The organism is Pirellulales bacterium (genome assembly GCA_019694435.1).
In the GTDB taxonomy this organism is placed as follows: Bacteria; Planctomycetota; Planctomycetia; order Pirellulales; family JAEUIK01; genus JAIBBZ01.
On sequence record JAIBBZ010000014.1, the window covers coordinates 1 to 115,343 of the forward strand.

Annotated in this window: 85 protein-coding genes, 1 tRNA gene and 1 pseudogene (1 of these 87 running past the window's edge); 39 read left to right on the plus strand and 48 right to left on the minus strand. The window is 65.2% G+C overall.

Annotated features, from left to right (window positions below; translation table 11 throughout):
- Positions 1–2,072: nitric-oxide reductase large subunit (locus K1X74_12205; protein MBX7167083.1), on the minus strand; the 2,072-nt coding region annotated here is incomplete at its 3' end.
- Positions 2,073–2,084: 12 nt separating this feature from the next.
- Positions 2,085–2,495, minus strand: coding sequence for a heavy metal-responsive transcriptional regulator (locus K1X74_12210; protein MBX7167084.1), 411 nt, complete (start codon positions 2,493–2,495; stop codon positions 2,085–2,087).
- Positions 2,496–2,619: 124 nt separating this feature from the next.
- Here K1X74_12210 and K1X74_12215 point away from each other — a divergent pair, with 124 nt between their 5' ends.
- A complete protein-coding gene (locus K1X74_12215; protein MBX7167085.1) occupies positions 2,620–2,808 on the plus strand; it encodes a hypothetical protein in 189 nt (62 codons plus the stop codon).
- A gap of 66 nt (positions 2,809–2,874) precedes the next feature.
- Here the strand turns inward: K1X74_12215 and K1X74_12220 are convergent, their stop codons facing one another.
- From K1X74_12220 to K1X74_12230, 3 genes are all read right to left on the minus strand, one after another.
- On the minus strand, positions 2,875–4,170 hold the full coding sequence (locus K1X74_12220) for a hypothetical protein (protein MBX7167086.1): 1,296 nt from the start codon (positions 4,168–4,170) through the stop codon (positions 2,875–2,877).
- A gap of 28 nt (positions 4,171–4,198) precedes the next feature.
- Positions 4,199–5,020, minus strand: coding sequence for a hypothetical protein (locus tag K1X74_12225; GenBank protein MBX7167087.1), 822 nt, complete (start codon positions 5,018–5,020; stop codon positions 4,199–4,201).
- 404 nt (positions 5,021–5,424) lie between these two features.
- Complete coding sequence (locus K1X74_12230) at positions 5,425–6,036, minus strand: RNA 2'-phosphotransferase (GenBank protein MBX7167088.1); 612 nt, start codon at positions 6,034–6,036, stop codon at positions 5,425–5,427.
- Between the two features lie 686 nt (positions 6,037–6,722).
- Here K1X74_12230 and K1X74_12235 point away from each other — a divergent pair.
- The 3 genes from K1X74_12235 to K1X74_12245 all read left to right on the plus strand — a co-directional run bounded on the left by K1X74_12235 (position 6,723) and on the right by K1X74_12245 (position 11,889).
- A complete protein-coding gene (locus K1X74_12235) occupies positions 6,723–9,026 on the plus strand; it encodes a hypothetical protein (GenBank protein ID MBX7167089.1) in 2,304 nt (767 codons plus the stop codon).
- A 341-nt stretch (positions 9,027–9,367) separates the two neighbouring features.
- Complete coding sequence (locus K1X74_12240; GenBank protein ID MBX7167090.1) at positions 9,368–10,372, plus strand: beta-lactamase family protein; 1,005 nt, start codon at positions 9,368–9,370, stop codon at positions 10,370–10,372.
- A gap of 269 nt (positions 10,373–10,641) precedes the next feature.
- Positions 10,642–11,889, plus strand: coding sequence for a sulfatase-like hydrolase/transferase (locus tag K1X74_12245; GenBank protein ID MBX7167091.1), 1,248 nt, complete (start codon positions 10,642–10,644; stop codon positions 11,887–11,889).
- Between the two features lie 120 nt (positions 11,890–12,009).
- On the opposite strand, the gene K1X74_12250 is transcribed toward K1X74_12245, so the two are convergent.
- Positions 12,010–13,218 carry a beta-lactamase family protein gene (locus K1X74_12250; protein ID MBX7167092.1) on the minus strand — a complete coding sequence of 403 codons (1,209 nt, stop codon included), beginning with the start codon at positions 13,216–13,218 and terminating at the stop codon, positions 12,010–12,012.
- Positions 13,219–13,822: 604 nt separating this feature from the next.
- On the opposite strand from K1X74_12250, the gene K1X74_12255 reads away from it, so the two are divergent.
- Entirely contained in the window at positions 13,823–14,908 is a 1,086-nt protein-coding gene (locus K1X74_12255; GenBank protein MBX7167093.1) for a PEP-CTERM sorting domain-containing protein, read from the plus strand.
- Positions 14,909–15,230: 322 nt separating this feature from the next.
- Positions 15,231–16,760 carry a terpene cyclase/mutase family protein gene (locus tag K1X74_12260; GenBank protein ID MBX7167094.1) on the plus strand — a complete coding sequence of 510 codons (1,530 nt, stop codon included), beginning with the start codon at positions 15,231–15,233 and terminating at the stop codon, positions 16,758–16,760.
- Positions 16,761–16,776: 16 nt separating this feature from the next.
- Here K1X74_12260 and K1X74_12265 read toward each other — a convergent pair whose 3' ends face one another.
- The 3 genes from K1X74_12265 to K1X74_12275 are packed head-to-tail and all read right to left on the minus strand — an operon-like array spanning position 16,777 to position 21,686.
- Positions 16,777–17,739 carry a pyridoxal-phosphate dependent enzyme gene (locus K1X74_12265; protein MBX7167095.1) on the minus strand — a complete coding sequence of 321 codons (963 nt, stop codon included), beginning with the start codon at positions 17,737–17,739 and terminating at the stop codon, positions 16,777–16,779.
- A gap of 20 nt (positions 17,740–17,759) precedes the next feature.
- Complete coding sequence (locus K1X74_12270) at positions 17,760–18,515, minus strand: dienelactone hydrolase family protein (protein MBX7167096.1); 756 nt, start codon at positions 18,513–18,515, stop codon at positions 17,760–17,762.
- Between the two features lie 60 nt (positions 18,516–18,575).
- Positions 18,576–21,686, minus strand: a complete 3,111-nt coding sequence (locus K1X74_12275; protein ID MBX7167097.1) for a HEAT repeat domain-containing protein — start codon at positions 21,684–21,686, stop codon at positions 18,576–18,578.
- A 251-nt stretch (positions 21,687–21,937) separates the two neighbouring features.
- Between K1X74_12275 and K1X74_12280 the strand changes: the two genes are divergently transcribed.
- Positions 21,938–22,804: a GGDEF domain-containing protein gene (locus K1X74_12280; protein MBX7167098.1), complete on the plus strand. Its 867-nt coding sequence runs from the start codon at positions 21,938–21,940 to the stop codon at positions 22,802–22,804.
- Positions 22,805–22,845: 41 nt separating this feature from the next.
- Here the strand turns inward: K1X74_12280 and K1X74_12285 are convergent, their stop codons facing one another.
- Positions 22,846–23,601: an enoyl-CoA hydratase/isomerase family protein gene (locus K1X74_12285; protein MBX7167099.1), complete on the minus strand. Its 756-nt coding sequence runs from the start codon at positions 23,599–23,601 to the stop codon at positions 22,846–22,848.
- Positions 23,602–23,711: 110 nt separating this feature from the next.
- Between K1X74_12285 and K1X74_12290 the strand changes: the two genes are divergently transcribed.
- Positions 23,712–25,871, plus strand: coding sequence for an HTTM domain-containing protein (locus tag K1X74_12290; protein MBX7167100.1), 2,160 nt, complete (start codon positions 23,712–23,714; stop codon positions 25,869–25,871).
- On the opposite strand, the gene K1X74_12295 is transcribed toward K1X74_12290, so the two are convergent.
- Positions 25,831–27,024 carry an FIST C-terminal domain-containing protein gene (locus K1X74_12295; protein ID MBX7167101.1) on the minus strand — a complete coding sequence of 398 codons (1,194 nt, stop codon included), beginning with the start codon at positions 27,022–27,024 and terminating at the stop codon, positions 25,831–25,833. The two genes, K1X74_12290 and K1X74_12295, sit on opposite strands and share 41 nt — an antisense overlap.
- 103 nt (positions 27,025–27,127) lie before the next feature.
- Here K1X74_12295 and K1X74_12300 point away from each other — a divergent pair, with 103 nt between their 5' ends.
- Together K1X74_12300 and K1X74_12305 are read left to right on the plus strand one after the other, a co-directional pair.
- Entirely contained in the window at positions 27,128–28,864 is a 1,737-nt protein-coding gene (locus tag K1X74_12300; GenBank protein MBX7167102.1) for an arylsulfatase, read from the plus strand.
- 1 nt (position 28,865) lies between these two features.
- On the plus strand, positions 28,866–29,597 hold the full coding sequence (locus K1X74_12305) for a CPBP family intramembrane metalloprotease (protein MBX7167103.1): 732 nt from the start codon (positions 28,866–28,868) through the stop codon (positions 29,595–29,597).
- A gap of 14 nt (positions 29,598–29,611) precedes the next feature.
- On the opposite strand, the gene tsaB is transcribed toward K1X74_12305, so the two are convergent.
- Complete coding sequence (tsaB, locus tag K1X74_12310; GenBank protein ID MBX7167104.1) at positions 29,612–30,304, minus strand: tRNA (adenosine(37)-N6)-threonylcarbamoyltransferase complex dimerization subunit type 1 TsaB; 693 nt, start codon at positions 30,302–30,304, stop codon at positions 29,612–29,614.
- A 278-nt stretch (positions 30,305–30,582) separates the two neighbouring features.
- Between tsaB and K1X74_12315 the strand changes: the two genes are divergently transcribed.
- The 8 genes from K1X74_12315 (at position 30,583) to hemL (ending at position 44,797) form a co-directional block, all read left to right on the plus strand.
- Positions 30,583–31,332: a metallophosphatase family protein gene (locus K1X74_12315; protein ID MBX7167105.1), complete on the plus strand. Its 750-nt coding sequence runs from the start codon at positions 30,583–30,585 to the stop codon at positions 31,330–31,332.
- Positions 31,333–31,480: 148 nt separating this feature from the next.
- Positions 31,481–33,868 carry a YidC/Oxa1 family insertase periplasmic-domain containing protein gene (locus tag K1X74_12320; protein MBX7167106.1) on the plus strand — a complete coding sequence of 796 codons (2,388 nt, stop codon included), beginning with the start codon at positions 31,481–31,483 and terminating at the stop codon, positions 33,866–33,868.
- Between the two features lie 30 nt (positions 33,869–33,898).
- Entirely contained in the window at positions 33,899–35,245 is a 1,347-nt protein-coding gene (locus K1X74_12325; protein ID MBX7167107.1) for a 50S ribosome-binding GTPase, read from the plus strand.
- Positions 35,246–35,257: 12 nt separating this feature from the next.
- The gene (gene rbsK, locus K1X74_12330) at positions 35,258–36,196 is read left to right on the plus strand and encodes a ribokinase (protein MBX7167108.1); all 939 of its coding nucleotides are present in this window, start codon (positions 35,258–35,260) and stop codon (positions 36,194–36,196) included.
- 120 nt (positions 36,197–36,316) lie between these two features.
- The gene (locus tag K1X74_12335; GenBank protein MBX7167109.1) at positions 36,317–38,785 is read left to right on the plus strand and encodes a DUF1549 and DUF1553 domain-containing protein; all 2,469 of its coding nucleotides are present in this window, start codon (positions 36,317–36,319) and stop codon (positions 38,783–38,785) included.
- Positions 38,786–38,800: 15 nt separating this feature from the next.
- Entirely contained in the window at positions 38,801–42,352 is a 3,552-nt protein-coding gene (locus K1X74_12340; protein MBX7167110.1) for a pre-peptidase C-terminal domain-containing protein, read from the plus strand.
- A 13-nt stretch (positions 42,353–42,365) separates the two neighbouring features.
- Positions 42,366–43,379 (plus strand): porphobilinogen synthase, encoded by a 1,014-nt coding sequence (hemB, locus tag K1X74_12345; protein MBX7167111.1) that lies wholly within the window; start codon positions 42,366–42,368, stop codon positions 43,377–43,379.
- Positions 43,380–43,501: 122 nt separating this feature from the next.
- Positions 43,502–44,797 carry a glutamate-1-semialdehyde 2,1-aminomutase gene (hemL, locus tag K1X74_12350; protein ID MBX7167112.1) on the plus strand — a complete coding sequence of 432 codons (1,296 nt, stop codon included), beginning with the start codon at positions 43,502–43,504 and terminating at the stop codon, positions 44,795–44,797.
- A 9-nt stretch (positions 44,798–44,806) separates the two neighbouring features.
- On the opposite strand, the gene bcp is transcribed toward hemL, so the two are convergent.
- Positions 44,807–45,286: a thioredoxin-dependent thiol peroxidase gene (gene bcp, locus K1X74_12355; protein ID MBX7167113.1), complete on the minus strand. Its 480-nt coding sequence runs from the start codon at positions 45,284–45,286 to the stop codon at positions 44,807–44,809.
- Between the two features lie 265 nt (positions 45,287–45,551).
- Here bcp and rsfS point away from each other — a divergent pair, with 265 nt between their 5' ends.
- From rsfS to rpsI, 3 genes are all read left to right on the plus strand, one after another.
- Positions 45,552–45,914, plus strand: a complete 363-nt coding sequence (rsfS, locus tag K1X74_12360; GenBank protein ID MBX7167114.1) for a ribosome silencing factor — start codon at positions 45,552–45,554, stop codon at positions 45,912–45,914.
- Positions 45,915–46,122: 208 nt separating this feature from the next.
- On the plus strand, positions 46,123–46,584 hold the full coding sequence (gene rplM, locus K1X74_12365) for a 50S ribosomal protein L13 (GenBank protein MBX7167115.1): 462 nt from the start codon (positions 46,123–46,125) through the stop codon (positions 46,582–46,584).
- A gap of 119 nt (positions 46,585–46,703) precedes the next feature.
- A complete protein-coding gene (gene rpsI / locus K1X74_12370) occupies positions 46,704–47,144 on the plus strand; it encodes a 30S ribosomal protein S9 (GenBank protein MBX7167116.1) in 441 nt (146 codons plus the stop codon).
- A gap of 81 nt (positions 47,145–47,225) precedes the next feature.
- Here rpsI and K1X74_12375 read toward each other — a convergent pair whose 3' ends face one another.
- Positions 47,226–48,518, minus strand: coding sequence for a DUF1501 domain-containing protein (locus K1X74_12375; protein MBX7167117.1), 1,293 nt, complete (start codon positions 48,516–48,518; stop codon positions 47,226–47,228).
- 11 nt (positions 48,519–48,529) lie between these two features.
- Positions 48,530–50,182 (minus strand): DUF1549 and DUF1553 domain-containing protein, encoded by a 1,653-nt coding sequence (locus K1X74_12380; protein ID MBX7167118.1) that lies wholly within the window; start codon positions 50,180–50,182, stop codon positions 48,530–48,532.
- 153 nt (positions 50,183–50,335) lie between these two features.
- On the opposite strand from K1X74_12380, the gene K1X74_12385 reads away from it, so the two are divergent.
- Together K1X74_12385 and K1X74_12390 are read left to right on the plus strand one after the other, a co-directional pair.
- Positions 50,336–51,562, plus strand: coding sequence for a DUF4013 domain-containing protein (locus K1X74_12385; protein ID MBX7167119.1), 1,227 nt, complete (start codon positions 50,336–50,338; stop codon positions 51,560–51,562).
- 113 nt (positions 51,563–51,675) lie between these two features.
- Positions 51,676–52,968, plus strand: a complete 1,293-nt coding sequence (locus tag K1X74_12390; GenBank protein MBX7167120.1) for a S41 family peptidase — start codon at positions 51,676–51,678, stop codon at positions 52,966–52,968.
- Between the two features lie 37 nt (positions 52,969–53,005).
- On the opposite strand, the gene K1X74_12395 is transcribed toward K1X74_12390, so the two are convergent.
- From K1X74_12395 to K1X74_12405, 3 genes are read right to left on the minus strand one after another with little or no spacing between them, the layout of a single operon-like run.
- Positions 53,006–53,473: a DUF1569 domain-containing protein gene (locus K1X74_12395; protein MBX7167121.1), complete on the minus strand. Its 468-nt coding sequence runs from the start codon at positions 53,471–53,473 to the stop codon at positions 53,006–53,008.
- Between the two features lie 57 nt (positions 53,474–53,530).
- Positions 53,531–55,090, minus strand: coding sequence for a hypothetical protein (locus K1X74_12400; protein ID MBX7167122.1), 1,560 nt, complete (start codon positions 55,088–55,090; stop codon positions 53,531–53,533).
- A 52-nt stretch (positions 55,091–55,142) separates the two neighbouring features.
- Entirely contained in the window at positions 55,143–55,775 is a 633-nt protein-coding gene (locus tag K1X74_12405) for a DUF1501 domain-containing protein (protein MBX7167123.1), read from the minus strand.
- A 215-nt stretch (positions 55,776–55,990) separates the two neighbouring features.
- Here K1X74_12405 and K1X74_12410 point away from each other — a divergent pair, with 215 nt between their 5' ends.
- Complete coding sequence (locus tag K1X74_12410) at positions 55,991–59,641, plus strand: hypothetical protein (protein MBX7167124.1); 3,651 nt, start codon at positions 55,991–55,993, stop codon at positions 59,639–59,641.
- Between the two features lie 84 nt (positions 59,642–59,725).
- Here the strand turns inward: K1X74_12410 and K1X74_12415 are convergent, their stop codons facing one another.
- On the minus strand, positions 59,726–61,138 hold the full coding sequence (locus K1X74_12415) for a DUF1501 domain-containing protein (protein ID MBX7167125.1): 1,413 nt from the start codon (positions 61,136–61,138) through the stop codon (positions 59,726–59,728).
- Between the two features lie 233 nt (positions 61,139–61,371).
- On the opposite strand from K1X74_12415, the gene K1X74_12420 reads away from it, so the two are divergent.
- The 4 genes from K1X74_12420 (at position 61,372) to K1X74_12435 (ending at position 67,088) form a co-directional block, all read left to right on the plus strand.
- On the plus strand, positions 61,372–62,313 hold the full coding sequence (locus tag K1X74_12420; protein MBX7167126.1) for a MoxR family ATPase: 942 nt from the start codon (positions 61,372–61,374) through the stop codon (positions 62,311–62,313).
- Between the two features lie 45 nt (positions 62,314–62,358).
- Positions 62,359–63,546: a DUF58 domain-containing protein gene (locus tag K1X74_12425; protein MBX7167127.1), complete on the plus strand. Its 1,188-nt coding sequence runs from the start codon at positions 62,359–62,361 to the stop codon at positions 63,544–63,546.
- 34 nt (positions 63,547–63,580) lie between these two features.
- Positions 63,581–65,944, plus strand: a complete 2,364-nt coding sequence (locus K1X74_12430) for a DUF3488 and transglutaminase-like domain-containing protein (GenBank protein ID MBX7167128.1) — start codon at positions 63,581–63,583, stop codon at positions 65,942–65,944.
- A 115-nt stretch (positions 65,945–66,059) separates the two neighbouring features.
- Complete coding sequence (locus K1X74_12435) at positions 66,060–67,088, plus strand: DUF933 domain-containing protein (GenBank protein ID MBX7167129.1); 1,029 nt, start codon at positions 66,060–66,062, stop codon at positions 67,086–67,088.
- Positions 67,089–67,104: 16 nt separating this feature from the next.
- Here K1X74_12435 and K1X74_12440 read toward each other — a convergent pair whose 3' ends face one another.
- The 4 genes from K1X74_12440 to K1X74_12455 form a co-directional block, all read right to left on the minus strand.
- Complete coding sequence (locus K1X74_12440; protein ID MBX7167130.1) at positions 67,105–68,133, minus strand: MBL fold metallo-hydrolase; 1,029 nt, start codon at positions 68,131–68,133, stop codon at positions 67,105–67,107.
- A gap of 130 nt (positions 68,134–68,263) precedes the next feature.
- Positions 68,264–68,926 (minus strand): STN domain-containing protein, encoded by a 663-nt coding sequence (locus K1X74_12445; GenBank protein MBX7167131.1) that lies wholly within the window; start codon positions 68,924–68,926, stop codon positions 68,264–68,266.
- 232 nt (positions 68,927–69,158) lie between these two features.
- Complete coding sequence (locus K1X74_12450) at positions 69,159–69,461, minus strand: DUF4404 family protein (GenBank protein ID MBX7167132.1); 303 nt, start codon at positions 69,459–69,461, stop codon at positions 69,159–69,161.
- Between the two features lie 47 nt (positions 69,462–69,508).
- Positions 69,509–70,288, minus strand: a complete 780-nt coding sequence (locus tag K1X74_12455) for a methyltransferase domain-containing protein (protein ID MBX7167133.1) — start codon at positions 70,286–70,288, stop codon at positions 69,509–69,511.
- A gap of 381 nt (positions 70,289–70,669) precedes the next feature.
- Between K1X74_12455 and gap the strand changes: the two genes are divergently transcribed.
- On the plus strand, positions 70,670–71,692 hold the full coding sequence (gene gap / locus K1X74_12460; protein MBX7167134.1) for a type I glyceraldehyde-3-phosphate dehydrogenase: 1,023 nt from the start codon (positions 70,670–70,672) through the stop codon (positions 71,690–71,692).
- A 29-nt stretch (positions 71,693–71,721) separates the two neighbouring features.
- On the opposite strand, the gene K1X74_12465 is transcribed toward gap, so the two are convergent.
- The 5 genes from K1X74_12465 to K1X74_12485 all read right to left on the minus strand — a co-directional run bounded on the left by K1X74_12465 (position 71,722) and on the right by K1X74_12485 (position 76,618).
- The gene (locus K1X74_12465; protein MBX7167135.1) at positions 71,722–72,978 is read right to left on the minus strand and encodes a hypothetical protein; all 1,257 of its coding nucleotides are present in this window, start codon (positions 72,976–72,978) and stop codon (positions 71,722–71,724) included.
- 332 nt (positions 72,979–73,310) lie between these two features.
- Entirely contained in the window at positions 73,311–73,913 is a 603-nt protein-coding gene (gene clpP, locus K1X74_12470; protein MBX7167136.1) for an ATP-dependent Clp endopeptidase proteolytic subunit ClpP, read from the minus strand.
- Positions 73,914–73,983: 70 nt separating this feature from the next.
- On the minus strand, positions 73,984–74,580 hold the full coding sequence (locus K1X74_12475) for an ATP-dependent Clp protease proteolytic subunit (protein MBX7167137.1): 597 nt from the start codon (positions 74,578–74,580) through the stop codon (positions 73,984–73,986).
- Positions 74,581–74,826: 246 nt separating this feature from the next.
- Positions 74,827–76,362 (minus strand): trigger factor, encoded by a 1,536-nt coding sequence (gene tig, locus K1X74_12480; GenBank protein MBX7167138.1) that lies wholly within the window; start codon positions 76,360–76,362, stop codon positions 74,827–74,829.
- Between the two features lie 183 nt (positions 76,363–76,545).
- Positions 76,546–76,618 (minus strand) — tRNA-Gly (locus K1X74_12485).
- A gap of 415 nt (positions 76,619–77,033) precedes the next feature.
- On the opposite strand from K1X74_12485, the gene K1X74_12490 reads away from it, so the two are divergent.
- Entirely contained in the window at positions 77,034–80,381 is a 3,348-nt protein-coding gene (locus K1X74_12490; protein ID MBX7167139.1) for an FHA domain-containing protein, read from the plus strand.
- 89 nt (positions 80,382–80,470) lie between these two features.
- Here K1X74_12490 and K1X74_12495 read toward each other — a convergent pair whose 3' ends face one another.
- The 13 genes from K1X74_12495 to K1X74_12555 all read right to left on the minus strand — a co-directional run bounded on the left by K1X74_12495 (position 80,471) and on the right by K1X74_12555 (position 96,267).
- The gene (locus K1X74_12495; GenBank protein MBX7167140.1) at positions 80,471–82,384 is read right to left on the minus strand and encodes a hypothetical protein; all 1,914 of its coding nucleotides are present in this window, start codon (positions 82,382–82,384) and stop codon (positions 80,471–80,473) included.
- A gap of 18 nt (positions 82,385–82,402) precedes the next feature.
- Positions 82,403–82,615, minus strand: coding sequence for a hypothetical protein (locus K1X74_12500; protein ID MBX7167141.1), 213 nt, complete (start codon positions 82,613–82,615; stop codon positions 82,403–82,405).
- A 34-nt stretch (positions 82,616–82,649) separates the two neighbouring features.
- Positions 82,650–83,966, minus strand: a complete 1,317-nt coding sequence (locus K1X74_12505) for a glycosyltransferase family 9 protein (GenBank protein ID MBX7167142.1) — start codon at positions 83,964–83,966, stop codon at positions 82,650–82,652.
- A complete protein-coding gene (locus K1X74_12510) occupies positions 83,950–85,086 on the minus strand; it encodes a glycosyltransferase family 4 protein (protein ID MBX7167143.1) in 1,137 nt (378 codons plus the stop codon). The genes K1X74_12505 and K1X74_12510 overlap by 17 nt, the downstream gene beginning before the upstream one ends.
- Positions 85,087–85,107: 21 nt before the next feature.
- Positions 85,108–86,562, minus strand: a complete 1,455-nt coding sequence (locus K1X74_12515) for a hypothetical protein (protein MBX7167144.1) — start codon at positions 86,560–86,562, stop codon at positions 85,108–85,110.
- Positions 86,559–87,383, minus strand: coding sequence for a glycosyltransferase family 2 protein (locus K1X74_12520; protein ID MBX7167145.1), 825 nt, complete (start codon positions 87,381–87,383; stop codon positions 86,559–86,561). Before K1X74_12520 ends, K1X74_12515 begins: the two co-directional genes overlap by 4 nt.
- Positions 87,380–88,060: a CDP-alcohol phosphatidyltransferase family protein gene (locus K1X74_12525; protein MBX7167146.1), complete on the minus strand. Its 681-nt coding sequence runs from the start codon at positions 88,058–88,060 to the stop codon at positions 87,380–87,382. Before K1X74_12525 ends, K1X74_12520 begins: the two co-directional genes overlap by 4 nt.
- 28 nt (positions 88,061–88,088) lie before the next feature.
- Entirely contained in the window at positions 88,089–89,225 is a 1,137-nt protein-coding gene (locus K1X74_12530) for a glycosyltransferase (GenBank protein MBX7167147.1), read from the minus strand.
- 129 nt (positions 89,226–89,354) lie between these two features.
- Positions 89,355–91,775 carry a lipopolysaccharide biosynthesis protein gene (locus K1X74_12535; GenBank protein ID MBX7167148.1) on the minus strand — a complete coding sequence of 807 codons (2,421 nt, stop codon included), beginning with the start codon at positions 91,773–91,775 and terminating at the stop codon, positions 89,355–89,357.
- Between the two features lie 5 nt (positions 91,776–91,780).
- Positions 91,781–93,550 (minus strand): hypothetical protein, encoded by a 1,770-nt coding sequence (locus K1X74_12540; protein MBX7167149.1) that lies wholly within the window; start codon positions 93,548–93,550, stop codon positions 91,781–91,783.
- Positions 93,551–93,610: 60 nt separating this feature from the next.
- The gene (locus tag K1X74_12545) at positions 93,611–94,357 is read right to left on the minus strand and encodes an NTP transferase domain-containing protein (protein ID MBX7167150.1); all 747 of its coding nucleotides are present in this window, start codon (positions 94,355–94,357) and stop codon (positions 93,611–93,613) included.
- Positions 94,358–94,499: 142 nt separating this feature from the next.
- A complete protein-coding gene (locus tag K1X74_12550) occupies positions 94,500–95,189 on the minus strand; it encodes an HAD family phosphatase (protein ID MBX7167151.1) in 690 nt (229 codons plus the stop codon).
- Positions 95,190–95,256: 67 nt separating this feature from the next.
- The gene (locus tag K1X74_12555; protein MBX7167152.1) at positions 95,257–96,267 is read right to left on the minus strand and encodes a nucleoside hydrolase; all 1,011 of its coding nucleotides are present in this window, start codon (positions 96,265–96,267) and stop codon (positions 95,257–95,259) included.
- Between the two features lie 146 nt (positions 96,268–96,413).
- Between K1X74_12555 and K1X74_12560 the strand changes: the two genes are divergently transcribed.
- A complete protein-coding gene (locus K1X74_12560) occupies positions 96,414–98,066 on the plus strand; it encodes a hypothetical protein (GenBank protein MBX7167153.1) in 1,653 nt (550 codons plus the stop codon).
- Here K1X74_12560 and K1X74_12565 read toward each other — a convergent pair.
- From K1X74_12565 to K1X74_12580, 4 genes are read right to left on the minus strand one after another with little or no spacing between them, the layout of a single operon-like run.
- A complete protein-coding gene (locus tag K1X74_12565; protein ID MBX7167154.1) occupies positions 98,026–98,694 on the minus strand; it encodes a CoA pyrophosphatase in 669 nt (222 codons plus the stop codon). The genes K1X74_12560 and K1X74_12565 overlap by 41 nt on opposite strands.
- 27 nt (positions 98,695–98,721) lie before the next feature.
- Complete coding sequence (locus K1X74_12570) at positions 98,722–100,386, minus strand: AMP-binding protein (protein ID MBX7167155.1); 1,665 nt, start codon at positions 100,384–100,386, stop codon at positions 98,722–98,724.
- A gap of 8 nt (positions 100,387–100,394) precedes the next feature.
- Entirely contained in the window at positions 100,395–101,936 is a 1,542-nt protein-coding gene (locus K1X74_12575; protein ID MBX7167156.1) for a hypothetical protein, read from the minus strand.
- Positions 101,929–103,788, minus strand: a complete 1,860-nt coding sequence (locus K1X74_12580) for a tetratricopeptide repeat protein (protein MBX7167157.1) — start codon at positions 103,786–103,788, stop codon at positions 101,929–101,931. The genes K1X74_12575 and K1X74_12580 overlap by 8 nt, the downstream gene beginning before the upstream one ends.
- Before the next feature lie 163 nt (positions 103,789–103,951).
- On the opposite strand from K1X74_12580, the gene K1X74_12585 reads away from it, so the two are divergent.
- Both K1X74_12585 and K1X74_12590 read left to right on the plus strand, forming a co-directional pair.
- The gene (locus tag K1X74_12585) at positions 103,952–105,886 is read left to right on the plus strand and encodes a glycosyltransferase family 39 protein (protein MBX7167158.1); all 1,935 of its coding nucleotides are present in this window, start codon (positions 103,952–103,954) and stop codon (positions 105,884–105,886) included.
- 34 nt (positions 105,887–105,920) lie between these two features.
- Complete coding sequence (locus K1X74_12590) at positions 105,921–107,654, plus strand: glycosyltransferase family 39 protein (GenBank protein ID MBX7167159.1); 1,734 nt, start codon at positions 105,921–105,923, stop codon at positions 107,652–107,654.
- Here K1X74_12590 and K1X74_12595 read toward each other — a convergent pair.
- The 3 genes from K1X74_12595 to K1X74_12605 are packed head-to-tail and all read right to left on the minus strand — an operon-like array spanning position 107,614 to position 109,548.
- Positions 107,614–107,877 (minus strand): hypothetical protein, encoded by a 264-nt coding sequence (locus K1X74_12595; protein ID MBX7167160.1) that lies wholly within the window; start codon positions 107,875–107,877, stop codon positions 107,614–107,616. The genes K1X74_12590 and K1X74_12595 overlap by 41 nt on opposite strands.
- A 5-nt stretch (positions 107,878–107,882) precedes the next feature.
- Complete coding sequence (gene lipA / locus K1X74_12600; protein MBX7167161.1) at positions 107,883–108,791, minus strand: lipoyl synthase; 909 nt, start codon at positions 108,789–108,791, stop codon at positions 107,883–107,885.
- The gene (locus tag K1X74_12605) at positions 108,781–109,548 is read right to left on the minus strand and encodes a hypothetical protein (protein ID MBX7167162.1); all 768 of its coding nucleotides are present in this window, start codon (positions 109,546–109,548) and stop codon (positions 108,781–108,783) included. Before K1X74_12605 ends, lipA begins: the two co-directional genes overlap by 11 nt.
- Positions 109,549–109,772: 224 nt before the next feature.
- On the opposite strand from K1X74_12605, the gene smpB reads away from it, so the two are divergent.
- The 6 genes and pseudogenes from smpB to K1X74_12635 all read left to right on the plus strand — a co-directional run.
- Positions 109,773–110,267, plus strand: coding sequence for an SsrA-binding protein SmpB (smpB, locus tag K1X74_12610; protein MBX7167163.1), 495 nt, complete (start codon positions 109,773–109,775; stop codon positions 110,265–110,267).
- A gap of 104 nt (positions 110,268–110,371) precedes the next feature.
- On the plus strand, positions 110,372–111,043 hold the full coding sequence (locus tag K1X74_12615; protein MBX7167164.1) for an ABC transporter ATP-binding protein: 672 nt from the start codon (positions 110,372–110,374) through the stop codon (positions 111,041–111,043).
- On the plus strand, positions 111,040–112,569 hold the full coding sequence (locus K1X74_12620) for an ABC transporter permease (protein ID MBX7167165.1): 1,530 nt from the start codon (positions 111,040–111,042) through the stop codon (positions 112,567–112,569). Before K1X74_12615 ends, K1X74_12620 begins: the two co-directional genes overlap by 4 nt.
- 84 nt (positions 112,570–112,653) lie before the next feature.
- A pseudogene (locus K1X74_12625) lies at positions 112,654–113,799 on the plus strand (hypothetical protein).
- A 527-nt stretch (positions 113,800–114,326) separates the two neighbouring features.
- Complete coding sequence (locus K1X74_12630; protein ID MBX7167166.1) at positions 114,327–115,019, plus strand: DUF4190 domain-containing protein; 693 nt, start codon at positions 114,327–114,329, stop codon at positions 115,017–115,019.
- Positions 115,020–115,303: 284 nt separating this feature from the next.
- Positions 115,304–115,343 carry the beginning of a DUF3299 domain-containing protein gene (locus K1X74_12635; protein ID MBX7167167.1) on the plus strand. It continues 440 nt past the right edge of the window, so the window shows 40 of its 480 coding nt (coding positions 1–40); the start codon lies at positions 115,304–115,306; its stop codon lies off the right edge, out of view.

The following is a 115,343-nucleotide window of genomic DNA, read 5'->3' on the forward strand; positions in this document are numbered from 1 at the left end:
GCGTACCAGTAGCCGTGATCGACCGAGGCCCAGGTCTGCATCAGGCCCACAGGGAGCAGGCTCAAAATACACATCATCATCAACCCACCGTTGAGCGCCCAAAACGAAAACTTGAGCGGGCGGTCTTGCCACTCTCGCCCCGGGATCAATGCTCGCAGACAGACAAGCATCAGGCCAATGCCGAGCATTCCGTAGACGCCGAACAGGGCGGCGTGGCCGTGGAGGGGCGTCGTGTTGAGGCCCTGCATATAGTAAAGAGCAATAGGTGGGTTAATCATGAAGCCAAACAATCCCGCCCCGATCATGTTCCAGAAGGCGACGGACACGAAGAAGTAGATCGGCCACTTGTACCGTTGCACCCAAGGCGTCAGCCGGGACCGGCGCAAGTCTTCCATGGCATCGAAGCCGACGAGCGTGAGTGGCACGACTTCCAGGGCACTGAACACCGATCCCCAAGCCAGCGCGACGGTCGGCGTGCCGGAGAAGTACAAATGATGGCACGTTCCGATGATGCCACCCGACAGGAAGATCGTCGCCGACAGCAGCGCAGCAGCAGCGGCGATTCCGGGCCGGATGAGGCCGAGGCGCATGAAAAAGAAAGCGATGACGGTCGTGGCGAAGACCTCGAAGAAGCCCTCGACCCACAGATGCACGACCCACCACCGCCAATACTCCACCATCGACAGGTGCGAGTGCTGGCCCCAGGTCAGTCCCGCTCCGTAGAAGAGGGCAATCGCAGCGCTCGCTACGGCGAGGAGGGTCACGAGTTGCTTCTGCTCGCCCGTTCGTCGCAGGGCCGGTAACAGCACACGGACCATCAAACCGAACCAAAGCAGCAGTCCAGCAAATAGGGCGAGTTGCCAGACTCGTCCCAAATCGACGTATTCGTACCCCTGGTGGCCGAAGTAAAACGACACTTTGTCCGTGAGCTTGTTTTGGACGCTCAACCATTGCCCGGTCAGAGACCCGGCCACGACCAGTAGTAATGCCAGGAACAAGATGTTGACGCCGAGACGTTGCCCCTTCGGTTCTTGTTCGCTGACGAGCGGGCCAATGAACAAGCCCGCCGCCAGCCATGCCGTCGCAATCCAGAACAACCCCATCTGAACGTGCCACGTCCGGGTCACGCTGTAGGGCAGCCACTTCGAGAGTGGGATGCCGTAGAAGCCATCGCCTTCCACGCCGTAATGAGCCGTTACCACGCCCAGCAACATCTGGAGCAGGATCAGTGCGGCCACGACCCAAAAGTACTTGATGGTCGCCTTCTGCGACGGCGTGGCAACCCATTGGCCCAATGGGTCGGCGTTCGGCAGGATCGGCGCGTCTTCGTCCGACTTGCGGGCGGCGTGCCACCAGACCATCGCCGAGATGCCCGCCAGGAGCATGATGATGCTCACGCCGGTCCAAACGACTGTTTCGCCGGTAGGTCGATTGCCGACCAGCGGCTCATATGGCCAGTTGTGGGTGTAGGTGATTCGGTCATTGGGACGATTCGTGCTGGCAGCCCAAGAAGACCAGAAGAAGAACGCCGAAAGCTTCTTTAGCCGATCGGGATCACTGACGGCTCCTGCGGGGATAGCGTACTCGGCCTTGCCGTTGGCAAACACGTCAGAGTAGTGCTTCAAGTTCGCCTGAAACGCCTCGGCCCGGATCGGTGAGACAGTAACGGTTCCTGTGCTGGCATCATAAGTGTTGCTACGCATCTCCTTCGCCAAACGCCCCTGTAGCTGGGCCTGCTTTTCGTCATCGAGCTTGGCGTACTCGCTCCCAAACTCGGCGTTGGCCCAGCGGTCGAGGATGAACATCGCCTCTCGGTGCAACCAGTCGGCGGTCCAGTCGGGAGCGACGTAGCTACCGTGTCCCCAAACCGAGCCTACCTCCATGCCCCCGAGCGATTGCCAGACGTTCTGGCCCGCTCCGATCTCGCCCTCGGCAACCAGCACCGTGCCGTCCGTTGTCACGACCTTTGCGGGAACGGGCGGCTTTTCCTGATAGATGCGAGTCCCGATCCAGCCCAAGACGAGGAAGGAGAGCAGCATCACTAGCGAGAAGCCGATCCAGAGTCGTCTCATGTCGATCTCCATTTATCCCGCAGGTCGCTTCTTCGTCTTGTGGACCAGCGGGCAATCATCCGTCGAGTTCTTTGTCCGACACCGCACCACGATTTTGCCGAGCGAGCGTTTCATCTGTTGCAGGCTGCGAATCTTCCCCTCGATGTCGGCGACTTTCGACTCTGCTCGCTGCCGGATGTGATCGCACCCGGCATGAGCGACAAACGACAACTCCAACAGTTCTCGGATTTCAGCCAGTGTGAAGCCGAGTTCCTTGGCTCGCCGGATGTAGTCCAACCGCTCGATCGTGGATTCGTCATACTGGCGGTAGCCGGAGGGCCGACGCTCCGGCTCCTGGAGCAGACCTTCCCGTTCGTAGTACCGGATCGTCTCGACGCCGATGCCCGATCGTTTCGCCATCTCGCCGATCTTCATGGCCGTCATGGGATGTCGCCTCGATTCAATGGGGTCATGATAAGCCTGGAGTATACTACAGAGTCAATGGTAAGCCGCCTGGGTGTGCATTCATCGAATGACCTGCTCAGCTTCGAGGCGTTTGAGCACCTGCGTGACCCTGGCCTTGCTGGCGCCGAGGTATCCCGAGGAAGATGATGGCGGCTACCGCGAGGCCAATCAATACGCCGCCGGCGCCGAGGAACTCGCGCGGCGGCATCGTGCGAGTATTCCAGAGAAATCCAATGATGAACAGAACGGCGAAGAGCACGAACGTCGCCGCAAAGAACTGGTACACGGCTGATGCCGGTAGAATCACGATTCGCCCCGAACCGTGGAGTCTCGTCGGTTCGGTAATTTTGTACCGAGGCTACTGGGGCAGAGCCGCGTTATCAAGCGAACGTTCCTCGCCGTTGTCGATTGGCGTGGAAATCGAATGGCTGTGTTTGCCGTTGGTCCCCGAGCTGGTCCGCAGAGCGAGTTCCAGCCGCGTACAGTTTTCCGGTGACACTCTCGCCTGTCGAGGTGCAGAGAGTCGAATCCAACCACCTGGATAGCAGGTGACGGCGATCGCCTGCTCATCGAAGAGGCTCGGCAACGCGGGGGCTCCGTCGCTTCGCCTGGCGGCCCGCGCTCTGAGCAGCAAGATTCCGCATTGCAGTTCGGGGGCAACATCGTGCAGTTCGCAGCCCGAACGTCGCACGGCGTCGGCAAGTCTCTCGCGGTTGTCGCTCTGAGTTTCATTGCCCTTTGTCGTGTCGGTCCCACTCAACTCAGCGACCGCACCAAAGCAGGTGACGAGCGGCGCGACATTGACGGTCTCGCCGAACGATGTCGCTTTGCCTTGCGTCAACTCTCGCACCAGTCGCATAAGCGGTTCGCTGGAAGGGTGATCGCGTTGCTCGTAATGGGCCAAGCGTTCAGTGACTGCCGCGTCCCGGCAGATTGCGATGCCGAGCGGCAGTCCTGACCGGAGCCACTTATGGGCGGACACAAGGTAAATGTCGGCGGCGTCGACATCCTCGCGGCTGTCGGTATGGGCAAAGCCTTGAGCACCATCAACAACGACCAGTTCCGGCGGCCGGTGGCTGCGTAGAAGGTGGTGGATACGGGCGACCGGAAGCCGAACACCATCGTGGCTCACCGATGGCAAGAAAAGACCATCGCAGGAATGTTGCCGGTAGTGTGCGGCGATGACGTCAATCAGTTCGTCGGCGGACATCTGGTCGCGAAAAATGCGACGTCGCACGCGCACAATCGACGGCATTGAGGCCGAGGAGCGACACGCGGCTATGACGGATTGCTGATAGGGCGGCCAAAGCAGATCGACCAGCAACGGTCGTCGGCAGTGACTCGCAAGTAGTCCGATCGACACTTCCGCGAGAGCGCGGGAGCGGTTCGCGAATAGCACCGATGAGCCGGCTGGCGCGCCTATGAAGTCACGAACGGCGACCCTCAGTCCGTCGATTCCGGGCCAGTAGGGAATCTGGCGGCGGGAGTTTGCAATTGCCCGTTCGTCGCCGTGAACGAGCCACCGGGTAGCGTACAGCGACAAGCCATCTTCGCTCAGCAGCTTCGCGAAGTCATTTAAGGCTCGCTGGGCACCCTGGCACATCAGCCCCAGCCGAGCCGTATCAAGATACAGCCGCCTCAGGGGCACTCGCATCCGGTATTTCCGAAGACCTGATCCGATCTTAGATCGGTATGCCGGCGCGATCCATCAGTTCCTGATATTTCTGGCCGAAAAGTTGTAACCGACGCCAGCGGTCGCGCGCGAGTGCGACGTCGGCCGGGTCGAAGGAGAGCGTGAAGCCAACAGTGCGGGCGTGCCGGTCAAGTTGCTGCTCGCCGGTGGCGCGATGGCCGTAGATCCCGAAATCACGCAGCAGGTCGGGCTCGGCCACCAGGTCGGTTTCGCGAACCAGGGAGATGGCGATTCCGCGATAGTGTTGGTCGTTGATCCAGTTCAGTACGTCCCGAAGCGGCACGGACAACTCGGGTGGCCAGAGGTTCCAGCCGAGAATGCAGATCCGCTCAACGCTGACGCCCCGATCGAGCGCCGCGAAGTTCGTCCTCAAGCTGTGCTCGCCGGGAAGATCCCGCCAATAGTCCTCGTTGACGACCCATGCCACGGACAGGTATTCGGTGACGTCGGGACTGCGCAGCAACTCCGCGTAGGCGGATCGCCACGTTTCAGTCTGTTGAAAGGCAATCCGTCCGGCGACCAGTTCGTCCAGTTCTTCCCGAATAACGGCGAGCTTTAACGCGATGAGATTGCGAAGCAGTGAATCGTTCGTAGTGGTGAGCGAAGCGAGCCGCTCGTCGAGTTCGGCGATGCCGAGGTCCGTGTCGAAGTACCCCCCTGCTCGATCGGTTGTTGTGTCGTGAAGAGCGTGGGTTCGCCTCGTCGAGGGCCAGGCGATTGTCGCGGCAACAAGCCAGAGGCCGATGAATGCGGCCGACGCGTCACGAGTAATAATTGCGCCAATAATCACACTAACCGCGGACACGAGCATCCCCCATCGCGGACGGTCGCGAGTCCGCAGGGACCAGATCAACGCGGTGAAACGTTCGGGCCTCACCAGCCAACCATACCGTCCGGAGAGGGCGAGCGCAAGCGATGCGCCGTTCGCCTGAGGCGGTCGACACTTTGGTGCGTTATGCCGAGGCTGTCGGCAAGAGGCTGACGGTGTAATTGAGCGACATTCGACCACCAGCACCCGCTGCGGCGACTTTCTATCCAGCCAGACTTCGAGGCCGATTCACGGTCTGGCAACCATTGCAACGTATGCCGGTGGTCCCAGTCGGGATTGATCGAGAGGACTCAGCATTGTGGACTTGGCCGCGCGTGGGGGCCGGATACTCCGACCTAATTGCCGGCGCAAGCGTTCATGCGGCCCGAGTCTTGAAGCAAATCAGGTCAGTTCATTGCGTCGGCTTGCGGTCGAAAAGTTGTGGTGACACAAAAAGCTGGAATCGATTGCACTTGCCAGACGTGCCGACTCGCTTTCCAGAATTCGGTTCCGTCATGCGTCGCCCGTTCGGTGTCGACCGTCAGCACCACGGGCGTCGTGTCGGTAGTAGTCGCAACGCGAAGCGCGTAGTTGAAGTCCGTCGTGAGATGAACAAGTTGCCGCTCCATGGGGCGCAAGCCATAGGTCAGAATCTCATTCAGCCAACATGCTTTCGTGCCGTGGAAGAGCGGGTTTGGAGGAATGCCGCGGGTGGCAGTTTGAACGTCCGGCACACTGTGTCCGTAGAGTGCACGGATTCTCCCCTCAGAAATCTCTAGTCGGTCGCGATGACGACACGCAATCATGTGCTCAACTTGTTGTCGGGTCATCAACGCCCATTCGGAGCGACAGCGTTGAACGGCGAAGATCAGCTTGTCGAGGTCGCTCCAACCATGCGCGTCGAGCACAATGCCGAACTGCCACGGCGTGTGGCGGAGCGCTTGGCAGAGAAATCGAATTAGAGAACGCTCGGAGCGTTTCTGGTCCCGATTTGGTGTCGAAAAATCTTTGGTGGACACTTAGTCCTCCGAGACTTCGACTGGTTGAGCGTGATTCATCGCGGAGTCGACAAGCGCGAGGACGGCGAGCTTGATGTACTCAGGCAGCGACGACCAATTCTTCGCCACATAATTCAGTGCAATGTCGACGGGAGACATGGTGCGACAAGCCGCGTCGCTGGAGTACTGCACATCAACAGCGTTCGATAACGACTGGTCGTCTAAGTTGTTGACTGCTAAACTGCTTGCAAATTCTGATAGAAGACTTCGATTCCCGCCGCCTCCAATCCTCGGGCTTGCAGATTCTCGCGGTGACGTGCAAAGTCTGAAATGCCCGGGGGTTTTTTCTGCGCGGCACGGCCCGGTTGCGAGCCCGTTTGGCCCGCTTGTACGCCTGCTCAAAGGCGTTCTGACCGGCCTCGATGCGGCCCGTCTCGCAGACACTCGTGCATATTCACTGGCGGGCTGCGATCATTTGACCCGTGATCGAACCCATTCGGGCGTTGCGAAGCCGCGCCTGGAGGGCACTCAAACTTCAACCCGGGCGGTGACGCGGCGATCCAAGGGGGGTGCAATTGGCAGTCCTGCGACGAAGTGCTTTCTGCGTGTTCATCGTGCTCGTGGCGAATCTTGCCGGGCGGCCGGCTTTCGGCGCGACCTTAGGAGTCGATGGCTCCCGGCTTGCTCTCGACGGCCGAGCAACATTCATGCTCGGCTTCTCCTACTACGCAGCCTTGGGCGCTTCTGAAGACGACATCCGGTTCGATCTCGACGATGCCCAACGACACGGTTTCAACTGGCTGCGTGTCTGGGTCACCTGGGAAAGCTTCGGTCGCGATGTTTCGGCATTGGACTCTTCAGGGATGCCGCGCCAACCGTATTTCGACAGACTCACATGGCTGGTGGCCGAGTGCGATCGTCGTGGGCTGGTCCTGGATCTCACGCTGACTCGCGGAAGCGCGGCAGGGACGCTGCCGACACTCGCAGCCCATGAGCGCGGTGTCGAGACCTTGGTCACTGCGCTGAAACAGTGGCGCAACTGGTATGTCGATCTGGCGAACGAGCACGACATTCGCGATGCGCGACATGTGCCGGTCGAGGAGCTGAAGCAATTGCGAGCGTTGGTGCGCCGACTTGACCCAGCGCGACTCGTGACCGCTTCCTTTGGCGGCCATGATCTGGACGAGACAGATCTTCGCAATGCCTTGCTCGTCGCCGAAGTAGACTTCCTCGCGCCGCACCGCCCGCGTAATGTCGATTCGCCCACCCAGACCGAGGCCGCGACGCAACGGATGCTGGATCTGCTGAAGCGGATCGATCACGTCGTGCCTGTGCTGTATCAAGAGCCGTTTCGGCGCGGCTACGCGGCATGGAAGGCGAAAGCGGAGGACTTTGTCACCGACCTCCAGGGGAGCATCGCGGGTGGAGCGGCCGGCTGGTGCTTTCACAACGGAGCCCAATTCGATACGCCCGACAACCGGCCACGGCGGTCCTTCGAACTGAGCGAGCAGCGTCTCTTTACTCAGCTGGATGCCGAGGAACGACAGTTTCTCGAGCGGATGCGAGCGGTGGTCTGTTCGGCACAGGGTCCGGTCGATCGAAATGAATCGACGCGACAGGCAGACAATTCGAAGGTGGGCGTGCTGCAAACTGATCAGCAAGCGGGACATTACCTCGTCTGGCGGCGCAGGCCGATCATGCTGATCGGAGATTCCGTCACGCAAGGCTGGATGGAAGGCGGCGAAAACTTCGCTGGCGACGGCTACCTCGACGCGTTGGCTGCCCGCGGAATCACGCTCGTCATGCTCTGGGCATTCAAGGGTGCAAATGGCGAAATGCAGCGACAAGACAAGCGCATCGGTTACGACGCTCCGGAGCTTTGGCCATGGGCCGGCGATCCAGACAATGCCAGCTTCGATCTCCGGCACTTGAATCCGCGCTACTTCAACCGACTGCGATCCTTCGTGGCCCGCGCCGAGGCCAAAGGCATAGTCGTGCTCGTCACGGTTCACGACGGCTGGACGAAAACTTGCTTTGGCGGCCATCCCTTCAATCGCGAACTCGGCAACGGGCCGCTTCACATCGGGCGCCAATACGTGGAACTGGCCGACTACGATCGGGAAATGCCCGAGCAATTCGATTCCAATTGGACCTGGCAACAACAAAACCAGTATTTCCAGGAGCGCTTTTGCGACCGCTTGATCGGGGAGCTCCAATCTTTCTCCAACGTGATGTACGAAATGTTCAACGAGGGGGAATGGTACGACAAATCGCAACGGCGACTCCATGAATTGCACTTCTTGACGTTCTTTCGCGCGCGCTGCTCGAACCTGCTCATCTCAAACTGCGATCACCTGACCGGCTTCAACGGGCACGACGAACAGCGGCTCGACGTGATCTCGTTGCATCCACAGGGCTGGGTAGGGCAATCCGGCAAGTTCAGCACAGGCTTTCGCACCTTGCCATCGAAGCCTTACGTGTGCAGCGAACCTGTCCCGGAATTCAATGGGAAAGATCCGTCGCTCGACACGATTCGACGAAGCGCGTGGGAAACCGCATTGGCCGGCGCGGGCTGGGTCAATCAGAACGACTTGAGTTTCGGCTGGGATACGCAAGCAGCTGCGTCGCGTCTCGCAACGACGCGCGACGCCGCGTACGACATCGCCGGCTACTGTGCCCGATTCTTCAATCGGTCGGGCGTGCGATTCTGGAGACTGGCCCCTGCGCCCCAACTGGCCAGCACGGGACATTGTCTGGCCTGGCCAGGCCACGAATATGTCGTCTACGCGCCGGCGACGCAGGAATTCACCGTCGATCTTTCAGGGGCTGGCCAGGAATCTTTTCTGGCCCGCTGGTACGATCCGGGCAGCGGCAAATTTCGCGACGGCGAGGTAGTCACGGGTGGCAATCCAAAGTCACTGTTTCGACCACCTTTGGCTGGCGACGCGGTTTTGCACCTGGCGCAGCAGAATGAAGATGCAAACGACGACATGCCGCGGACTGCCGAATAGCGCGAACACGGCTCGATGCGCAGCCTGTGCCGGCACAGAAGGTTAGAATCACATGCGTCCGGGAGAGTTGCAGCGAGCGCCACAAGCGGTCCAGCGCACCCGAGGACACGGTAGCTTCAAGGGAGTGGTTGATGAAACGCCTGTTTACCTTGTGCTCGTGGTGCGGTGCGGTCTTGACCGCAGCCGTTGCAATCGGGGCCGAACCCACAACTGTTGCGATCTCAGACGCCAACCCACCTGCCGACGGCCCGGTGGCGGCCGACCTCTACTTTCCCCCGCCAGAATCTGCTGGAGGATGGCGGCAACTCCAGACCGCCGACGAAATTCGAAAACTGGCGCGCATGGACCCGTCGAAGCTGGCCGAGCTGAGGGAGTGGCTACTCGCGTCTGACGACCGCGATTTCGCTGCCGTGGTGATCAGTCACGGTTATGTGGTCCTCGAGGTGGAGCGAGGCAATAGTGCGCGGACCGACGCGCGCCGCGTCGCGTCGGTCTCGAAGGCCATATGTGCCACGGTGCTCGCGATAGCCGCCGAGCGCAGCCAGCATGGACTGACCCCGCGCAGAATGAGTTTCAGCGATCCGGCCTTCGATTTTATTCCCTGGGCGCAACCTTTGAGCGATCCGCGCAAGACACAGATCACGGTCAAACAATTGTTGAATCACACCTCGGGGATCTGTCCCGAAGCGGCCGGCGCACCGAACGACGGCACATGGCAATACATTCTGGGCCACACGGGCGATGCCCGTACCGAGCAGCTCGCGTTCGATCCCGGTACGGCCTGCGGGTATTCGACGCACGCGCTCGCGCATGCTTCGCTCGTGTGTGAGACGGTCACGGGCATGCCCTACGATCAGTTCGCCATCGAGGCGCTATTCAAACCGTTGGGCATCGAACACTGGTGGTTCCAATACTACGACGGCGATGAAAAACACGGCCGCCATCCCTCGCACGGCTTGGGCATGCCGGCACGCGACCTGGCGCGGATCGCATATTGCATGGCACACAACGGTCGCTGGGGAAGCCAGCAGGTGATTCCCGCCTGGTTTGTCGAGCAGACGGCTGCTGCCACGCACGACGTGCGGGGGCCGGAAATGCGGTTTCACATCGAAGCGCAGAGCTATTCCCACGCGTGGGAGTTGCCGGCGCGCCTGTCCGGGGAAAGAGCGGCCGAAGTGCAGGGCATTCCTCAGGACGCTCGCTACAAGCCGGGTTCCGGCGGGCAATTGATCGCTTTCGTCCCGAGCCTCGACCTGGTCGCGACTCGTCAAACCGGCAGCAGCGGCGATTGGCGGTTCGCCGAGTATCTGCGCCGGGCCTGTGAAGCGGCACTGCACGACGAATGACGCGGTGGAGAAGTCGACGCGGCACGCTCGCAACGAAGTTCCTCGAGCGCATCAACCGCTTCCGGCGTGCTGGTGATGCTGCCAGGGAAGTTGAATGAACGGATGCCAAACACAGTAGACGCCAACCCGACAGGACTCCTCGCATGACATGCTTATTTCAGCCAGGCAGAAAAGCATTTTGGGGCCTGCGCGCGGTCTCACTCTTGGCGTGTTGCCTAGTGAGCGCGGAGCAAGCTTGGGCCAGCTCGCGGCCGAACATCGTGCTTATCATGGTGGACGACTTTGGCTACGAGTGCGTGGGGGCCGATGGCGGAACGTCGTACCGCACACCACATCTCGACGAACTCGCCGCGAGCGGCATGCGGTTCGAGCATTGCCACGTGCAGCCTCTGTGCACGCCGACTCGCGCGCAATTGATGACCGGTTTGTACAACGTGCGCAATTACACGCACTTCGGCCATCTCGATAAGCAGCAAACCACGTTTGCCCAACTGCTCAAGAATGCAGGTTACGCGACCTGCATCGCCGGCAAGTGGCAGCTTGGCCGCGACATGTCGTTGCCGGGCCATTTTGGCTTCGAGTCCTATTGCTTGTGGCAGCTCACTCGCCGCCCGCCGCGATACGCAAACCCTGGCCTGGAAATCGATGGCCGAGAGATTGACTTCTCGCACGGCGAATATGGGCCCGACATTGTCCATGCCTATGCTCTCGACTACATCGCCCGACACCGGGACCAGCCGTTCTTTCTCTATTACCCGATGATCCTCACGCATGCGCCTTTTCAACCGACCCCGAAAAGTCCCGACTGGGACGCCCGGGCCATTGGCGAGAAAGTCAACGACCACGAGCAGCACTTTGCCGACATGGTGACGTACGCAGACGGCCTGATCGGCAACGTCGCGGCGGCCTTGGACAAGCATGGCATCCGCGACAACACGCTGCTGATCGTGCTTGGGGACAACGGCACCAAGCTGGGTGTGCGGTCGAAAATGGGTGAAAAAACCGTGGTCGGCGGCAAGGGTAAGACCACCTTGGCGGGTACACACGTGCCGTTGATCGTGAACTGGCCGAGCGTTGTCCCTGCCGGACGCGTTTCGAACGATCTGATCGACAGCACCGACTTTCTGCCCACGATCTGCGAGGCCGCGGGCGTCGTCATCCCCGGCGAACTGCATCTCGACGGCCGCAGCTTTCTGCCACAACTGCGTGGCGAGCAGGGTGAACCGCGTCCCTGGATCTACTGCTGGTACAGCCGCAACGGTGGCCCCACGGCCGATGCAGAGTTCGCCATGAATCAGCGCTACAAGCTCTATCGCGACGGCCGATTGTACGACGTGCAGAATGATCCGAATGAGCGCGCGCCACTATCGAGCGATGACCAGGGGCGCGATGCGGCGAGCGCGCAAGAATTGCTCGCGTCGGCACTGCAACAATTCCGCGATGCGCGCCCTGCCGCGATCGCAGCGCAGGGCGGCCCGCCCGAGGGCAGTGGTCGCGCAAAGAAGCGGGACGATTGACGTGCGGCCGTGAACTGAGCGCTAGGACAGTTTGAGTCCCCAGGCGCTCCAATGTTCGGGGTTCGCGTTGCCGGGGCGCCGCCGACGATTCGGCAACGGAACCATCAACGCCACCGCGCCTCAATCGGCGAGCGCAGCCGCGGCCGCCTGCTGGAAGGCTTGCCGGTACTCGCTCGCATCGGCGTTCGGCAGGCCCAAACGCTGGATCAGCAGGATCATGATCGCCTGCTTTTGCGGATCGACCCAGGCTTGAGTCCCGAGCATGCCTCCGTGGCCGAAGGTGCCGGGCGAGAGCATCGCCGTGACACCTTCGGGCTGGAGCACAACGCCCACGCCGAGTCCGTACGCGGTGCCGGGCACAAACCCGGCCTTGAGGTCTCCGGTTTGTGAACGGGACATTTCAGCGACCGTCTCGGTCTTTAAGATTCGCGTGCCGTCAAGCGCGCCGCCGTTGAGCAGCATTTGATAGAAGCGAAACAGGTCGGCAACCGTCGAATACAGCCCGCCCGAGGGATTCGGGCTGCGCGTGTCCATGGGGCCGAGAAACCAATCCATTTTGGCCGGCGAAAGCTGCTGCTTTCCGGATTGGTAGTTGTAGACCGTGGCCAACCGGGGTTCGTCGCCCGCGGTCAGACGAAAGTGGGTATCGCGCATGCCGAGTGGCTGGCAGATCCGCGCGGCGACGAATTCGTCGAAGGGCATTCCCGCTGCGACCTCGACCATTCGCCCGGCCACGGTCAGGCCGGGACTATACATCCATTTTTCGCCGGGCGCAAACCGCGGGGTTTGTTCGGCCAGGCGCGCAACCGTTTCCGCCAGCGAACCGACGTTGCGCTGATCGCTGAACAGGCCCGACGTGTGCGACATGGCCTGGCGCAAGGTGATCGTGTCGAGCGGAACATGAGCAAACTCAGGCAGCGTCCGCGCGATGGGATCGTCCAGAGCCAGCTTGCCCTCGTCGCAGCAGATCAAGGCAGCAACGGCGGTGAAGGTCTTGGTCATCGACATAATGGCAAACAATGCGTCGGGCTCGAGATCGCGGCGCGACTCGACGTCGGCGTAGCCGACCGCATCGAGATGCACGAGTTTGCCGTGCCGAGCCACGAGTGCCACTGCGCCGGCCAGATCACCGCGGTCGACGAACTGTTGCAGGCTCTCGGAGACGGCCGCCACCCGCGGAGCGGCAGGCGCCGCAGCGATCGAGCCCGCCTGTTGTGCCGCGGCCAGGGCGCCGTAGGTGCTGCAACCGAGGACACAGAACAGCGCAGCAGCCCTCGACGCCAATCGGCGATTCGAAGCTGCCGAGCGTTTCACGAATCGGGCAAGCATCACGAGCCTCCTACCAGGGGAACGGGAATCCAGCGGGCCGAACTTTCTATTCGCGTGTCAGTATGCTCAACCCCTTGTACCGCCACCACCCATGCCTGGAGCCCCTGCTGCGCGGCTCCAAACGACCGCGCCGCTCGCCGGGAGGCGCCTCAGATTTATTAGAAATCCGCGAACTTTTGTGTTGACACTCATGGTTTGTTTGCTAATTTCACACGCGTTATGGGGTGCCGGTTCCGGGTGCCGCTAATGAATTCTTGCGGAGAGTGACGTCCGTCGGTGGGCGCATCGTCCACCGTCGGGGCTCGTCGTCTTACCTCTCTATTCCCACGGTTTTTCCCGTGTGGCGTGCCTTTCTGCGATCACGGCAGGGAGTTGCTGCGCGCATGCCGGAACAAGCCCGCACCGCACTGCGTTGGTTTTTTCACGATGTGTATTTTCCGCGCTACCGCTGCGCGCCGAAACAAGACACTCGTGTATATCCAAGGAACATTTACTCCGATCGCAACGATTCGATCGGAGTCCCGTTGTGTATTCCCGGCTGCAAGCCGGTTGCATCGCCTCAAGATCCGTCACACACCCCTTCTCGAACCTAAGGAGTCAGCTCATGAGTTTCACAATTCGGTTGGTCGTTTGCTTGCCGGCCCTGGCTTGCGCGCTGGCGATCGTCGACGGTCCTGCGCGGGCCGATCAGTTTCCGAACATCGACCCCAATTACAGCCAGGAGATTTATGCCGGACCCAACGTCGCCGCCGGCATGGCTTGGACCTCGAGCGGTCATCTCCTGACGCGCAACGGCAACGTCATCCGCGAGTATAACCCCACCCAAAACACCACGCATCAAGGCAACTCGGTTCACGGCGTGATCGCGACCTATACGATCACGGGGCTCGGCACCGGGGTGGGGATGACCAACGGCCTGGACGGCTACATCTATGCCATCACCAACGCGGGTCTCCAGCGGATCAATCCGTCGAACTGGGCCGCGCCGGCCGTCACCCTGCCGGGGTCGGTCGCTGGCCAGTACGGCGTGACCACGCTGCCGGACGGGCGCATCGCCTATACCGACAGCGGCACTTTGAGCAATGTCTACATCTACGACCCCGTCCTGCTGACCAACACCCTGATCCATACCTCGGCCGCGCTGGTCGACGGCATGGTCGCCGGGCCTGGCGGGAACATCGCGATCACCGGGCAAACGAACCAGACGATCACGATTCTCACCAACACCGGCTCGGTCGTGAACAGCTTCGGGACGACCCACTTCCCCGACGGGTTGGCGTTCAGCTCGACGGCGTCGACCACCACGCTCTACAGCAACAACAACGACGGCACCGTCTCGCGCTACGTCTTTGGTGCCAACTTCACCGGGATCCCCACGATCAGCGACATTGCCTGGGGAAGTGGAGCGTACGGCGACCTGGCTTCGGTCGGGCCGGACTGCGCTTTCTATGTCAGCCAGTTCGAAAACGGCAGCTACCACGGCGCCACGCCGGGGGTGGGCACAAACTGGAACAACGGCACCAACGCCGAACCCTCGATCGTCCGGATCGCTGCGATCGACCGCAACGGCCTGGAAACCTGCGAGTTCTATACGCCCTATGTGACGCCGGAACCGGCAACCTTCGGCCTGATGGCCAGCGGGCTGGTTGCTTTTGGATGGTTGGCAGCCAAGCGCCGACGGCGCCGTTGATTTCCTAGCCGTCGCTATCCAGGTGGCCATCAACCCCCGGGGGCTGTTCCGAGGGATCGGAACAGCCCTCCGCGGGGCGACGGCACGGTGAGGGCGACGAATTCTTTTTTCCATTTGCGATCCGGGTCGCTTATGATGCGAGCGATGGTTTGACATCGTACGGCGGTGGTCCCTGTCTCTCGGGGTCGTCGCCGCAACGCAAACCACACGTCCGTTCCGCTCTCGTCGGCACTTGGAATTGCGTCCGATTCCCGCGCGTTGGCCCTTTTGATCCGGCTTGGCCGGTTGGGGCAATACGGAACAGCGACGAAGGGAAAAGGTCATGTCCGCGCTGGAACCTACGCTCGGGCAGGTTGCGCCCGCGCCATGCGCTGCGCCAGATTCGCGCGCTGCCGTTGCCATGCGGCGCGTGGCACGCCCGCCGGACTTCGTGCATTGGTACGACCCCATACACCGGGCAACCGGTTTTCTGGGCAGCCTCGTCGTGCACATGTTGCTGGTGATCTCCTGCGGGTTGTGGTTCTTTGCGCTCGAGCGCCCGCAGCCACAGATCAACCTGATCGCATCGCCAGGCGACGAAAACGGCGACCTGGTCGAAGTCGAGGGCGATCAACCCGTTTTCGAGACCGTGGCCGCGGACGAAGCCTTTGCTCCTGAGCCCGTGGAGGACGACGATCCCTTCCGGGAGGCGCCGAAGTCCGAGCCCACGGCCGAGCTCACGGCACTGGCCGCATCCGAAGTGAGTCCCCACCGGGTGGCAGCGGCCGTGGGGACTTCGGGTCGGGCCGGATCGCTCGACGGTCGCAAAAACGCCGCCACGCGGGCCTCGCTGGTCAAAGGAGGCGGCGGCAGCGACTCGAGCGAAGCGTCCGTCGCCATGGGCTTGCGCTGGCTGGCGCGACATCAGCTCGAGGACGGGCGCTGGAGCCTCGATGCGTTCGCGAAGGCCGATTCCTGCAAAGGCCGCTGCTCAGGCGCGGGCAACTACTCCGACGTCGGGGCGACGGGGCTGGCCCTGTTGCCGCTGCTGGGTGCTGGAAACACCCCCACCGAAGGAGAGTACTATCGCGAGGTCGAGGCAGGTCTGCGCTGGCTCATCAAGCAGCAACGGCCCAATGGCGATTTGCGCGGACCGGGAATTGGCCGGATGTATGCCCACGGCCAGGCGACGATCGTGCTGTGCGAAGCGCTGGCCTTGTCGCAAGAGGGTTGGCTGCGCAAACCGGCGCAAAAAGCGGTCGACTTCATCGTCGCCGCGCAGGACAAGCGCGGCGGCGGCTGGCGCTATAGTCCCGGCGAACCCGGCGACACCAGCGTGTTGGGCTGGCAGGTGATGGCCTTGCGCAGCGCGCAAATGGCGTATTTGAACGTGCCGGAAGACACGCTTGCCGCTGCGACGCGGTATCTGGATCACGTGCAAACCGACAATTACGGCGGGCAGTATTCGTATCAGCCGCGCGAGTTTGCCACCGAGTCGATGTCGGCCGAGGCGCTCTTGTGTCGCCTCTACTCCGGCTGGGAACCTGCCCACCCCGGCGTGCGAGCTGGAGTGAACTTCCTGTTCCAGGTCGCTCCGCCCGAGCCGCGCGACATCGACATCTATTACTGGTACTACGCCACGCAGGTGATGCACCACTTCGGCGGCGAGCCCTGGCAGCAGTGGAACTCGGTCGTCCGCGACACGCTCGTGCACACGCAGGTCCGCGATGGGCATGCCGTAGGAAGCTGGGACCCTGAGGGGGCGTTCACGATCGTCGGCGGCCGGCTGTACATGACCAGCCTGTCGCTGTGCATCCTCGAGGTGTACTACCGCCATCTGCCGCTGTACAGCGAGATGGCCGTCGAGCGCTAGCGTCTGGCTCTGCGGATCAGGTGGATCCCGTCTGCCAAGGCAGCCGGCCGAGATCGACATTGCCGCCGGAAAGAATCACCCCGACACGGCGACCGGCAAAGCGGTCGGGGGCACTGAGCAGCGCCGCCACGGGAACCGCGGCCGAAGGCTCGATCACCAGCTTCATGCGCTCCCACACGAGTCGCATGGCTTCGACGATGGCCGCTTCGTCGACGCACACGATACTGGCCAGTTCGCGGGCCAGGACCGGAAAGGTCAATCGTCCGAGCGAGGTCCGCAATCCGTCCGCGATAGTGTCAGGATTCGAAACTGGCACGATGTGGCCGGCCGCGAGCGAACGTGCCGCATCGTCGGCCTGGCGAGGCTCGGCGCCAAGAATCTCGGCCGGCGGACACATGTGCCTGGTGGCCAGGCAGCTGCCCGCGAGCAAGCCGCCGCCCCCGACGGGCGCGAGCACGACGTCGATCCCGGGGATCTGCTCGTGCAGTTCACAGGCGGCCGTCGCCTGGCCAGCGATGACGCGCGGATCGTCGTAGGGATGCACGAGGACGGCCCCGGTGTGGGCCTGGACTTGTGCGGTCGTCGCCTCGCGCGCGGCCTGGGTCGGATCGCATTCGACGATTCGCGCCCCGTAGCCGACCACCGCGGCGCGCTTCACGGCCGGCGCGCCGCGCGGCATGACGATCGTGGCCGCGATGCCGCGTTGACCGGCCGCGGCCGCGAGCGCCTGGGCATGGTTGCCCGAGCTGTGCGTCACGACGCCACGGTCGGCTTCGGCCTGGCCGAGGTATTGAACCGCGTTGGTGGCCCCACGGAATTTGAACGCCCCGACGCGTTGCAGGTTTTCGCACTTGAAAAACAGGCTCGCGCCCACGCGCCGGTCGAAATAGGCCGACGTCATCACCGGCGTACGGTGAACGAAGGGAGCAATCCGCGCCCGGGCGGCAAGGATGTCGTCGAAGGTGACGCCTTCGCTCATGCCGTGGCGCCGGTAGACGGTTAGTTGGCGGCGCCGCGACGCTGCGCGAACAGCCAGGTGTAAAGTTCGGCCGTGTCGTAGGCCTGCAACCAGCTATCGTGCTTCACGCCAGGGTACTCGGTGTACTGGACCGCAGCGTTCAGGGCCTTCAATTTTTCATGCGCCTGGCGGCTGTTGCGCACCGGGACGACTGGATCGCTGTCGCCGTGAAAGAACCAGGTGGGAATCTTCGCCAGCGGCTCGATCGTATCGAAATTATAGAAGCCACAGATCAGAGCGGCGGCCGCGAATCGGTCGGGATGCGAAGCGACGAGGTCCCAGGTACCTCGGCCGCCCATCGACAGGCCGGTCGCATAGACCCGGGTCAGATCGACACGATAATCCTGCTCGACGCGATCGAGTTCGGCCGCGGCACGCTGCAAGTCGGGCGACCCTGCCATCCAGCTTTTCTCCGCCTGGGGAAAGAGCACGATGGCCGGAAACGTTGCCGCCTGTTTCCGCACGACGGGCCCCAGCCCCACGGCCACCTGCTTTTCGTTGTCGGTCCCACGCTCGCCGGCGCCGTGCAGAAAGATGATCAGCGGAAACGGCGTGTTGCCGTCATAGGCTGCCGGGACAAACACGACGTATTTGTGTTCGACGCCCTCGGCGTCTTGATAGCTGCGCGACAGAAATCCGGTTTCCACGGCCCTGGACTCCCGGGGTGCAAACAAAGTGAGCGTGACCAGCAACAGGCACGCGTTGAGGATCGGACTTCCCGTGCGTAAGGCGTTCATCGTTCGATGGCTCTCCCAGCAAGGCGGCACGGCCGAATCGCGGTATCGTTCGGCAACAGTCTATTTCAGACTGTGCAAGTATGCGACGAGGTCGGCCAATTCTTGCGGCGTCAGCACCTGGTCCAGCCCTTGGGGCATGATCGAAACGGGATTCGGCGCCAGCTCGGCAATGTCGCCGCGCGCGATCCGAAACACCTCGCGCTGGGCATTGCGGAGCTCGAGCGCGTCGACAGTTTCCCGGCTGATGACCCCCGTGTAGCTTTGCCCTCCGCTCGTGGCGACGGTGACGGTTTCGTAACCGCGCGCCAAGGTCACGCTGGGCAGGACGATCGATTCGAGCAGATCGCGCGGCGCGCGAATCTGGCCGACGTGCGACAAGTCGGGACCGATCGTCTCGCCCGCCGATCCCACCCGATGACATGCCGCGCAGCCCGCCTTGCGTCCCTGAAATACGGCGGCACCCCGTTCTGCGTCGCCGCCGGCCAGGTGCGGTTCGAGCTGCGCCAGGCGCTCGGCCTGTGTAGCCTGGGCGGCTGCAGCCTCGGCCATGAGCTGCATCGCCTCGGCCTGCGCCTCGGGCGTGGGAAACACCGCCAGGATACCGGCCAGGCGTGCCTGAGGGACAGCCGCGCGGCCAGGCGCGGCGTCGAGGGCTTTGACCAGCGCCAGACCGAGATCGGGCTGGGGCAGCCAGGCCGAATTGATCACGTCGCCGCGCAGCTCAAACGCCGCCAAGAGCGCGGGCAATTCCAAGGGCCCGGCTCCGGCGACCACCTCGGTCAGCGCCAGCAGTCGGGCATTGTCGAGCCGCGCCGCGCCGAGCGCTCGCGCTGCCGCGAGCCGTTCGAGGGCCGAGTCGGCATGGGCGGCACGATCGACGAGCAGCGCAATCGCCGCATCGTCGAGTTCCTCCAAGGGGGCAAGCAATTCGAGTGCCCGCACACGCGCTGCCGAGTCGCGGCGTTCATCCGCGGCGAGCGTCAGCAGCTCGTCGATGAACGCTTCCGGGCGTCGCGCGGCCGCGGCCAACGCGGCGACCACCACAGCCGGCTCGGCAGCGGCAAGCGCACGCTCGACGCCGGGTTTCCAAGCGTCGGGCAACTGCGCGACGTTCGCCTGGGACGCGGCCTCGAGCAGCAGCAGCCGGTTCGCGTCGCTGGCCTGCTCGTCACCCAGCCCAGCGGCGATCAGCTGTTCGACTTCGGCCTGCGCGGCGAAGGCCACGAGTGCGCCGCGCAAGGTCTCGGATTGCTCGGGCGCGCGCTGGGCGTCGGCCAGCCAGGTGCCCAGCAAACCGACGGTCTCGCCGGCCCAACCTTCGTGGCGAGCGACACAATCGAGCACCGCTTGTTGCAGGGCAAAGTCTGAAGTGTCCAGCAGCCGTACGACCTCGTCGCGCTGGAGTTGGCCATCGTCCATTTGATCGAGTGCGATGAGTGCTGCTCGCCGCACTTCGGACCGTGGATCGTCGAGCCCCATGAGCGTCGTCGACCGGTCGTTGATTTCGATCAAGGCAAAAATCAAGGCATGTTCGAGGAATCGATCGCCGCCCAGCGCCACGGCCTCGAGCAGCGCCGGCACGGCGGCCGGCTGGCCGATGCGCCCCAGGGCCGTAGCCGCCTCGCGGCGCAGGACGGGCTCAGGACTGGCCAGCAGCGGCAGCAGGTCGACCAATGCCTCGCGATCGCGCAGTGTGCCCGTCGCCCGCGCCGCGGTCAGTTGCACGCTCAAGTCCGGATCGCGCAGCGCCGCCCGCAGCAGGTGCCGTCCGGCACGCGTGTTGGCGCGGGTCAGCGCCCACAGGGCATTGCGGCGGCGAACCGGCGCAGTCTGCGGATCAGCCAACAGCCGGGCGCCGGCTGCGACCATCGCGTCGCCGCGCAGCGCCAGGGTATCGATGGCGCGTTCCAAAACGGCAGGCCGTGGTTCGTTCAGCCGGTCGAGCAACTGCTCGGTCGTGGCTTGCTCCCATTCCAACGTCAGGCCGCGCGGATCGACCACGGGTGGTGCCTCGCGGTAGCGCACGCGATAGATGGCGCCGAGCACGTCGGGTTTGGCCACCTGCGAAGTTGGGCAGCCGTGCCGAAACCAGCCGCCGGTGTCGATCACCAACAGCGAGCCGTCGGCATCTTCAAGGACGTCGGTCGGATGGAAATCGATGTGCGAGGAAGCGAGGAACGGCTCGGTCGTGGCCGACCAGGTTGCTCCGCTACGGGCGATCGGGTGCCGCAGCAATTGATGCGTATTGAACTGCACACTGAACAGGTTGCCGCGCATCGGATCTGGGAACTGTCGGCCCTGATAGCGCAAGAGACCAGCCGGCGCCACGGTTTCGAACAAGCACAGCGGCGGCATGAAATCGCCCGTGCGCTTGAATTCCTGCACGACGGAATGCTTGCGCGGGTAGACGCCGCCGTGGATGAAATGCACGATCGCGTCGTGGCGATGATCGTCGGGGTTGTAGAACGTCATCGTGCCGAACACGTCGCCCTCGGGCGCGAAAGCCAACTCGACCGGGTTGTCCATGCCGCCACCGCAGAGCGCCTCGACGTTGCTGCCGTCGGGCAAGCAGGAAAAGATTCGCGCCGCCTGGCCTTGGCTCGTCGTTTGGCCATCGCCGTCGGTGAAATGGTGTCCGTGACGGCCGTCGCACCAGTAGATGCGGCCGTCGGGACCGAGGAAGCAGCCGTGGATATCGGCCGCATTGCCGATGAAGCCGAACTTGGTGACCAACTCTTCGCGACGTTCTGCCACGCCGTCACCGTCGACGTCCTCGAGTCGCCAAATGCTCGGCGGGCTCGCGACATAGACGGCGCCGCGATACCACTGGGCTCCCATGGGGAAAGTCATACGGTCGGCAAACACCGTGCGGCGATCGAACCGCCCGTCGCCGTCCGTATCTTCAAGTCGCAAGATGCGGTTGGGCGTCTGGGCCAGCAGTTCCTCGGCCGAAAGGTTGAAGCCGGCGCTGTCGGCGACGTAGAGCCGCCCTTGGGGATCGAACGACGCCATCATCGGGTGTTCGACCAGCGGTGGACCGGCCACTTGTTCGACGACAAAACCTTCGGGCACCGAAATCGTGGCGAGCATGGGTTCCGCTTCGGCGGCCCACGCGGGCGCGAAGGCCGCGATCGTGAGGCAACCCACGAAGGCAGTTGTGACTCGGAGCATCGAATTTCTCCTGCAAGAGCCGCGGGCAGCCGATGGCCGCCACAGAAGCGTCAACACGCATGGCCCAGCCAATATAACCCGCACGAACTGTTGCAGCAGCCAGCACCTCGCTTGCGGAATGCGGCTCGCGAAACAAACGCAGCGGTGAAGCTGCGTCGCGGCAACCTAGGCTTTTTCTGGAAATTGCACCTGGATACTGCGTCAAGCTCTCCCTCCCCTCGGCCATGCCCGCGAACGGCCCGAATCTATTCATGCTGCTCGTCGTAGCGACGGCACAGGCAGCCCTGGCCGTGGGCCTGGGGTTGTGGTTGGCCTCGTGGCTGAGTCGCTGGCGCGAGCGGTCGTCGTCCAAGTGCTTTTCGCAACCGGACGCGCCGGGCGAGCTTTCCCTACGCCTCGAGCAACTCGAAGCAGAATACGCACACGCTCAGCGGCAACTGCTGGAGCAGGCCCGACAACTGGAAAGCGTGGCGGCCGAAGCGCTGACCGACGGCCTCACGGGCTTGCCCAATCGCAGGGCGTTTGACGACGAGCTGGATCGCTGTCTCGCACTGACCAGGCGGTACGATCGCCCGCTGTCGCTGCTGCTGTGCGACATCGACCACTTCAAGAAGTTCAACGATCGCTACGGTCACCCAACCGGCGACTTCGTATTGCGCGAAACGGCGCAACTGCTGCGCAGCACTCTGCGGCCGAGCGATTTCGTCGCCCGCTTCGGCGGCGAGGAATTCGCCATCCTGCTGCCCGAGACGGGGCTGGCCGACGCGATCATCGCTGCCGAAAAGCTGCGGCTGGCCGTGTGCGTTGCGCGACCCGAGTTCGACGGACAGAAATTCCAGATCACCGTCAGCCAGGGTGTCACGCAAGCAACTCGCAACGACGGCACGGCGGCCTTCGTGCGGCGTGCCGATGCGGCATTGTACGCGGCCAAGTCGGCAGGGCGCAATTGCGTTCACTACCACGACGGCGAGTTGTGCCGGGCGATGCGCCTGGACGACCAGGGCCTCTCCTCGCTCGACAACCCGGCAGATGCGCTCGCCTTGGTCGGAGACGAAATCCGGCAAAGACTCGCCGCGTTGACGGCCGAGCTGCCGAGTCTGCCGGGCAAAGGTGGTTGACGGCCGACCACCGCGATCGGGCGGCCGGTGCCGCAGCGTGTCTAGGCGCGCCGGATCGTCCGCGCGACGAACCGTTCGATGGCGGCGCGAATCTCCGGTTCGAGCCAGAGCCCAATGGCCGTGTCCTCGAAATAGCGCGTCGTCGACGCCACGGCGTCCAGCAGCGGCTGCCGCATTTGCTGCTTGGTGATCGCAAACGTGGCGGCGGGAACCTCGGCCAATTGCCGCGCGACGGCCAAGGCTCGATCCATGACTTGCGCCAAAGGCACCACCTCGTCGACCATGCCGCGCTGCAAGGCGTCGGCCGGCGGTACCGTCATGCCGGTGTAGCACAATGCGCGAAACTGGTTGGGCGGCACGCGGTGGCGAACGATCTCCAGGGGCCAGGCCGGGAACGGCACCCCGACCAGCAGTTCCGTGACGCCGAGCTTGTAGTTTCCCTCGGCGGCGACCGTGTAGTCACAGGCAAACATGGTGATACAGCCGCCGGCGATCGCGTGGCCGTTCACCGCGGCGACGATCGGTTTGGGACAAACGGCCAGACGGTGAAAGTAGTGAACGAGCAACTCGAGAAACCGCTCCGAGGCCTGGGGGCCCCCTTCGAGCAAGGTGGGCAGATCGACCCCTGCTGAAAAAATGCCGGCCTTGCCCGTCAGCACCGCCGCTGAGGCGCTCCCCTGTTCGAAGCGATCGAGCATTTCGATGAGCGCGGTGAGAAAATCGCTCGACAGCGAGTTCCCGCGCCCGCGTACCATCTGCAGCACGGCAATCGACTCGCGCATCTCTTCGTGGATCATGGCCTCGGCTCCGCGGCTCGCGGTAGGTTCAAAGGGAAGTCCGGCAGCTTATGCTATCGCGTGCTTCGGACCTAACCAAACATCCCGGCCCACTCACAGGACTCGCAGCCGTGGTCAACGATGCACCGGCCGGCGCGGTGCGTCGCTGGCTCCAGCGGCCCGTCGACGGGGCGAGCCTCGCCGCCTTCCGCATCGGCTTCGGGCTCACGGTGATCTATCTGTTGGGCTCGTTTCTCGTACCCCGCGCCGGAGGGCGCAACTGGATCGATCTGCTGCTCACCGGGCCGGAAACGCGGTGGCACTTTCCGTATCCCTACCTGACTTGGATCAGGCCCCTGCCCGAGCCGGGCACGACGCTCGTGTTCCTCATCGCCCTGGGGGCGGCCATCTGCCTCACGTTGGGGCTCGCCTATCGCGTGGCGAGCAGCCTGTTGCTCGTTGCCTTCAGCTCTATCTGGCTGATGGACGCGTCGCTCTACGGCAATCACTTTCCGCTGACGGTCGTGTTTCTGGCGTGCCTGGCGATGGTGCCCGCCGCACGCGCCGGGTCGATCGACGCGTGGCTGGCGCGCCGTCGCGGCCGCGCCCACGATGCGCTGGTACCTTGGTGGGCGATTCTGCTGCTGCGCGTTCAGACCGGGCTGGTCTATTTCTACGGTGGCGTCGCCAAGCTCCATGCCGATTGGTTCGCCGGCGAACCCTTGCGGATGTGGCTCGCGGCCCGTGAGACCGTGTCGCCTGTAGAACGAGTGCTCGGCGCGGCGGCGGCCGCAAGGATGCACGCGGTCCTGGCACAACCCTGGGCCGCCTGGTTCTTCTCGTACGGCGGATTGATCTTCGATCTGACGGTCCCCCTGCTGCTCGCCTGGCGGCGAACGCGCGTCCTGGCGCTCGTATTGATGACCGGCTTCCACGCGTTCAACTTCGTGTTCATTGCCCAAGTCGGGCTCGTGGCGGTGATGGCGTTTTGGGCCACGCTGATCTTTTGCGAGCCCGACTGGCCCCGGCGTTTCTGGCCCTGGCATCGCCCCGCGGCGGAACTTCCCGCGACATCGCTGCCGCGGATCGGCCGCTTGAAGACGACCGTGCTGTGCGTCTGGATTGCCTTTCAGGTCCTCTGGCCGCTACGCCAATTCCTGATCGCGGGCGACGCCTATTGGACCGACGAAGGTACCCGGGCCAGTTGGTTCCTGATGACCCGGAACAAGACAACCGCGCTGGCCCAATTCCGCGCGGTCGATCCGCAGGTCCAAGCCGTGGCGACTCCCACAGGGCCGGCGGTCGATTGGCAGGCGTGGCGGGGCATGCAGCCGCCCGTCGAGCTGATCGACGTCGACGCGCGGCAAGTCGTCTGGGCGTCCCTTCCCGAGGTTTTCGCCACGTATGAGCCCCTGATCGGCGAGCGGTTGTTCTACAACCCGGAGGCCAGGGGTATTTCAACGTACGGTGCTGCCGCGGCGCGCGCCAACGAGTTGTGGCTCGCGCGTTTCGGCCGGCGCCTGCAATTGACGAAGACCGAGTCGCTCGAAGAGCTGCTCGATCAGCTCGGCCGGGCGGCGATCGCCAAGCCAGGCCAGAACGCGGCCGAACACGCGAGCTACCTTCAGAACCTGGCGATCGCGCGAACGCGGCTGCAAGAACAGTACGCCGCGACCGATGCCGACGCGTGGCTCAGCCATTACCGCGCGACGATCGCCGCACTCGATCGCTGCCAGGCGTTTGCGGAACACCGGCCTGCACTTGTCACGACCTTGGTGCGCTGTGCGCCGCTCGGTTTGCAAGGCTACCGCCGCGAGGGGCTGCGGCCCTTGTTGATCGGCGATGCGGGCCTGGTCGGACTGGGCCATCGCGTCGCGTGGCGTGTGCAACGCGATCGCTGGCCGGGTCATCTGCCGACCTATGGCGACACGCGGCTCCTCGAAGCTCGTTATTGGCGCGACCTGCCGTCGCTCGTGCCGATCATCGCGCCCGACGGTAGCGTGGCGTTTCTCTGGAACTACACGCATGAGCTGAACGACCACCAGATCGAGGCGCTGGAGCTGTTGCCGCCGCTGGCCGGGCCGCTCGCGCAACACATCGCCGACTGGTGGCAGCAAACCCAGCGCCGACGCCCCCGGGTGTACGGCTCGGCGCTGGTGGCCCTCAACCGACGGCCTTTGCTGCAGGTCTTCGATCCCACGGTTGATATTGCCGCGGAACCTTACCGCGTCTGGCGACATAATCCGTGGATCACGCTCGAGCCGCCTCGAACAACACCACGCTCGCCGTGAAGCCGTGAATGAAATTGCGCCCGCCGACGGGTCCCAGCTCTCCCTGGGCGAAGAAGCCGGCCAACGGCAACGGACCGAGCAGTTCCTGGCAGGTTGCCGCGTCGTGGTGGGGCGATTCAAACAAGCGCGTACCCCGTCCGTTGCAGGTGAATAGCAAGGCCCCGGCCGGGCGTTGCACGCCACGCGCCGCGGACAACAGCGCACGCAGATCGTCGTCGGCCGTGGCCGCATCGCGGATGTGAAACTGCACGGTCTGACCGACGCGGACATAATCGCCCACGGCCACGGCGCCCGACTGGGGGTCAGCGCCAAGGACGTTGCGCACCAGGAAGTCGCCGCGTTCGAAGCGATCTTGATACTCGTTGATCACGCGCCCGAGATGCAGTCCTTGCTGCACCTGGCGCTGTTCGTCGGGCGACAACCCGGCGTACACCTCTTGCAGTTGCTCCAGGGCGGGCCGGCCGCCGAGCTGCTGCACGACGTTCTGCTCGGCCTTGGTCACGACGAACGTCCGCCCCACGGGCCGACACCCTTGCGACACGATGGGGCGCAAGCGGACAGGTCCGTCGACGAGCACCGCAACCGCGCCATCGGCGTGGGCCTGATCGTCGAGCCAGAGGACGTTTTGCTCGGGGCTATGGGCGCCGCTGGCCATGCCGCCAACCACGGGAACGCCTGGATGCTGCTCGGACACGTTGTCCAACAGCAGTTCGACAGGAAAAGAAAAGGGTTCGCCGAGCACCAGCAAAGCGCTCTGGTCGGACCACACCGCGGACAGCTCATCCGGCCAACCGACGATCGCGCCGCCGTCGGCCTGGCGATTGAACGACAGGTGAATGGGCACGAGCTTGACGCCCGGCAGCACCGCGAGCCAAAGGACCAGCGCAGGTCCCGACTCGAATTCAAGCTCGCCGCAGGCCAGCGATTCGCCTGTGCAGCCGATCAGGCAGCGAACACCCGTTCGCGCACGTATCTTGGCGGCCAACTCTTCGGCAGCGCTGCGATGATCATGGGTTGCAAACACGACGCCCAGATCGGGCGTCGCGCCGAGCTGTTCCAGGGCCGATGCAGTGCACTGCTCGACCGCGTCCGCCGTGTCGGCCAGCGTCGAGACGACGACAACGGCTCGCAGGGCGCCAGGTGAATCGGCCATCAGACAGGCTCGCGTTTGCAAAGGCGTACATACATTCGGCGGCCCGTTGGCGGCGCCGAACGACCGGATTCATAATACCGGTTCACCCCGGCGGGCCAATCGTATGCTGTTGCGAATCGGGATTTGTTGTTCGTGGTTGGCGTGCGTCGTGCCGTGCCTGGCCGCGGCGCCACCCAATGTGGTACTGATCATTACCGACGACCAGGGGTATGGCGATCTGAGCTGCCACGGCAACCCCCTGGTGCGCACGCCGCGCATCGACTCGCTCGCCGCCGAAGGGGCAGAGTTCAGTCATTTCTATGTTTCGCCAGTCTGCAGCCCGACGCGGTCGAGCCTGCTGACGGGGCGCTACAACTACCGCACAGGCATCGTCGATACGTTCGTCGGCCGCTCGATGATGCACGCCGACGAAGAGACGTTGGCTGAGACGCTTGCGGCGGCCGGTTATCGAACCGGAATCTTCGGCAAATGGCACCTGGGTGACAACGTGCCGCTGCGCCCGCAAGACCAGGGTTTCCAGGAAGTGCTTGTGCACGGCGGCGGCGGCATCGGCCAGCCGGCCGATCCACCGGGCAACCACTACCAGGACCCCAGCCTGCTGCACAACGGAATTCGTGAGGCGCGCCAGGGCTACTGCACCGACATCTTCACCAACGCCGCCTTGCAGTTCATCGAGCAGGGCGACCCGCGGCCGTTTTTTGTTTATCTGGCTTATAACTGCCCGCACGATCCGCTCGAGGTGCCCGACGAAGACCTGGCGCGATTTGCCCAGGAAGACACCAGCCAGGCGCGGTTTGCGGTGCCCGGCTGGCAGTCGCCCGAACCGTATCCGCGCGAGGCCATGATTCGCGTCTATGGAATGGTCGAGCGCATCGACCGCAACGTGGGCCGCGTGCTCGATCGACTGGCCGCGCTCGGGCAGGCCGAAAACACGATCGTCTGGTTTCTGACCGACAACGGTCCTGCGCAGCCGCGATTCAACGCCGGACTTCGTGGGAGCAAGGGCACCGTCTACGAAGGCGGAATTCGCGTGCCGAGCCTGGTGCGTTGGCCGGCACGAATTGCTCCCCACACGGTGATCGCCGACCCGGTTGCGCATCTCGACGTCGCGCCGACCCTGGCTGCCGCGTGCGGCGCAAAACAGCAAGGCCCCCGGCCGGTGGATGGTATCAACCTGTTGCCACGGCTGGTCGGCGAGCAACCAGCGGCCGTTGAACCGCGGCTGTTGTTCTTCCAGTGGCACCGCGGCGACGTGCCCGAGCGCTACCGCGCGTGCACGGTGCGCGGCCCGCGCTACAAGCTCGTCCAATCGGGCGGCAGCTTTCAACAGGCCCTGCCCGCGGAGTTGCGTTGGGAGCTGTATGACCTGGCCGACGATCCGTTCGAGCTCGAAGACATCGCGGCCCGGCAGCCCGAGCTGGTGGCCGAAATGCGCGCAGCCTACGACGCCTGGTTCGACAGCGTGCGCGACGAGCGCAAATTCGCTCCGCCACGAATCTTCGTCGGCGACCCCCGCGAAAACCCCGTCACTCTGACGCGCCAGGACTGGCGTGGGCCCGCGTCGGGTTGGACGCCCAAGAGCCAGGGCCACTGGGAAATCGATATCCGCGAGGCCGGGCGTTATACGGTCCGCGTGCGTTTCGCCCCTGTCAATAAGCCGGTGGCCGTGCGGCTGCTGCTGGGGCAGCAAGCCTGGACAGCGCACGTCGGCCAGGGGGCTGCCGAGGCCGTGTTCACGGCACTCGAGTGGCCCGGTGGTCCGCAACGTCTGCAGGCCGCCAGTGGCGCAGACGACGCCCACCTGGCGACGCAATACCTCGACATTTCGCGAATCGAATGACATGACTGCTCATGCCGAAACCCTGCCGCGCGTGAATGCGGGTGCACAAATCGCGGCGCTCGCCTTCGCGATGTTGTTCCCCACGCTGGGCACTTGGCTGTACTTCGTCGCACTCGCCGGTCACGAGTCGATGCGCGCCGGCTACACGGTGGCGAAGCTCGTGCAATTCTTCTTTCCCGCGATCTGGGTGCTGCTGGTCCTGGGCCAGAGACCGCGTTGGGCGTCGCCGCGCAAGCGCGACCTGCTCGCAGGCGCCGCGTTTGGCGGGGTAGTTTGTGCCGGCATGCTCGCGCTGTACTTCGGCGTGTTCGCCGGCGGCGACTATGCCGCGCAGTTTCGCGAAGCGCTCCGCGCCAAGCTCGCCGACTTTGGTACGACGACCCCGTTCACCTTTTTTGCGCTGGCGGCGTTCTACAGCCTGATTCATTCACTGCTCGAAGAATACTATTGGCGGTGGTTCGTGTTTGGTCAGTTGCGCGGCGTCGTTTCGCTGGGTTGGGCCGTGGCGCTTTCGAGCCTGGCCTTTATGGCGCACCATGTGCTGGTCGTGTCGATCTATGTCGACGATTGGACGGTACGGGCTTTGCTTTCCGCTGCCGTCGCCATCGGCGGAGCGGTCTGGGCCGTGATGTACCACCGCAGCGGATCGCTCTACGGACCGTGGGCCGGGCACCTGTTGATCGACGCGGGGATCATGGCCGTGGGCGGCCACCTCGCGTTTGGCGCCGCGTGAGCCGCGGAAATGAATCAGCCCGATCGACGCAGATCGAGCTGCTCTTCGGCGGCGCTGCGCCGCACGTAGTTCGGCACCAGCCGCAGGACGTCGTCGAATTCGCCGCGCGCGGCGCGTTGCCACGCGAGCCGTGCCACGGTTGCCGCGCGCGGCCGCCAGCAGTCGCGCGGCACGACGGTGACGCCCGGCGCTACCAGAGTGCCCGAGGATTCCAGCGCAGGGCCCGAAACCGCACTGCCCGAATGGCAGTTTGCCAGCCACCGCGAACGATCGACAATGGCGACCGGCTCGACGACTTGCCAGGCGCCGGCCGTGTCGCGCAAGTAGCGCGCGGCGTACACCTGCCCACGCTGCGCATCGATGCCGACGTGCAGGTCGTCGATCGACTCGGGGGCCTGCGCGGCAATCGTCTCCAGGCTGCCGACGCCGATGCACTTTGCCGCCAGCGCGTAGGCCAGTGTCTTGGCAGTGACGACGCCGACGCGCGTTCCGGTGAACGAGCCGGGCCCCGTGATCACGGCGACAACATCCAACTCGCGCGCGGACCAGCCGGCCTGAGCGAGCGCATCGCGTATGCCCGGCGCCAACGATTGAGCGCTCCGCTTTTGGGGGGCGAGCGCCAGTTCAAGGACGATCTGCTCGTCCTGTGCCAGGGCCAGCGAGCCATTCTGACCCAGCGTTTCCAGGGCGAGCAGTCTTAAGGGCATGGTCGAATCGAGTGGCGCCAGAAATCGCCGAACGAGGTTACGCCGCAACATTGCGGTAGGGGTCCCGTCCAAGATGTGCAATCACGCTCGCGGGAGCAAGTCGCGCGGCTTGACCCTCGCAATTGGGGGGCATAGACTGCCTGTTTCAGCCCTATGTCGAGGCATTTGGACGTGCATGCCCCGGCAGACAACTTGCACAAGTGCAAATTGGCCGATTTGCGCAGACGCAGATCGGGCGACCGTTTTGGGGCTCACACCTTGGGCCGGGGTTGCGTGACGTGCGGCGTGCACTCATCAGCGACATACACAGCAACCTCGAGGCCCTGCGCGCGGTCCTCGACGATATCAACCAGCAAGGTATCACCGAGGTCTACTGTCTCGGCGACATCGTCGGCTATGGACCCAATCCGCGCGAATGCATCGATCTGGTGATGGATTGCCAGGTGTGCTTGCTGGGCAACCATGATCAGGGCGCGCTGTTCGACCCGGAAGGTTTCAACTCCGGGGCCGAGCGTGCGATTTTCTGGACCCGGCAGCAACTCGAAGACGGGCAGGGCGATCCGGACAAGACGGCCCTCCGGTGGGAATTCCTGGGCGAACTGCCGCGCAGCCGCCGCGAAGATGGGCTGCTCTTCGTCCACGGTTCGGCCCGCAATCCCTTGAGCGAATACGTCTTTCCCGAGGACGTCTTCAATAAGCGCAAAATCGAGAAGATTTTTTCGCTCGTGGAGCGGTATTGCTTCCAGGGACATACGCATGTCCCGGGGGTGTTTACCCAGGGTTTGCAATTCTTCCCGCCCGAGGAGATCGGGTACCAGTATCGCCTGGGCAATGAAAAGGCGATGATCAACGTAGGTTCGGTCGGTCAGCCGCGCGACGGCGACAACCGTGCATGCTACGTCGTCCTCGAGGGCGACCTGCTCACGTACCGTCGCGTGGATTACGACTTCAGCCGGACGATCCAAAAGATTTACGATACGCCCGAGTTGGACAACTTCCTGGGCGACCGCCTCCGCACCGGGCGTTGATCGGTGTGTACACCCGCGGTAGCCAATCGCTGCAGACCCGGCGGCGGCGGCGCGGAGAGGGCCGCGAGGCAACCCACGCGGTAAATCGACCCGCGGTGCATTCCCTTGCACCGCTCAGACCACGACCGAGCCGGCGCAGAGCCGATGGATGATTGAAGCCATGGATAAGGACAAGCGGTTTCTTAACTTCATTCTGCTGGCCATGGCGCTGGTGTTGCTGAACAGCTACATCTTCAACTGGCTCGAAGGGCCCAAACCGAAGCCCGAGGCGGCCAAGCAGGCAGAAGCCAAACTGGACGCCGCGGAAAAGCCAGCGGAGGGCGCCGCACAGGGCGAAAACGCAGCCGACGCCACTGCGCCAGCCGCTGCCGACGCGCCCCCGACGGGCGCAGCCGCTCCGCCGGCGACGGCCCCCACCGAAGCGCCGGCCAAGGTGGAAGATGCCGGAGCACCCTCGGACCAGCCACCGCAGCCGACTAGGCTGCTCACGCTGGGCTCGGTCGGCCCCGACGACAAATATGGGCTGCTCGTGACTGTCAGCAGCACCGGAGCCGCGGTCCAGCGGATCGAGGTCGCGCACGATTACTTCAACACGGAGATTCGCTCGGGCTACCTCGGCCAACTTGAATTGCAGGACACCGACGGTACGGGGGCCCAGGTCCGCGTCGTCGGAACGGGGACGCCGGCCGCACTGGCCGGCGTGCAAGCGGGCGATGTGATCACCGCGATCGGCGCGACCAAGGTTTCAGGGGCCCGGGGCGTCGAAGTCGCTTTGGCCGAGACGCGCCCCAACCAGACCGTCGCGCTGACCGTGCGCCGGGGCGACGCCGAGTTGCAGGTGAGCGCCAAGCTGACGCGTTATCCCATGGAAGTGGTCAAACCGGAGGCGGGCCCGGCCGACCTGTTGCCCTATCGATCGCTCGAGTTGATGCTCGAGCAAGTCGACGACCGGAAGCGGCCGGTCGCCACGGCCGAGGCCGGCACGCCGCCGCCGATTGACGTTGCCGAGTTGCCCGACGTGCAACTGCGGCACGTGAACTGGGAAGTCGTCGCGAGCGACCCCAAGCACGTGGCGTTTCGCCGAGCCCTGCCGGCTTTGGGTGTGGAGATCATCAAACATTTTCGCCTGGAACAGATCGGCCAGGGCGACGGGCCGGCACCGGGCTATGACCTGACGCTCGAAGTCGAATTGCGCAACACGGGCGAATCCGCGCACAAGGTTGCCTACTCGCTCGACGGCCCCACGGGCCTGCCGATCGAAGGGGCGTGGTATGCGACCAAGGTCGGCAAGCCGTACGCGGCTTCGAAAGGCATTGGCGACCATTTCTCGGCGATCGGGCTGCGCGACGTGGTCGTCGGTCTGCGTGAGGGTCGGTTCACCAAGTATGGCATCGTGCGCACGCTCGACATCGCCAACGGCAACCTCGATCCGCCGTGGTCGGGCACGCCGCTGGAATTCCTGGGAGTCGATGCGCAGTACTTCGCTGCAGTGCTTTTCCCGCTGCGCGCCGGCGATGCGGCCGACTGGATCCAGAGCTCGCAACCGATTCGCACCGGCTCGCTGCCGGTCGACCCGAAGAAGAAAAACCTGACCGACGTTTCGGTTCGCGTGACGAGTAATCCCATCGAACTGGCCGCAGGCGGGTCGGCGGCTCATCGCTACCGGCTGTTTGCCGGCCCCAAGCAGCCGAGCGTGCTGGCCGACTACGGCATCGAGCGGCTCGTCTATTACGGCTGGTACCAGGCCGTGTCGGTGGTGCTGGTCAAGGTGTTGCACTTCTTTCACGACTATGTCGTGTTCAATTCTGGTCTGGCGATCATCCTGCTGACGGTCATGGTCCGGTCGGCGCTGTTTCCGCTCAGCCGTCGCCAGGCGCTGAACATGCAAAAGATGCAGACGCTGCAGCCAGAAATCAAACGTCTGCAAGAGCGTTTCAAGAACCAGCCGGAACAGTTGATGAAGGCCCAACGCGAGTTGTTCGCCCGGGCCAAGTACAACCCGTTCTCCGGCTGCTTGCCGATGCTGATCCAGATCCCGATCTTCCTGGGTCTGTATCGTGCGCTGGCCGTCAACGTCGAACTGCGCGACGCACCGCTGATCTCACACGCCGTGTACTGGGCCTCGAATCTCGCGGCCCCGGACAAGCTCTACGACTGGAGCTCGTGGATGCCCGCCATGGTGCAGGGCTTCTTGGGCCCCTACCTGAACGTCTTGCCGATCGTCACCATTGGCCTGTTTCTGTGGCAGCAGAAGATGTTCATGCCGCCGGCGACTGACGAGCAGACGCGCATGCAACAGCAGGTGATGAAGTACATGATGGTCTTTATGGGCCTGATGTTCTTCAAGGTGCCCAGCGGACTGTGCCTGTACTTCATTGCGTCGAGCACTTGGGGCATCCTCGAACGCAAGCTGCTGCCCAAGGTGACTCCGACTGCCTCCCCGGCCGGCACCACGACGGAACTGCCGCCGGCACGGCCCGTCAGCGAAAACGGCAGCGACGGCGCGCGTCGCGGCAAGAAGAAGAGCAAGCGGTAACACCGGCATACCTGCCGCGCGCCGATCGACATGGCCTACCAGCTCGGCGATACGATTGCCGCGATCGCCAGCGCCCCCGGCGGCGCTGCACGGGCGATCGTGCGCTTGAGCGGGCCTGCAGCCACGTCGGTCTGCGCCAGCTTGTTTTCGGGCAGCTTCGAGCAGTGTGAATCGTCAGCCCGGGTCATTGCCAGCTCGCTGCGCGTCGACGGCCTCGGGGCCGAGGTGCCCGCGATGCTGTACGTCTGGCCGAATTCGCGCAGCGCCACGCGCGAGCCGCTCGTCGAAGTGCACCTGCCCGGTTCACCCCCTGTGGCGCAGGCCGTACTGCAAATGCTCTGTCGCGCCGGCGCTCGACCGGCAGCACCGGGTGAGTTCACTCTGCGCGCATTTCTTGGCGGCCGGATCGACCTCACGCAGGCCGAGGCCGTGCTGGGCGTGATTGAGGCCGAGGACGACGCGCAGCTCGCCGCGGCACTGGCCCAACTGGCCGGGGGCCTGGCTGCGCCTCTGAGCGAAATTCGCATGGGACTGCTCGAGCTGTTGGCGGAATTGGAAGCCGCACTCGACTTTGCCGACGAGGCCATAGAATTCATTCCCCGCCAGCAACTCATCGATCGCCTCGCGCAATGCGGCTCTCGGCTTGCCGCGCTGCGTGAGCAATTGGCCGGCCGGTTCGACGCGGTCGACTGGCCTCGCGCCGTTTTGACCGGCATGCCCAACGTCGGCAAGAGCCGGTTGTTCAATGCCCTCGCCGGTCGCGATGCGGCCATCGTCGCGGATCAGGCGGGGACGACTCGCGATTATCTCACCGCACAGGTCGTCTGCGGCGACAATATCGTCGAACTGATCGACACGGCCGGTCTCGAAACGACCGAGGAAACGGTCGCTGCGACCGCACAACGGCATGCCGAGGCACAGGCCCTGCAGGCCCGCGTCGTGCTGTTTTGCCTCGATGCTTCGCGGCCCCTGATCCCTTGGGAACAGGAACAACTCTCTCGGCCCGATCCTCGCAGGCTGGTGGTGTTCACGCGCTGCGATCTGCCGCGACGCGGCGATCGGGTGCCTGGCGCCTACGTCACCAGCGCGGTCACAGGCGAGGGCCTCGCCGCATTGAAACAGGCCATCGCCGAGCGGCTCGGCGCGGTGCAGCCACGAGCCGCGGTGGCGACGACCGCCGCGCGTTGCCGATCAAGTCTCGAAGCGGCGATCGCGGCGCTCGACCGGGCTCGCGATCTGGCCGCCGGCGAAGGGAACGAAGAGTTGATCGCCGCGGAGATCCGCGTTGCCCTGGCCGAGGTCGCCAGCATGGTCGGCGCCGTGTATACCGATGACATTCTCGACCGGATCTTCAGCCGGTTTTGTATCGGCAAGTAAGGAACGTCGGCCATGCCTGGCAATCGCGTGATGGTCGTCGGCTCGGTCAACACCGACCTGGTGATTCGTGGCCGGCGATTGCCGCGGCCGGGAGAGACGATTCTCGGCGGCTCCTTCTACCAGGCCGCCGGCGGCAAAGGCGCCAACCAGGCCGTGGGTGCGGCGCGCGCGGCGGTGCAACCGGTGACCTTTCTCGCCGCGGTGGGCGACGACGACTTCGGAAGCACGGCGCTGGCCGGGTTCCGCCGCGAGAACCTGGACACCGCGGCGATCCGCGTGGTCGCCGGCGCCGCGACGGGCGTCGCGCTGATTCTGGTCGACGAGCACGGGCAGAACATGATCTCGGTCGCGTCGGGAGCAAACCTGGCCCTCGCGCCGGCCGATGTCGACGCGCTGCCCGCAACGAGCTTCGACGCGTGCCGTGTCTTGCTGGCGTCGTTGGAGGTGCCCTTGGAAACTGTCGCGGCGGCGATTAGGCGTGGCCGCACTGCTGGGCTGATGGTGGTCGTGAACCCCGCGCCGGCGGCGCTGCCAATTGCCGAGCCGGAGTTGCTCCACGCGATCGACGTGCTGACCCCAAATTGCGGTGAGGCTGCGGCGCTGGCCGGATTGCCGGTGCCTGAAGGTGACGATCTGGCCGTCGCACGGGCGGCCGCCGAGCGACTGCACCGCCGCGGCGCCCGGCAGGTCGTCGTCACCCTCGGGCGATTGGGCGTGTTGGTCTACGACGGTCAGGCGTTGCATCTACCGGCGCCCGAGGTCAGGGCCATCGATGCCACCGCGGCCGGCGACGCGTTCAACGGCGCGCTGGCCGTGGCCTTGTCCGAGGGCGCAGAACTTGTTGCTGCGGCCCGTTGGGCCTGCCGCGCGGCGGCCATCTCCGTGACCCGGGCTGGTGCGCAGCCATCGCTGCCCACTCGGATCGAAATCGAAGCGTTTTCGGGCACGTAGAGCGAAGTGTCCCCCCTTGGTGGCTGGTGTCGGCGGAGACCAGCTATAATCGCCAGTTCCAAGCCCGGGGGGAGTTACGCCGGCACAGGCCGGCACGAGTCGTCCGAGGAGGTAATCCTAATGCCGAGATGTCGGGCGCTATCCAAGTGGCCAGCGATCATGGTCGCCGCGCTGCTGATGGACGGGGCGATCTCCAGACCGGCACGGGCCGATGCGCTGGTAATCCTGCCTGGAGACTTTCAACTGGTGGGCACGGCCGCGCGGCAGCGTTTGGTCGTCGCTCATCAAATCGTGGTCGAGAGTTCCGGCCAACCGTCGTGCACGGGCGAAGTCACCGAAGGGGTCGAGCTCTTTTCCAGCGACCCGGCCGTGGTGCGCATCGAAGGGCTCGACGCCGTGCCCGTGGCCAATGGCGTCGCCAGCCTGACTGCCAGGCACGGCGACGAATCGGCCACGGTCTCGGTGACGGTCAGCGGCTGCGAGCGCCCTTGGCAATGGAGCTTTCGCAATCACGTGCAGTCGGCACTGACCAAGTCCGGCTGCAGCATGGGTGCCTGTCACGGGGCCCAGCACGGCAAGAACGGCTTCAAGCTCAGCCTGCGCGGCTACGACGCCCAGCACGATTTCGACACCCTGGTGCGCGAGGCGCGGGGGCGGCGAATCGTTCCGGCCGACCCGGCGCGGAGCATGCTGCTGACCAAGCCGACCGGCGCCATTCCGCACGGCGGCGGGCTGCGGTTCGGCGTCGATTCGCATGATTACCGCGTGTTGAGCGAGTGGATCGCGTCGGGCACACCGGGCCCGCGCGACGAGGATCCGCGAATCGCGCGGGTCGAGGTCTCGCCTTCGCAGTCGATCCTGAAGCCCGGCATGCGACAGCAACTGCTCGTGACGGCCCATTTCAGCGATGGCCATTCGGAAGACGTGACCCGGTGGGTGAAGTTCACCGCCAGCGACGTCGGCGTCGCGCCGGTCGACGAGCAGGGCCAGGTCTCGATCGCCGGCCCGGGGGAATGCACCGTTTCGATCTGGTATCTGAGCCTGGTGACGTTCGCCACGGTCACGGTGCCCTATGAACACTCCGCGACGCCCGAGTCGCTGGCCACGGCCACGGGGCGCAACTTCATCGACACGCGGGTACTCGAAAAGCTCGCTGCCCTGCGGATTCCTGCGTCGCCGCGAGCCACGGACGAAGAGTTCCTCAGGCGGGCCTTCATCGACACGATCGGCGTGTTGCCGACGGCGCAAGACACGCGCGATTTCCTGGCCGATACGAGCCCGGACAAGCGCGATCGATTGATCGACGCGCTGTTGGCGCGGCCCGAGTTCGTCGATTACTGGACCTACAAGTGGTCGGACCTACTACTCGTCAATTCGGAGAAGCTGCCGGCGCCGGCGATGTGGGCCTACAGCAGTTGGATTCGCAACCAGGTGGCCGCCAACACGCCCTGGGACAAATTGGTCCGCGAGCTGCTGACGGCCAGCGGCAGCACGCTGGAAAACGGCGCCACCAACTTCTTCGTGCTCCACGAAGATCCCACGGCGCTGTCGGAGAACATCTGCCAGGCGTTCCTGGGTATGTCGATCGGCTGCGCCAAGTGCCATAACCATCCGCTGGAAAAATGGACCAACGATCAATATTTCGCGATGGCGAACCTGCTCGCCCGGGTGCGCACCAAGAACGGCCCCGGCGAGGGCAATCGCATCGTGTTCAGCGATACGTCGGGCGACCTGGTGCAGCCGAGCACCGGCAAGGCCCAGCCGCCGACGCCGCTCGACGGCACGTCGCTCGCGCTGGACGACCGGAACGATCGTCGCGAGCATCTGGCCGCTTGGCTGTGCTCGCCTGAGAATCCCTATTTCACCCGGGCCGTCGTCAACCGCGTGTGGGCCAATTTCATGAAAGTGGGCCTGGTCGAGTCGGTAGACGACCTGCGCAAGACCAATCCGGCGAGCAACGAGCCGCTGCTGGCGGCGCTCGCACAGCACCTGATCGACCAGCATTACGACCTGCGGGCCCTGATGCGCGCGATCCTGCAATCCGAGACCTATCAGCGGAGCAGCGCGAGCCTGCCGGAAAACGCGGCCGACCAGCGCTACTATTCGCGGTATTATCCGCGGCGGCTGATGGCCGAGGTGCTGCTCGACGCGTTTGCCCAGGTGTTGGGCGCGCCGTCGCAGTTTCCGGGCTACCCGGCGGATTGGCGCGCGATTCAGTTGCCCGACTCGAACGTGGCTTCGTACTTCCTCAAGACGTTCGGCCGACCGGACCGGGTGATCACGTGCGAATGCGAGCGCACGGCCGAGCCGAGCATGGTTCAGGCCCTGCACATGACCAATGGCGACGCGATCAATCAGAAGTTGCGCACCGCGGGCAATCGCATCGAACAACTCCTGGCGGCCCACACGCCGGACGAGCAACTGATCGAGGAAGCGTTTCTGGCCGCGCTCGCGCGGCGTCCCAGCGATGAGGAGCGGGGCCGACTGTTGGAGATCTTCGCGGCCACGCCCGACGCAGAGCGGCGCGCGGCGGTCGAAGACCTGTACTGGGGCCTGCTCAGCAGTAAAGAGTTCTTGTTCAACCACTAGGCGGCGGAGCGCGGCATGTTGCCAGGGCAAGACTTGAACGGCATCCGGCGCGGCCTGCTGTGGGTGCTGCTGGTGCATTGCACGACCAGCGTGGCCGCGGAGGCCAGAGCACCCGAGTATGCCGAGGCGGTAGCGCCGCTGTTGCGCAAGTACTGCGTCGGCTGCCACGGGGGCGACGAACCGGAAAGCGCGCTGTCGCTCGAGAGCTATGCCGCGCTGATCAAGGGTGGAAAACGCGGCGCCGCAGTGATCGCCGGGCGCGACGACCTCAGCCGGCTGTTGCTGACGGTCGAAGGCCAGACCGAGCCGCGGATGCCCCCGGCCGATAACGAAGCCCCGACGGCGGAAGAAATTGCCGTGCTGCGGGCATGGATCGTGGCCGGCGCGAAGGGGCCCGAGGGCGCCGAGCCCGACCCCACGCAACTGCTCGTGCCGCATGTTGCCCCGCAGGTGGCACCTCGGCTGGCGATCACGGCCCTGGCCTGGTCGGCGCAGCAAAAGCTGATTGCCGTCGGCGGCTACCGCGAAGTGCGGCTGCTGTCGGCCGAAGACCGGTCCCTGGTGCGCACCATCACGGGGCTCCGCGGCGAAGTCAACGGTGTCAGCTTCTCGGCCGATGGCCAATTGCTCGCGGTCGCTTCGGGCGAGCCTGGCCTGGTCGGAGAGGCCACGCTCTGGCAGCCGGCCGACGGGACACTGGTGCGCAAGATCGAAGGTCACCGCGACACGCTCTACGCAGCGGTCCTTTCGCCCGACGGCAAGCTGCTGGCCACTTCCAGCTATGACCAGAAGATTCGCCTGTGGGACACCGCCAACGGCACCGAGCTGCGTGTGCTCGACGGCCACAACGGCGCCGTGTTCGACATTGCGTTCAGCCCCGACGGCCGGTTGCTGGCCAGCGCGAGCGGAGATCGCACGGTCAAACTGTGGAACGTCGGCGACGGAACGCGGCTCGATACGTTCGGCCAGCCGACCAAGGAGCAACTGACCGTGGCCTTCAGTCCCGACGGCCGGATGTTGGCCGGCGCCGGGGCCGACAACCGGATCCGGCTGTGGCGCCTGAGCGAGACGGCGGCCGAAGGCACCAATCCACTCGTCGTCACGCGTTTTGCGCACGAAGGCGCGATCCTCGATCTGGCGTTTTCGCCCGACGGCAGCCGCCTGGCCACGGCCGCCGACGATCGCACGGTCAAACTGTGGCAGTCGTCGCCGCTGGTCGAACGGCATGCCCTCGAGCAACAGTCCGATTGGCCCCAGGCGCTCGCCTTTGGACCCGACGGGAAACAACTGGCCATCGGCCGGCTCGACGGCTCGTTGACGCTCGTCGACGTCGAGACTGCGGAAACCGTCAAGCCGATGAAGCCGGATCTGGCGACGGCCGAGCCGCGCGGATTGCAGCGCACGGCCGGCGGCCGCATTCGGCTGACGGGCAAGCACCTGGTGGAAATCGAGCAGCTCGAGTTTGAACCGGCCGGACCCGTCGCGCGGCTCGCGGCCGACCAGCCAGCCACGGCCAGCGAGCTGTGGATCGACGTGAACGTGCCGGCCGAAGCGCCGCTGGGGAGCTACTCCTTGCGGCTCGTCAACCCCGGGGGACGAAGCAACGCGGTCCGACTCGAACTGGACGACCTCGTGCAGGCCCAAGAGGCCGAGCCCAATGGCGCCCCCGACGCGGGCACCGTTGTCACCCTGCCGGCCAGCGTTTGGGGAGTGCTCGACCGCCAGGGCGACGTCGATCACATCCGCTTCGAGGCGGCCGCCGGCCAAACGCTAGTCTTCGATTTGCGCAGCCGCAGCTTGGGCCTGAAGCTCGACGGCGTACTCACGCTGCTGGACGAGGCCGGTCACGTGCTGGCCAGCAATAACAATTTCGACAACGAAGACGATCCGGTGCTCAGCTACACGTTTACCCAAGCCGGTGTGTATGCCATTCGCGTCGGCGACCAAGTGCTGGCCGGTTCGGCCGAGCACGTCTATCGGCTGTCGCTCGGCGAGCTGCCGTTGGTAACGGGCTGTTATCCGCCGAGCATTCCGGCCGGTGCGACCACCGCAGTGACGCTGGTGGGCTATAACCTGCCCGCCGATGCGCAAGTGGCCGTCGCAGCCGGCAACGAAACGGAGGTCGCCGTGCCGGTCGACGGCAACCGGTTTCGCCGCCGGCGCGATTTGAAGGTGGCCGTCGACACGTTGCCGCAAACGCGCGAGGCGGAACCCAACGATGCCGCCGACACGGCCACGACCATGAGCGTGCCGGGAGTGGCGGTCGGCCAAATCGCCGGCCAGGATCGGGCCGATGCAGACCTGTTCCGCTTCGAGGCCCGAGTCGGCCAGCGCTGGATCATCGAGACCGACGCGGCACGTCGCGGCTCGCCGATCGACACCAAGCTCGAAGTCCTCGATGCCGCGGGCCAGCCGGTCCCGAGGATGCTGCTCCAGGCAACGCGGGACTCGTACGTGACCTTCCGCGGCATCAACTCGTCGATCAACGACGTGCGCTTGGTGAACTGGGAAGAGATGGAACTCAACGAGTTCCTCTACCTGCAAGGCGAGGTGTGCCGGCTGTTCCGCCTGCCCCAGGGCCCCGACTCAGGGTTCTTGCTATACGCCAAGAACGGCGCGCGGATCGGTTATTTCGATACGAGCCCCACGACGCATGCCGTCGACGAGCCGGCCTATATCGTCGCGCCGCTCCCCCTGGGCACGACGATCGTGCCGAACGGACTGCCGGTATTCACGCTGCACTACGCCAACGACGACGACGGCAATCGCCGCTTGGGCAGCGACTCGCAAATTGCTTTTACCGCGCCGGCCGACGGCCAGTACCTGGTCCGCGTGACCGACGTGCGGGCCCTGGGCGACGCGCGGTTCGTGTATCGCTTGATCGTGCGCCCGCCGCAGCCCGATTTCGCGCTGCAAGTCGGCGGGACCAGTCCCCAGGTGCGTGCCGGCAGCGGCCGCAGCATTCCGCTCGCGCTCGACCGGATCGACGGTTTCGACGGCAGCGTGCGTGTAGACTTCTCGGGCGCGCCCGCCGGCTTCCACCTGACCTCGCCGATCGTGATCGAGGCCGGCCACAGCCAGGCGTTTGCCACGATCTGGGCCGACGCCGAGGCGCCCAAGCCGGCCGCGGACGCGACGGCGCAAATCACCGCGACCGCCGAGATCGAAGGACGCACCGTGACGAAGTCGATCGGCACGCTGGGCGCGATCGGCCTCGATGCGCCCGGCAAGCTCATCGTGCGGCTCGAGCCGGCCGAGGTCACGATTCGCCCCGGCACGACCGTCACGGCGCAGCTCAAAGTCGAGCGGCGCGGCATCGACGGTCCGATTTCGTTCGCCGTCGAGAACCTGCCGCACGGCGTGTACGTCGACAACATCGGATTGAATGGCGTGTTGATTCCCGAGGGTCAGAGCGAGCGACAGATCTTCTTGACGGCGCGCCCCTGGGTGCCGGCCACAAGCCGCACGTTCCACGCGTTGGCCACTTCGGCCGGCTCCGAGGTTTCGCCGGCCATCGTCTTGCACGTACACCGCGACGACGCCGTGGCCCGTGCCGACGGCGATTAGTTCCCTCGAGCGAATGGCGATGAAGCGACGAACGCTGGGCGAATTCCCCACGACCCGCATGCGGCGGTTACGTACCAACCCCGCGCTACGAGCGCTGGCGCGCGAATCGCGCCTCGACCCCGGCCAGATGATTCTGCCGCTGTTCGTGCGGCCGGGCACCAGGCTGCGACAGCCGATCTCGTCGATGCCGGGCCATGCCCAGTTGTCCGTCGACGAGGCCGCAATCGAAGCCGCCGAGGCGGCGAAGCTCGGGCTGGGCGGGGTGATCCTGTTTGGGATTCCCAGCGCGAAGGATGCCCAAGGCACCGGGGCATTGGTCGACGACGGCATCGTGCCGCAGGCGATTCGCGCGATCAAGCAGGCGGCGCCCACGCTGCTTGTGGTCACCGACGTCTGCTGCTGCGAATACACCGACCACGGGCACTGCGGCGTGCTCGAACATCGCCACGGCCGGGTCGATGTCGACAACGACGCCACGCTCGAGCTGCTCGGCCGGCAGGCGGTTTGTCATGCGGCGGCCGGCGCCGACCTGGTGGCTCCGAGCGGGATGATGGACGGCATGGTCGGCGCCATTCGCGGAGCCCTCGATCGAGCCGGTCACGCGCAAGTGCCGATCCTGAGCTACGCGGCCAAGTACGCTAGCGCGTTTTACGGTCCGTTTCGCGAGGCGGCCGAAAGCGCGCCGCAAGCGGGCGACCGGCGCGGCTATCAAATGGACCCCGCGGCCGCCGCCGAGCAGGCCGTGCGCGAAGTCGAGCTCGATCTGGCCGAAGGCGCCGACTTGATCATGGTCAAGCCGGCGCTGGCCTATCTCGACATCCTACGCCTGGTGCACGAGAAGTTTCCTGGCGTACCCTTGGCCGCATACAACGTCTCGGGCGAGTTCAGCATGGTCAAGGCGGCCGCGGCCCAAGGGTGGATCGACGAACGCGCCGTCGCCCTGGAAATCCTCACGGCCATTCGCCGGGCCGGCGCCAACATCGTGCTCACCTACTGGGCCAAGGACGTCGCACGCTGGCTGGCATGATTCGCGCGGTGCCGCGCCTCTCAGCGGGCCGATGCAGCGGTCGTTGGGCCCCTCGCCAACCGCTAGAATGTCGCCTTCCGCACCGGTTGCTCAAAGTTTCGCCCCCGAATCGCACCCTGCTCATGACGCATTTCGCTCCGCTAAGCCACGCCGCGTTCGAGCGCGCGCGGCGCCTGATCCCCGGTGGCGTAAACAGCCCGGCCCGCGCTTTTGGCGGCGTGGGGGGCGAGCCGCTGTTCATCGATCGAGCCGCAGGCGCCTACCTTTGGGACCTCGAGGGCCGGCGCTACATCGACTACATCGGCTCCTGGGGCCCGATGATTCTGGGGCATGCCCATCCTCGCGTGACTGCGGCCCTGACCGCGGCGATCGCGCGCGGGACCAGCTACGGCGCGCCGACCGAGGCCGAGAGCCGGCTCGCCGAGTTGATCGTCGCGTCGGTCCCGAGCGTCGAGATGGTCCGGCTGGTGAATTCCGGCACCGAAGCGACGATGAGTGCGATTCGCCTCGCGCGCGGTTTCACTGGGCGCGACGTGATCGTCAAATTCGCCGGCAACTACCATGGCCACGTCGACAGCCTGCTGGTCGCGGCAGGCAGCGCCGCGGCCACACTCGGAGTGCCCAATTCGCCCGGCGTTACGGCGGGCACCGTGCAGGACACGCTGGTGCTCGAATTCAACGACGTCGCGGGGCTCGATGCGGCCTTTGCCGCGCATGGCCCTCGGATCGCCGGAGTGATCTTCGAGCCAGTCGTGGGAAATATGGGACTGGTCGCGCCCGAGCCGGAATTCCTCCGGGCCTTGCGCGAGCTGACGCGGCGCGCCGGCGCGTTGCTCATTTGCGACGAGGTCATGACGGGCTTTCGCCTGGCACTGGGCGGGGCCCAAGCGCGGTTCGGTATCGAGCCCGATCTGACCACGCTGGGCAAGATCATCGGCGGCGGCTTGCCGGTGGGGGCCTACGGCGGACGGGCCGAGATCATGCAGCACGTGTTGCCGGCCGGGCGCGTGTTCCAGGCGGGAACGCTCAGCGGCAATCCCTTGGCCACGGCGGCCGGCATCGCCACGCTGGAGGAGCTGCGCGAACATCCGCCTTACGAACGACTCGAGCTGCTCGCCGCACGGCTCGCCACGGGTCTGGACGAGGCTGCCACGCGCGCCGGCGTGCCGCACTGCGTCCAACGCGTGGGCAGCATGCTGACGCTGTTCTTCCATCCCGGCCCGGTGCGCCATTGGAGCGACGCGGCCCAGGCGCGCACCGACCTGTTCGCGCAGTATTTCTGGGGGCTGATCGAGCGCGGCGTGTACATGCCGTGCAGCCAATACGAAGCACTGTTCGTCTCGGCGGCCCACTCCGATGCCGATCTGGCCGCGACGCTCGCCGCGGCGAGCGAGGTGCTCGCCGGGCTGCCGCGGTAGTCGCCGCGGCTAGTCGGCCGACAATTCCTTGAGCGCCGCGATGACTTCCTCGTCGTGGCCGTCGACGCTGACTTTTTTCCATACCTTGGCGACCTTGCCCTCGGCATCGATCAAGAACGTCGAGCGTTGGATGCCCATCGACTTCTTGCCGTACATGTTCTTTTCGCGCCAGGCACCGTACTTTTCGGCCACCGCGTGTTCGGGGTCGGCCAGCAGCGGGAAGTTCAGCTCGAACTTGTCGCGGAATTTCACATGGCTGGCGACCGAATCGGGGCTGACGCCGAGGACTTGGGCTCCCAGCTTGGTGAGGACCGTCTTGCGGTCGCGAAAGGCACACGCCTCGCGGGTGCAGCCGGGAGTGTCGTCCTTCGGATAGAAGTACAGCACCACCGGCTTGCCACGCAGGTTGGAGAGCTTCACTTTCGCACCGTCGTCTGCCTGCAGGGTGAAATCGGGGGCCTTCTTGCCGGCCTCAATCCAGTCAGCCATCGGGAGTTACCTCGGAAGCAATACCTGGGGAGATCAGGGCTGTCGGCGGATTATAGACCGCGGTCACGCCCCGCCCAGCAGGCGGCGGCAGCCTCCGGCCCCGTCGCCGCCAGACGTTACATTTCCGCTTGGCCCAGCTACAATTTGGATGTTGGCACCTTGGCCCTTTCGGGCGACCCCGCCGGAAAGAGTGAGGGCCCCTGGCAGTCCGGGAGGTGGACCGATTAGCCGAGCGATTGTCGCCAAGCGAGAAGCCGCAGATGGAATGAAGCTGGCCCTCGCCGCAGCCCGTGTGGCCGTGGAAAACCGTGGCCGTGACGCCGTGGTGCTCGACCTGCGATCTCAGACGTCGCTGTTCGACTTTTTCGTGATTGTGACCGGGACCAGCGGTCGCCAATTGCACGCGATGAGCGAAGAAATCGACCGCGTGCTGTCCGAGGAGTTCGGCCAGCGGCGATTGAGCCTCGAGGGCTATCAATCGGGCGGTTGGATTCTGATGGATTACGGCGACGTCGTCGTGCACCTGTTCGAGGGTGAAACGCGCAGCTACTACGATCTCGAGCAGCTCTGGGCCGGCGCCTCGCGCGTGCCGCTGCCGGCCGAGATCACCGCCGCAGGTACCGCGTAGTCCGCCCCCGTTGGGACCGGTGCCGGCGCGGCCCCTTGGGGCCGCGTAACCTCGCGTGTTTTCAGGGGTTTTGCCGCCCTTGATCCCCCCGCGGCAGACCGGTACATTGTTGGATTCCCATACTGCTCCTGGGGTGTCGTGGGGCCCTTGTTTTGTTGCGCCTCGCGACCGTACCCCGGTCGAGTGCCGGCAGCCAGCGGAAATGAACATGAAAACCAAGACTTATATGGCCAAGCCCGCCGACGTGAAGCCGAATTGGTACGTCGTCGATGCGACCGACCGGGTCGTGGGCCGGCTGGCCTCGGACATTGCCATGGTGCTGATGGGCAAGCACCGTCCCACTTATACGCCCCATGTCGACACCGGCGATTTCGTCATCGTGACGAACGCCGAGAAGGTCGCGTTTTCCGGCAAGAAGTGGGACCAGAAGCGCTACACCTGGTACACGTACTATCCGGGTCTGCGCAGCGAATCGGCGGGCCATCGCCTGGCCAGGCGTCCGGAATTGATTCTCCAAGAGGCCGTCCGACGGATGCTGCCCAAGAACAAGCTAGCCCGCAAGATGCTCACCAAGCTGAAGATCTATGCCGGCGGCGAGCACCCGCACCAGGCCCAAAATCCGCAGCCGGTCGAGTTGGGGAACAAGCAGCGGCGCACGCAGCGTATCTGACAATAGAACTGTATTTGACAACAGAACCTGCGGCGCAGCCGAGCAGCCCGCACCGATGCCCGAGGTTTGTCGCCGTCCTGAATTGGCTCATTTTCCCTGCACCCGTCGAAAGTTGACCGATGTCGATCGTTCCTGAAGTGGCCCCGACACCTGCGCAGCCCAAATTGACCAAGACTGGCGAGGCCCTCGGCACGGGGCGCCGCAAGACGGCCGTGGCCCGGGTGCGCATTCGCAAGGGCAACGGCCAGATCACGATCAACGGCCGGCCGCTCGACGAGTACTTCGATTCGCTGCGCGACCGCCAGGACGTGCTGGCCTGCCTGCAGGCGACCGAGCATGAGCAGAAGGTCGACGTGGTGGTGCGCGTGCAGGGCGGTGGGCCAACGGGTCAGGCCGGTGCCATCAAGCTGGGCATCGCTCGCGCGATGAAGAATTTCGACCCGATGAGCGAGCCGGTACTGCGGCAAGAACACCTGCTGACGCGCGACGGCCGTATGAAGGAACGCAAGAAGTACGGTCTGCGTGGTGCCCGCCGCGGCACGCAGTTCTCGAAGCGTTAAGCCGCGTCACCGCTTGCCTGCCCCGCGAATGCGCGGCGGTATTCTGCTCCAGCCTGCGCCTGGCTGCGCCCAGGGACGCGTTCAACCGGGCAGCAGTTCGGCGATCGGAGTCCCTTCGCTGAGCTTGATGGGCCGCTGCGCCGGCGAGACGATTTCGCGCTGCCGATCGATCCCCAAGGCGGCAAACAACGTGGCGTGCAAGTCGGCCATCGAATGGGGGTCTGCAACCTGCTTGCTTCCCTCGGGGTCGGTCTCGCCGATCGCGAGTCCGGCGCGCAAACCGCCGCCGGCCACGAGCGCCGTGAATCCGTGCGGCCAGTGATCGCGGCCGCCGAGGGCGTTGACCTTGGGCGTGCGACCGAACTCGCCTGCGCAAACGACCAGCGTTCGCTCGAGAGCGCCGCGCGCAGCTAGGTCGGCCAGCAGGCCTGCGAGCGCGGGATCAAGTTGTTCTGCCAGCTCGCGATGAATTTCGTGATTGTTCGCATGGCTGTCCCAGCCGCCCAGCGTCACTTCGACGCATCGCACGCCGGCCTCGACGAGTCGTCGTGCCGCGAGGCAGCCGCGCCCCAACGGAGTTTCGCCGTAGAGTTGTTGCGTCTCGCGTGGCTCATCCGCCAGATCGAAGGCCGCCAATTGAGGTGAAGCCATCAGCGTCTTGGCGGCCGCAGTGGCAGCCTGGGTGGCCAGCGGCTCGATCACTCCGGCGCGGCCCTGGGCAAATTGGCGCTCGGCGAACTCGAGGGCCGCAAATCGCCGGGCAACGCGGGGCTCGCCCACGAAAGGCCGCACGTCGGGCACGCCATCGCGCGGGTCACCCATCTTGAATGCATCGTACTGGGCTCCCAGGTAACCTCCACGAGCCGGCCATGAGGCCGGGAGGATCGACACATGACGCGGAATCTCCGTACCGTCGGCCGGTAACTGATGGCAGCAAATCGCGCCGATCGAAGGATGCACGGTCACGGGATCAGGCAGATAGCCGGTCTTGGCGACATACGTCGCCCGTTCGTGATCGCCTTCTTTGCCGACCAGCGACCGGACCACGGCGACCGCGTGCATCTGTTCGGCAAGCCGCTCGTAGCCCGCGGCCAGGCGGACGCCCGCGGCGCGCGTGTCGATGGCCTTCGTGCCGGCGGCGATGTGTGTCCCGGGATGTGGATCGAAGGTCTCGAGCTGGCTGGGTCCGCCTTGCAACCACACAAGGATGACCGCATCGGCGGCCGCGGCGCGCGGCGCATCGGCCGCGTCCTGGCTGGCGAGCGCCTGTGCAACGCGCTCCAGCCAGGCCGAGCCGAACGAGCCGGCGGCCGCGCCGAGCCACCGCCGCCGCGACACCGACGCGAAATCGCTAGAAGCAATTGGCGCTGACATCGGCCACCCCCTCAGTGTTGGCACAAGAACTCGGTCGAGTTGAACAACCCTACAAACAGGTCGCCGAGCACTTCTTCGCGGGTGTTGCCAGCGCGTTGGCTGAGCATCTCGACGCCGAAGGCCGATTCCTCGGGCGTCGGTCGCCGCGACAAGACGGTCAGATAGACGATCTCGATCGCACGGCGATCGTCCGGCGCAAGCAAGGCCACGCGCGATACGGCGTTCAATGGGTCGCTCTTGGTCTTTTCCTGGACCTGTTTGCCGTTGAGTAAGAGCAACCGTTGCGGAATCGTCTGCGGCCGAAAGGCCAACTCGTCTTCGCCGTCATCGCCAAACCGCTGGGTGAACTCCTGCAGGCCGACGAGCCGCGCGAATTGAATCACCAACGGCGAATCACCATCGAGGGTGCGCAGCGAGCCGGCTTGCAGCAGGGCGCCGGCCACCTGCTCGGCACGTAGCGGCGTCACCGGAAAGGCCGCACCGGCCGCGACGAGCGCCGGCAAATCGTCGCCGATCGAGGCCACGCGACTGTCAAGCTGATAAACCCGTGTCGCGGCAATGACGCGGATCAAACGTTTGAAGTCGAAGCCGTGGTCGCGGAAATCGTTCGCCAGGATTTCAAGCGTCTCGGGCACGGCGGCCGAGTCGTTCACGGGCAGGTCGTCGACTGGCTCGATTAGCGCCTGACCGAACATCCAGGCCCAGACGCGATTGACCGTGGCCCTGGCAAAGGCGCGGTTGTCGCGATGCGTTAACCAGGCGGCCAGGCGCTCGCGCCGTCGGCCCGTCTCGGGCTCCAGCTCCGGGGCAAACGGCACGCGCGGCACGATGGCCACTGATTCGCCGCGAGCGCGATCGTCGTATCGATACTGGCCCCGCTGGTCGCGGATGCCGGAGAAACTGGTGGTCTGCGTAATGCCGAAGTATGCGGCCAACGCATGAAAGTCGCGTTGCTTCCACGGAGCAAAGGGATGGTCGTGGCATTGGGCGCAATCGATCCGCACTCCCAGAAATGCCCTGGCCACGCGGCTCGCCAACACGGTTTCGTCGAGATCGTTCCCCTGGTCCTGGCGGATCGCGACCGTCACGAAATTCGTCGCCGGCCGATCGGTCCACAAGCCTTCGGTGGCAATCACTTCGCGGACCAGCACGTCGTACGGCTGGCCTGCACGCAATTGATCGCTCAGCCAGGCCACGAATCGTCGCCGGCGATAGACAAAAAAGGGCCCCTGCTCGACGCCGACCATCATCCGGGCCAGGCGCTCGGCCAGGTAGTCGTCGACGCGCCGATCGGACAGCAGCGTTGCGACCATCGCGGGCTTGCGTTGTTCCGCCGGCAGCGCCTCGAACCGGCGGATCTCTTCGAGTGCCGGCACCGTGCCGGCCAGCGCGAGCGACAATCGCCGGGCAAAGGTGAGAGGATCGATCTGGGCCACGGGCTCGACGCCCGCCGCGTGCCAGGCGCGCTCGAAGGCGGCATCGACGGCCGCGGCGCTGGTGCGCACGTCCTCGGTCCACACTGTTGCGGGGCCATTGCTCTCGGTCGCCGGCGAGCTTTGTGCCACCAGATCCGTCATCCGTGGCGGCGGCAATGCGATCGTACGCACGAGCAGGATCGCGCCGGCGGCGATGAGCAGCGCAAAGGCCAAATCTCGCTTACCCATGGCCGCCATTCTACCGTCGCGTCGCGCGGAGTTGGATCAAAGGTTCCGTCGCTCGTGGTCCGCGGTTTATCCCCGAGGGCAAAAGGTTTGCCAACGGCATCCGAATATACGCATGCTATAGGACAGCCGAATCGTTACGCCGCGGGGTGAAACTTGGCCGTTGCCAGCGAAACTGCCGAGGGGCTGCAAACCGTCGAGCCGCACGCCGGCGGCCAGCGCGGTCGCTTGCCGGGTGCGGAGAGTGCGGCCACGCTGCGCCGCGGGCGGAAGATTTTTGCGCGTCTGCTGTACGCCTTTGTTAACGGAACGTCGACGCTGGTCACGGGGTTGTTCGGCGCCGCTTGCCTGATCTTGGGGTTGGCACTCCTGGCCGCGACACCCGTGTTGCAGTTCGCGGCCCTGGGTTATTTGCTCGAAGCGAGCGGGCGCATCGTGCGTACGGGAAGCTTCGCGGCGGGTTGGATCGGAGTGCGCCGAGCGGCGCATCTGGGCGGCTGGCTGCTGGGCACCGCGGTGGTGCTCGCGCCGCTGTGGTTGCTGCGCTCGCTGGCTGACTCGGCCCAATTGATCGATCCGGGTGGGACGACGGCGCACCGCTGGCAAGGGGTCGTCACGGTCGTCGCCGTGTTGACTGCCTATCACCTGGTTACTGCCTGGGCGCGTGGCGGACGCTTGCGCCACTTCCTCGTGCCCGTCGTTCGCCCCAGGCGCGTCTGGCGGGCACTCCGAACGCCGGGTGCGTACGGCAGCGCCCGCGACCGCGTTTGGGATTTCTTGAGCGGTCTGCGGCTGCCTTACTATTGGTGGCTCGGGCTGCGCGGTTTCCTCGGCGCGCTCGCGTGGCTCGTCGTTCCGACGACCCTCTTGGCGCTCGGACAGCAGTCGGTGTTTCTGGGATATGCCGGAGCATTCGCGCTGGCTTGGGTCGCCATCTGGCTGCCGCTGGCCCAAGCGCATTTCGCTGCCAAGAACCGGCTACGGGCCATGTTCGCTCTCGGCGAGCTGCGCACGCGGGCCCGGCATGCTCCCTGGTTGGCGGCCTTGGCCACGATCGCGACGCTGGTGCTCGCGGTGCCGTTGTACCTGCTCAAGATCGAACTCGTACCGCGCGAAGCGGCCTGGCTGCCGAGTTTGGCGTTTGTCGTGTTCATGTGGCCTGCGCACATGCTGGCCGGATGGGCCTGGGCCAGCGCCGTTCGCCGACCGCGCCAGCGCTGGGCCATCGTTCGGTGGCCGGCGCGGGCCCTGCTTGTGCCGGTGGCCTTGGCTTACGTCGGCATCGTTTGGTTCAGCCAGTTCACCGCCTGGTATGGCGTAGGCAGCCTTTACGAACAGCACGCGTTCTTGTTGCCCGTGCCGTTCTTGAATCTGGGCGAGTAGCTGCCCGGCCTTGGACGCGGAGCGCCAGACGTTCTACGATACGAGGGAGAGGCGTTGCCCCCGGCCAATCGCCGCCGGTGGGCCGACGTTGCCTTGGCTTTCGCAGTTTGCCCATGCCGCGTCGCCAGATTTACTTGATCGTTTGGGTGACCATTGGGTCGCTGATCTGCTTTCAACGGGCCAACGGCCGCTACTTGCCGTTTGCCGACCGATTCGTCGAGGTCCTGGGCTACGTCGACCGCGAATTTGTCTCGCCTGTCACGCCCGAGGAATTGCTCTCCGGCGCCCTGGAAGGCATGGTCGGACAGTTGGACGACTACTCGGGCTACATCGGGCCCGAGGAATTCCAGGAAATGGAGGAAAGCCTCAACCAGGAGTTCGGCGGGATTGGGATCCAGGTCGCCGCCGACCAGGTCGACGGACGGCTGACGGTGCTCAGCCCCCTGGTCGGCACGCCGGCGTATGAGGCGGGCATTATCGCCGGCGACGTGATCGTGGCCATCAACGGCGAATCGACCGCCGCGCTCTCGATGGACGATGCCGTGTTACGATTGCGCGGGGCGCCGGGCACCGAGGTCAAGGTAGCCGTCGAACGTGCGGGCGAGGAAGAGCCGCGCGAATTCAAGCTGGTGCGCGAAAACATCGTGGTCGATACCGTCCTCGGCGACACCTACGATGCCGACGACCATTGGAATTTCTTCCTGCCAGGCGACGAGCGGATCGCCTACATCCGCATCACTTCGTTCGGTCAACGGACGGCCGATGAGCTGGAAACCGTGATCGGCGAACTGTCACGGGCCGGCATGCGGGGATTGGTGCTCGACCTGCGCAACAACCCCGGCGGATTGCTCGATGTGGCCATCGACGTGTGCGACTTGTTCATCGAGTCCGGTACGATCGTCAGTACCCGCGAGCGCAACGGCGGCGGCGAGACGTGGGAGGCGCAGCGCGACGGAACCTATTCAGGCTTTCCGATCGTCGTGCTGGTCAACCACTTCAGCGCCAGCGCCAGCGAAATCGTAGCGGCGTGCCTGCAGGACCACGGTCGCGCGGCCGTGGTCGGCGAACGCACCTGGGGCAAAGGCAGCGTGCAAAGCGTCGTCGAACTCGACGATCGGCGCAGCGCCGTCAAGCTGACCGTGGCCACGTATTGGCGCCCCAGCGGCAAGAATATCCACAAGGGGCGCAATGCCAAGGACACCGACAGCTGGGGCGTGATGCCCAGCCCGGGGCTCGAAGTGAAGCTGTCGGACGACGAGGCGGAAAAACTCTTTCTCGCCCGCCGCAATCGCGACGTGATCGGAAAAGGCACCGCGGCACCGCCGATTGACGATCGCCAGCTCCAGCGGGCCCTGGAGTATTTGCGCGAACAACTGCAATCGACGAAAACGGCCAGCCGCTCCTGATGCCCGTTGCGCGGTACCTTGCGCCCGAACGCTGCTGCTACGAATTTGGCACCAGGAAGCTCAGATGGTGCGCGGCGTGGATCAGCGCCAGGTCGTTCCATTGAGCCTTGGTCATCGGGCCGAAGAACGGGTGAGGCTGGGTCGGCGTAGAGAAACGCTCGAAGGCCGCGACGTCCGCCCGAAAGCGGTCGACCGCCTGTGATTCGTCGTGCGTCGGTCCCGGCAACCACCAGTCGGGCACTTTGATGCCCGACTTCATCCGTCGCTGGCGCAAAATCCGCGGCAGCAGCATGGGTCCGAAGATCTTGCGAATGATCCAGGGGCCCTGGTGCTCGGTCCCCTGCATGGCGGTGCGCAAGCCTTCGCCGACATGATCGAGGATCTGCGACAGATCCCAATTGCCGGTGCGTTGATAGCCTGCGCTGCGCAGGTGATCGACGTCGGCCAGCACCTCGGGCCATTGCTGGAAGTCGAGCCTGCGCCGCGCGAGCAAGGTCGCCGTCATGCGATTCTCCGGTCGTCGGGTTCAGCGTCAGCTTATGGCCGCTACTCCATCCTAGGCCTACATGTCGGGCCCGGAAAGACTCTTGAGGAACTCGATCACCGCGCGGCGCTCGTCGGGCGTCAGATGGTCGCCGAAAGTGTGGCCGCCGTTGCCATGGCCATATGCCTGGGTGTCGTACGAGGCGGCATGATCGATCGTGGCAGTCGCATTGGCAGGTTTGCCCGCGGCAGCCGCGGCGCTCGTCTCGAACTCGGAGCGCGCGACCACCCGGTGCGACATTCCCACCTGCGCCAGGTCATAGGCGCCCGGGTCGCGATGATCGCGGGCCCAGATTTCCGGCCGTTCGGCCGAGTTCAACACGGCCGTGATCGTGGGCACGGCGCCGTTATGGAAATACGGCGCCGAGGCCCAAATGCCCACGAGCGGTGGTGCGACGTAGCCCGGCTTGTCGGGGACGGTCGCATGCGGAACTAGCTCAGGCGTACCCTGCGCCGTGAAATAGACTTCGAGCTTGTTGATATGCTCGGCGACCGGACGCAACTGTTGCAAGACGTTGTTATAAGACGGATCGGTCTTCACGTTGCGCAGCACATGCGAGTAGTCGTAGTCGACGTTCCAGGAGCCGGGAACCCCCAGATCGTCGTGGCCGGCTTTCTTCGTGTAGTTGCCGTGGCAAGTCTTGCAAGCGGTGAAGCCCGTCGGATCGGCGGGACGCGTGCGGCCATGAAACAAGTCGGCCCCGCGTTGGACGAGATCGGCCTCGAGCGCGCCGGGATACAACGGCGATTGCGTCTCGCGGGCAAAAGCCAACGCACGGGCCACGATCTGCACGTGTTCGGCACGGTGTTCGTTCATCTGCGGATGCGGCACCGTAAAGTTGACCGAGAAATTGGCGGCGCTGTGACTGCCGCCGTCGGCATACCAGTAGTTGAGCCGCTTGTACTTCATCAGCCACCACGGCATCGGATCGACGGGGGCCAGCGGCAAAGACTCGAGCAACAACTGCAACTCGGTCTTTTGCTGTGCCACGACCATGCCCTTGTTGGCCGGATCCTCCAGGCCCGCGCCCATCTGCCAGACGGCATAGGGGCCGAAGTTGTCGCCGCGCGCATGAATCTCCGAATCGCGCGGATCGGAGCGACCAACGTGATTGTTGCCCAAGCCGGCCACGACGGTTCCTTGCACCACGCCGGCGTGACAAGCAAAGCAGTTCAGATTGACGAGTTGCTTGCCGTCGCGCTCAAAAACGCTGTAGCCCAGGCCGAACCCGGGGGCCGCTCCCGAGTGGCGATCGGGCGGCGAGGGAAACTGGCCGGCGGCGTAGAACTGGGCCTCGGGCGAACCAGGCTTGTAACCGGTCTCTTTCGGTGCTGGCGCCATCGCCGCCAGGAACAACCTCACGGCCGGTACGGGAACACCAATCTGGAAGCAGTTCCCTGCCAGGATTTCCTGCAAACCCGCTTCTGCTTCGGCCGAGTAGTGGCCGTCCTCGAAGCCGAAGTATTTCAGCGGCTGTGCGGCCCGCGATGCAGCGGGGGACACGAACAGCAGGCTGCCGAGAGCGCACCCGGCAAGTAAGTGGAGCCGCGCCGAGCACAGATATCGCTGGGACGCCATGGATAGGACCCTCCTCGACAGCCGAGTCATGGACGACGACCTAACGGCGGACTCATAGTAACGCGCCAGGAAGGTGCGATTCCTGAGCCGTAGGTGGTTTTTCCCCGGTGGCAATGCGTATTGTCGTGGGACGCGGCGACGGGGACCACAGGCGCCCCCTGGCGCAAGGTTCGCTCTTGCCGATTCCCGCGAGTGCCCCCAATTTCGCGATGATTTGCCCCCTGGGACGCCTGTTTGCGGTGCTGGCAGCCTGGCCTGCGCCCGCCCGTTTGTCGCTTTCGCCATAGACCGCTCCGCCGCGGATCCCGCCGCCGGCGAGCAGCCCGCTGTAGCAAAACGGCCAATGGTCGCGGCCGGCATTGCCGCGCGTAATCTGCGGGCGCCGGCCGAATTCGCCCACCCACGCGACGAGCGTTTCGTCGAGCAGGCCCCGGTCTTCCAAATCGGTCAGCAGGGCGGCAAGCGCCTGATCGGCCGGCGGGATCAGGTCGTGCTTCAAGCGATTGAAGTTGTTGCCGTGGGTATCCCAGAAGTTCTGGCCGTCGTTGTGCCAGTTGACCGACACCAGCGGCACCCCATGCTCGACCAGGCGCCGCGCGAGCAGCACGCACTGGCCGTGCAAGTTGCGGCCATAGCGGTCGCGGACCCTGCTCGCGCTGCCCGTCGTGTCAGGACATTTTGCCAGAGCGAGGTGGTGGAAAGACTAAACATATCGGGCCACACAGCCGTGCAGATTACCGTCACACTGCCCCTCAACATTTAACGACGCCGATACAGCATTACCCAATGGTATTACATATTTCCGTCGACTATGCTACCGCGGCTCCACAACAACTCGTTGCTTTGGTTGAGAGCGTCTCGCAACAACACTCGATTTGAGCGTTCGCGCAGAGGGTGGCCATGCGATCTTTCCGCGACATCGTGACGGTCGGGCCGATGACGGCCGTTGTCCTGGCGATGCTCATGATCTCAAGCGACTCACCCCAAGATGAGCACGCATCGCCAACACCGTCTCAATCATCGCCGCCCGAGCCGCAAGTTACGCAAGCGGCGCCTTGGTGTGATCCAGCGATTGATTTGTTGTACGACTACCTCGGCGTCGAGGAGGTGTGCCGCCAATACTCCTGGCGTGAAGCGTCCAAGGCGGCAAGCATTCAGCATTACACGCTCGATTGCATGATCGCCACCGTGCCGGATGCCGAAGCCGCGGCCGGACATCTACGCGATGCCGTGGTGGAAGGCATCATGCGCGGGTTCGAGGTCTACGGGTACCGGCCGAACCGCATTTACACGGCGCCGATCAATCCGCCCTCCGACTCCCAAAAAGACGCATCCACAACCTCGGAGCCCAGCGTGGTGCTGTTGCGGAGTCAGACAGATTCTAGATCTAATATCAATGCACTTCGCAGGCACTTGACAATCTTGTTCCTGGTGCCCGAATCACCAATCCGAGGGATCTCACGACCAATACTCCGGGCGGCACTAAGCAACTACGCGGAGATCATTTCCACGCGCTACGTCAACGGCGAGCCGTATGAAATCAATAATTTTCATCTACGGCTCTTGGGACCGACGTTTTCAGGCTCTGCCCTGTCCTTGATCGACGAGCTCAACGACTGGCAAGAGAAACACGGCCACCTCATCCATGTCGTAACGGGAACAGCCACCTCGATTCCGCCCGCGGAATTCTCGCGGCCAAATCTCAAATTTGTCGCCATGCGAGTTGCCCAAACCGAGCTCATGCGTGTACTCGCAACGCACCTTCGTAGCTGCCACATCACGCGTCCGAGTGTTCTCCTCTTGACCGAATCGTCCACAGGGTTCGGTGGTTTTGTTGAACGCAATCTAACGAACGGGACAGGCAATCTAACGAACAGGACAGACAAGCAAACAAACACGCTGCCCGGAGACATTGACCTCCACGTGGCTGCGTTTCCGCTGTTCCTCGGCCAGGTAAGGCCCGACCTCAACCAACGCGAGACACCATCCAATGCGATCAATCCGATCACATCGGCAAGCGACGCGTCTGCCGTGGAATTGTCGCTGGACAACGACCGGATTCCGAACGACACCCTGCCGCTCTATTCGCGACTGACCAAAGCGCGCATCGAACGGGGCCTGGCGTCGTTATTGGAGACCGTCCGACGACATTACATCCAGTACGTGGCTATTTCGGCCACCGATGTTCGAGACGTCTTGCTGCTTGCGCAATTTCTGCAACGACATTGCCCTGACGTTCAGTTGGTGCTGTTCAACAACGAAGTGCTGTTCACGCGCCCCGAGGAACAACGCTTTCTGAACGGCGCACTGACCGTCTCGACCTACAACCCACAGTACCTCAGCAGGCAACTCGGTCTGCCGTCCGAATCTCGACAGACGCTGCGCGCGTTCAGCAGTGACGACGAGATGGGGGCCTTTAATGCTTGCCTCGTACTCTTGGACAAGGACTCGACCTCAGACCCCTACGGCGTATCGGACCTACGACGCAAGCGGGCGTGGCCGGTGGGTTACGAGTTCTCCTGGGCAGGGCCCTGCGCCAATCGTCAATTGCCGCACGTTTGGATCTCATCGGTTGGCCGGCGCGCCATCTGGCCGGTGGCTCGCTACACCATCAACCGCGCTGCACTGGATACGCAACCGACCAATCCATCCGTGTCGGCGCGTGAGGGAGCCGATCTGGCGACTTATTGGTCTCCCCAGAAACAGGACATCAAGGTCGCGGGACGCCGCAAGTACTTTCAGCGCAGCCTGATCCTGACGGTGATCCTGGCACTCGCCGCCTGGCAACTATTGACTCTGAAGGTGTCGCGCGATCCGGTGCAGCAGCAAATCCAAAAGATTCGAATCGCCGGCACCCAGATGACGATCCCGCCACCGCATGGCCGGCGATTCCTTCGGCTCCGAATTTGGTGCTTGTCGAGCGTGTTCTTTGCTTCGCTCCTGGCAATGCTTCAGATTCTCGTTTGGCCCGAACATATAACTGTCGCGGAGCAACTTCCCTGGTGGCCATTCTTGAGTGTGTTGGAGTTATGCATTTTCCTGGTCCCGTTCTTGATCTGGAAGGCAAGCCCGCTCTTACACGGCGAGATCGAGGGACGCAGACTGGCCATTGGTGTGGGATTCTTTGGTCTATTGATCGGTTGCTGCAAGTGCGCCGTTGTCTATGCAGAAAAGCCCACATTTGATTGGACCATCCTGCCGCAATTCGCCGCAGAACCCATCATTGCCGTCATGCTCGTGGGGATGGCCGGACTGCTGGTGCAGACGGGCAACGCCTTCTGGGACGAGCGCCGAGCCTTCAAGTTGGTTTACAGCGTGCCGATGGCATTGTGCGCTGTGCTGTCTCTCGCTGCGATCGTACTGGCAATTTCAGGGTGCCTGCTCCAGCTCGCCGTGTTATCCGGCACATTCACCTGGTCGGATGCAACCTTGGAGCGCGTGGGCGAATTGATGAGCGGCGTCTCGCCCCTCACGCTCTTGCTGCTGTTGATCGGAGCGGTCAACGTTGGCGTGGGCACGGCCCTCATCGTCATCGATCGTTGGTCAAGCCTGCGTTTGACGAAAGCATGCGGATCTTGCTTGCGTTCGAGCCCTAAAATCGTCACACGGTTCAATCGCCTGCACAACACGCATTTTCTCGGTGAATGGCAATGGCCGGAGAACACCGAGGGTCGCGCCGTGGCAATCGCCGCCATCTCGCTATTTGTCGTGGGGGTCTTGAATCTCTCCCGGGCCGCTTGGCCGCTGGAAAAATTCTGGCTGGCCGTGCTCATCATCCTCGCACAAGTGGGTGCACTCGGGATCATGTTTTTGCAGGCATTTGAATTCTCGCAAACTGCGTATCGGCTCAGACACGCACTTCGGGCGCTCGATCAGCATCCAATCGTCGCAGCCTTTCAGCGACTGCCAAAGGGCCTACGCGTCATCCTGGCCTCACAGCTTTCCTCCACGGGAAGGCGTATCTCCTCGCGATTCCGTGAGCAATTGCAAGGTCTTGTAGCCGGCTTGGATCAGGCAAACCTCGAGACACTACTGTTGCTGTCGTGGGAATCGCGGGAACGCGAGGTGCTGGCATCGGCCACACCTCCCAAAGCCAATGATCCCGCGGCCAAAAAAACTTGTACGGGAGAGAATTCCGTTGTCGCGTACGAAACGCTGTTGGCATACGACATCGCCGATGTGATCCGGGATGCGTTCTCGCGATTAGGCCAGCGCTGGCGCGCATTCGTCGCGATGAGCATCTTGTTCGTGGCCTCGCAAAACGTGTACCCCGTGCAGCCGGAATACTCGGTGCGGATCTTCAATTGGCTGATTGTCGCGGCGATGATGGGTCTCGTCCTATATTGGATTGCTCGCTTCAATCAAGACGCCTTCTTGAGCCAGCTCGCGAATACCACACCGGGACAACTGACCTTCGGGCGTGATCTTCTCAGCAGCGTGACCGTCAACGCACTGTTACCGCTACTAGCGTTGCTCGCCGTGCAGTATCCCGAGTTCTTCGGGCAATGGTTGCAGCAGGCCCAGCCGGTCATCGAGCGGCTCTTCAAATAGCACCTGCAATGCAATCGCAGGGGACCAACGCCTGCCAGAGTCGCGCGGTACGGCACCATTGCAACCGGCGTGGAGAATCCCGGGCTAACCGAACAGTTCGGCGATGGGTTGGCCCTGGCTGATCCGCACGGGGCGATCGGTCGGGTCGAAGTAGACGCCGTGCGGGTCGATGCCCAGGGCCTGGTACATCGTGGCCGCGTAGTCGAGCGGGGTGACGGGATTGCGGGCCGGCCGGGCCGCCTGTTTGTCGCTTTCGCCATAGACCGCGCCGCCGCGGATCCCGCCGCCGGCGAGCAGCCCGCTGTAGCAAAACGGCCAATGATCGCGGCCGGCATTGCCGCGCGTAATCTGCGGGCGCCGACCAAATTCGCCCACCCACGCGACGAGCGTTTCGTCGAGCAGGCCCCGCTCTTCCAAATCGGTCAGCAGGGCGGCCAGCGCCTGATCGGCCGGCGGGATCAGGTCGTGCTTCAAGCGATTGAAGTTGTTGCCGTGGGTATCCCAGAAATTCTGGCCGTCGTTGTGCCAGTTGACCGACACGAGCGGCACGCCATGCTCGACCAAGCGCCGCGCGAGCAGCACGCACTGACCGTGCAGGTTGCGGCCATAACGGTCGCGGACTGCTTCCGGCTCGCGAGTCAGATCGAACGCCCGCCGCGCTTCGTCGGCCGCCAGCAACCCAAAGGCTTTCGATTGCAGCGCGCCGACTCCGCCAACCTGGTCGGAGTTTTCAACCAGCCGGGCCTGCTCGTCGATCTGCTGCAATAGGTCTTGGCGGTGATGCAGTCGCTCGACCGACAGGCCGTCGAGCAGCGACAGCTCGCTCACCTGCCAGGCCGCCTGGTTCGGATCGCCGGTCACGAGGAACGGGTCGTAGGCCTCGCCCAAGAGGCCGGCCGATTGACCGGGGGCCTGGCCGCCCGGCGCCGCGGGGTGATACGCCTTCCAAGGCAGCGTGACGAACGGCGGCAGCGTCCCGGCGGAGGGCCGCAATCGAGCCATCACGGAGCCAATGTGCGGGTTGTCACGCGGGCTGGGGGGCTCGGCATCGCTGTTCCGTATACGCGCCCAATTGCCGGTCAGCGTCGCGTGACCACTCGACAGGTGGGCCGGGTCGGTGTGCGTAAGCGAACGGACGATCGCCAGGCGGTCGACCAACGGCGCCAGTTGCCGGAAGTGTTCGCAAATTTGCACCCCCGGCACGCTGGTCGAGATGGGCTGAAACTCGCCGCGAACCTCGGCCGGGGCATCCGGCTTGGGATCGAACGTGTCGAGCTGGCTGGGCCCACCCCACATGAACAGAAAGATGCACGCCTTGGCCCGCGGCTGCGGCAACAGGGGCGACTCGGCGGCCTGGGCTCGCAACGACCAGAGGCGTGGTAAGTCGAGCCCCAGCACCCCCAGCGAACCGGCCGCGAGCAGTTGCCGCCGCGACAGCCGCCACGCCTGGCGAAAGCCGGCGCAGGGGCGTCCTTGGTCGTCGCGGCGCTGACTCATGGCGGGGAACTCTGGGCGGGACGTTGAACGCATCAACGGGCGTTGATTCTAAGTCGATTTCCGCGCGTCGGCAACGCAGAACTCGGCGAGCAACGGCCAGGACGGCCGCCGCGCAACTGTCCACCAGCGAAGTGGTTGAGAGCAAACCCGCGTTTCCAGCCGGATGCTGGACCGGTCGACCAGCGGAAGGCTACGATACACGCTGGACAGGCGGAACGGGGATATTTGAGCGCATGTCGATCGAAGTACGCAGCCTGGTGGCCGAGCTGGAGACCAATATCCGGCAGGTCGTGCTGGGCAAGCCGGAAGTCGTGCAGCTTTGCGTGGTGGCGCTGCTGGCGGGCGAGCACGTCCTGCTGGAAGACGTGCCCGGCGTGGGCAAGACGCTGGTAGGCAAGGCCCTGGCCAAGAGCGTGGGGGGGCGGTTCTGCCGGATTCAATTCACGCCCGACCTGCTACCCAGCGACATCGTCGGCAATAGCGTCTTCAATACCAAGACGAGCGAGTTCACGTTTCACCCCGGCCCGATATTCGCCAACGTCATCCTGGCCGACGAGATCAACCGGACCACTCCCCGGACCCAGAGCGCGCTGCTGGAGGCGATGAGCGACGGGCAGGTCTCGCTCGACGGCAAGACCCACCTGCTGCCGCGGCCGTTCATGGTCATCGCCACGCAAAACCCCTTCGAGTTCGAAGGTACCTATCCGCTGCCGGAGAGCCAGTTGGACCGTTTCTTGCTCCGCACGCGGATCGGGTACCCGCAACGATCCGACGAATTGCAGGTGCTCAACAGCCATCGCGAGCACGAGCCGGTCGAGGAATTGCGGCCCGTCGTCGATACGGCGCAGGTCACCGCGCTGCAGCAAGCCGCCCGGCGCGTCACGGTCGAAGAAACGGTCCAGGAATACCTGCTCGATATCGTCGAGGCGACGCGCAACAGCGACGAGCTGCACGTCGGTGTGAGCACGCGCGGCGCGTTGGCGCTGCACCGCGCGTCGCAGGCCTTGGCGCTGGCCGAGGGGCGCGAATTCGTCGTGCCGGACGACATCAAACGCCTGGCCGTGCCGGTGCTGGCGCACCGGGTGATCGGCAAGGGGTACCTGCATGGCGGCCAGCGCGAGGTGATCGAAGCGATCGTCAAGCGGCTGGTCGACGAAGTGCCGGTCCCGCGCTAGGTACCCGGCACACGGCAACTCAAACGCGAGACCGCAATCCAAGCCATGGCTCGTCGCCGCACGCTGCGCATCACGCTGGCCGGGGTCTATTATCTCGTCGTGCTGGCTTTTTTGCTGACCGGCGCGGTGCTCCGCGAGATCAACCTGCTCGTGGCGCTGTTCAGCCTGTTGGCGGCACCCCTGTTGCTCGGACTTTGGCAAGTCGTCTCGACGTTGCGACGGTTGGAGGTCGAACGGCAGTTGCCCGCGCAGATTGCCGCTGGCCAGTTGCTCGTGGTCGACCTGCAATTGCGCAACCACAAGCGCTGGCGGAGCAGTTGGGCGGTTACGGCCGTCGACCAGATTCAACGCGAGGATGGCGAAACTTTCGGGGAGTCGGCCAGCAGGTCGGCCAGCGTTTTTGCCCCCTGCATCAAGGCCGGTGGCACCGTCCGCCGCAGTTACGAGGGGCGGCTCGGGCAACGCGGCCGCTATCGCTTTGGCCCGCTGCAGGTAGGCAGTCGCTTTCCTTGGGGATTGTGGTACGCCGCGCGTCGGCACGACTCGTTCGACACATTGCTGGTGGTCCCGCGCACCGGCCGATTGACGGCCCGGTGGCGCAACGTGCATCAGCAAACCGCCCAGGGAAGCCGCGAAGTCCGCGGCCGGCAGGGCCTCGTCGAAGGCGACTTTCACGGCCTCCGCGAGTGGCGATCGGGCGACAGTCAGCGCTGGATTCACTGGCGCACGACGGCCCGGGCAGGCGCGGTCATGGTACGGCAGTTCGAGCAACAGCGCAACGAAGACCTCGCCGTGATTCTCGATCTGTGGGAGCCCGTGGCACCCACGCCTGAACAGCGCGAAAACGTCGAGCTCGCGGTAAGCTTTGTCGCCACGATCGTGGCCGATCTCTGTCGCCGCGGCGGCAGCCACCTCGTGCTGGCCGTGACCGGGCAGCCGCTGCACGATGCCACGGGGCCTGCATCGATGGGGCTCTTGAGCGACGTGATGGAGCACCTGGCCCTGGCCAGCAGCGATGTCTGCGATCGGTTGCCGCCGACGCTGCCCCGCGTGTTGCGCGAAGTTCGCCCGGGCACACAGGTGGTGCTGGTCAGCACGCGTGCAGTCGATTTGACCGATACCGATCGGTTCGTCGAGCTGTGGCAAGACCCTCGTCTGCGGCGGTGGGTCAATCGTGTCGCGTGCTTCGACACGAGCAACCCGGAGTTGAGTAGCTACTACCAAGTTGATTGAGCGGGCGCGATCCGCGGCGCGCAGGTGGGCGATCGTGAAAGTCGAACGGACACTTCAGATCGGCATGGCGGCGCTGGCGGCGCTGGGTACGCTGATGCTGGGTATGGGCGAGCGCAATTCCACGCTGCCCGTGCTGGCCGTGATCGTCTCGGCGAGCAGCGTCTACCTCACGGACGTCCGCGGCTGGCTGAATCTGCGTGGCAGGTTGGGCGACCTGCTGGGACTCGCGGCGCTGCTGTATACGGCCTGGGAACTGTTCCACGCGGCGGCCGAGGCACAACTACTGGCCGTCGCGAACTTGATGGTCTATTTGCAGTTCATCCTGCAGTACCAGCAGAAATCCGTGCGCACTTATTGGCTCTTGGCCCTGATCAGCTTGATGCAGGCCGCGGTATCGACCGCGTTGAACCTGGAGCTGCGCTACGGCGTGTTGCTAGTGGCCTATGCCTTCGTCGGCATGACCACGATTGCCTTGTTGGTGGTCCACCGCGAACGGCTGCGTTTCGAGAGCGGACGGCTCGCGCCGCTGGCCGCCGCGCAGGCGCGCATCGTTCCCCCTCGACGCTGGCCCCTGGCCGATTTGCAGCCTGTGTTCGGATCGCGGCTCGTTGGCGATGCGACCGCCGAGACCATCGACTGGCGTTTCTTCTGGCATCTGTCGCGGATGGGACTCCTGTCGCTCCTGGCGGGCGCGGCGTTGTTCTTGTGCATCCCGCGCCAGGGACGCACGGAATGGCGGCCCCAGGCCGGATTTGAGCAGCACGAAACGGGCTTTACCGAACGCGTAGAACTCGGTTCGCTCGGCGAGATCATCGAGAGCCCTGCCAGCGTGATGCGGGTGCGCTTCACCCACTACCCTTCGCAAGAAGTCTACCAAATTCACGACGAGCTGCTGCTACGCGGCGTGCTGCTCAATTACTACCAAGACGGCTCGTGGCAGTTGGAACAGACCACCGATAGCGAGCGCTGGAACAATCCGTCGCTGGGCCGCGAGCTGGTGCAACAAGAAATCACGCTCGAACCGTCCGAGACGGAGGTTGCGTTCAGCGTTTATCCGATCGCTGAGATCATCGACCGGGACCTGATCGAATTCGACCGCTCCAACCGGCGGTTGATTCGTACCGACAAACAGGAGCTCGGCTCGCGTGTCACGTATCGCGTGATTACCGCGGGATTGCTCGGCGGCTATCAACTGAAGTGCGTCCCGGAGCCGCAGTACCAGAACCGCTTTGAGCTGCTGCAGATGCCGACGCGCAATGGCGAAGACCCCTTGCCCGGCCTGCGCCGCATTGCCGGTGAAGTGCTGGCGGAGAGCGGTCTCACCGGCGAACAGAGCCGCTACCGCAAGTCCAAGGCCTTGGAACGCTACTTCCGGGCCTCGACCGAGTTCACCTACTCGCTCGCGCCCAAGCGCGCAAATCCGCAGCTCGATCCGATCGAGGATTTTCTGGTCAACACGCATCAGGGCCATTGCGAGTATTACGCCAGTGCCTTGGTGCTGATGTTGCGCAGCGCAGGCATACCGGCCCGAATGGTCGTGGGATACAAGGGCGGCGATTGGAACGATTTGGGCGGCTATTTGCTCGTTCGGCGGCTACATGCCCATGCTTGGGTCGAGGCCTACGTGCCCACGGGCGAGATCCCCAAGGACGTCCAGGCCGGCCAGGTGTTGGGCTCAGGTTCTTGGATCTTGCTCGACCCGACGCCCGGTGCCGGCACCGGGGAACTGACCGGCTACGCCAAGGCGTACTGGCCGCTGCTGCAGCAGATGAGCGACTACGCGCAATTCCTGTGGTCGCATTACGTCATGGGGATGGACGCTGACCGCCAGCAGGAGGCGATCTACCTGCCGCTGATGAATGCCTGGTCCTGGGCGATCAAAGCGGTCCAGGACCGAGGCACCTGGGAAGCGATCTATGTGGCCTGCGTGGGCTTCCCTCGAGCGCTGCGCGAAGAAATCGCCAACGGGCACTATTTCAACTGGCGGTTGATTCTCCTACTCTTCGTCGCGCCGATCTTGTTGATCGTCGGCGCGTGGCTGGGACGCAAGGCGCTGCGCCGCGCGCAGCATTGGTGGCGGCGCGCGGCATTGGCCGTACGGCGCGACGATCGTGTCGCCGTCGACTTCTACCGGCGGCTGGAACAATTGCTCGCGCGGTACCGCTGGGAACGCTCGCCGGCGGAAACTCAACGCGAATTCGCGCTGCAGGTCGGCCGTCAACTCGATGCCGCAGGCCTGGCCAGCGACATCGCGCGGGTGCCACGGCAGGTGGCCGAGACGTTCTACCGCGTGCGATTCGGCCAACGGTCGCTAGACAGGATCGAAGTCGAAGCGGTAGAAAACGCCCTGGCCGAATTGGACCGCGCATTGGCGGCGGCCCCGCCCTTGGTGCGTTGACGATGCTCCCATGCGCCGGCGGCCCTTCCGAGAGCTCGACTGGAAGTCGTTTCCCACCCTACGGTTCGGCCGATTGAAACGGACCGTTCCCTCCTGAGATATTGAGTTGCACGGCATGAAAATTGGCCTGGTCGGTTATCAAGGCGCGGGCAAGTCGACCTTGTTTCAATGGCTGACTGGGGTGGCGCCCGACCTGGCCCTGGCCCATGTCGGGCAAAGTGCGATGGCCGCCGTGCCGGACGACCGCGTCGAACCGTTGTGCGCCATCTACAGTCCCAAGAAGATCACGCTCGCTTCGCTCGAATTGGTCGACACGCCGGGCCTGGCCCGTTCGCACGAAGGCAACGCACAACGGCTGGCCGTGCTCCGCGAGGCGGGCTGCCTGGTGCTCGTGGTGGCCGGATTTGCCGCGTCCGATCCACTGGCAGACCTGCAAACCTTCGAGGAAGACCTGCTGCTGGCCGACTTGGAGATTGTCTCGGGCAGGGTCGCGCGGCTGCGCGAATCGACGCGCAAGCCACGGCCCAACCGCGAACAGGAGCAGGCCGAGCTGGCGGCGCTCGAACCGCTGTTGGCCGAGATGGAAGCCGGCACGGCGCTGCGCGATGTGAAGCTCACCGAGGAACAGCTCCGGGCGACGCGGTCGTTTCGCCTGCTCACCGAAAAGCCCAAGTTGATCGTCGTCAACGCGGCCGACGACGACATGGATCTCGAGCGCTGGCAGGCGCGGGTCGGCGGCAGCACGCCGGTCTTCGCCGCGCGGCTAGGGCTCGAAGTGGAGCTCGCGCGGATGTCGCCCGAGGATCGGGCCGAGTTCGAGGGCGAGATGGGGCTGACCGGCTCGCGCCGCGACGATCTGTTGCGAATGATCCTCGATACGTCGGGGCACTTCCTCTACTTCACCGCCGGCGAAAAGGAAGTCCGCACGTGGATGCTGCACAAAGGCGGCACGGCGCTCGAAGCTGCCGCCAATATCCACACCGATCTGGCCCGGGGATTTATCCGTGCCGAGGTGATGACGTGTGCCGACCTGATCCGGCTGGGCAGCGAGCGCGAGATCAAGGCTCACCACCTGATCCGGCAGGAGCCCAAGGACTACGTCGTGCAGGACGGCGATATCCTGCATGTGCGGTTCAGCGTCTGACGACGGCCCCGGCAGCCTACAGCGCCTCGTAGCGCAGGGCCGGGTTCTCTTCCTGCTCGACTTCGTCAAGATTGACGACGGCCAGATAGCCGCGCTGGTAGAGATACTCGATGTGCGCACCGACTTCTTCGAGAGCCAGCAGAATATTGAAGCCGTGCACGTTCGGGTACATGGCCTTTGAGATATCGGAGACCGTGACCGGCGCCGGCGCCTCGCGGATGATGGACAGCATCCGTTCGAGTTTGCGTTCGTGGCTCGCGCGAATTTGATCGATCCGCTTGTAGACGTCGCGGATGGGCGATTCGTGGCCACCAAGCGCCAGGTCGAAGCCGCCGCGCTCGCGGACCTTGGCCAGTGCATCGAGGTAATGGCCCAGTCCGGTGTAGGCCGTGATACTCTCCGGTGCCTGGTGCGGCGTGGTTTCGGCCAGGATGTGATCGGCACTGAGCAGCACGTCGCCGATCTGGATGCACACCTGGCCGGGACAATGCCCTGGCGTGTGCAAGAAGTGCATCCCGTCGATCACCTGCCCGTCCTTGAGCGTGACGTCGACGTCAACCGAACTGGTGTGCTTCTTCGAGAAGCCGTACATCTGCATCAGGTCGCGCTGAAACTCGTCGCCTACGCCGGCCCATTGCAGAAACACCCGCAAGGCCTTGGTGGCGACGATGACGCGTTCTTCGTAGGCCGTGAGCACGCGGCGGTCGAGCTCATGAATGGCCACTTCCGGCTCGATCTCGCGCACCAGGCTCGACAGGCCGCCGAAGTGGTCGATGTGACCGTGGGTGATGATCACCCGGCGAATGTCGGTCAGCGCCAGCGCCTCGCCGAACTCCGGCTTGAGCCGTGCGATGCCGGCCCGCAGGTGATCGTTGCTGAAGCCGTAGCCGCTGCCCGTGTCGACCAGGGTCGGCACGCCGGCTTCGAGCACCACGTAGATATAGGCAATGAACTGCGGAAAGGCCTCGCACGGAATGCGGTAGATCCGCGCGCCGGTATTCGACTCGAACCGCTCCACGGGAGGCAGTTCGCTGAACGTGTTCATAGATCGCTAGGGGGAACCGGTGGCAAGACACACCCGACGGCTCCCCACGGGAACCGCGCCGCCTGAGGGTGTTCTAGCAAGCAACCGCCGGACTCACAACCGGACGGCAGAAACTGCGACGAAGCGCCAGCTAGTGGGGCACTTTGCGCAGGGCCGAGAGCAATTGCTCGATCTTTTCGTGCACGTCGCCTTGTGCGGCGACGATCAGCGCGCCGTGGAAAAACATGATCGAACTGGGACCGCCCGCCACGTCCCAGGCCGTCGGGGAAATCGTCGAGGTAATCGCGTCGACCAGGCACGTTTCGTCGGTCTGGCCGTCTTCATTTTCCGTCAGCAAGTCGGAAATCGGATAGACACGGACCAAGCGGTACTCCTGCGCTTTGTCCTCGGTGGTCACGAGCAACACTTCATCTTCGATCACAAAGGTCAGGTTCAGCGGCGCAAGGATCAGCCGCAGCGCGGAGCGCAACGAAACGCCCTCGACCGACATCGTGACGGCAACCTCGTCACTCACGCCCTGATCGTCCAGCGCAGGTTGATCGGTCTTCACCGGAATGCCGTGCCGATCGCTCAGGTAAGCGAACACGTCGGACAAGGGCGTTTCAACAAAATTGAGCTCGGCCGGCGAAGCGAGGGCCGCTTGGATGCGCGCATAGGCGGCCGATTCCTCGGGGCTGTTGATGGCAATCGTTGCGTGGACGGAGTCCTGGGCCGAGACGATCGCACCGTGGGTGAGAACGAGGCACAAAACCAACAGACCAAGCAAGCAACAAAGTTGACGCGCGCAAGACATGACACTCCCCTTCTCGACTGGCGGATGAAACAAACCTGCCCGACGTGCCAGTGCCACGAAATGCGCCGTCAGAACGACGCCGGGCTCCTTTGGCCAACCAAGCGGGCGATGGTTCCGAGCATCGCTCGCCGCCGCGCAGAATAGCGATAGCGGGGGCCATTGGTCAACAAAAATCTCCACAGATTGCCGGCACCACGGCGTGGAGTGCAGTGCAGGACCAACTCCCGGCAACTCAAATTCCCAACTGACTGAGGGCGTTGGAGAGCGTTTCGATCATGCCGGCCAAAGTCGGGTGACTGACCTCGAAATGCCGGGCTGCGTCGGCCAGGCGTTCTTCGAGCGAGGCCTGCCCGGACGCCTCGGTGCCGGCCGGGGCGGTCGCCGACGCTGCTCCCGCTTGCAGCTTGCCTTCAATCTCGGCCGCCGCACGGGCCAGCAGTTCTTTCACGTCGACGTCGAGCTGGTCGACGTGGGCCAGCTCGGCATGCAGCTCGGCCAGGGTCCGGCGGATCTTGTCGCTCGGTTCGGTGCTCATCGGGCAACTCCTCCCATCGATCGTCCTACTATATGGCCGCGCCCGCCCTATTCACAAACGACGATCCAGCCGTTGGCGCGCAGCCGGCCCAACCACCACGGCGCCGGCAGGGGTTGATGCCGCGTGGTATCGAGCGACAGGAACTCCCGGGGGCGAAATCCGGCTCTCCGCAGGTCGCTGGCCAGCTCGCCGCGCGTCCAGACATGCAGTTTCATCTGGCGGATGCCGCGATAGTCGTAGACCTTGTCGCCCGGCTCGGTGGAGCGCAGCAGATGTGACTGGACGAGGTTCTGCGCCACCCAGCGGCGGCCTTGGGGATCGTACAAGTTGTACCAACGATTGTGTACGTGGATGGCGAACAAGCCGCCGGGCTTGAGGAGCCGGCGCACGTGGGTGAGGGCCCGGTGACGCTGCCTGCGGCCCTCGATCATGCCCAGCGTGCTGAACATACAGATGCAGTAATCGGCCGATTGCTCGGCGATGCAATCGAGCTCGACCAGATTGGCCAGCAGGCAATCGATCGGCAGGCATTCGGCCAGGGCCTTGTGCCTGACGACCTCGAGCATGTGGGGCGAGAGATCGACGCCCAGGCCGCGAAATCCGCGGCGGGCAAAGGCCACGAGCAACCGTCCGGTGCCGCAGCCCAGGTCGACCAGCAAGCCCGGCTGCTTGAAGTGCCGAGCCAGGACGGCCTCGTCGAACTGAAACAAGCTGTTGTAGGCGAAATACTCGTCGTAATCGGTGGCGATGTGCTCGGCCTGGATGTAATCCCAAAGGCCACGGTTTACACCGGCCGGCAAGCGCCAAGGAGGGAGCGGAGAAGCCATGATTGGTGCAGCAGCGCGGTGATTCCGGCCCGTTGTCCAGCGGGAAAACGACCAGTATAATTCCGGCCACGCCTTAGGCCCCGAGGGTCAGGAAGCCCCGCACCTTCCCGGCGCCGCGCTCCGCGCGGCGTCCGACTCGTCCTGGGCGTCGCTTGTTTGAAATGGTGCAATACGCGACCGAAATACCTGGTCCACGGATTGGCCGCGGTCGGCGCCCAATTGAGACTCGCTCGCAGGGCGCAGCCGTCGCAGCACGGCAACGCGCAGTCAACCCAGGCACGGCCTGGCTGGCTCGGCAACTGCTCCGTGATGTGAGCTTCATGACCGTAACCGTGGCACCCGCGGACCAGAGCGACATTTTTTTAGACAGGAGAGACTTTCGTGGCAATTCGCGTTGCAATCAACGGGTTCGGCCGCATCGGCCGACTGGTGTTTCGAGGTCTGATGGCCCGGGGCTCGGAGTTTGAAGTCGTCGCGATCAACGATCTGACCGACAACGCGATGTTGGCCACGCTGCTGAAATACGACAGCATCCACCGTCGTTTCGACGGCACGGTCGCGCACGATGATCAATATCTCACGGTCAACGGCCGCAAGATCCGCGCCCTGGCCGAACGCGACCCGGCCAAGCTGCCCTGGAAAGAGCTGAACGTCGACGTCGCTGTCGAGAGCACCGGCATCTTCACCGGCCGCGCCGAAGGCGGCAAAGCCGGCTACGACTCGCACCTCACGGCCGGCGCCAAGAAGGTCATCCTCAGCGCCCCGGCCAAGGACGGCGCCGATCTGACCTGCGTGCTCGGCGTCAACGACAACAAGCTTACCAAAGAGTTGCATTGCATCTCGAACGCCAGTTGCACGACCAACTGCCTGGCCCCGGTGGCCAAGGTGCTGCACGAATCATTCGGCATCGACAAGGGGTTGATGACCACCGTGCACGCCTACACGAACGACCAGAACGTGCAGGACCTGCCGCATAAAGACCCCTATCGGGCCCGCGCCGCGGCGCTAAATATCATTCCCACCACGACCGGCGCGGCCAAGGCCGTCGGACTGGTGATCCCCGAACTCAAGGGCAAGCTCACGGGCATCTCGATGCGCGTGCCTGTGCCCACCGGCAGCGTGGTCGATCTGACCTGCACGATGGCCAAGCCGGTGACCAAGGACGAGGTCAACGCAAAGATGAAGGCGGCGGCCGAGGGGCCGCTCAAGGGGATCCTCAAGTACACCGAGGACCCGATCGTTTCGAGCGACATCATCGGCGACCCGCACAGCTCGATCTTCGCCGCCGACTGGACGCAGGTGCTCGACGGCAACCTGCTGAAGGTCGTGAGCTGGTACGACAACGAGTGGGGCTATAGCTGCCGCACCGTCGACCTGATCAGCCGCGTCGGCAAACTGCTCTAGCCACGAGCGCGCGATTCGCGGGTGACCGTCTACATCCGGTCCGGCGACCACTGCGGTTTGCGCCGCGATGGCGCCGCGTCGGCGGGCGTTTCACCTTCGTGGTCGAGTTCGCCCTCGTGCACCACCTCGCCATCGACGGCGTGATCGCCCTCGATGTGTTCTTCCACGATGAACTCTTGGTCGGCGCCCGCGCCGATCGGGTAGGGCACGCGTTCGACACGCGCAGTTCGCGCGGTCGGCGGTTCGCTCCGCGGCTGGCCTAGCGCAGGCTGGCCGGTCACGACCTGTGGCGCCCGTCCGCGCAGGGCGCCCCACGCTTCGCCGTAGCGCTGCGCGGCGCGGCCGGTCGGCGCGGTGTGCGGCCGTGAGGGGTCGCGAACGGCTTGTTGCGGCGGCAGGGGATCGATTTGAATCTGCCGCTCGGCGAGCAGCTTGCGGCCGTCGTCCGTCTGATAACGGACATACAGGTTCAACGTGCGACCCACGGGCGGCTCAGCGGGCCAGGGCAGCTCGACGTGAATGCCCTTGCCGACGATCGATTGCCGGAAGCGGTCGGCCGTCTCGCTCATCGTAAAATCCCACCGCGCGACGCGCGACGCGGGACCGCTCCGCGAGGGGTCGGTCAAGACGACGCTCACCTCGCCGGGAACTTCGAGAATCTGACCGGCTTTGTTGCGCGGCTCGATGACGACCATGATCCCCTCGTCGCCCGGATGGCCGTCGCGATTGTGCCCGCCGGTCAGCTGCCGGTTCAGCGTGATCTCGTGCACCTGCCAGTCGGTGATCTCGGCTTCGTCCTGCCGCGGTGTCAGGCTGACCTGCGGGGCGCGCACGCCCCCCCTGGGGGATCGCTGATGGTGCCTTGCCGACGGCGGGTCGGGCAGCCGCTCGTCCGGTGCTCCCGGCGGGACATAGGGCGGAGCATCTTCGGTCCCGTTCGGCGGATAAGTCTCGCTGGGGACGCTGGGTGGGCTCAACGATGGCGCGGACCCCTGGGGAATCTCGATGCTGGGCGGTGCGCCGCCGGGGGCAGAGTCGTCCGCGGGAACCGCCTCGTCGCCGCCGCGCGTACCGAGCTGCTGGCGCAGCGCTGCATTCTCGCGGCGGCACGATTCGAGCCTCGCCTCGGATTCCGACAGCTCGTCTTCGAGCATGCCGACTTCGTCTTCCCACATCCGCAGCTCGCTGTAGAGCTGATCGTGGACGGCCGTCTGGGCCCGGTTGTTACGGCAACCGGTTGCCAGCGCCAGCAGCACGAGGACCAACAGGCCGCTTGTCTTGTTCATCGCCGCCTCGCAGGCGTCGAACGCCAGCCACCGCGCGCACGCGCTTGCGAGCGCAGCGGGCTGCCATCGACGCGATCGGGATTTTGCCAGTGGGACATGACCGCTGGGCAAGGCTGCGGCGCGCTGGGCACCGCGCGGCCGAGTCGTGTGCGAGCCGCACACTTCGCGAGCGCTTCCTTGCTCTGTTGCTACCGAGGGGTCTCGGGGGCTTCCGTGCTGTCTGGGAGCGAACGAACGTTCGCGTTTTAGGGACGAGCTACTGACTTATCTGCGCCGCATGCATCCTGCACGCGGGCTGCTAGCGGTGGTCATCGCGCCGAGCCGCGGCTCGCTCAGCCGGCGGCGGGCTTGGTTTCGATGTGGTCGATCACTCGGTCGATCAGGCCATACTCTAGCGCTTCCTCCGCCTCCATAAACCGGTCGCGATCGGTATCTTCCTCGATCTTCGACAGCGACTGGCCCGTATGCTTGAGCAGGATGTTGTTGAGCCGCTGCTTGACCTTCTTGAATTCCTTGGCGTGAATCATGATCTCTTCGGCAGTGCCTTCCATGCCGGCCAGCGGCTGATGGATCATGATCCGCGAGCTGGGCAGGGCGTGACGCTTGCCGCGGCTGCCGGCGGCCAAGAGCACGGCCCCCATCGAAGCGCACTGCCCGATGCAATAGGTGGCCACGTCGCAATTGATGAACTGCATCGTGTCGTAAATTGCCAACCCGGCGGTGACGCTGCCACCCGGCGAGTTGATGTACAGGTGGACGTCCGCCTTGGCGTCCTCGGCCTGCAGAAACAACAACTGCGCCACGATCAGGTTGGCGATCTCGTCGTTGATCGCCGTGCCCAGGAAGATGATGCGGTCTTTCAGCAGCCGGCTGTAGATGTCCATGGCCCGCTCTTCGCGGCCAGTCTTCTCGATCACAAAGGGGATCAGAGCCATCGCGCTGCTAACTCCGCGTCTGTCGGGAAAAGTTGCTGGGGTGCTGCCGCCGGTTCGCCGGTGCGAAGGATTATTCTTCCTCTTCGCTGCCCGGCGGGCGCGTGATGATTTCGTCGACGAGGCCGTATTCCTTCGCTTCGGCGGCGTTCATGTAGCGGTCGCGGTCGGTGTCCCGGGCGATCCGCTCCTTGGGTTGGCCCGTATGGTTGGCCAGGATCGTGTTCAGCACGTCGCGGGTCTTGAGAATCTCGTCGGCCTGAATTTCGATGTCCGACACCTGCCCGCCGACCTGGCCGTAGGGCTGGTGGATCATGACCTTCGAATGGGGCAGGGCGTAGCGTTTGCCCTTGGTGCCGCCGGCCAGCAGGACGGCGCCTCCGCTGGCCGCGAGGCCCACGCAGTAGGTCGCCACAGGGCAGCTGACCATTTGCATGGTGTCGTAGATGGCCAGCGTCGCCGTGACGCTACCGCCGGGCGAGTTGATGTAGAAATGGATGTCCTTGCGGCGGTTTTCGCTTTGCAAGTAGAGCAGCTTCATCACGACCTCGTTGGCCGTGAGATCGTGGATTTCGCTCTGCAGGAAGACGATGCGGTTTTCCAGCAGCAGGTCGCCGAGCGTCATCGTCCGCTGCCGCTGATAATCGCGGTAAGCGGCCGAAGGACTCATCGCGCGCGGATCAATCAATCCCCGGCGCTCGAACCACGCGTCTGACGCGTTCCCCATACCGAATCCTTCTCTCGCAAGGGCAGAATGATCGTCCGTGGGTAGTGATCTTCGCCGGTCGTTTCCGTGGCCGGCTGTTCGTCCGTGTGTGGCGGCCAGCCTGGTTCGCTGACCGATCTTGTGGAGCGGGCCATCGCGCTGATCGACCCGCCCCCATGCACTCCAAGCTTGTTCGTGCGCTCCAGCCTATTATTCGCGTTCCGGACGTGTCCGGAGCGGCTCGGCTATGCCGCTTTCCTGGGCCTCGGGAATGACTTCCTCGTCCCCCCCGCCTGCCGACTGGTCCAAGGCCTCGGAATCGGCCGTGGGCAGCTCGAAAGGCACGTCCTTGAAAGCGGCCTCCTGCAGGATCATCTCGATGACTTTGCGCTCGATGATCTGATTCCGCAAAATGTCCATCATGCCCCGCTTCTCGAGCTGAGCACGCGTCCGCCGGGGGCTTTCGCCGCTCTGGCTGGCGATCATTTCGATTTCGCGGTCGTAATCGCCCGGCACGTCTTCGACCTGCTCTTCTTCGGCAATCCGTTCGAGGATGAAGTGCTCTTTGAGCATCTTGGCCGTGCGCTGCAGGCTGTTCTGCCGCAATTCGTTCTGATGCGCCTGGATCTCGCGGTCGGTGAACCCGTTGCGACGCAATTCGAGCACCATCCGCTGCATTTCGCGTTCGGTCTGCCGCTTGAGCAACTCGGGGGGCAATTCCCAGTCGGCCGCCACGGTCAACGCGGCGAGCACTTGTTCGCGGGCACGCTGTTGCTGGGCATATTCGATTTGCCGCTGGAGATCCTGGCCGATCCGGCCGCGGAACTCCTCCTCGGTCGAACAATCGAACGTGTCGAGCAGGGCCGGCGTGATCTCCGGCAGTTCCAGCGACTTGACCTCGAGGACGTCGAACACGGCCGTGACTTTTTCGCCACGCAGCTTTTCGTTGGGGGCGTCCTGCGCGATCGGCATTTCGGCCGTACGCGTTTCGCCGGCCTGCACGCCCTTCATCAGCTTGTCGAATTTTTCGATCCGGCCGTCACGGAAACTGAGCACCGGCCGAATGCGGATAACTTCCTCGTCGCTCGACGACAAGACTTCGTCGCCGTGCTTGAAAGTGAGCCGCGTGGCGATGTAGTCGCCCACGGCCGCCGCACCGTCCTTGGGCACCAGCCGAGCGCGGGAGGTGAGCACCTCCTGCATCCGCCGGTCGATGTCGGCATCGCTGATCTCGCGCACCGGGCGCTCAATCTTCAGCCCCTTCCAGTTCGGCACGGTGAACTCGGGACGGACTTCGAGATCGAATTCGAAGGTCATCGGACCTTCTTCCGGGATCTCGATCACCAGGGGGTCGAAGTCGGGCTCGCTGATCGCGGCCAGATTGTGTTCCTCGGTCACCTGGCCGAGGCTGTCCATCAACAGCGAACCCTTGACCTGATCGGCGACGTCCTTGCGGAAGCGCTGCTCGACCAGCCTGCGCGGCGCGCGGCCGGCGCGGAAGCCGGGCACCAGCGCCGTTTGACGCAACTCGCCAAAAGCGCGATCGAGATAGCGATCGACGTCTTCGCGCGACACCGTCACGGTAATATGACGCTGGCACGCCCCGCGGGCGTCGATCTTTACGTCGAGCGACAGCTTTTCCGGTTCGGCGTTTTCCGATTCGGCGCCATCTTCTGACTGAGCGCTGTCGGCCAGATCTTCGAGATCGTTTTCGCGGTCGTCGTTGTCTTCGTCACTGCGGGCCATGGCCGTCTCGATCCTGAGCAAACTAGTCCTGGAAGTGATGAAACCGGCCACGGCGTCCTGCGCCGCGTACGAACGTGCATTCCATGCGAGTGCCTGGGCAGGTGAGTCGCTGGACGCACAGCGCGTTTTGGCGGCCGTGACGGTCTCCCGACGTCCGGACCCTCCCTGGTCGTACGACGTGAAAGCGGGTGATGGGATTCGAACCCACGACAACGACGTTGGCAACGTCGTGCTCTACCAACTGAGCTACACCCGCAGTTGCCTTCGCCGGACGCCTTTGGACTGCGTTTCGGCGAGTAGCAGGTCGGCAGCCAGACAGGACTTACGCATCTGCCAAGCGGGCCGCATGGAATCTTCGGATTATAGGATCGCACTGCTGGCTTGCAAGGGCAGTTAAACCCCGTTGGCAACCGGGGAAACGGCGTCGCTGGCACTGCGAGCCACGAGCTGCTGCGCTGGTGCTGAAGTCGAAATCGCGAACAACCGCGGGCGGCTTGGGGTGCGGTTCGTAACGGTTGTATGGCGGTTGTTTGCTGGCGTCTGCAAAGCGGAATAAGATCAGGTGTTGCGCGGCGTCGGTACTGTCTTTGCTGCCGCGAGTTGCGCGTTTCAGTCGCCGCACCGCCTGCGGCCCCATCTCGTCCCTGCTGCTACCCGTCGGGAAGCGTCCGATGGATGTGAAACTCCTGCTGATCGAAGGTCGCGCAAGCCGCAAGCAGATCAAGCTGCGGCTGCCCGCCAGCGTGGGCCGTGCTGCCGACCAATGGCTGCGGATCGACCATCGCAGCGTAAGCCGCCAGCATTGCGAGCTGTTCGAGCGCGACGGCACGCTGTTCGTCCGCGATTGCGGTTCGGCCAACGGCACGCTGGTCGACGACCGCCCCGTCCAAGAGGAGGCGATCGAACCAGGCCAGCGTCTGACGGTGGGTCCCCTGGTGTTCGAGGTGATGTACGAGCGTGTCAACGGGGTGGACAACCACCCCCTGCCTGCGGCCGACGCCGCGGCCACGCTCGCTGTTGAGGCCGCGCCCACAGTTGCCGCCGACGAGCCTTCCGAGGCCGAAGCGGCCATGGTCGTGTCCGACGAAGATTCGCTCGACTTCGACCTGGCGCCAGCCGAACACGCCGAACTGGAAATCACTCCGGACGCTCCCGGATCGTTGCCGGGAGACGATGAACCGCTGGACTTCGAGCACGACGAGCCCGTCGCTATGGCCGCGGCCGCGGAGCCGACCGTAGACGAGCCAATGTTCGCGGCCGAGCCGGTTGGCGAATTCGAGTCAATCGAGTTGGCGGAAGTTCCGCTGGCCGAACCGGCGGGCGAGCTCGACTTTGACTTGCAGGAAGAGCTGCAAGCGAGCGATCTAGAACCGCCGGCCCCCGCAGCGCCGGCTGCGGAAGAAGTCGATCTAGTCGACTCGGTGGGCGAGCTGTTGGCGCCGGCTGTCGACGAGCCCTCGGAAGAAGAGTTCGAGCCGCTCGAACTGCTCGACGAGGCGGCCAGCGCTGGATTTGCCGTCGCAGAGGGCGAGCTTGCGCCCGAGGCTCCGGAAGCAGCCGACGTGATCGACTTCGGCTTCGAGGATGCGGCCCCGGCCAAGGTTGCCGCGCCGGAGTCAGAAGCGCCGGTTGCATTCGAGCCGGCGGCCGAGATGGACGACGACGACGCTCAGGCAGCTTCGGCCGACGCACCCCTCGAAGATTTGGTCTCGGACGAGGACCGGATGTTCTCGTTCGATGCCTCCGAGGAATTGGACCGAGGCGACGAGCCGCGCGACGCACGCGACTGGGACGAGCCGTCGGCCGAGATCTTTCCGCTCGCCGACGATCAGCCGGCGGTACCGGCCAGCGCCGTCAACGATTTCGATGAAGCCCCCACGCCGCTTTCAGACGTTCTGGACGAGCCGCTGCTGGAGGTAGCGTCGGAGCCCGAAGCGGCCTCGGCCAACGATGCGCTGGCGGATGCCGGGCTCACCGTCAAAGACTCCGCGCCGACCGAGATTGGACCCGAAGCGAAGTACATTTCGATCGACGATCATGCCCCGGTCACGGACGAAGACGATTTCATCTTCGAAGGCATCGATCTTGAAGAGCCGAGCGACGGACCTGCAACGCGCGCCGATGAAGGCGTCGACGAATTGGCCGTCGCAGATATCAGTTTCGAAGATGAGCCGGCCACCGAACAGCCGGTAGCCGATGAACTCGGCGCCGATTGGGGCCGCACCGAACCCTGGACTGGCGACGCGACCGTCGCCAGCGGGCCGGTGGAATCGACCGGCGGTACCGTGCCGGTCGACACGCTCGACGACGACCTCTCGTTCGAGTCGCTCGGTGCCGACGTGGTTCAACGCGCCGAGGCTGACGAACCACCTGCCTCGGCACCGACCCCGGCGAACATTTCCGAGGACGATGCCCTCGCGTTTCTCGACGATGATGCCCCGGCCGCCGCACCGGCGTCTGCCGAGGCGGTCGACGAGTCTGCGCCGGCTGCGGACGAGGATGAGTCGTTCTTCGTCGATCTCGATCCGCCGGCCGCGACGGCCGAAGAGGTCGAGGTAGAGCCGGGCGAGTTCGAGGCCTTCGACGCAGAGCCCGCGCCGCTCGACATCCCGGCTGCGGCGGCCGACGAAGCGGCCGAACTTGATTTTCAAGACCTGTCCTTCGACGAGACGTCGGCGACGCCTGCCCCGGCGGAGATGGCCCTACCCGGCGAGGAACTCTTCGATCCGAGCGCAGGGGCCGTCGCCGATGCCAACGTCATCGAGGCGGATGCCAAGACGCAAGGAGCCGCGCGGCGCGGTTGGTGGCCATTCGGGCGCAGCACCAAACCGTCCAAACCAACGAAACCAGCCAAGCCGGCGGCGAAAAAACCGCCCGCGAAAGCCAAGTCTCCCCAGCCCGCGCCAACGGCGAAAAAGTCGAGTTTCTGGGGACGTGGCAAGGCCACAGCGAACGAAGCCAAGGCCGAAGTCGAATTGCCGGTTGAACCGTCGGTCGAAGCGATCGACGATTCGCCCGCCGTCGAGACCGGCAATCCGTTTGCGACGGGCCATGTGCTCGAGCCGCTCGAACTGCAACAGCCCGACGAGGCTGTGCTCGAATTCATCGCCGACGAGCCGGTGCCCGACGGCGTGACCGAGCTGGCACCCTCGCAGGAGACCGTGCGCGCAGCGGACGACTTCGTACTGGGCTCCGGCCCGGACGCGAACGCGAAAGCCGAAGAGATCGATTTCGATTTCGATGCCATCGACGATGCACCCACGGCGCTGGCCAGCGAATCCGAGCTGGCGTTGCCGGAGCCCGAAGCGGAACTCTCCGCGGTAGAATTCGACGCCGACAGCGCGCCGCTCGAAGAGCACTTCGAGCTGAGCGAGTCGCCGACGCGTCCGGTTGCCTCGGCCGAAGTCGAGTTTGCCGCCGACGATGACGCAGTCGAAGCGATCGATGCCTCGTCGGGTTCCTTGCCGGAGCTTGCTGCGGCACCCGGCGCAGATGCGACCGACATCGAACTCGATTTCAGCGACGACTACTCTATGGTCGGCTCGCCCGACGAGCTGGCCGTCTCGCCGCCGCCTGCCGAGGCCGCAGAGGCACCCGCAGGCAAGTCGGGAAAGAAGGTTAAAAAGGTCAAGGCCACCAAGCCACCGAAGCCTGCCAAGGCACCTAAAGCACCGAAGCCCGCCCAGCCGAAGCGAAGCTGGTGGCCCTTTGGACGCAAAGCGAAGCCCAGTGAGGCCGCGGCCGGTGCAGCGGCTGTACCGTCGCCCGAGGCGGATCTCCCGCAAGTCGATCCGATCGACCAGTCAGGATTCGATCGTGAGGTGAGCTTCGAGGCGGCGGAAATGCCCGACGCGATTGAAATGCCCGCGGAACTCGACGCCGCCGAGCCAGGCTTCGAGCTACCGATCGAATTCGAAGAGCAGCCCGATGCCACGTCGGCTCCCAAAGCCGCCGAGGCGGCCGCGTCCGATGAAGATGAGGACGAGGACCTGCAGGAGTTTCTACGCGGGTTGCGGTAGAGCTGCGATCACCAGGCACGGCTTGCGCCACATGATGTGGGATGCCTGCGTCCGAACACTACATCCCTAACGCATGTGCCAGGGGTCCGTTAGCGCAGCTCAATCAGGCGATAGCGGCGCGCCAGGCCGTCGCCGTCGCGCCGCTGGTAGTCGTGCAGCGTGGCCAGGCTGGGATTCGAGCATCCGCGTTCGCGTTCGATCTGAGACTCGACGAGGCGCCACAATTCGTCGTCGAACATCTGCGGCGCTTCGGGCGCGGCGACCAAGAGCAGGTGCGAAAACCCTTCGGCGCGCAAAATTCGGCTCAGGTCGTCGGGAGCCACTCGCTGCCAGGGATTGCCGCGGCGCAGACGGTAGAGCTTCTCCCACGTGAACGGGCCCGCGAAATAGAAGCCGCGGTAGTCCTGGCTTAGAACGTGAGCGTGGCCGCCGCCGTACTGGTTCAACAAAGTTGCCGCCGGGTAGCTGGGCTCATGCGCGAGCAGGTAGTCGTCGCGGGCTTGCAGCCCGCAGGCCACTTGGACACGATCACCGTTCCACTTGAGCGCGGCCGCCGGCGTCAACAGCCCAACAAGCGCGACGCTGCCCCAGACGATCTCGCGCGGACCGCGCCTGAGTCGCGGAGATTCCGCGAGCACCCAGACGATGGCCGTCGCGGCCAACGGTACGACGGGCAATAAGAAGCGCACGTTTTGACGCAGCGCATACCACAGCAGGAAATAGATCGCCGCGATCGCCAACAATTCGCCCAAACCCTGGAGCCGCCGCGCAACGACTAGGCCCGGCAGCAGCGCGAGCAGCAGCACGCCGAGCTGATGACCGCGTCCGCCAAAGCGCTCGGGATGCATAGTGATCTGCCACGGCGCAGTGGCCAGCGCCGTAACGTGCAAGGGCAGGGGGGTCTTGCGGTCGGGCAAGGCCTCGGCAGCGGGTTCGCCCAGGTGAGCCGCAAAAAACGGATAGACCGGGTTCCCGCGATGCCAGGCGGCGCGCGCATACCACGGCGCGGCGACGACCAATGCAGCACAAGCGGCGATCCAGCCCAACCGCAGGGCCGCTTGATGCGCCGCCGAGCCTTGGAGGGCACGCCAAACAACGACCGACACCAGCGCTACGATGGCCAACGCGGCGAGGTATTTGGTTGCCAGCGCCGCGCCCAAGGTCAGCCCACATGCCAGGGCCCACGCGCCGGCTTGTTGCCCGTCGAGCACGCGCCGGTACGCCGCCACGGCCAGCGCGACATAGGCCGCGGCCGCCAGGTCGTTCATGGGTACCGACATCTGGTTCGCCACGCCGGGCACCAGCAGCACGGCCGCGCCGGCGATCCGCGACCAGCGCGCACCCAGCAGGGGCTCGGCCACGGCCATCGTCGCCAAACCGAGCAGCAGCCCCGCTAGCCAGTGAACCAGCGTCGCGGCTGGTGCATCGGCCAAGGCGAGCGCCCACAGGTACCACATTTCGGCGAGCAGCGGAAACGTGCACTTGTCGTGATCAGGCAGGTACAGCAATCGGTGCTCGGCAAGAAAACGTTTTGGCAATTCGAGATGGTAATAGAGCGCGTCGCCCGCGGTGGGCGGCGCCAACGATCCCAACCACGTAATCGAGACGACCAAGGCGGCCAGGCCCATGGCGCCGTACCAGACCCAGCGCGGCGGTTCGGCCACGGCGGGCTCGTGGTTCGCGACGGCGTCGATCCGCTGATTACCGGTGGTGACGACGGCTTGCCGGGCGGCCAGTACGAAGACGGCGCCCTCGACCAGCCCCCACAACGCCGCGATCAAAGTCGCCAGGGCGAGAATCGGGACATAGAGCAGGCCGAGCAGACCCAACATCGCGACCGTCGATCCGGCCGCGGCCAGACCGAGGCCCCAGGTCCAGGCAGCAAGTGTCGCCCCAGACAGGCCGCGATCGATCTGGAGCCACCGCACCAGCGCGCGGCCCGCTCCCCCGGCGGCGAGGGCGATCAACCCCAGCGCGGTAAGCGATGCGAGGCTCGCGAGCATGGCGACTCCCGGCGGACGTTAGCGGACAAGCATGATCCACAGGTAAACGGCAGCGGTCATTGCGACCCAGCCGGCCAGCAACCAGGCTTGCCAGGCAGGCACCGGCTCGAACGGCGTCGGGCGGCGCGTCTCGCCGCGCAACAGCGCCTCGCCCGCGATGCGCCGTGCGCGGCGCCAACGCTGCAACTCAGCCAGCCGCCGGCCATCGTCCTGTTTCAACGGGGCAATCATGGTGCGAATCCTTTCGCCACAAGACGGTCATCGCCTAGAGAAACCGTAGTCCGCGGCCAGACCTGAGCTGCGCGGTGATCGAGCTGGAGCCGAGTTCCGCTTCGCGCCGCCGCGCGAGCAGATGTTCGATCCGCCGGCACACCAGCTCGGGCTGCAACTCGCTCATGCACGGATGCTCAGCCCAAAGACAAGTCGTGCGATGGCACGGGCTGCACCCTGGTTCCGTGCGGAGCACAGCCACGTGTGCACCTTGGGGGCGCCACTGAAGCACATGATTCGTGCCGCTGAACAAGACGATCGTGGGCACTCCCAACAAACCCGCTAGATGGGCTGGTCCCGAGTCGGCGCCGACGAACAGCTCGGCACGTTCCAGCAAGGCAATCAGTTCGAGCAGGCTCAAGCGCCCCAGCAGGTTTTCCACGTTGGGCCAGCGCGCCGCGCCCAGGATGCGGTCGGCCAGCGGCTGCTCGTCGGCCGTACCGATCAGCAGGATGCGTGCATCGTGGGCCAAGATCAGCCTTCCCAGCAGTTCCTGCCAGTGTGGGGCGGGCCATCGCTTAGCCTCGGTGCCCGCTCCCAAGTGAACGACAAACACGGGACGGCGCGGCCGCGTGTCGGTCTGCAATCGTGCGGCAACGGCGCGACGCGATTTCAGATCGGGAGCCAGGTTGATCCGCCGTTGCCAAGGCTCGTCCACCTGGATTCCGAGCTGCTCGAGCAACGCCACGCGCGAGCGCCATTCAGGTCGGCCGGCGACATAGGGCGCGCTGTGCGTCAGCCAACAGCCACCGCCGCCGGCACTGAAACCTACGCGCCGCGGAATTCCTGCCAGCCACATGAGCAGGACGTGCGGCAGCTCGCCGCGGACGTCGATCGCCGCGTCGTAGCCCTCGCTGCGCAGCCGCAGGGCCCAGGAAACGAGCGACCAGGGCCAAAACCACGAGCGTGGACGCGAAAAGCGATTCACGCGCGAAACATAGACCCGGTTCACCTCACCGCAGGCGGCGAACAGTTCTGCCGTCCAGGCGCCGGCCAGGACGTCGATCTCCGCCTCGGGAAACTGCTTGCGCAGTGGACCAAACATCCCGAGCGAAATCACCGCGTCGCCCAGGTGATCGAGCTGAATGACCAACAGCCGGCGAATCGGGCGCGGCTCCTGCGCGCTTGGCGCCTGGTCGGCCACGCTGCGCCGGAGTGCGCCGTGCATGCGCATCAAGATTCGGGCAAGCGCATCGACCAGGCCCATGACCAGATGCCAGCGCCACCGCACGAACCGATAACGGCCCTGCTTCAGTTCGCGCCGCACTCGGCCACGCGCCGACCAGGATGCCGCGTTATAGGATCGCTTCATAAACCGCTTTCGTCGCTTGCGCCACGGCCCGCCAGGTGTAGCTCTGCCGGACGTGCTCGCTCAATTCCGGGCAGCGCGCGGCAGCGACCGCGCACTCGACAGCTCGGCGGATCGCCGCCGGATCGTCGGGCTGCACGTAGTGCGCCCTGGTCCCGAAATACTCGCGGGCACAGCCCCGTTCGGTGATCACCAGCGGCGTGCCGGTCAGTGCCGCCTCGAGCGCGGCGAGGCCCGGCGTCTCGAACCAACTCGCCAGCACCAGGCACCGACAAGCGGCATAGGCACTTGCCAGGAGCGGGTCGTCGTGCGCCAGCGCGGGCAAGAAGGTGACGTGTTCGCCGGCGGCTGCCTTACATGCCGCCAGGTAACGCTCCGCGCCGGGCACCGCATCACCTAGCAACACGAGCGGCAACGCACGGCCGGCCAATGCGCGAATCAGAGCGAGTTGATTCTTGCGAGGCTCGATGCGACCGCAGCAAAGCACGAAATCGCGTAAACCAAAGCGCTCGTAGAATGCCTCGGGCGTCGCCGTGGCGAACCGCAAGTCGGTGCCGTTCGGCACGACCGCGATCCGGGCCCGGTCAATCTGGAATAGGCGCTGGAGCTGCGCGGACTCGGCGTGCGAGTTGGGCAGCAGTCGATCGGCGGCCCGATAGATTTCCCCGCGCCAACCGTTCGGCGCCCAGCCCAGCTCGCGGAGGCCAAGCGCGGCGCAACCCGCCACACGGCGTGCCAAGGGACGTTCTTCGCGCCACACGGCCTGCCGGTCGAACCAGGCGACCGGCGAGACAACCACGCGGACTCCGGCCGCCTGCGCCGCCGCGATCACCGGCCGATACTCGCGATGCGTGCCAACGAGATGCAGCACGTCGAGCCCCTGAAAACCATCTTCCCAGGGACGCCACGGTCGGGCATCGACCCCCAGCTCAGCGAGCGCCGCCGTCGTCGATGTCAATTGGACCTCGCCGCCGCCAGGCGCCGCGAACGCACCGAGACCACCCGCGAGGCGCACGCGCAAGGCGCGCCGCACCGGCGCCAGCGCTGTGGCGGCCAATGTCCGTGCGCGGCCGCCTGGTTTGCCTGCGCGGCGCTTGCGTGCCAGTGGCGTCATCCCTGCCATGCGCGGAATCCTTTACGCGGGTCAACTGCGCACGCGGCGCAGCGTCTTTTTCATCCAGCCACGAAGGCTCGTCGTATCGATCTCGTCGATCGGCGTTTCGCGCTCCCAATCGAGCGCTCGGCGCAGCCAGCCGCGCAGCCCTTCACGGCGATCGAGGCGCAGCGGGCGCGGCGTCGCGTCGCGCGCGCGGCGTTCGAACACTAGGGCATCCCACGGCAACAGAAGCTCGCTCTCGTCCAGCGGCACTCGCGCGACGAGCTCGCCGCGCCAAAGTTCGCCGGACAGCCGGTAGTCGGCAGGCCGCGACTCGCAGGTCACGCGCAAACCATCCTCACACGCCCACGCGGACAACCGGACGCGACCACGCTGCCGCCACCAGGCGGCGAAATCAGTAAGCGTCGTCGGCCAGACCGACGCCATCTCGTCGACCGTCTGCAACAGCCGCCGCAGCACATGCGGATACCGTCCGAGCCGGCCCGTGGGATGCCCGTAGAAGAAGATCGGCTCGCCGGCCAGGTAGCGTGCCCGGGCGACGCGTTCAAAATAGGCCGCTGCGAGATCGGCTGCCGCCGCCGGCGAGATCGCGGTGCCTGCGTCTTGCGGTGCCCGGTTGGCCGCTTCGAGAAACAGGCCCAGACACACCGGATGGACGGGAATCTGCAACACGCTCCGGCCGCCGGGAAAATAGGGAAACGCGTCGTAGGCCAGGCCGAACTCGGAGCTGTGCGTGATTCCCAGCGATTCGAGCGCCGCCAGCAGGCCCGGATTGAATCGCCCATGCGGGGCGACGAAGCCGGAGACCTTGAGCCCCGCGCGGAGCAGTACGTCGATGCCGCGGCGGATGTTTTGCACGTTGAGGTCGCGCTCACGATAGGTGTGATGCCGGTAGCCGTGCGCGCCGACGTCACAGCCGCGCAGCGATTGCAGCGCATAGGGAAACCGCTCGAAATCGGCGGCGCAGACAAAATGGCTGGCCGCTTGCTCGTAGCCGCCCAAAGCGTGCAACGTGGTGCGAAAGTCGGCCGGGTCGTAATCGTCGTGGTCGACGCGGAAATTGAAGGCGCTGCGATAGGGAAATGGAAACGCGGCCAACCGCAGCCACACCCCGCCCGCCGCTTCGACCCGTTCACGCAGCCACGCCGCAATGCGCCGCGCCACGAGCCGCTTGTCGACGCGGGCAATCTCTTCGGTCAGTTCCAGGCCGCCCACCGCCCAAGACCCGCGCACCGTGTTCTCGTCGCACAGCGCGGCGAACGGGTCCTCCGCGAACTCGGCACGCAAGGGGTCGACGTCGATCGGCGTCTGGCCATTGCCGCAGCACGGCACCGACACGGCACGCGAGTCGTACAGGACAAAGCGCCCCAGGTCGTGGCCGGACTGGGCGTCGACCGTGGCGATGCCTTCCTGAGCCAGGACTTGAGGCAGCGCGTCGGGCACGCGATCGAGCACCAGCGGCAGCAACGGCAAAGCGTTCATCCACCTGCCTCCTGAACGACGAGGCGGTGCCAGGCGCGGCGCAGCGCCAGGCGCATCCCGGCGCCGCTGCCCGGCGCCCGCAGCGTGCGGTGGACAGTGGCAATCTCCGTGTAGGTCGACAACCCGCTCAGCAGGCAAAACAGCCACCCCTGCGGACCGTCGAGCAGGCCGAGCTTCAGGACCAGCCGGCGATACACCTCCCAAGCAGGTGCGATCCATTGTTCGCCGGCGCGCGGCGACGCGCCCGCCTCGATCCGGGCAGCCGCGGACAGCGCGGTGTAGCGGCGCATCTTGGCAAGAAACATCGGCACATCGGCCAGCGTGTCGTGTTCCAACCAGCCGCCGAGCGAGCCCACTGAACCGCTCGGGCGAAGCTGCTCGTGGACGTCGCCCTCCCAGCGCGCGGTGTCGCGGCGAAACAACCGTAACGGTCGGTCGTCCTGAGTACCGCTGTAACGGAACGCGCGGCCGAAAATACGGCTGCGGATCGGCACGCGATAGGCCGCATGGCGTGGCGCGGCCAGCGTTCGGGCCAGCTCGTGCACCAGCGCCGGCGAGGGCGTTTCATCGGCATCGAGCGACAAGACCCAGGTGCCGCGAGCCTGGTCGATCGCAAAATTGCGCTGGGCCGCAAAACGATCGAATCGCCGTTCGACTACCCGCGCGCCGTAGCGCCGGGCAATTGCGATCGAGTCGTCGCGCGAGCCGCCGTCGACGACCAGCACTTCCCCCGCCCACGCGAGCCGGGGAAGCAGCCGTACCAAGCGCGGGCCTTCGTCGAGCACGATCATCGCGATGGACAACGCGGGAAGGCGGTTCAAGGCGCACCTCCGCACAGTCGCCGCGCGACGAGCACATACCGAACCATCCAGCGCAGGTTGTAATAGGAAGCCACGAAGATTAGTTCGGGCAGCCAGGCACGACAGACCAGGGCCGCCAACAGCAAATGCAAGCGCAAGTCGGCGTCGCCGAGTTCGTGATACAGGCGCCGCGCGCGGCTCGCCGCGCCCGGTGCCGCGCGGGCTCCGAGCGGCGCGGTCGAAGCCGCTACGACCTGCTCCTCGAAGCGCAACCCGGCGACCAAGAGATACTTGCCGACCACGAACGCCGCAAACAGCGCCCATACGGCCGATGAGATTTCGGTCGCGAAGGCTGCCGCGATCCCGGCATGAATCGCGACGTCGCCCAGTTCGTCGACGTTGGCGTCGAGCCAGCCGCCCCAGGCCGTGGCGGTCGACTGGCGCCGGGCCAGCGCGCCGTCAAGCCGGTCGCAGAGCCATGCCGCCCAGACCAGCGCGGCTGCGGCGAGGTGCCACGTCGGTGCGACGCACAGCATCGCTGCCGCCGCCAGCGTGCAAACCAGCCCTGCGCACGTAACTTGCCAGGGGCGCAACGAGGAGTGGGCCAGGCGATCGGCCAGCCACGCGGCCAGCGGCACGGCGTGCCAACGGCTCCAGCGATGGCGGTCGTTCACGGCGATCGTCGCGCCCACGCTCATGCAGGTTCCTTCCTCGAGTCGCCGCGGCCTAGACGGTCGCGGCATGCGTGCCGACGTCCTGGTCGGCAGCTTCGTGCAAACGGGGTGGCGAGGCTTCCTCGAGCCCCAGGAGGCGCCGGTAGCCGGGCACCGTGGCCTGGTGCAACTGGCCTCCCATCTGATCGGGCGAAAAACGGTGGAAAAACTGCGACTCGCGGCGGACATGACGCCACCACTCGCGACTGAACAAATACCGGGTAGGCACAGGATGCCGCTCGCCCGATGTCTCGTTCGCTTCGCGCAGGCGCAACCACGCCTGCGGCAGCGCGCGCCACAGCGCAAACCGCTCGCCCGGCGCTAGCCACGGAGCCCGCAGGACTTCGCGAACCAGGCGGACGGCGATCCCGGTCCACATGCGCAGGCGATGTTCGGGATGCAGCAGGTTCTTGAACTGGAACAACAGCGTGTTGCGCAACGCGAGCCGCTCGCAGCCGCGCTGACCAAACTCGTGCTTGAACGTCGCGGCGCCAATGTGCGTGGCCTTCGACTCGGGCACATACCAGCCGACGTAGCCCGCCTGGTACGCGCGATACGACAGGTCGAGATCCTCGAGGCGCCCTGGCAGGTAGAGCGGGTCGTACCCGCCCAGCTTGAGGAACAGCTCGCGATCGACGGCCAGCGCGGCGCCGGCCGAGGCGGTCAACCCGGGGCGATCGATCCCCTCTTCGTAGCCGATGAAATCCCAGGTGGCTTGTACTAGTCCCCACGACCAGCGCACGGCCGTGCGAAAGCCTTCGTAGCCCTGGTCGTCCAACTGCCAGCATTGGCCGGCGGTGAAGAACAATCGGTGACGGCCGCTGATCGTCGGGTCGAGCAGCGGCTCGACCAACGGATCGATCGCGTCCGGGTCGAGCTGCACGTCGTTGTTCAACAGCACGGCCACCTGGCCATCGAGTTCGCCGAGCACGGTGTTGTACGAGCACAGTCCGCGGTTGTCGCGCTCGAACACGCGCACCTGCTTGAAATGCGCCGAGAGCAACTTTCGCGAGTCGTCCTGCGAATGATTGTCGATCACCACGACGCGGCACTCATAGCGCGAGTTTGCCGCGGCGCGCACGACGCTCGGCAGACACTGCTCGAGCAGGTGGCGCCCGTTGTAATTCAAGACGACGATTTGGATCGGCATGGCGGCCATCCGTTGCCGGCACATGACTGGAATGGACGCTCGGGGTGCTAGCACCGCGTGCGCAATGGCAAACGGGCCGCAAGGTAGGTGAGCCGCTGCGACGGGGTCAAGACGAACGGCCGCGTGCTATCACACCCGGCTCGCACCGCGCGTGCTGGCGCGTTTTGGCGGAGGGGTCGCGGTGGGCGCATCGACGCGCCAGCGACTGCCATCCTGACGCAAGGTGCTCCCCGCGGGGGGGCCATACCAGTCGGCGAACTCGCGTTCGGCGTGGCCGGAGACCAGGTCGCGAACAACGACCGCGACGGCCAGCAACGCGGCAACCGGAGCGAGGCAGCCCAGCAAGACCCGCGAACCCAGCAAAGCCCGGTCACCCGTCGCCCAGGTGAGCAACGCCACCAGGCCCAGGACCAGCATGAGCACGTGCATTTCGCAGAGCTTGCGCACGAGGTGACCCGGCCATCGATGCGGTTCGCGCGGCCACGCGGCCGGCGGTTGCGGCGCGCAGCCGCCGGCCCCGCGAACGATCAGTTCGCCCTCGACCCATTTGAGCCGCTGGACGAACGCCTTGTAGCGCGCATCGTGCCAGAGGCCCAGGCACAGCAATCCCAAACCCCAGAGCAGACCGGCCGCCATCCACACGGGGTTCAGCGTCGTGCGAAACACACCCCAGCCCAGTCCTAGCGGTACGAGCAGATGCACGACGTGATGCATGAGATAGTCGAGTTGCACACCGTCGAGCGAGGCCGTCCGACGAAACCGTGCCAATTGACCGTCCACGTGATCGAGCACATACCAAAGCTGCAAGAGCACCGCACCCGCGAGCAACGCCGAGGGCGTACCGACTGCAAGGCAACCGGCCGCCGCGATGGCTACGACCAACGCCAGGCCCGTGGCCTGATGGGCCGTAAGTCCCCAAGGCGCCACGAGGCGCGTCACCTGCAAGGCAACGGGCCGCGCGACCCAGCGCGCGTACGAGTTGCCGAGGTGGTCGGCGCCCGGCTTATGACACCGCGCGCGCCATTCTTCATTCGACTGCGGAAATTCCTCGTCTGCCGCGCGACGCGGGCGCCAGGCCAGCCCCAACACGCCCGCGGCAACGGCTATCATCACCACCGATCGCCAGGCGACGCTCAACCAGGCGATTGGCGCCGTGAGCTCGACTTGCAGTGCCCAGGCGGCAGCGAACAACACCACGGCCGGCAGGATGACGCGCTCGAGATAGTGCCGCCGCTCGACGGCCGCCAGCTCGACCCAAAACGAATAGCGTACGACAAGCACGGCGTAGAGCGTCTGCCCGAGGCCCACGGCCAGGGCCAGGGCCGCGATGCCGTGGCCGGAGAAGATCGCGACCAGGTTGAGTCCCGCTCCGACGACGACCGATGCCAGCACGATTCTCAACAGCGCGCGTTGGCGATCGATCGTGATCAGATACTGGCTCGCCGGCAGCGCGATCCCGAGCGCGATCGTCCCGCCGACGAGCCAAGGCAAGCCGAGCAGGCCGGTCCGATACTCCGGCAAGACCAGGCCGAGCAACGGCGCGCCGAGCACGATCGCCATCGCGCCGATGACTGCCAGGAGAGCGGTCTGCTGACCGCTGGCCAACGCGGCCAGAGCCGCCACGCTGCGCGTGTGGCCGGTGCGCCCCAGGATCTCGCCATAGCGTGGTCCCATCACGGTGGCCAGCGCATTGGCGACGCCGAACATCTGCCCGGTGGCCAACAGGGCCGCGCTATAGAGCCCCAACTGCAACTCGCGATCGGGCATGAACATCAAAATGGTCAGTCGGTCGAGCGAGCGAAACAACTGATTGGCCAGGGCCGCGAGTAGGATCGGAAAACCCACGGCCAACAGCCGTCGCATCTCAACTCGATCCCAGGCCAGCATGGGCCGCGAACCCGTTCCGAGCGTCACATACGCCGCGCAGATCAGGCCCACGACCAGGCTGCCCAGGTACAGGCCCGTCAGCCCCCCGAGCGCCGCGGCCACACCGCAGATCAACAGCGTCAAAGCCGCTTCGAGGACCGTGACCGTGGCCGTCGTCGCGAAGCGTTGATGCGCACGCAACACCGTGACCTGATAGGTGAGGAACCGCTGCACGACGCACAGCAGACCCGCCACGACCAGGGCCGCGCCCCATGCCCGGCCCGAGGCGCTCGTACTCGTGAAGGCGAGCGCGCTCCCGCAGCACAGCAAAGCGGCGCCACAAACCGCGCTGCTGATCGTGTTGACGGTAAACGCCAGGTTGGCCGAGCGTGCGGCCGCCGGCGCGTCGCCGCGCCCTAACGCAATGGTCATCTCGCGGCTCGCGCCGCGGCTGACTCCCAGGTTGCTCAGGTTGCCGTAGTTGACCACCAAACGTACGCCTTGCCATAGCCCGATCTGCGCGGGATCGAGCAGCACCCGCAGGAGCAGGCTCGTGACGGCGCCGAAGGCCTGCCCGACGAGGGTCGAGCCGCTGACCCATGCCGTGTCGCGCCAGATGCGCCGCCACGGAGAGCCGGTTTTCTCGGCGATCGGGTGCTTGGCTGTTGCGGCCGATGCGTGCACGCAGTTCACCGTGGTTTGGCTACGCCTGAGACCGGCGACGGGACCTGGCGGCGCGGCTCCGCGCGCGATTCGGACAGCAACAGATCGGCAATCTGCATCGACGCAGGGCGAGCGAGATGAGCAAACACTTCGCGGCTGGGCGGTTCGGTGCGCCCCGTGCCGAGCGCACGGCAGAGCAACACCTGCAATTCATCTCGACTCCGCGCCGTGCCAAGCATGCCCCACATCTTGGCCGGCAACAGATCGGCCGAACCCGACGGCATGACCTGCACGACGGGCACTTGTGCCAACGTGGCCTCGATCCCTGCGCTGCTTCCCATGCTGACGACGGCGTCGCTCGCGGCAAACAATTCCCACAACGGGCGCTGCGCAACGAATGTCACTTCCAGCCCCGGCTTCGACGCGGCCAGCGCGCGAAACGGCTCGCCGGTGGCAGCGCGCGGGTGCAGCTTGACGGTGAGCGTCGCGCCCAGCGTCTGCGCGACGTCGTAACACCACTCGATCATCGCGCGGTACGACTGGGGCGTCTTGTGATACGCGACCAGGTCAGGCCGCTCCGACTTCGGCGGCGGCGTGGCCAGCAACAGCAGCCGCGCCTGGCCGCATGGCTGCCGGTTTCGCTGAGCGGCGATCTGCGCCGACAGCTCGTCGTGCCAGGGCGACCCGGTCACGGCGATTCGCTGCGGTGGAATTCCCCAATCGACCAATTGCAGACGTGCCACGTTTCCCCAGGCCAAGAGCCGGTCGGCAGCCAGGGGAGCAAACGCAAAACGAATTCCCGGCGCGGCATTCTGCACGACGCTGCTGGTCACGCCGGCGCTGCGCGCGGCCGCGACCGCTGCGCGGGCCAGGGGGGTGGCATCTTCGTCGAGCACCAGATGGTCGGGCCGCAGCCGGTGAAGATGCGCGGAAACCTGGCCGAGAATTCTTGCTTGTTGCGCGCCCGATGCCTGGACCAGGCGTTCGAGCCGCTCGTCCAGCAGCGGCGCCAGATCGAGACCCTCGAACACCAGCGCCGCGTCGCGCCGCCGCTTGGGGAGCGAGCCCGCGTCGGCCAGGCTGCCGTTGCAGACGATTTGCTCCACACCGCGGCCTTGCCAGTGCCACCAATTGCCGACCGCGAAGCGATCGTAGAGCCAGGCCACGCGACACCTGCGGGCGAGCAACTCGGCGCATAGCGGATTGAGCAGCCGGGGATTACCGCACAACACGACCAGCGGCGTGGCCCCGCGCGCACTGCCCACGGGGCGTGCCAGCCATGCGCCCGCCGCGCGTCGCCACCATCGATTCGGCGGGGCGCTCGCGCATGGCGCGCGACGCGCTTCGTGCCAGACCAAGTCGATGGGGACCTCGCGCGCCGCGCCCCAGGCGCGGGCCAAGGCGGCCACGTCCTCATCGCGGCCGCGCTCGACGTGGCAGACCAGCGGCACTTCCAACTCGGCCTGATGGCGATCGAGCCAGGTGACGATCCGCAGCAACTTGACAAACCAATAGCGCAGGACAAGGGCATTCAAGCCGCAGACCGTCGCCAGCGTCTCCGGATCGCCCTCGGGACCGGCCGCTTCGCTCGCCAGGTCGCTGGCGGCGGCATCGAGCCAGCGGTAGCGCGAGTCGAGTTCTTCGTCGAGGGTCGTCCGCGTGGGCGCCGCCGCCGGCCAAGTGCCTTCGAGCAACAGCGCGGCCCGCGGCCCTACGGCGTCGGTCGGCGCCAACCCGAGATGGGAGTAGATGTCCATCGCGCCGCATGCTCCTTCGAGCGCGATCGAGCTGGCCACGACGCGCTCGCGCCGCCGCGCGTTCCGGAAGGGGATCGCGGCGCCGTTCGATTGCCCTGGTTACGCGGCGTGGTCGCGATTCAAAACAGCCATCCGCTGCCGCAATTCCGGCTGATGCTGCAGCAGCTCGGCAATTCGCTGCCAATCAAGCTGCTCGGGACCCAGCGCCTCGTAAATCTCCAGCGCGTGTTCCCAATCCTCGACGTGGTCGAGCTTCAGCCGCAGGTCTTCGCGATCCATCTCGGCCGGCAACGGAACCAGCCGGACCTGGAAACGCTCGGGATGCGAGTAGAGAAAACGGGTCATCTGCGCGCGTTCGGCAGGCGAGGTTGCCAATCGATTGGCCGTTTGCAGCGCCTCGGCCCGGCACCACTCGGCCACCAACCCCAGCGACGACATCACGGCCGACCGCCCCGAGCGCGAGCTATAGGTGATGTAATCGCATTCGGCGTGTTGTTCGCCCGTGCTTACCAAGCGATCGATCAAGGCCGGATCGACGAAGGGATTCTCGGCCTGCAACCGCACGACTGCGGCCGGGCGATAGGCGTCGAGCGCCTCGCAAGCCCGGGCCAGGGCGTCGCGGGCGTGCGAGTGAAACACCTCAACGTCGGGCGGCGTCAGCCGGGCGAGTTGTTCCCAGTCTTCGCCGCGGCCGAGCACGACGACGACGTGCGACAACCGCGTGCAATCGGTCACGCGGCGTACGACCCATTCCAGCAAGGTCTTGCCGGCAATGCATCGTTCGGCGTAACGGCGCCACCACGGCGCCAGGGGATTGGCTTCGATAATGCCCAGTGTGCGCTGCATCCTTGCTCTCCATCCATGTTGGCGCGGGGTGCCTCCCCCGGGGTATGCACCGACTGCGCGCGGCGCGAGTCTAATGCCCCGGGCGAAAGACGGTCAAGCCGACGCCAGCGAGGTGGCCGCGCCAGCGTGCTGCCGCCGAGTGCTAGCACGCTTCCTTGCGTGCCGGAAACGCCGGCCGTTCGAGCCCCAATACGGCGTACAGCCGCGGATCGCAGAGCGTTTCGAGCCGCAGGTGCGCCCCCGAAAAGTCGTGATCGGCGCTGTGCTCGCCCGGCACTGCCAGGGCCAGGGTGCCAGCCGCCACGGCCGCCCGACAACCGTTGGCGCTGTCTTCGAGCACCAGCACGTCGGCCGGTTCACGCCCCAACCGGGAGGCAGCCTTGAGGTAAATCTCCGGGTGGGGCTTGCCCTGCACGACGTCTTCGGCGGTCAACAGAAACTCAAACCGTGGCTCCCAGGAAAACCGCCCCAACACGTCGACGACAAACGCGCGGCCGCTGCTCGTGGCCACGGCCTTCGGGATGCCCGCCGCTTCGAGCGCCGCGAGCAACTCCACGACGCCCGGCATGGGCGCGAGCCGCGTGTCGAGCAGTTCGACGAAGATCTCAGCGCTCTCGGCATTCAACTGCTCGACCGTCGCATCCAACTGGTGCCGGTCGATCATCAATTGCAGCGACACGCGCGCCGGCCGGCCCATCATCTCGTCGAGCAATTGCTTGGTGATCTGGCAGCCGCGCCGCCGCAGCAACTCCTCACCGACAATCGGGTACAACAGTTCGGTATTGAACAACAGGCCATCGAGGTCGAACACGACGGCGCGCGGTCGTCGCATCGGGTTCTCCCGGGCAGAATCTGCAACGCTCACCAGGTACTTCCCTCCCTGCGGACGTAACGAGGAATTACTTCTGCGGCGGACCGGCCAGCCGCTCCAACAACAATCCCTTGAACTCTGGATGCGGCCGGAAGCAATAGGTCACCCGCCGCGCGTCGCCCCGTGGAGGCTCGACGATCAGGAACGATTTATTCGGCACCTTGTCCGGCGGGGTGTTGGCGGCGGCGCGATCGTCCGGTCCTTCAACAATCCGCGTGCTGAGCTGTTCGGCGTCGATCAACTCGGGATGCGTCAACCAGCCCACGGCCAGCGTGTCGAACGGGTTACAACCCTGGGCTTTGAAGACCTGTTCCCAAAGATCGAGCCAGGTCTGCGTGGCCTCGGCCAGGTAGCGGCCCGCGGCGCTTTGCTTGCCGAGCGCGGCAAAGTCGTCCCGCGTCAACCAGACCTGCGACGACACCTCCCAGGGGGCATAGACCAGCGGCACCTGTGTGTCGAGCAGCGCCTGCATACCTTCGACGTCATGCTCGAAATTGGCGTCGCGGAGCCGGACGTGATTGACTTCGAAGCGTTGGCCTTCGCGGCGCCCCGCGACGACGACGATCGCCGTGATCCGCTCGCGGAGCTGTGGGTAGAGCTGTACCAGCGAGGCTACGTTCGTCACCGGCCCCACGGCCAGAATGGTCAGTGGCCGCTCGGTCAGGGCTTTCGCCAGCGCCGTGACGGCCGGCGTTTCCTCGCCCAATTGCTCGGCCTTCGCCGCACCCGGGAATACCTGCAGTCCTTGTGGGCCATAATCGGCAACGAGTTTCTGGGCAATCGGATAGCCCTTTTCCAGGCTCGTATTGCCGAAGACGACGCTTACACCGTGAATCCGCAGCTCGGGCGAATGAAACGCCTGAATCAGGGCTAAGCCATCGTCGACTTCTCCACGCGGGAGACCGATCGAGGGATCGACGTCGAGCCAGATATCGATCGGCCCTCGGGCAGCGGCGACCGCTGGCATGAAAAAGCACAGCCAGACCGCAGCAGCAAACGACTGAAGGCAACGCCGATGGGCGAAGCGAGTTGGCGACATAAACTGTATCCCTTTCGCACAGTGTGCGGTGCGATTGTCGCCCGTTGTGCTGCAGCACGCAATGTGCCATTTGCCGTCGGCGATGAGACGACGCACAATAGTCAGGGGGTTCCATCTGTCTCGATCGCGCCGGACGTTGACATTCTATGCGTGCCGACAAGGCGTTCTTTCCCGCGATCGCGTGGCTGCTGCTCGGCTGGCTGGCTGCGGCGCCGGCACGCGGCGAATCGCCGTCGTTTGCCCAGTGGCTCCCGCCGACTGTTTCCTGGTACGTCGAGACGGGGCGCGAGCCGTTCGAGCTGCGCACCGATGACGGATTGCCCGGCTGGTTCGAACGGTTTGCATCCGTGCCGCGACGTTTGGATGCTGTCGCCTGGGACGACGAACACGGGGCCCTGGCCGCCCGATTGAATTGCCAGCCTGGCGACGAGCAGGAGCTGTCTGCAGCACAGTCGGCAGATCGCGAAGTGCGCGGTTTCACGCCCCTGTATTGGTCGCGCCAAGGCGACTGGCTGGTGATCAGCTCCAGCCGCGGGCTGCTCGACGAAATCCTTGACCGCCGTAGCGATCCCAACCGCGCCCCGCTTGCTGCGGACCGGCAATTCGCTGCCGCCTGGACTCAGTTGCCCGCCGAGCAGACGCGACGCATGTTCTTGCGGCTCGATCGCACGAGCCATCGTGCCGCTCGGAGCTGGTCGCGCGCCACGCGGTTGGTTTGCCGCGGCCTCGACTTGGCGCCAGACCAACGGGCGTTTGCCGAGGTGGCCTTGGCCAATTTTGGCGCCACGCTCGAAGAGAACACCTACCTGGCCGTATCGTCGCGGCCCCAGGTGCAACCGCGCGAGGCGACCATCGTCACGCCCGCCGCGGCGAAAGAAGCCCGGTTGTTCTGGGAATTCGTCGCAGCGCTCCCCAATCGAGGTCCGACGTTCGCGCCGCTGCTGCCCGAGAGCACCATTTTGTCGCTCAGCACCTTTGTCGATCGCGAATTGGCCGCATTGACGGCCCAAACGCTGCTCGACCCCGAGCGATTGGCCCGTCTGGGTGAAAACAGCCCCGAGCTGCGGGTGTTGTTGGAAGCATTGTCGTTCAGTGTGCAGACACTGGACCAGATCGAACCGAGCGTGCAGGTGGTGCTGGCCCGTCAAGAGTTTCCCGACGCGGTGCGACGGCCAAGTTTTCCGCTGCCGGGTCTGGCGGCGGTGGTCGTGCCGCGCGATCCAGAGCGCATCAAGCCGGCCTTTGTGCTGGCCTTTGTAACGGCGGTCCGCCAGGCGAACGAAGTGGCCACGAATGCCGGACGGCCGCGATACGTGATGCGCAACCGGCGGATCGGTAGCGCCATGATCACGGCCGGCATCTACCCCCAGGCGGCGATTGCCGATGGGATCAGCCCGAACCTGACACCGACGATCGCCACGGTCGGTCCCCGGTTCATCGTCAGCACGAGTGAAGAGTTGGCCGAACAACTCGTCCGCGCGGCGCTGGCCGAACCGACACCGCGCGCGCTCCAGCAAAGCGCGCGGCTCGATTTCGGCCCTGCTGCCGCCGCGCGGCTCGGCTGGGAACAACTACAGGCAGGCGTCGCGGGGATGTCGCAGCGCGGCAGCAGTCTGTTGGCGCCGCTCACGGACCGGCTGCGCGGCGCCGTCCAGGCCACCTCGCGGCTCGGCGATGATCTGGCCGCGCGACTGCCGAAGACGACCTGGGAGATTCCCCTGCCCGACTTCCGGGGCCGCTATCGCCTGCACGTGTTGACTAGCGACGCGCCGAGTGCAGATCGGGTGTCGCGGAATTGAACTCGCCGATCAGGGCCATCAGTTCGGCCAGCATCATGCTGGTCGCGCCCCAGATCTGGTGCGACTGCCATTGGTAGTGCGGCGCACGGAATTCCAACCCGCGATGCTTGCGGCGATGGGCCCCCGAGTTGGCCGGATCGAGCAGGTGGGCCAACGGCACCTCGAGCACCTCGGCCACTTCGTCGGCGTTGGGGGTGAAGTCAGGGCGGCGCTCGAACATCGCCACGTACGGTAGCACCTGGAAATTGCTGACGAAGAGGTGCAAGGGAGTCAGTGCCCCCAACCGCACGATACCCTGCTCGCGCACGCCCAGCTCTTCGCGCAGCTCGCGGACGGCCGCCTCGTAGCTGTCTTCGCCCTCCTCGATCATGCCTCCAGGGAAACTCACCTGATTGGCGTGGTCGATCATCGTCCCGGGACGCAGCATCAAGGGCAGGTGCCATTGACCTTGGTGCCAGTACAACAGAGCGAGCACGGCCGCGCTGCGGGCATCGGGCGGCGGTGGCGAATAATGTCGTCCAAAGCTCAACTCGGGCTCGAACAACGATTGCGCGGCCCGGCCCGGCAGCGGCTCGGCGAGCCGCCGGACGAGATATTCGGTCAGGTCCGGTTCGTTCATCAGCGACATGGCAAGTGCTACGGCATGGGTTCGATGTCAGGTGCCCGCGCGGCGACGCTCGATCTCCAGGTCGCGTAGCAATCGGCGCTTGACCTTGCCGCTTTGCGTCTTGGGTAATTCGGCGACGAATTCGACGCGTCGGGGATACTTATAGGGTGCGGCCCGCGCCTTCACCCAATCTTGCAACTGTTCGGCCAGCGTGTCCGATGGCGCCGTCCCAGGTCGCAACACGACGAAAGCTTTGACCACGTCGCCGCGCAGCTCGTCGGGACACGCCACGGCGGCTGCCTCGAGCACGGCCGGATGCTCGGCCAGGCAGCTCTCGACCTCGAAGGGAGAGATGCGATAGCCGCTGGCCTTGATCAAGTCGTCGGCCCGCCCGCGGAACCAGAACCGGCCCTCGGCATCGCGCACCAGCACGTCGCCCGAGTAGTACCAGTCGCCGCGAAACACCTCGGCCGTCTGAGCCGGTTTGTTCAAATACTCGCGCATCATGCCCGGATGCGTGCCGCGGCGTACGCAGAGCACGCCCTCGGTGCCGTCGGGCACTTCGTTTAGATCCTCGTCGAGCACGCGGATTTCGACGCCAGGCGAAGGCCGGCCGCAACTGCCCGGCACGATCTCGAAGCCCTGCATGGCGTGGCAATAGACCATGCACTCGCTCATCCCGATGCCGTCGAGGGGGCTGAAGCCCAAGTGCTCGCGCACGGCGTGAAACGTGTCGGGCGGCAGCGGCTCGCCGGCGCTGGTCCCGTGGCGCAGGCTGCTCAGATCGGCCCCGGCCAGGCCCGGATCGTTCACCAGCATGCGATACATCGTGGGCGTGCCGACAAAATTGGTCACCCGATACTTGGCGAACAAGCGAAACCAGGCCGCCGGCGAAAATCGCCCGTCGAGCGCGTGATAGAGCACGACCGACACTCCGCTCCGCATGGCGTAGAGGAACGTCGACGCGACCGGCAGCAGCCATCCCATTTCGGCAGGGCAGGTCACCACGTCGTCGTCGCGGAAGGCATGCCAATAGCGAACGAGCGTTTCGTAGGAAATCGGGTAGCGATGCTCGTGCACCACGCCCTTGGGGTCGCCCGTCGTACCCGACGTGTAGGCGACGAAGGCCACGTCGTCGTGAGCCGTGTCGGCCGCGGCGAAATCGGGCGCGCCGTCGTGCAGCAATTGATTGAAGTCCAGTTGCCCGGCCTTCAAGGGTTCCCCGGCGTACGGAACCGCGATCAGGTGCGGCCGCCGCGGCAGATCGCGCATGGCCATTTCAACCTCGCCCGCCAGGCCGGTCGTGGTCACGACCGCGACCACTTCAGCATCGCGAAGACGATAGGCAATCTCGGCCGCGCGAAACAAGGTGCTCGAAGGAATGAACACGGCGCCCAGCTTCGCCGCACCCAGCGCCGCGATATAGAACTCGGGCAGGTTTGGCAGCCGCAGCAGCACGCGCTCGCCGCGCCGCACGCCGAGCGCCGCCAGGGCCAAGGCCCAGCGATTGCTCGCCTCGTCGAGCTGGGCATAGGTCAGTTGCCGCGCGTCGCCCGCGGAGTTTTCCCAGTACAGGCACACGCGTTCGCCGCGCCCGGCGGCCACGTTGCCCGCCGTCAGGGCGTGACCCAGGTTGTAGCGCGGCGGAATCCCGGCCCAGGGGTCGGTCGCGCGCCACAGGCGTTCGTAGTCGTCACGAGTCAGCAGGCTCATCGGCAGGGTTACTCGCGCGGCTCGAACAGGTACACGGCATAGCGCTCGTTGCGATAGGCGCAGGGCAAATTAAGTCGCGGCTCGGCGCTCGTCAACAAATGCGTCGCGCGGTAGTGTACAGCCAGCTTCCGCAGCTCGTCCGGCGTACGCTCGGTCAGCGAGGCTCGCCAGCCGGGCGTCTTGGTGATCATTCCCGGCGGCGCGCCGTACAAGGCTTGCAGCCGCTGCCACCAGTCGACGATCGATCGCGCATCCTGAGGAGTTTCTTTCCAGTTGGCCACCTCGGCGCGCGACGCATACCACTTGAACGTCTGGCTCGAGCGCGGCGTCAGGAAACGCGCCGTCGCCGGGGTGTGTTCGCGCGCCCAAATACACGCCGCGCGCCAGGGCTCAGGATACCGCGCCTCTTCGCCGGGAGGAGCCTTACGCGTGAGCTGGCCGTGGATCGAGACGCCGAAATGTACGCCCACCGCCAGCAGCGCCGCGAGCAAGACCAAGGGCACGCCGCGTCGCACGCCGCAGCCCAAGGCCAGCGCCGCGCCGCCGACGCCAACTCCGAGCGGCACAAAGAAATCGGCCGCACGAAACCAATAGTAGCGCAACAGGGCAGCCTTCCAGTCGGGATGCGCCTGCGTGCCGAAGCTGATCAGCGTACCGACCAGCGCCGCGAACAGCGCGGCGGCCGCGATTCCCTGCAATAGCCGCCAGGCCGGATCGCGGCGGAGCAGCGCGGCCTGCGCGACCCACACACCGACCAGCGCCGCGAAACGAGCCCAATTCCCCGGGCCGAACGCCTCGGGCAACAGATGATGCGGCAGCCGGGCGAACACGTAGATGCGGTGGGCCTCGCGGACGACGTCACTCGACGCGCCACGATTCATCGCGGCCGCCGGCCACACGCCCAACGCTGCGAGCAGCGCGGCGACAACTAGGCACGCGAGCGTCAGCGAAACAGGTTCCTGCCGCTGCGGCAGCGGGCACAGCACCTGGGCGCAGAGCAACAACAGCGCCGCCCAGCCGCCGACCAGCGGATGCCAGGCCATGGCAAAACCCAGCGCCAGTACAACGACCGCAAGGCGCCCGCCGATCCAAGCGGCTATGGCCGCCAGCAACGCCGCATAGGCAAAGCCCTTGGCTTCGCAGCCGCCGATGACCCATTCTCCCGAGACGTTGGCCGCTTGATTTGTGGCGACAAACAGTGCGGCCGCAAGCAGGGTCCCCCCGCGTCGCAGGCCCATAGCGCGCCCCAGGGCGATCCACCCCAGCGCCATGGCAGACCAGATCACCAGGCGCAGGATCTGCGCCACGGTGGCCAGGTCGACAAGCTGCGTTAGCCAGCCGGTCGCCATGCAGAACAGCCAATGCGCGTCGGCCGAGTCGAGATACACGTCTCCGGCGGCCCATTGCGGATCCCAGAAGTGCCGCGCCTTGGCCAGATAGTTGGGCTCGTTCTCTTCCGGCGGAACCAGGCCCGTCGTGGCCACGAAAACCAACACGACGGCGCAGGCCTCGAGCCAGGCGGCTGCCGGCCAGCGGTTGGTTTCATTCACCGGACGATGCTCCCGCCAGTGCGCTCAGCCTGGCTTGCACGGCCTGCGAATTCGGATTGATCGTCAAGGCCTGACGATACTCGGCGAGCGCCTCGGCCTTGCGCCCCAGGCCTTCGTACAGCACCCCGGCGCGATAGTGCGCCTCGAAGAACCGGGGCAACAGCTTTGCGGCCAACTGGTACTCGGCGACGGCTGCCGCCGGTTCGCCCAATTCGGCCATTGCAAAAGCCAGGTTGAAATGCGTGCGCGGGTCGTTGCGAAACCTGAGGCTGACGGCGAGCGCTTGGCGATAGGCATCGCGGGCCGCGGCGAAATCGCCGCTCTTGGAATACGAATTCCCCAAGTTGAACCACCCCTGACCATGACGGGGATCAACTTCAATCAACCGGCGATAGGCCTCGATCGCCGGCACGAAATCTTGACGGTCGTAGTAGATATTGCCCAGGTTCAGCAGGGCATCGCCATATTGCGGCCGCAAGGCAATTGCTTCGCGAAACAACCGCTCGGCCTCGACGGTTTCACCGCGCTCCTGCAGGCAGAACCCCACGTTATTGCGAGCCACGAAGCTCCGCGGATTGACCGCTTCGAGGACGTGGCGAAACAACGCGACGTCGTCGCGCCAGTAGCCGGTTTGCCGAAAGCTCTGCACGGCCAACAGCGCCAAAACGAACACCGCCAAGGCGCCTGCAAGCAGCTGCCGGCGCGCGGAGCTCAACAATATCGCCAGCGCGAGCGCCGGCCCCAACATGCCCAGATACAGGTAGCGATCGGCAACCGTCGAATAGAGCTGAAAGCCGAACGGCACCAGTCCGAGCACCGGCGATACGGCCAAGGCCACGAGCAGCAACGCCAGCCACCAAGCGCGCCGCTGGCGCGACAGCCCCGCCAGAACGACCGCTCCGACCGGGACGAGCCACGTCCACCAGAGCCAGCCTTGACTCAACACCAGGCGGGGCGAGCGGCCGTAATCGGCGCCCAGTCCGAGCGGCAGCGCCAGTTTGTAGGCGTAGAACGCCAAGGCGTCGGCGGCAATCAACGGACGAGACCACCCGGGCGCGACGTCGAGCACGATGTCGTCCTGCTGTTGGTCCTTGTTCACCTGTGTGGCCAGGCCCGCGAGTATCAGCCAGATGGCCAAGACGCCCAGCCCTTGATGCCAGGGGCGGCGCATGCCGGCCATCTGGATCACCCAAGCGATCGCCGGCAGGGTGACCACGCTAGGTTTCGCGGCCAGTGCCAGGATGTAGAGCAGCGTCGCGATCGTGCGCTGGACGAGCTGGCGACGTGTGGCCTGCATCTGCGGCTCTTCGTCGAAGTCGATGCTCGCCAGGTAAAGCAACAGCGCCGCAAGCGCCAACGCGCCGGAAAACACGTCCTTGATGCCGGTGACCCAGGCGACCGGCTCGACCTGCACCGGGTGAATGGCAAACAGCGCCGCCCCAGCGGCCGCCCCCCAGGCGCTGCCCGAGACGCGCCACGCGAGCAAGAACACCAGCCACGTACAGATGCCGTGGAGCGCCAGGTTGGTCGCATGAAACCAGGCGGGGTTCAAGCCCGTCGGGTTGGCCTTCGTGATCGGCTCGCCGGCAAAATGGGCAACCACGGCGAGAACGTTGTAGGTGACCGGAATGCGCAGGCCGGCATACGGTTTGCGCCAGAAATACAGCAACGAATCGGCACCGAGCGGCCGCAACCGCACATTCTTGGAAACATTGATCTCGTCGTCCCACTTGAGGAATCCGTAGCTCAAGGGGCGGTAGTACACCGCGACGACGAGCACGCCAAGCAAGACGGCGCAGCCGCCTGCGATCGCAACGCGGTGCGAAGAATTCAGAGCCGACGATTCTGCCACGGGTCCTCCTCGGTAAAGGAGTCGTTCAGGATACGCAAGAACCGCGCGCGGGGGAACTTGCCAGGCGACGGCCTGGTGGTTGGCGCCCCCTCGGCGACTTGCCGATCGTCGCGCGGTGGATTATCACTGCCGCCGTCCTGAATGCACTCCCGGCAAGTCCCCCATGGCCCGATCGCGAACCGCTCCTGCCCCTGCGGCTGTTGATCCGCCCGCTGCCCCGACGGCGAGTTGGTCGTGGCGCGATGTGGGCATCGTGGTCGGCGCGTCGCTCGCGATGCTGTTGCCGTTTCTCACGAAGCCCGTGCACATGGACGACCCGCTGTTCGTCTGGTGTGCCCAGCACCTGCAGTCCGATCCGCTGGACTTCTACAACTACCTGATCAACTGGTACGGCCACGAAGAGCTGATGTACCAGGTGACGCAGAACCCGCCGCTGGCCTGTTATTGGCTGGCCGCGGCGGGGGCGTTGTTCGGATTTCGCGAAGCGGTCCTGCACGGAGCGATGCTCGTGCCGGCCGTGTTGGCGGCGATCGGCGCCTATGGGCTGGCCGCGCGGATGTGTGCGCGGCCTCTGCTGGCAACCCTGATCGGGATCATCACGCCGGCCTTTTGGGTTTCGAGCACGACGCTGATGTGCGATGTGCTGATGCTGGCGCTCTGGACGTGGGCCGCGCTAGCCTGGTTGGTTGCCTGCGACGAGCGGAGACCTGCGTTGTTCTACGTTGCGGCGTTGTTGATCGCCGCGGCAGCATTGACCAAGTATTACGCCGTTTGCCTGGTCCCCTTGCTGCTGGCCTACAGCCTGGCCCGCGCGCGGCTCGTGCCCCGCGCAGCCGGCGGACGTCGCCCGGAGCCGCCCGCGCCGCTGCCCTGGCTCCATGTCGGGCTGGCGCTGGCCCTGGCCGTCGCGCCACTCGTGGCCTTCGACGTGATCACGCACTGGTGGTACGGCTCGGCGCTGCTCTCGCGGGCAATGTTCTACGCCTCGAGCAAGAGCGCGCAGGACCGCGAGCCGCTACGGCAGACTTTACTTGGGCTATGCATGCTGGGAGGCTGCCTCGTCGGCGTGCTCGGCTACTTGCACCTGCTCTGGTCGCGCTGGGTCGTCGCCGGCATCGCCGCGGCAATCGTACTGCTCACGGCGTTGCTGTCAGCGGGATCGGGCCTGCAGGAAATGCTCCTCCCGTCGGCGGCCGGGGCACTCGATGCGCCGCAGGTCATCGACCTCAAACCCAATACTCTGGTCTTGCATTTTGTCGTGTTCCTGGCCGCCGGCGTGTTGATCGTCGCGCTGGCGGTGCACGAATTCTGGCAGGACCGCAGCGCCGCGGCCGCGCTGTTGGCGCTGTGGTTGTTAGGCACCTACGCCTTTGCCGGCTTTGTGAATTGGACCACCAACGCCCGCAGCGTGCTGCCCGCGGCGCCGGTCATGGGCATCCTGATCGCGCGCCAGATCGAACGCCGTGCCGCGCCGCAGCGCCAGCGCGGCGCGGGCCAGGCCCGATCTACGTTGCCCGCCTGGCAACTCTATGTGCCGTTGGTGCCCGCCGCGTTGGTCGCGCTGGGCGTGGCAGTGGCCGATGATCTGCACGCCCGCTCGGCCAGGAACATGGTCACCCGGCTCGGCACGAAGTATGCCAACCCGCCGATCCTCTGGTACCAGGGCCACTGGGGTTTCCAGTACTACATGTGGGACTTTCCGGCCAATCCGTTCGACTTGCGCTATACTCCGCTGCGCACCGGCGATCGAGTCATCATTCCTTCGAACAACACCAACCCGTATGCCGATCCGGCATTCATCCGCTTGCTGGAACTCGTCGATACGCAAGACGACGACTATTGCCCTTGGGCCTCGACGATGCACGGACGCGTCTCAGGCTTTTACAGCAGCGCCTGGGGTCCTCTGCCCTATTGTTTTGGCGACGTGGGTCCCGAACACTACTGGGTCTATCGCTACCCCGGCGCCCGGACGCTCGTCATCCAGCCGAAGACCACCGCCGATCAACGCCTGCCGCCCGACTCGCCGGCCTTGCGCAAGCATCAACGGCTCCACGACGGCAAGCCGGTGATTTCACGGTCCGGCGCCGCGCCGAGTTGACTGAGGGCCGTCGCCTGTGGCCGAACCTCCTTCCATGGCCGTCGCCGGTACAGCCACCGGTAGCGAAGCGGTGGCGCGGCGCCGCCGGGAGCTGGCGTTTCTGGCCGCCATACAAGTGCTGCTGCTCGGGGCCTGGCTCGATCGCCCGTTGCACGTCGACGATCCGCTGTTCGTCTGGACTGCGCAGCACCTGCTGCGCGATCCACTCGATTTCTACGGCTTCGACGTCAACTGGTATGGGCAAGCCGAGCCGATGTACCAGGTCACACAGAACCCGCCCTTGGCGTGCTATTGGCTGGCGGCGTTTGGCGCGTGCTTCGGCTGGGGCGAACGGGTGCTGCACCTGGCGATGTGGATCCCGGCGTTGGCCGCCACGGCCGGCGCGTATCGACTGGCCGAGCGCTGGTGCCGCACGCCGCTCGCGGCAGCGCTCGGCGCGCTGCTCACGCCCGCGATGCTCGTCTCGAGCACGACGCTGATGTGCGACCTACCGCTGTTGGCCCTGTGGACGTGGGCCATCTATTTCTGGGTCGTCGGGTGCGACACCGGAAGCACCTGGCGGTTGATCCTCGCGGCGCTGTTGGGGGCGCTCGCGTCGCTCACCAAGTACTTCGGCATTTGCCTGCTGCCGTTGATGCTGGTCTATGCGTGCTGGCCGGCGGCCGAAAAACGGCACCTTGCGAGTCGATCGCTCGCGCTGGCAATGTTCGTCGCGCCGCTAGTCGTTTACCAGCTAACCACGCGACAGTGGTACGGCGTCGGGCTGCTGAGCGAGGCAGGGCAATACGCGGCCGACTGGTCGGGCCATGCACGCTCGCTGCCCGCCCAGACGATCGTGGCGCTGGCCATGCTGGGCGGCTGCCTGCCCAGCGCCGCGTTTTTGGCCTGGTTTCTGCTTTCGCGGACGCAGTTGCTCGCAGCCGCACTAGGATGCCTTGCGGCTGCGCTGGTGGGGGCCATGTTTGCCGGCAGGTTCTGGCCCGATGCGCGGGACCTGCCCCTCGCGCCGGCCCTCTTGGGCGTTCAGTTGGGGACCTTTGCCGCACTGGGGCTGGGCACGCTCGCACTGGCGCTGGCCGAGTTCCGTGCGAGTCGCGACCGCCAGACGCTGTTGCTGCTGCTGTGGGTCCTCGGCACCTTCGTCTTCGCCGGATTCGTTAATTGGACCAGCAATGCCCGCAGCTTGTTGCCGCTAGCGCCGGCATTGGGCATTCTGCTGGCGCGGCGGCTCGAGCGGCGCTCGCTTGCGACGTTACCATGGGCGCCCTGGATCGCCGCGGCCGCGCTCGCGCTGCTGGTGACCTGGGCCGACTACGAGCAGGCCAAGTCGGCCCGCACGGCCGCCACGGCGTTGGCCTCGCGGTTCGGGCGCAGCGGCACCCTCTGGTACCAGGGACATTGGGGCTTTCAGTACTACCTCGACCGGCGCGGTGCCCGGCACACCGACCGCCACGGCGTGACCATCGCGCGGGGAGACGTCTTGTTCATCCCCACGAATAACACGAACGTCGAGGCCGGTCTGCCCTTCGACACGACCTTCGAGACGCTGGCGCGCTTCGACGCGCCGGTGGCCCCTGCCGCAGCCGCGATGTGGATGAACGTGTGCGGCTTTTACAGCAGCGATTATGGCCCGCTGCCCTATGTCCTAGGCGACGTCGGTCCCGATGCGTATTTTGTCGTCCGCGCGAAAGCAGACTATCGCTTCGAGCTTCCGGTCCGCGGCGGGCTCAGGCGGGCGGCGACGACGACTCCTCGTCGGTCGCAATGAAACCGAGGATCTGGCCGGCGTGCAGCGGGTCGTCCGCTTCGACGAGCATCTCGCTCAACCGCCCACGCGCCGGCGCCGGCAAATCGACCGTGACGCTTTCGCCCAGCACCTCGAGCAGACGGTCGCCCTCGTGGACCAACTGGCCGAGTTCGACCAGCCAGACGCTGGCCGTGACGGGCTCATGACCCAACCCCAGATCGGGCATCACCACCGGGCAGCGCATCGCGTTCAACTCGCCGGCGGCGCCTGGGCCATGTCCCGGGCATGATAACTCGAGCGCACGAACGGTCCGCTGGCCACCTGGGCAAATCCCATCCGGCGCGCCAACTGGCCGAGCACCTCGAATTCTTCCGGCGTCACATAACGCACCACGGGCAGATGCTCGGGCGAAGGCTGCAGGTACTGCCCGAGCGTCAGCAGCTCGCAGCCGACCGCCAACAGATCGGCCAGCGTGTCGAGCAGTTCGTCGCGCGTCTCGCCGAGCCCCAGCATCAGGCCGCTCTTCGTGCGAATGGCCGGGTTGAGCCGCTTCACTTCGGCCAGCAATTCGAGGGTCCAGCGGTAGTTCGCCTTGCGGCCGCGCACGGCGCGGTAGAGCCGCGGCACGGTCTCGGTATTGTGATTGAACACCTCGGGCGCCGCCTCGACGACGCGTCCCAGCGCCGCTCGGTTGCCGGCGAAATCGGGCGTGAGCACCTCGACCGACATGGCGCCGCGCTCGCGGACCGCTCGCACGCAGCGAAAGAAGTGTTCGGCGCCGCCGTCCGCCAGGTCGTCGCGCGTCACCGAGGTGATCACGACGTGCTCAAGCCCCAGCCGCGCGGCCGCTTCAGCCAGGCGTTGTGGCTCGTCGTCTTCGACCGCCTGCGTCTTGCCCTTGGCGACCGAGCAGAACCCGCAGGGCCGCGTGCAGACTTCGCCCAGGATCATGAACGTGGCCGTCTTCTGCGACCAGCATTCCATCCGGTTGGGACACCGCGCATGCTCGCACACCGTCGCCAGGTGCAGCTCGTCGAGCAGCCGCGAGGTGTAGTGGTTCGCATTCCCCTTGGGCACGTTGCGCTTCAGCCAACGCGGCAGCCGCGGGGCGGGCTCGGGATCGGGCTCGGCAGAAATGACCGGCAGGTTAAGAAGCATGGGCCACGTGGGCGGCAGGCACTGGCCGCGGGGCGCGCAGCAGCGGGTGACCGGTGTAAAGATGGACCCGTTCGATGCCCATCGCTCGGGCAAATTGATCGATCACGGCCGACCGCAGGGCCGCCATTTTGACCGCCTGCTGCCGCTCGGCCACGAGCGAACTCATCCGCAGATTCGATTGGGGGTCGGCTTGAATGCCGCGCCAGGCGGCCGCCGTGGGCCCGACATTGATGATGGCCCCGTGATAGGTCGTCCAGTATTTGACGCTCGCGCCGACGGCCACGAGTTGCCCGGTTCGCCCCCAAATGCCGCGGCGGCCGCGCAACGACAACGTGCCCATCTTCAACTGCAACAGCGCCTCGTAGAGGCTGCCCAGGAATCGATCGAGATACGCGCCGACCGAAAGCCCGTAGAACCGTAGCGGCACGATCGGGTAGACGGCCAACTGGCCGGGCCCATGCCACAGGCAGCCTCCGCCGCGATTCACCCAGCGGATCGGCAGGCCTTGGGCGCGCAATTCGTCGTCACGGTAACGGATGTGGGCCCGGGACCCGTGGCGACCGATGGTCACGATCGGCTCGTGCTCGCACAGCAACAGGGCGATCTGCCCGTCGTCGCGGCCGGTACATTCATAGACCAGGCGATGCTGCAGCGCGAGGGCCGATTCGTATTCGACCGCGCCCAAGGTGTACGCCTCAACCGCCGGCGCCGGGTCGGCCGGGGAAGCAGCATCGATATTGACGAGCACTCTGGACATCGTTCGACTCGCATGCACGTCTGCCTGACGCGCAAATCCCCGAACCGCGGCGGCGTGCAGTCGCCTGCGCACGGCTCGCTCGTCCGACGGGGCACGTTATGGTTCACGCCTGGTTCCTTCCCTGCAGGCCACGTCACAAGGTACTCTAACAAGAGCCGCTGCGCCGGAAAAGCGCGATTGGCGGCCGTGGCCGGCCCGTTGGGACGATTGCAGACAGGAGACGAATTACGGCCAAGTCCTCGAAAAAAAGCGATCGCAACCAGGCCAGCGACAACGAACGATTGATCGCCCAGAACCGCCGCGCGCGCCACGAGTACGAGGTGCTCGACACCTTGGAATGCGGCATCGTGCTGGTGGGGAGCGAGGTCAAGAGTCTGCGCAACGGTCGGATCTCGCTCGACGAGGCCCATGCCCGCATGAAAGCCGACGAAGTTTGGCTGGTGGGCTGCGACATTGCCGAGTACGTCCAGGCCAATCGCTTCAACCACGACCCGCGCCGCCCGCGCAAGCTGCTGCTGCACCGCCGCGAAATCAACAAATTTGCCAGCCGGGCCTACGAAAAAGGGCTCACGCTCGTGCCGCTGAAGATGTACTTCAAAGACGGCAAGGCCAAGGTGCTGCTGGGCATCTGTCGCGGCAAGCAACTGCACGACAAGCGCGAGACGATGAAGCAGGCCGACGCCAAACGCGAGATGGCCCGCGCCTTGCGCCGCCGCTAGCCACACTTACCAGGGCCCTTGGCGAACCGCCCCCGTGGCAGGTAAGCTGATCGGACTGTAATCCAATAGCTCCTGTAATTGATTTGCATTAACAACTGCCGCCCATGCTTCAGTTGCGCGACGTGGTCAAGACGTTCCTGCTGCCCGACGGCTCGGCGCTGCGCATCTTGGAAGTGCGCAATTTCCAGGTCGCCGCGGGCGAGCAGCTCGCGCTGGTCGGGCGCAGCGGCAGCGGCAAGACCACGCTGCTGCACATCATCGCCGGCATCAGCCGCCCCGATAGTGGCGCGGTCGAAATCAACGGCACCGATATCACGCAGCTGCCGGAAGCGGCCCGCGACCGGTTTCGCGCACTGCGCATCGGCTACGTGTTTCAGACGTTCAACCTGCTGCCGGGCTTCTCGGCGTTGGAGAACGTGCTGTTGTCGATGGCCTTCACCGGCGAGCGCACCGACCCGGAACGGGCCCGATCGCTGCTCCAACGCGTGGGCCTGGGGCATCGGCTCGGCCATCGGCCGCCGATGATGTCGGTCGGCGAGCAGCAGCGCGTGGCCGTGGCCCGGGCCCTGGCGAACAAGCCGCGTCTGGTGCTGGCCGACGAGCCAACGGCCAACGTCGACTCAAAGCATCAACAACAGGTCGTCGACCTGTTGCGGCAGACCTGCCGTGACGAGGGCGCGGCCCTGATCGTAGTCACACACTCCGACGACGTTTCGACGCAGTTCGATCGCCTCGAGCGACTCGACGACATCAACCTGGTGGCACGCGAGTCATGAGCCTGTGGAAAATTGCCTGGCGTAGCCTGGCCCAGCGGCGGCTGGCCTCGATCCTGACGGCCTTTTCGATGGCCCTCGGCGTGGCCCTGGTCATCGCTGTGCTGGTCATCCATTCGGTGGTCGAACGCCAGTTCACCCAGACGGCCACGGGTTACGACCTGATCGTCGGGGCCAAGGGTGGCCGCCTGCAATTGGTGCTCAACACCGTTTATCACCTCAGCACGCCGATCGAAAACGTCCCTTGGAAGTATTACGAGGAATTCTTGCCCGGCGGAAAGTACGCCAGCCAGGTCTCCGTGGCGATCCCGTATTGCCTGGGCGACAACTACCAGGGTTACCGCGTCGTCGGCACCGTGCCGGCCATGTTCGAGCAGCTCGAGTATGCGCCGGGGGATCGTTACCAATTTCGCGAAGGCAAGAATTTTCACCAGGATGATTTCTTCGCGGCGGTGGTCGGCGACCAGGTGGCGCGGCGTACCGGTCTCAAGGTGGGCGATGAGTTCCAGCCCACCCACGGCGTGACCTCGGACGATGGCCATAAGCACGACGCCTTCCATGTCGTGGGCATCCTGGCCCCCACTGGTACGCCGAACGATCGGGCCCTGTTCGTGAACATGGAAGGCTTCTACCTGCTCGATGGCCACGCCAAGGAAGCCCCCAAGAAGCCGAAGCCGGCCGAGGCGCCGAAGGACGAGCATGTCGAGGGCGAACACTCCGACGCCGAGCACGGCGACCACGAACATGGTGACCACGAGCAGGGCGAGCATGCGGAGCACGAGCACGGCGAAGAACATCCTGCCGAAGGACACGAACACGAAGGCGAGCACGACCATGCACACGAGGGCGAACACGCCGAGCATGATCATGACCACGATCATGAACATGACCACGCCCACGACGAGCACGGCCATCACCACGAGCCGCTACCGGTCGATCAACGCGAAGTAACGGCCATCCTGCTGCGGACGAGCACCCCGTTGGCCGCCCTGTCGTTGCCGCGGGCCGTGAACAAGGAACCCTTCGCCCAGGCGGTGCTGCCGGCCCGGGAGATCTTCAGCCTGTTCGAAGGCATCGTCGCCAACCTGGAGCGGATCCTGTTGCTGCTGGCCTGGCTGATCGTGGTCGTGGCCAGCATCGGCGTGATGGTGTCGATCTACAACTCGATGGCCGAGCGGCAGCGAGAAATCGCCGTGATGCGGGCCCTGGGTGCCCGGCGCGGAACCGTGCTAACCATTGTGCTGTTCGAATCCATCCTCCTGTCTCTATTGGGGGGGCTCTTGGGGGTCGTGCTCGGTCACGGGTTGATCGCCCTGCTCAGCCCGATCATTACAGCCCAAACCGGGGTCTCGATCGGAGCGTTTCAGTTCGGATTGTCGAGCTATCAGCTTGGGAATTGGCAGATTGATATAATCTGGGAATTGGCCCTGGTGCCGATCCTGATTGTGCTGGCCGCGCTGGCCGGATTTTTGCCGGCGGTCGCCGCCTATCGGACCGATGTCGCCAAGGCCCTCACTGCAACCCCCTGAGTTTGCCCTGTGGCGCTCGGCGATGCCCGAACCGCTCGCCGTGCCTCGCCGTGTGGTGCGAACGCTTTTTTTGGAGTTGAGGCGATGAATCGTGTTTCGCGCCGCTGGCTGGCCTGCTTGTGTCTCGGATTGGCCGGGGCGGCGCTGGCCGTGCCCGCGATCGCTTGGGCGTGCCCCTTCTGCAGCGCCGTTTCGCTGACTTTCAGCGAGGAGATGGCGCAAAGCGACATCGTGGTGATCGCCAAGATCGTCGCCCGCGCGCCGGCTCCCGATCCGAATGCCCCGCTCGACACTCCGGCTCCAATGACCGGGTTCGAGATCCTGCAAGTACTCAAGGGCCAGGACTCGCTAGGCGACGTCAAGGAGATCAAGGCGGTTTACTTCGGCCAGGACCCCGACGATGCGCAGTTTCTGCTGATGGGCATTGGCAAGACCGACACGCAATGGTCTACACCCATCGCCTTGTCGCCGCGTGCCGTGGAGTATCTGGGCAAGCTGCCCGCCCTGCCCGCCAAGGGGCCGGAACGGCTGGTCTTCTTTGAACAGTACCTCGAAGACGCCGACGACCTGATGGCCCGCGACGCGTACGACGAGTTTGCCCGGGCCCCGTACGCCGAAGTGCTGGGCCTGAAGCCGCACATGCATCGCGACAAGCTGCTCGGCTGGATCGCCGATCCGAAGATCATGACCAGCCATCGGCGGCTGTACCTGACCATGCTGGGCGTGTGCGGCCAGCCGGAAGACATCGCGCTGCTGGAGCAAATGATCAAGTCCGAGGACCGCGAGGTAAAAACGGCACTCGATGCGCTGATCGCTTGCTACCTCACGCTTAAGGGGCCCGACGGATTGCCGCTTGTCGACGACCTGTTTCTTAAGAACACCCAGGCCGAATACACCGACACGTATTCGGCCATCATGGCGCTGCGGTTCCACGGGCAGGAAGAAAAGATCTTGCCCATGGACCGGCTGTTGGCCTCGTTGCGGCTGATGCTCGATCGACCCGACCTCGCCGACCTGGTCATTCCGGACCTGGCGCGGTGGGAAGATTGGTCGGTCGTCGATCGGCTGGTCGAGCTGTTCAAGTCGGCCGACGAGAAGTCGTCCTGGGTCCGTGTGCCGGTGATCAACTACCTGCGGGCCTGCCCACTGCCCGCGGCTAAGGACAAGATCGACGAACTGGCGAAGATCGATCCGGATGCCGTGCAACGTGCCAATAGCTTCTTCCCCTTGGCGCCCGCTGGCGCCGATCCCCAGGTAGCCACGGCGCCGGGATCAACCACCGGCAGCGCTACGGCCGACGCGGCCGAGCCGGGAGATGCCGCGCCGGCGACGACTGCTTCGACCACGGAGCCCGCGGGCACCACGGCCGAGTCGCCCGATTCAGCGAACGCGACCGGCTCGCCCGTCGCCGGAACGCCCTCCGACCTCCCCCCTGCCCCGGTCGCCGAGCCGGAGACGTCGAGCACGCCAACCGACTCGGCCTCGACTCCGCCCGTGGCCCCGGCCGCAGAGACGGCCGCGTCGAGCCAGCAGCCGGCTGCCGAAGCGCCGGAAGCCGCCGCGCCCGCGGCGACCACCGGGAAGCCCACCCCGAAGGCGGGCGAATCTCAGGGCGCAGGCACCAGCCCTGTGGTCTATATCGCGCCGTTGCTCGTGGCCGGCGCGTTGTTCATGGCTTTCCAGTTGCTGCTGCGGGCGAACCGGCCGTCATCGGCGGCGTAGAAACCTCACGGCGACTCGTTTCGGCTGGCCTTCGCATGAGTACCACGTTCGACTTCGCCCGCGGCTCCCGGGACGGCTTGCCTCCCGAGGACGAGGTGCTGCGCTATCGGAGCCTGAGCCCGCTGGCGGTGCTCAGCCTGATCCTCGGGGTGTTGTCGGTCGTGGCCTGGCTCGATCCGGCCTTGGGATTTGTGCCGATCCTGGGCGTCGTCACGGGCATCATCGCCTGGGTGCGGATCAAGCGGGCCCCCAACGACTTTGCGGGGCTGGGGTTTGCCCGCGCCGGCATCGTGATCTCGGTGTTGCTGGCAACCACCGGCTGGAGTTGGCTGGCTTACAGCTATGCCACCGAAGTGCCAGATGGGTACCAGCGAATCAGCTACGATCTGCTGCAGCCGCCGGCCGATTCTCCGCCCGACGACGTACCGCCCTCGGCCACGGCGCTCAACGGCAAGCAAGTGTTCGTCAAAGGCTACGTGTATCCCGGGGCATACGAATCGGACGCCGAGGGCATCACGAAATTCGTGCTCGTCCGCGACAACGGCCAATGCTGCTTCGGCGGCCAGCCGAAGATCACCGATATGATCCATGTGACCCTTACCGGTGGACTGCATTTGAAGTATTCGCCGCGCATGCACCACGTGGCCGGAACCTTTCAAGTCGCGCCTTCGAAGGCCGGCGAACTGGGCGGAGTGGTCTACCAGATGACGGCGGACTACTTGCGATGAGCGGCACCACTCGCGAGCGAACGCCGGAGGCTGGACGCGCGCTTGCCTGCGGCGTTGTTCTCGCACTGCTGGTAGCGAGCGGTTGCCAAGAGGCGCCGTCCCTCGAAGCCGCCGCCGAGACACCGGCAGTGGCTGCCGCGGCTGGGACCCCTGCGGCTGGGAGTTCTGAGGCTGCGAGCCCTGCGACGCCAGCAACAGAGGCACCCGCCGGGGATGGGGCTTCCGCGCCGCCCGCCGCGCAGGATGCAACCGCAGCAAGCGGCACGCCGCAGCCCAGCCCGCAATTGGCGGCCCGCGATCCGGGCCGTCGCTTCAATCGCCCGA

Excerpts from the sequence above, each read along its gene's own strand:
- K1X74_12210 (MBX7167084.1), bottom strand. The coding sequence starts at position 2,495 with ATGACGGCCATGAAGATCGGCGAGATGGCGAAACGATCGGGCATCGGC.
- K1X74_12220 (MBX7167086.1), bottom strand. The coding sequence starts at position 4,170 with ATGCGAGTGCCCCTGAGGCGGCTGTATCTTGATACGGCTCGGCTGGGG.
- K1X74_12225 (MBX7167087.1), bottom strand. The coding sequence starts at position 5,020 with ATGCTCGTGTCCGCGGTTAGTGTGATTATTGGCGCAATTATTACTCGT.
- K1X74_12235 (MBX7167089.1), top strand. The coding sequence starts at position 6,723 with ATGCTCGGCTTCTCCTACTACGCAGCCTTGGGCGCTTCTGAAGACGAC.
- K1X74_12240 (MBX7167090.1), top strand. The coding sequence starts at position 9,368 with ATGGACCCGTCGAAGCTGGCCGAGCTGAGGGAGTGGCTACTCGCGTCT.
- K1X74_12245 (MBX7167091.1), top strand. The coding sequence starts at position 10,642 with ATGGTGGACGACTTTGGCTACGAGTGCGTGGGGGCCGATGGCGGAACG.
- K1X74_12250 (MBX7167092.1), bottom strand. The coding sequence starts at position 13,218 with ATGCTTGCCCGATTCGTGAAACGCTCGGCAGCTTCGAATCGCCGATTG.
- K1X74_12255 (MBX7167093.1), top strand. The coding sequence starts at position 13,823 with ATGAGTTTCACAATTCGGTTGGTCGTTTGCTTGCCGGCCCTGGCTTGC.
- K1X74_12260 (MBX7167094.1), top strand. The coding sequence starts at position 15,231 with ATGTCCGCGCTGGAACCTACGCTCGGGCAGGTTGCGCCCGCGCCATGC.
- K1X74_12265 (MBX7167095.1), bottom strand. The coding sequence starts at position 17,739 with ATGAGCGAAGGCGTCACCTTCGACGACATCCTTGCCGCCCGGGCGCGG.
- K1X74_12270 (MBX7167096.1), bottom strand. The coding sequence starts at position 18,515 with ATGAACGCCTTACGCACGGGAAGTCCGATCCTCAACGCGTGCCTGTTG.
- K1X74_12275 (MBX7167097.1), bottom strand. The coding sequence starts at position 21,686 with ATGCTCCGAGTCACAACTGCCTTCGTGGGTTGCCTCACGATCGCGGCC.
- K1X74_12280 (MBX7167098.1), top strand. The coding sequence starts at position 21,938 with ATGCTGCTCGTCGTAGCGACGGCACAGGCAGCCCTGGCCGTGGGCCTG.
- K1X74_12285 (MBX7167099.1), bottom strand. The coding sequence starts at position 23,601 with ATGATCCACGAAGAGATGCGCGAGTCGATTGCCGTGCTGCAGATGGTA.
- K1X74_12295 (MBX7167101.1), bottom strand. The coding sequence starts at position 27,024 with ATGGCCGATTCACCTGGCGCCCTGCGAGCCGTTGTCGTCGTCTCGACG.
- K1X74_12300 (MBX7167102.1), top strand. The coding sequence starts at position 27,128 with ATGCTGTTGCGAATCGGGATTTGTTGTTCGTGGTTGGCGTGCGTCGTG.
- K1X74_12305 (MBX7167103.1), top strand. The coding sequence starts at position 28,866 with ATGACTGCTCATGCCGAAACCCTGCCGCGCGTGAATGCGGGTGCACAA.
- tsaB (MBX7167104.1), bottom strand. The coding sequence starts at position 30,304 with ATGCCCTTAAGACTGCTCGCCCTGGAAACGCTGGGTCAGAATGGCTCG.
- K1X74_12320 (MBX7167106.1), top strand. The coding sequence starts at position 31,481 with ATGATTGAAGCCATGGATAAGGACAAGCGGTTTCTTAACTTCATTCTG.
- K1X74_12325 (MBX7167107.1), top strand. The coding sequence starts at position 33,899 with ATGGCCTACCAGCTCGGCGATACGATTGCCGCGATCGCCAGCGCCCCC.
- rbsK (MBX7167108.1), top strand. The coding sequence starts at position 35,258 with ATGCCTGGCAATCGCGTGATGGTCGTCGGCTCGGTCAACACCGACCTG.
- K1X74_12335 (MBX7167109.1), top strand. The coding sequence starts at position 36,317 with ATGCCGAGATGTCGGGCGCTATCCAAGTGGCCAGCGATCATGGTCGCC.
- K1X74_12340 (MBX7167110.1), top strand. The coding sequence starts at position 38,801 with ATGTTGCCAGGGCAAGACTTGAACGGCATCCGGCGCGGCCTGCTGTGG.
- hemB (MBX7167111.1), top strand. The coding sequence starts at position 42,366 with ATGGCGATGAAGCGACGAACGCTGGGCGAATTCCCCACGACCCGCATG.
- hemL (MBX7167112.1), top strand. The coding sequence starts at position 43,502 with ATGACGCATTTCGCTCCGCTAAGCCACGCCGCGTTCGAGCGCGCGCGG.
- bcp (MBX7167113.1), bottom strand. The coding sequence starts at position 45,286 with ATGGCTGACTGGATTGAGGCCGGCAAGAAGGCCCCCGATTTCACCCTG.
- rsfS (MBX7167114.1), top strand. The coding sequence starts at position 45,552 with ATGAAGCTGGCCCTCGCCGCAGCCCGTGTGGCCGTGGAAAACCGTGGC.
- rplM (MBX7167115.1), top strand. The coding sequence starts at position 46,123 with ATGAAAACCAAGACTTATATGGCCAAGCCCGCCGACGTGAAGCCGAAT.
- rpsI (MBX7167116.1), top strand. The coding sequence starts at position 46,704 with ATGTCGATCGTTCCTGAAGTGGCCCCGACACCTGCGCAGCCCAAATTG.
- K1X74_12375 (MBX7167117.1), bottom strand. The coding sequence starts at position 48,518 with ATGTCAGCGCCAATTGCTTCTAGCGATTTCGCGTCGGTGTCGCGGCGG.
- K1X74_12380 (MBX7167118.1), bottom strand. The coding sequence starts at position 50,182 with ATGGGTAAGCGAGATTTGGCCTTTGCGCTGCTCATCGCCGCCGGCGCG.
- K1X74_12390 (MBX7167120.1), top strand. The coding sequence starts at position 51,676 with ATGCCGCGTCGCCAGATTTACTTGATCGTTTGGGTGACCATTGGGTCG.
- K1X74_12395 (MBX7167121.1), bottom strand. The coding sequence starts at position 53,473 with ATGACGGCGACCTTGCTCGCGCGGCGCAGGCTCGACTTCCAGCAATGG.
- K1X74_12400 (MBX7167122.1), bottom strand. The coding sequence starts at position 55,090 with ATGGCGTCCCAGCGATATCTGTGCTCGGCGCGGCTCCACTTACTTGCC.
- K1X74_12410 (MBX7167124.1), top strand. The coding sequence starts at position 55,991 with ATGCGATCTTTCCGCGACATCGTGACGGTCGGGCCGATGACGGCCGTT.
- K1X74_12415 (MBX7167125.1), bottom strand. The coding sequence starts at position 61,138 with ATGAGTCAGCGCCGCGACGACCAAGGACGCCCCTGCGCCGGCTTTCGC.
- K1X74_12420 (MBX7167126.1), top strand. The coding sequence starts at position 61,372 with ATGTCGATCGAAGTACGCAGCCTGGTGGCCGAGCTGGAGACCAATATC.
- K1X74_12425 (MBX7167127.1), top strand. The coding sequence starts at position 62,359 with ATGGCTCGTCGCCGCACGCTGCGCATCACGCTGGCCGGGGTCTATTAT.
- K1X74_12435 (MBX7167129.1), top strand. The coding sequence starts at position 66,060 with ATGAAAATTGGCCTGGTCGGTTATCAAGGCGCGGGCAAGTCGACCTTG.
- K1X74_12440 (MBX7167130.1), bottom strand. The coding sequence starts at position 68,133 with ATGAACACGTTCAGCGAACTGCCTCCCGTGGAGCGGTTCGAGTCGAAT.
- K1X74_12445 (MBX7167131.1), bottom strand. The coding sequence starts at position 68,926 with ATGTCTTGCGCGCGTCAACTTTGTTGCTTGCTTGGTCTGTTGGTTTTG.
- K1X74_12450 (MBX7167132.1), bottom strand. The coding sequence starts at position 69,461 with ATGAGCACCGAACCGAGCGACAAGATCCGCCGGACCCTGGCCGAGCTG.
- K1X74_12455 (MBX7167133.1), bottom strand. The coding sequence starts at position 70,288 with ATGGCTTCTCCGCTCCCTCCTTGGCGCTTGCCGGCCGGTGTAAACCGT.
- K1X74_12465 (MBX7167135.1), bottom strand. The coding sequence starts at position 72,978 with ATGAACAAGACAAGCGGCCTGTTGGTCCTCGTGCTGCTGGCGCTGGCA.
- clpP (MBX7167136.1), bottom strand. The coding sequence starts at position 73,913 with ATGGCTCTGATCCCCTTTGTGATCGAGAAGACTGGCCGCGAAGAGCGG.
- K1X74_12475 (MBX7167137.1), bottom strand. The coding sequence starts at position 74,580 with ATGAGTCCTTCGGCCGCTTACCGCGATTATCAGCGGCAGCGGACGATG.
- tig (MBX7167138.1), bottom strand. The coding sequence starts at position 76,362 with ATGGCCCGCAGTGACGAAGACAACGACGACCGCGAAAACGATCTCGAA.
- K1X74_12490 (MBX7167139.1), top strand. The coding sequence starts at position 77,034 with ATGGATGTGAAACTCCTGCTGATCGAAGGTCGCGCAAGCCGCAAGCAG.
- K1X74_12495 (MBX7167140.1), bottom strand. The coding sequence starts at position 82,384 with ATGCTCGCGAGCCTCGCATCGCTTACCGCGCTGGGGTTGATCGCCCTC.
- K1X74_12500 (MBX7167141.1), bottom strand. The coding sequence starts at position 82,615 with ATGATTGCCCCGTTGAAACAGGACGATGGCCGGCGGCTGGCTGAGTTG.
- K1X74_12505 (MBX7167142.1), bottom strand. The coding sequence starts at position 83,966 with ATGAAGCGATCCTATAACGCGGCATCCTGGTCGGCGCGTGGCCGAGTG.
- K1X74_12510 (MBX7167143.1), bottom strand. The coding sequence starts at position 85,086 with ATGGCAGGGATGACGCCACTGGCACGCAAGCGCCGCGCAGGCAAACCA.
- K1X74_12515 (MBX7167144.1), bottom strand. The coding sequence starts at position 86,562 with ATGAACGCTTTGCCGTTGCTGCCGCTGGTGCTCGATCGCGTGCCCGAC.
- K1X74_12525 (MBX7167146.1), bottom strand. The coding sequence starts at position 88,060 with ATGAGCGTGGGCGCGACGATCGCCGTGAACGACCGCCATCGCTGGAGC.
- K1X74_12530 (MBX7167147.1), bottom strand. The coding sequence starts at position 89,225 with ATGCCGATCCAAATCGTCGTCTTGAATTACAACGGGCGCCACCTGCTC.
- K1X74_12545 (MBX7167150.1), bottom strand. The coding sequence starts at position 94,357 with ATGCAGCGCACACTGGGCATTATCGAAGCCAATCCCCTGGCGCCGTGG.
- K1X74_12550 (MBX7167151.1), bottom strand. The coding sequence starts at position 95,189 with ATGCGACGACCGCGCGCCGTCGTGTTCGACCTCGATGGCCTGTTGTTC.
- K1X74_12555 (MBX7167152.1), bottom strand. The coding sequence starts at position 96,267 with ATGTCGCCAACTCGCTTCGCCCATCGGCGTTGCCTTCAGTCGTTTGCT.
- K1X74_12560 (MBX7167153.1), top strand. The coding sequence starts at position 96,414 with ATGCGTGCCGACAAGGCGTTCTTTCCCGCGATCGCGTGGCTGCTGCTC.
- K1X74_12565 (MBX7167154.1), bottom strand. The coding sequence starts at position 98,694 with ATGTCGCTGATGAACGAACCGGACCTGACCGAATATCTCGTCCGGCGG.
- K1X74_12570 (MBX7167155.1), bottom strand. The coding sequence starts at position 100,386 with ATGAGCCTGCTGACTCGTGACGACTACGAACGCCTGTGGCGCGCGACC.
- K1X74_12585 (MBX7167158.1), top strand. The coding sequence starts at position 103,952 with ATGGCCCGATCGCGAACCGCTCCTGCCCCTGCGGCTGTTGATCCGCCC.
- K1X74_12590 (MBX7167159.1), top strand. The coding sequence starts at position 105,921 with ATGGCCGTCGCCGGTACAGCCACCGGTAGCGAAGCGGTGGCGCGGCGC.
- K1X74_12595 (MBX7167160.1), bottom strand. The coding sequence starts at position 107,877 with ATGCGCTGCCCGGTGGTGATGCCCGATCTGGGGTTGGGTCATGAGCCC.
- lipA (MBX7167161.1), bottom strand. The coding sequence starts at position 108,791 with ATGCTTCTTAACCTGCCGGTCATTTCTGCCGAGCCCGATCCCGAGCCC.
- K1X74_12605 (MBX7167162.1), bottom strand. The coding sequence starts at position 109,548 with ATGTCCAGAGTGCTCGTCAATATCGATGCTGCTTCCCCGGCCGACCCG.
- K1X74_12615 (MBX7167164.1), top strand. The coding sequence starts at position 110,372 with ATGCTTCAGTTGCGCGACGTGGTCAAGACGTTCCTGCTGCCCGACGGC.
- K1X74_12620 (MBX7167165.1), top strand. The coding sequence starts at position 111,040 with ATGAGCCTGTGGAAAATTGCCTGGCGTAGCCTGGCCCAGCGGCGGCTG.
- K1X74_12630 (MBX7167166.1), top strand. The coding sequence starts at position 114,327 with ATGAGTACCACGTTCGACTTCGCCCGCGGCTCCCGGGACGGCTTGCCT.